The sequence below is a fragment of the Klebsiella sp. RHBSTW-00215 genome, assembly GCF_014103785.1.
Taxonomy (GTDB): Bacteria; Pseudomonadota; Gammaproteobacteria; order Enterobacterales; family Enterobacteriaceae; genus Klebsiella.
In genome coordinates, this window is record NZ_JABXQS010000001.1 from 4,305,820 (window position 1) to 4,421,162 (window position 115,343).

A 115,343-nucleotide genomic window follows, 5' to 3' on the forward strand; every position below is an offset into this window, starting at 1 on the left:
ACCCACGCGCCCGACGCAGCTCTTTATGGATTATTGTCGCAGCATTGAGTTAACGCCGCATCAGGACTGATTATTTTATTTGGCTAACAGGATGCATTATTTTTTATTGTTTATATAGCCTCGTAAATTTCTATTCAGAGGAACGTTTTATAATATTTTACCATTTCATCACACTTACTTAACCTGAGTTCTGTCAATTCCGGCAAATAGCCGGACAACCGTGCTTGAAGGACACAGAAATGACAGAGCAGATTACAGAAATCGATACCCTAGTGGTTGGCGCGGGACAGGCAGGCGTCGCGATGAGCGAGCATCTGACCCATCACGGCGTCCCCCATCTGGTACTGGAAAAAAAACGCATCGCTGAGGCCTGGCGCAGCGGCCGCTGGGATTCGCTGGTCGCCAACGGACCCGCCTGGCACGATCGGTTTCCCGGCATGACGTTTCCTGGCTGCGATGCCGACAGTTTTGTCGCCAAAGAGCAGATCGCCGACTACTTCGCCGCTTATGCTAAAACGTTTAATGCCCCGATACGCACCGGCGTTGAGGTGTTCAGCGCTGAACGTTTAGACGGGCGTCCGGGCTTTCGCGTCGAGACATCGCAGGGAATCATCGAGGCTCAGCGCATCGTCGCCGCCACCGGGCCATTCCAGCTCCCGACGATCCCGCCTATCGCGCCGCAGGATAGCGCAGTTCATCAAACTCATTCTGCACAATATTACAATCCGCAGCAGCTCCCGGAAGGCGGCGTACTGGTGGTTGGCGCAGGCTCTTCCGGCGTGCAAATCGCTGATGAGTTACGCCGGGCAGGGCGCGCGGTGTGGTTGTCCGTCGGCGCACACGATCGCCCGCCGCGCCGCTACCGTCAGCGTGATTTTTGCTGGTGGCTGGGAGTATTAGGGCTGTGGGATGCGCCAGCCAACCAGCCAGGAAAAGAGCACGTGACGATTGCCGTCAGCGGCGCGCGGGGCGGAAATACCGTCGATTTCCGCCAGCTAGCGCACCAGGGCATTACCCTGGTTGGCCAAACCCAATCCTTTACCGAGGGGAAAGCCTTCTTCCGCGACGATCTGGCGGACAATATTCGCCTTGGTGACGCCTCCTATCTGGCGCTGCTTGATGCCGCCGATGACTATATCGCCCGCAACGGATTGACGCTGCCAGAAGAGCCGGAGGCACGCTTCTTCCTACCCGACCCTGATTGCCTGACCCAACCGCTCGCTGAACTCGACCTGCAAAAAGCGGGCGTGTGCAGCATTATTTGGGCCACCGGATATACCACAGATTACCGTTGGCTGAAGGTGAGCGCCTTCAATGAACAGCAGCGCCCGCAGCATCATCGCGGTGTCTCCAGCGAACCGGGCGTCTATTTCCTTGGCTTACCCTGGCTTTCTCGTCGTGGCTCAACCTTTATCTGGGGCGTCTGGCACGATGCGAAATATATCGCCGATCAGATTGCCATTCAGCGCCAGTATCAACACTACCAACCCTCCTGCTAACGCCTGATTTGAGGACGCAAAATATGCCAACACATACCCGCATTCGGATGTTTAACACCAAAGAGACCTACCCGAATCAGACGCTCAACAACGATCTGTGCCAGGCGGTACGCGCAGGCAATACCGTTTACGTTCGCGGCCAGGTCGGAACCGATTTTGACGGCAACCTGATAGGTCTTGGCGACCCGCGCGCTCAGGCGGAGCAGGCGATGAAAAACGTTAAGCAACTGCTGGAAGAGGCCGGAAGCGATCTGACGCATATCGTCAAAACGACGACCTACCTTATTGACCCGCGCTATCGCGAGCCGGTGTATCAGGAAGTGGGTAAATGGCTGAAAGGCGTGTTTCCGATTTCGACCGGCGTGGTGGTGTCAGCTCTCGCGCAGCCGCAGTGGCTGATGGAAATTGATGTCACGGCGGTGATACCTGATGACTGGAATGAACAGGGGGCGTTATGACCATTTCTATTTCCGCCTTGTGCCCGGAGTCAGGTCAGCTAGGGATCGCGATTAGCTCGTCGAGCATTGCCGTCGGCGCTCGCTGCCCATGGCTGCTACCTGGCGTTGGCGCGGTATCCAGCCAGAATATTACGCTGCCCGCGCTTGGGCCGCAGATCCTTGCCGGACTGGAAGCGGGGCTCCCCCCGGAGCAGGCCCTGAAGCAGGCGCTGGGCGAAGACCGGTTTAGTGATTATCGCCAGGTGGTGGTGATCGACGCCAGCGGCGAAAGCGCCGTTTTCAGCGGCGAGCATACGCTGGGTATCTGGCAGGTGGCGCAGGGCGAGAACTGCGTAGCGGCGGGAAATATGCTCGCCAACCCGCAGGTCATTATCGCTATGACGGCGGCGTTCGAAGGTGCTACCGGTGAACTGGCCAGCCGTTTGATTACGGCTCTGCAGGCGGGAATTGATGCGGGCGGCGAAGCGGGGCCGGAGCACTCGGCGGCGCTGAAAGTGGTGGAAGATTACGCCTGGCCAGTCGTTGATTTACGCGTGGACTGGGCGGAAGAGAACCCGGTGGCGGCGCTGGAAGCTTTGTGGCTGGCCTATGAGCCGCAAATGGAAGCGTACATTACCCGCGCGCTGGACCCGCGTGAAGCGCCGACCTACGGGGTGCCGGGCGATGAGTAACCGCCTGCAGGAGATTCTCGGAGAGCTGCTGGCGTTTGATACCACCAGCCGCGAGTCGAATCTGGCACTGATTACCTGGGTCGCCGACTTTTTGCACGCGCGCGGCATAACATCACAGCTGTTTTATGATGACGAAGGACGCAAAGCGAACTTGTATGCCCGAATCGGCCCGTCGGGTCCCGGCGGCGTGATGCTCTCCGGCCATACCGACGTGGTGCCGGTGGATGGCCAGGCGTGGACGGTGCCGCCGTTTGCGCTGACCGAACGCGACGAGCGCTATTACGGTCGCGGCAGCGCGGATATGAAAGGGTTTATCGGCTGCGTTCTGGCATCGCTGGAGGCGTTTCTTGCCGCGCCGCTGCGAATGCCGCTGCATCTGGCGCTTTCTTATGATGAAGAGGTCGGCTGTCTGGGCGTGCGCAGCCTGGTAGATTTTCTCCGCGCGTCGGCTGAGAAACCGGCGCTGTGCATTATCGGCGAGCCGACAGAAATGCGTCCGGTCTATGGGCACAAAGGCAAACTCGCCATGCGCTGCTGCGTGGAGGGGCACGCCTGTCACTCAGCTTATGCTCCGCAAGGGGTTAATGCGATCAGCTATGCGGCGAAGCTGATTAACCGCCTGGATACGCTGGGTGAAAACTTCGCGCAGCAACAGGACAGCCGGTTTTCCCCGCCATCGGGCACGCTGCAGGTGGGAACCCTCCACGGCGGCGCGGCGCTGAATATCGTCCCGCAATCCTGTTGGTTCGATTTTGAAATCCGCTATTTGCCCGGCACCCGACCACAGTCGGTGACAGACGCTCTGGGCGATTATGCCTGCGAGCAGCTTCTCCCGACAATGAGCAAGGTGGCGCAGAGTTGCGATATCCGTTTCCAGCCGCTGAGCCACTATCCGGGACTGTTGAGCGACCCGCAGTCGGACTTTGCCCGCTGGCTGGCGCAGTGGTGCGGCAACGACAGTTTCACAACGGTTGCCTACGGTACCGAAGGCGGCCTGTTTGATGAGGCGGGCATTGCGACGCTCATTTGCGGGCCGGGCAGCATGGAGCAGGGCCATAAGGCGGACGAGTATATCAGCATCTCCCAGACGGAACGCTGTATGGCGATGTTGAAAAACCTTTGCGCGTGGATGCGCGCCGATACCCCCGATTCTCTCACCTGATCTATCAACACAGGATGGCGACTATGCAAAACCAGCACTCCCCGCGTATTGATCAACAGACCATCGACCGCTGGCAGGCGGATGGCGTGGTGCTACTCAAGGGCGTATTTACGCCGTGGATCGAGAGCTTGTCGGGCGGCGTCGCCGCGCTGATGGCAAATCCCAGCGAGTATGGTCATGCGCGAACGGTGATCCCAAAGGACGGTTCCGCGCCGTTTTTTCAGGACTACTGCAACTGGGCGCGGATCCCGGAATTTACGGATTTTGTGTTTCAGTCTCCGGCGGCGGAAATCGCCGCGGCGCTGATGGGCTCGCAGACGGCGAAGTTTTTCCACGAACACACGCTAGTGAAACAGCCTGGCGGCAGTACCGTTACGCCATGGCATCACGATCAGCCCTATTACTGCGTGGAAGGGCGGCAGAACGTGAGCTTATGGATCCCACTGGATCCGGTGGCGGAGGAGATTTCACTGCGCTGCATTCGTGGTTCACATCTGTGGGATGACGAATTCAGCCCAACGCGGTTTAACGGTTCAAAGCTCTACGCACACACGCGCTTTAAAGAGCTGCCGGATATTGATGCCCATGAGGAGGATTATGACATTGTGAGCTGGGCGCTGGAGCCGGGCGATGCGGTGGCGTTTCATTTTCGTACGCTGCATGGGGCAAAGGGGAATTCAACCGCGCGTTCGCGCCGGGTTTTTTCCGCTCGGTGGGTGGGGGACGATGCCACTTTCGCCGATCGTGGCGGGGTGACATCGCCGCCGTTTCCAGGCCTTAAGCTGCGCGACGGCGAGCCGCTGGTCGCCGATGAATTTCCGCAGGTATGGCCACGGTAACGATGATAAGGCCGGCTGGGCAATGGGCGAGAAGCGAACATTCCCCGCGCGGCTCTTGTGGCCAGGTTGATAGGTAAACCTGGCTGCAGTAAGGCAATTTATTACGTTTAAATCTGGCGTATTAAATAATCAATAATACAAATAGAAATATACGCCATTTTTAATAAATGCAAGTATTCAGAGGATGACTGCCACAAAAATAAGATAATTCCAGAGAGGTTAAGAGTGTTTGCCTATAATGGACATTATCGCGGAAAATTCACCTTCAAATATATTCTCATTATTTACAGTTAGTTACACTTGCAATGTGATATTTTGGGCGATAAAAAATGGTTAAAATAATATCTTCTACTAATATCAAATTGTTGATTAAATTCATGCATCGTTAATTCGTATTAATTTAGATGGTTGGCTTTATATCGATTCGCCCGCAATTCAAGCGGTAGTGATAGCTGCTTCGTTTATTACCCAATTCGATGTTGCCATAGATCTGGCAGGTAAACTTCTGCTGTGGACGTTTGTGCAATACGGCTTCGGGACTAAAGAGTTATTTTAAAGGACAACGTAAATGACGAATATCTACGAATCTACCCATTTAGGCAATCAGGAACCCGCCAGGCACTTGCCTGCCGCCGCTGTAAACAGCGCAAGCGCGGTATCATGGGGGGCAATATTTGCAGGCGCAGCTGCAGCGGCTTCGTTGGCGCTGATGTTGCTTATGCTTGGCGCTGGATTAGGCCTTACCTCCATTTCCCCTTGGGAAAATCACGGCCTTGCGGCGGGTACCGTAGGCATTGCCGCTATCGCATGGCTGACATTTACACAAATCGTGGCATCAGGAATGGGGGGATACCTGGCCGGACGCCTTCGTACGAAATGGGTTGATACTCATACCAATGAAGTTTATTTTCGCGATACTGCGCATGGTTTTTTGACGTGGGCCGTTGCATTGCTTGTATCCGCAGTCCTTTTGACCACAACCATCAGTTCCCTCATCGGCGGTAGCGCAAAAGTGGTGGGCTCCGTTGCTGGGGGCGCGACGGCAACCGCCATGAATAATGCGGGAGACGAATCCTCTGTGCTGTCGAAGTCATCGATGGAGTATTTTACCCGCTCACTTTTTAAGGCGACCGGTCCCACCCCGACAGAAAACAGCGGACTTCCTGCAAATTCATCAGGTAATGACGTCATGGCAATGAATCAGCCTGCGCCGCCAAGAGCCGAGTCACCAGCGCAATTAGCAGAGGTTACGGGTATTTTTGCTAACAGTATTTATTCTGGCGCGCTTCCCCCCGATGATCTGGCCTACGTTGCACAGCTAGTGTCCCAAAATACTGGCATCAGTCAGAAAGAGGCCGAGCAACGTGTTCAGTCTGTTTATGATAAAGCGCAGGCCAATTTGAAAGAGGCAAAAAATAAAGCGCAGCAGGCCGCAGATACTGCCAGAAAAACCACTAGCTATGTCACCCTGTGGTCATTTATTTCTCTGTTAATCGGTGCGTTTGTCGCCAGCCTCTGCGCAACCTATGGCGGCCGTCAGCGTGATTTATAGCTTTCAATATTCATTATGAAGGAGGAACCTATGCGTTCAATATTGCTTTTCTTTCTGGGTGTGCCTATTCCTATCATTATTTTGATCGCGTTATTTGTGCACTAAATATTTTCCAGCACGACAGGAATACCTGATCAGAAAATATTTGCATTCCGCACATTGCCGTAAAAGCATAAATGCTCCTAGAAGGCATTTATGCTTTTTAGATTGAGTGCGAGAGCAGGGGGTTAGCGTTCACGCCTTGCCATCATCAGCGCCAGGTCGACGAGGCGGTTTGAGAATCCCCATTCGTTGTCGTACCACGCCAGAATTTTGACCATATTGCCGCCAATCACCAGCGTTGACAGACCGTCGATAATGGAAGAGCGCGGGTCACCCTGGTAGTCGCTTGAGACGAGCGGTTCATCACTATAGCCGAGGATCCCTTTCAGTGGTCCCGCTGCGGCGGCTTCACGAAACGCATTATTGACCTCTTCTGTCGTTACATCCCGCTCAAGCGTCACGGTCAGGTCGACAATGGATACCACCGGAACCGGTACGCGCAGCGAATAACCGGTTAAGCGGCCATCCAGCTCAGGGATGACTTTACCCAGCGCCTTTGCGGCGCCGCTGGAATAAGGCACTATCGACAGTGCAGCGGCGCGGGCACCACGCAGGTCTTTTTCCGGCTGGTCGTGCAGCGCCTGGCTGTTGGTGTAGGCGTGGGTGGTGTTCATCAGACCATGCTTAATACCAAAATGCTGGTGCAGAACCTGTGCGGCAGGTGCCAGGCCGTTAGTCGTACAGCTCCCGTTGCTGACAACAAAGTGTTTATCCGGGGAGTAGAGCCCATCGTTAACGCCCATCACGATGGTTAAATCGTCGTTTTTACCGGGAGCGGAGATAATCACGCGCTTTGCGCCACCGCTGTGAATATGCACCGCCGCTTTGTCATGATCTGTGAAGAAGCCGGTAGCTTCAATGACGATATCGACTTCACGCTCATGCCACGGGATGTTGGCCGGATCGCGTTCGCTGAACACGGTAATGGGTTTACCGTCAACCACCAGTTGCCCCTCACCGGCGGTAACGTCGGCGTCGAGTTTTCCGAGCAGCGAGTCGTATTTCAGCAGATGCGCCAGCGTTTTACTGTCTGTCAGATCGTTGATGGCCACAATCTGAATATCCGGGTTACCCAGTGCAGCACGCAGTACGTTACGTCCGATACGGCCAAAACCGTTAATACCGACCTTTACCATGATCAACTCCTTATCTGTTGTCTCTGGAGCTAATGTAGGCCGGTCAGCGTTTGGCGTAAATGACAAAAAAGGATCACTTTACGCCATTTTACGACAGTGAAAGCGTTGGCGATATTCACCCGGTGTGAGGTGGAGCTGTTTTTCAAACAGCCGCCGCAGGTTAATGCTGCTGCCAAATCCCGTTTGTTCGGCGATACGCTCCAGCGTCTCGTTGGTTTGCTCCAGACGCTGCCGGGCAGCGGCGAGACGGGCTTCGGCGACGTAGCGCGCCGGAGATGCGCCGGTTTCACGGGTAAATACGCGGGTGAAATTTCGCGGACTCATGGCGACTTTTTCCGCCAGTTTGTCCACGCTAAGGTCGGCGGTGAGGTTCTCAAGCAACCAGGCCAGCAGATCGTTAATAGGGCCCAGAGTGCTGGTTTGTTGAAGGTTGTAGCGGCTAAATTGCAGCTGGCCGCCGGGACGGCGCAGATACATGACGAAGTCCTGAGCGATGTCGCGCGCCAGGCTGAAGCCGTAATCCTCTTCAACCAGCGCTAGCGTCAGGTCGAAGCCGGAGCTGACCCCGCCTGAGGTCCAGATGTGTTCGTCCTGAATGTAGAGCGGACCGCCTTCGACGCGCACCTGAGGATATTCTGCCTGCAGGGTTTCCAGTAGCTTCCAGTGGGTGGTGGCGCGCCTGCCATCCAGCAGCCCGGTTTGCGCCAGCAGCATCGCACCGCCGCAAATGGAGGCAATGCGGCGAGCATGGGGAGCGGCAAGACGCAGCCAGTCAACCACCGCAATCCCTTCCTGCGGGTTTTGACCTCTGCCGGTGATAATAATGGTATCGAGAGGCTCGCGCGGGTCTATCTCATGCAGACGATGATCGGCCAGTAGATTTAAACCGGACTGACCATGGATCACCTGATGCGGCTGGGTTGTCGCTAGCTGGACCTGATAACAGATGTCCGTAGCGCCTTCCGGATGCAGACGGTTGGCCTGCATCAGAATGTCGGCAATACCTGCGGATTCAAACAACATGCCGCCATCGGGGACAATGATGAGTATTTTTTTCATGTCCTGAAAAGTAATCTTTTTACAGAATAAGTCAACAGGGCATATGCAGAGGGCATCTTTCCTGCTGCGGTGAGGTGGCTTGTGCTGGTTGTTTGATATTGAGTGGACGGGGTCGTCGGCTGATGTGCGTTGCTGGCGCAAACTTGTCCGTGGTAACGGCTAAGGGCTGCTTTGAGCGAAGCGGACTTTGCATTGTATTTAACTCACATTAATGAGCTGTACTCATAATCGCTATAAATTTATGCGCATTATCGAATTAATGCTCCACTGCTAAGATTATCCCTGTTCAGGAACGTGTCACTGAAGTCTGAAGAATCTTAGTCTGATAGTGATGACAACAGCCTTTCCCCTATTCAGGAATAGTAAAAATGACAGATAACATCATAGGAAAAGTAATTGTAATCACTGGCGCATCAAGCGGTATGGGTGAGGCGGCTGCACGTCATCTTGCTGAAAAAGGAGCAAAGGTTGTGATGGCAGCGCGGAGAATAGACCGCATAGAGGCTATTGCGAGTGAGCTCCAAAAGCAGAATAAAGAAGCAATCGCCGTCGCAACCGATGTGACGAAACTTGATGACGTAAACAACCTTATTGAGACAACAGTCAACAAATTCGGTCGTGTTGATGTGCTTATCAATAATGCCGGCCTGATGCCACTTTCCCGCCTTGAACAGGGAAATGTTGATGAATGGAATCAGATGATTGATGTCAATCTGCGCGGGGTTCTACACGGGATTGCTGCGGTGCTGCCTTATATGAAATCACAAAAAACAGGTCATATCATTAACACCGCATCTGTTGCTGCACACCTTGTCTTCCAGAGCTCAGCTGTCTATTCAGCGACAAAATTTGCTGTCCGTGCTTTAACAGAGGGTTTGCGCCAGGAAATGGCGGCACATAATATCCGTGTCACGTTAGTCTCTCCCGGTGCAGTTAAAACAGAACTGCTGGAGCATATAACAGATGAAGACGTGAAGGCGGCAAATCAGGATTACGTTGAAAATGTCGGCGTGCCAGCAGAAACCTATGCACGCATGGTAGCCTTCGCTATTAATGAACCAGAAGATGTTGGTGTGAGTGAAATTATTTTCAGACCAACGGCTCAGGAATTGTAATTAGGTTTAGTGGCGGCGACTGGAGAAAAACAACCAGAGTTTAGGCTTTCAAGTTCGGCATACCCCGTATGCCTTTTCCGTAGCCTAAAAACATGATTTTTCTTGCTCCTGACTACGCGAAATGTCCGCTCCCAGCACGAAGCAGACCCTATGTGAGGGAGTTCATTTGCCGAGAGCAGAGCAGCTATTACTTTTCGGGAAAAGGTGAGTTGTGGTTCAGGAAATGCTCAATCGAGTCGATTAAACCGGGAGCTAAGGGGAGTGCGGGTTCAGCGTATGAGGCGATATTCGCCTTGCGATCGTCCGAAGCCACCTCTTTCATAACATGGTTCATATTGGGCAGTATAACCAGGGACACTTGAGGATTCGCGGCCTTAAGCAATCTTGCATCCGTTTCTTCCACCTGGAGATCACGTTGCCCTTGTAGCACTAACACGGGTTTGGAAATCCTCGAAATGAGATGACCCGGATTATATGAAAACGCATTGATCAAAAAACCCTGAACCGCAGGATTAAAGAGACTTTGTAGTGCTGGGTGCATATTCGTAATATCGACTCGCCGCCGATGCTCCAGAGCATCAATTATCGGCAGTGCCTGCTTTAATAGTATTTCGTTTTCCGGATTAGCGTTAAGTTGCCCCCTCAACACCTCGCCCATCCGCCTCCCGGGCGTTGCGATAAGAACCACGCCGCACACATCCTCTTCTTGAGCCGAGGCAAGTGCGACTACGCCCCCTTCGCTGTGTCCTAAAACCCAAATACAGGGAGTGTGCATGTGACGTTTAAGCACGTCTACCCAGGATCGAACGTCGTCAACATAGTCAGCAATCGTCACCGCATTGGCATCCTCTACGGCCATTGCGCTAGCGAACATTCCACGTTTGTCGATACGAAGCGTCGCAAAGCCTTTGGCAGCCAGGCCTTCAGCAAGAAGTCGGTAAGGCGATGCATTCACACCAAGCGGGTTGTTTCCATCCTGATCGGTCGGTCCGGAGCCAGGAACGATAAGAACAACGGCTGTTGGTTTTGAATTCGGGGTAAGTAACGTGCCTTTCAAAGGGCCTTTTGGTCCAGCGGCATCCAGGGAAGTTTCGGAGAAGGTCACCGGTACTGCTGCCAGACTCACAAATGGGCAAGCGCTCAAAATGGCAATGGAGGCGGCAATATTCATCGGAGAGGTTCCTGTAAAATTCAGCGTACCCGTCAATTTATATTATAAATATGGCCTACTCTCCATTGATTAATACATCAGCGGCATTAGAAAAGTCCGCTGCTGGCACGGAACGGAAAGAAGCAAGGTCGCAATGCCCGTGTTCGCAGTGAGTGCATGGTTGGCCTAACCTTTACGATGCTAGTGCCGCGGCTCTAGCACCCAATGATGCTCAAAGAGTTCGAAGACTGCAGGTTGGTGGCTGATGGCCAGTACTATCGTCTGTGGTAATGCCTCTTGCAACAGCCCGAGTAGGTCAATAGCAGCCGCGTCGTCCAGATGGCTGGTTGCCTCGTCCAGACACAACAACGCAGGCTGCAATAACAGGGCGCGGGCCAACGCCAGACGTTGTTGCTCGCCGCCCGACAATACGCGCCCCCAGTCACATACCTCATCCAACCGACTGCAGAGTGATGGCAGGCCAACTTGGGTTAACACATGTCGTAGTTGCGGCGTATCCGGTGTTTGCGTCAGCGGATAGCTCAACACGCGACGTAGCGTCTCCTGCGGCAGATAGGTTTTTTGCGGCAGGCACAGCATACCTCCTGCCGGAAGACTCCATTGTCCCGATGCGGCGGGGCATAGACCAGCCAACGCGCGCAGTAGCGTCGTCTTGCCGCTACCGCTGGGTGCTGAAAGTACGGCCCATTCACCCGGTAAGAGCGTAGCTGTAAAGGGGAAAAACAAAGCTGTACCGTCGGCGTGGCGCACGGTCAGCCCGAAGATGTTCAGGGCTGTGCCTGCGCAGGGTATTGCCGGCGATATCGGTAAATGCTGCAGGCTGCTCTGGAATTCCCACAGCCGCTCTACGGTGGCGGACCATCGCGCCAGCTGGCGATAGGAGTCGATAAACCAACCAAAGGCGTCCAGCACGTAGCCGAAGGCGGCTCGGGCCTGCATGATTGCTCCCAGCGAGACCAGACGCGTCAGGTATAGTGGCAACACGGCAAATACCGGGATCATTAGGCTAAAGCGGAAGTAGAGAGTGGTAAACGTCTCCAGCCTGAACTCCTGGCCCATCAGGTGGCGCCAGTTTTTTGTGATGGTCAGAAAACGTTGCTGCATTCGCACATGCTCAGCCTCTTCCCCGCGGTAAAACGCGATCTGCTCGCCATGTTCCCGTATGCGCAACAGAGTGGCTCGGTAGTCCGCTTCAGCGTGCTGTTGTGCCACGTTGAGTCCATGCAAATGACGGCCGAACAGATGAGCCAGTACGCTGCTCAACGCAGCATAGCCCAGAGCGGTCCACACCAGATATCCGTGGATGGTTATGGTGTAGCCATCGCTGAGGTGCAGTGTGTGTACGCCGGACAGCTGCCAGAGAATGGCGATGAATGAAAACAGACGGGCGATATTTTTTACCAGCGAAAGCAACATCTCCAGACTCTGTGTAATCAACAGGTTGATGTCTTCGGCAATTCGCTGGTCCGGATTGTCCGGCTCGCTGGTCATACTAAGCCGATAGTGGGCGCCGCCTGCCAACCACATCTGCTCGAAACGCTGCGTCATTTCACGGCGGCAACGTATGATCAGCAATTTTTTAAGCCAGTTACCGCAGACGATAGTCAACACAAACAGCATGGTATAACCCGTATAGCGCAGTGCTAAAGCCGCAATAGAGGCGTGCTGGAAATAATCGGCCAACGCATCATAAAAATCTTTGCTCCAGTTGTTATACAACACGCTGATGGCTACCACCGATAACGTCAGGCCGATGATTGTCAATAGTAAAAGCCAGTGCAGGGCTGCACTGCGGGCACACCAGAAAGGGGACATCAGGTGATAAAAGCGTTTAAGTGTTTGCATCGTGTCAAGCCAGCGACCTGCCAGTGGCAGGCCGCGTTCCATTGAGAGGGAGGTCCGGCAATCAAAACGTGTATTTTGCCGTCAGCATAAAGTTGCGTGGATCGCCGTAAAAGTTGTTGCCGCCAAGGTGGCGGTTGACCAGATTGCGGTAGTAGACCTTGTCAGTCAGGTTGTTGCCCACCAGGTTAAAGCTCAGGTTATCGCTGTAGCGGTAGCTCACGTTGGCGTTCAGCAGAGTGTAACCCCCCTGATACAGTCCGTAGGTCCGGTTAATGTAGGTTGCTGTGGCGGTCTGCGCCGTCAGGCCTGCGCCGATAGTCCACTGGTTTAACTCGCCAGGCAACGTGTAGCTGCTGTACAGCTTGAACATGTGCTTCGGCGTACGCGGGCTGAATCCAGCGGCCTTTTGACTCTCCGTGGCCTCGAGGTATTTGCTGTTGGTCAGCGTGTAGCCTGCCTGAATCTGCCAGCCTTCGGTGAGCTTACCGGCTATTTCCAGCTCGACGCCCTGACTGCGCACCTTTCCCTCAGCACTGTAGCAACCGCTGTCAGCATCGACACAGACAGAGCTGTCCGGCTCGGAAAGCGCACGGTTGGACTGGATGATGCGGAACAGCGCCAGCGAGGCGTTCAGATCGCCATTCAGGAATTCGCCTTTCACACCTGTTTCATAGTTGACGCCGGTGATGGCGGGCAGAATGTTATTGCTGCTGTCCCGCTCGCTTTGCGGCTTGTAGATGTCCGCGTAGCTGAGATACCAGGTATAGTGAGTGGCAAAATCCCACAGCAGGCCGCCGTAGGGGACGAATTTATCGCGCACGTGCAGGCTGCTATGCTCGTTGGAGGCGCTATTACGGTGGTTGTCATAGTAGTAGTCATAGCTGTAAGCACTGTATCGACCACCGAGGATCAACTTCCAGTCATCCGCCAGTTCCAGTCGTGTTGTGGCGAACAGTCCGCGCTGATAAACGTTGTAACGATCGTTGTAGCGGCTGTTGTAAAGATCGAGATTCGACCAGTCAGGTTCAGCCACGGATTCTGGCTGCCAGTTGTAGATATCGACCGTAGCGGTGTTGGCGATCCTGCCAAACTCGTTGTCGAAATTTTCTTTCTGGTAATCACCGCCGAACACCAGTTCGTGGCTGCGCCCCAGCCATTCAAACGGGCCGCTCATGCTCAGGTTGTAACCCCACTGTTCGCCTTTGTTGTCGTAGCGCAGATTGTTGTTGAGTCTGCCCGTGCCCACGGCTGGATCGACCCCTGTCGTACTGTTGCCCCATGCACTGATATACCTGCCGTCGGAGCGGGAGTGGGTGTAGTTGAGGGCACTTTTCAACATCCAGTCGTTGGCAAAAATATGTTCAAGCTCAACGAACGGATTGATTTTTTGAAAACTGACGCGGTTCCAGCTAGCGCCCAGATAGGTTGAACGAGGCAGATTCAGACTGCTTTTGTCGGTGGCGAACGGAACACCATAGATGTCAGGTACCGAGCGAGTCTTCTGCCAGTTGATGCCTGCCGTCACAATGGTATCGGGGGTAAGGTCGTAGGCCAGCACGCCGTACAGCACATTGCGTTCGCTATGAATATAATCCACAAAGCTTTGTTTGTTCTGATATACGCCTACCACGCGGCCGCGCAGAGTAGCATCATCATTTAACGGCCCTGAAATATCCATTTCGCCGCGGTAGTTGTCCCAACTGCCTGCACTGACACTGCTATATCCCTGGAATTGATAAGTGGGTTTTTTACGCACCAGATTCACCGTGCCGCCAGGTTCGCCGCTCCCTTGGGTCAGGCCAGAGGCACCTCGCAGGATCTCCACCCGATCATAAATTGCCATATCGGGCGATTCGCTTGATGCCTGAAAAGCGTTCATCACGCTGTTTTGGGTGGAGGCGTTGACGCCATCCTCCTTGATGTTGTCCATCACGAACCCACGTGATTCGTATTTCACCTGAAAGCCATTCTGATTAACGACGTTAACCCCGGTACTTTGTCCCATCGCTTCGTCCAGCGAGGTGATGCTCTGGTCGTTCATGCGCTGGCGCGTCATCACGCTTACCGACTGCGGCGTTTCGCGTGGCGACAGGTTCAGCGCCGTGGCGGTATTCATACTGCGCGTGGTGTAGGATCCTGATCCCTCCGTGACGCCATTCTGATTGACGCTTGCCAACACCAGCATCTCATCGTCCGAGGAGATTTTTTCTAACACATAGGATCCGTTGGACTGTCGTACCGCCTGCAGGCCGCTGCCGACAAGTAAAATGCCAAATCCCTCTTCTACGCCATAGTTCCCCGTCAACGCTGTACCGCTCCCGGTCGCCAGACTGGCGTCGCCTGCCAGATACACCCCTGACTGAGCGGCAAACTGGCTAAGCTGCTGGTTCAACTGCCCGGCAGGAATAGCGTAGACGCGCGATGGTTGAACTGTCGCCTGTGCAAAATCAGGCGCGATCAGCAGCGGGGTACCACAGAGTAATAACCGAATGACAACCGCTAGCGGGGTGGGGGTTCGGCTTTCGCCGGATGATGAGATCAATGATGTAAGCGACATACCGATTTACCTTCTACCCAGAGTGAAAAACAAGGAGGTTTTCTAGTGAATCGAAGGAGAACGGTAAAAAGGGAACCGGGAAGATCAAAAAATTGGGGGTCAACGCTTTTCCACCGTCACCCACCAGGAAAAACGTCGGTGGATGCGCACAGGGAAAATTTGTGCCAGCATCGCCAGCGACTTGTCCGTGTCTGCCAGCGGGAACGCGCCCATCACCCGCAGATCGGCAACATTCGGGTCGCAGGCCAGATAGCCGTGTCGGTAGCGAGCCAGCTGCTTAATAATTTCGCCAAGCGGGGTGTTATTCGCCTGCAATACGCCTTGCGACCAACCAGCGTCAACATGTGCATTAGGGGATAACGCCCCCTTGCCGTAGCGATCAAAATCCAGCTGCTGGCCCGCATTGACCCGGCGTACAACGTGTCCACGCTGCGCAGAAACTTCAACGGTACCGCTGTAAACTGCCAGGTGAGTAGAGCCATCATGTTGTTCCACGCTGAAACGGGTACCCAATGCCTGCATCTGGCCTTGTTCACTTGAGACAAAAAATGGCCGCGTATCGCGAGCGGTGTCGATTAACAGGTCGCCCGATATCAGGACAATTTGCCGGCGCTGCCTATCGTAGCGCACATCAACAGCGCTGGCGGTGTTCAGCCACAGGCGCGTGCCATCCTGCAGGGTCAGCTGTTTTATTTCGCCCGTGGCGCTGTGGTAGTCAGCGGTGACGGCAAGCAGCGATTCACGCAGCGGCGTGTGGCGGTAAGTTAGCCATGAGAGCAAGGTGCCGGAAGCGAACAGCACGCTCAGTTTTAGGGCCCGGCGGCGCCTCATGACCGTTGAAGGTAACAGCAGGGTATCTGCCGCGGCTGAAGCAAGCCCACCACTCAGCGGTTGGAAACGCTGGCTGACGGTTTGCACATAACGCCAGGCGTGGCGATTCTCTTCACACGCGTCAAGCCAGGCACGCCAGCGTTGATGGATTTCAGCCTGCGGTTCGGCCTCAAGCAGTTGTGCATACCACTCTGCGGCTTGCTGCAGCGCCAGATAATCAGGTTTGTGGGGGAGGGAGTCTGTCATCGCGGCGTTAACGAGAGCCCGCAGACGGGACATCCGCTGTGGCGTCTGACAGTTCCGCTTCCAGCAATATGCAGTGAAGCATTGCTTTTGCCATGTATTTTTTCACCATTCTTTCGGAAACCTGTAAGGCCAAAGCTATTTGCGCGTAAGTCATCCCCTGAATCTGCGACATAATGAACGCGGTGCGCACTTTTTCCGGCAGGCTGCGCAGCATGGTGTCAACCTCATACAATGTTTCCAGTATCAACACTTGATGTTCAGTGGAAATCACGATGGTGTTGGCGCGGAGTTGCATCGTGTTAAGCCATGCTTTTTCTAACTCTTTGCGTCGCCACAGATCGACGCACATACCATGCGCCATTACGCTCAAATAGGCCCTCGCACCTTCGTTGCTGTCAAAACATCGGGGCTTTAGCAATAGCTGGATAAAAACATCGTGGGCCAGGTCGGCGGCATCGCTGAGGTTACCTAATCGTTTACGCAGGATCCCTCGCAACCAGCTGTGATGATGCAGGTACAGTTGATGGATTTCTGATGGAGATGAGGCATCAATGGCGGACATATCAGGTTCTCAGGTTTTCAAATTGAGTGACTTCCATCACATTTTAATTGAGAACGATTTTCATTACAATTATGAGCAAGTAAAACCCACCTCATCAGGCGCTTTTAGTGAGCAGCGGCAGACTCGTGGCATGACTTCGGGTCTTTAGATAATTGGCGCCTTTTATGAAGCCACATGGGGTGATCTTATTAATCCACTCCGATGCATCCCCATTAATGGCAATGGCGTCTAAACATTGAATAGAGACAAATCGCGCGTTTTACGTTCCAGTTCAAGCCTGATTCGGATCTCCCAGATATGAGATATCTGAAGTGGTCATTTTGGCCAATAACACGATCTTTGTTCCACGGTGACATATTCATACTCAAACCTCCTGTGATGTGGGAGATTTGAGTATGATTGTCCCTCATGAGCGAGAAACTGCCTCCTGGAGACTTGCGTATGGGCAGCCTGGTGCGGCAGATATTGTCGCGCGGAGTAATTGTTGTAAATTCGTGTGTATGAAGCGTGATGGGCGTCAGAGTGCCTCGGGTAAAAGGACGTGAATACCGTTCAGATATGCTGAAAACATACCCCCCAGCCAACAGGCGGCTGGGGGGAATAATAATGCCGTTATTTTTGGGCGGTGATTTTCGTCACTGAGCCTGTCTGAACTTTATCCCCGGTCGTACCATACATAGATACCAGATAAACGGCGCCATCAGGCCCGGCGGTAAGGTTGTTTGGAGTATTATCCATCGGGATATTAGCGACCAGTTTACCATCCTTATTCAGCACAGCTACGCTGCCGCCTGCGCGTGTGGCCGCGAAAACTTGCGACGTCAGCGGATCCCAGACGACAGATACGCCCCCGGCACCAATATAGGTATCCGCAAGTACCTTACCGTCCGCGTCAAGAACCACGACATTGTTCGTCTCCTGGGACGCGACATAAAGACGGCCAGTCTGCGGATCGCGAGCGATGTCGGTTGCGCCCTGCGCCTGAGGTACTTTCACCGTTGTACTCTTACCGGTTTTGAGATCAATCCAGCCTACCCATGGCGTATCGCGGCTAACGCCGTAGAGTTTGCCGCCAGCGCTATCGAGGGTAAGATCGGTACTGTTAAACAGGTTTTTGCCACGCTCCACCACAAACTCCAACTGACCGATGTGCTCTAGCGTTTTGGTGTCATACACTTCGACAAAACCGGTCAGAGCCGCGCTGACATAGGCCCGATTGTTGGCTTCATCAATAACCACATCGCGTGGATGCGAGACCGATCCCTCCGGGAAAACCTTCACGACGGAAAGCGTTTTTGCGTCATAGACGGTCACCGTCTCGGCAAGAGTGTTCGTCGTCCAGACCTGATTATGAACGTTATCAACACCGACGCCGAAGACACCAATCTGCTCACCTTTTTTGTCTTTAGGTAGAGTTGCCTCTGCTTCGATAGCCAGGGTTCCGGCGTTCAGTCTCATTAGGCGGCTACCATCCTTCGGGCCGCGTGCAGAGGTCACGAACAGCTTCCCGTCAGCCGACACTGCCGACTGGTAAGCTCGCTCACCGACGGACGTTGTTTGTAGCTTGAAAGCCTCCGTGTTTTTTGGCGGGACAATCTGGGACAATTTCAACATGACCTGCGAAACGCTCGCGGGATTTTGCGTAATAACAGTGAGTGGATGAAGGCCTGTAGCGGCATCGGCCGGAACGGTCAGCGGAATATTGAGATTTCCTTTTTCATCGGCAGTCAGTGGTTTTGGTGTCAGCACTTCAGTGCCATTGAGCATGGTGACGGTCGTGCCCGCCTGCAGGTTCTTTATGGCTACAACCGTTTTATCTCCAGGCTTGACGGGAACTTCCCGTGACCCGGCACGGATATTACCAGGGAAGGTAGTGGTGGCGGCTGCCCATTGGCTATCGGCGTATGCCGTTGTGGCGGTTGACATCGCAATAGTGGAGGCCAACAGCACTGACCAGACTGAAATTCTTCTCATCTTATCTCCATAAATTGTATTGATGCTGCATCTCAACGCAGCCACAGTTTTTCCCCACGCGATGAGTCTTATCTTCCGCCATGAGAACCAAGTCTTGTTTTAAGCGTGTTTAACATAGCATATTGATGCAAATAGTTATCATTACTGTTTGAGTGGTATCATAAATGCGGGGCCTTGGCTGTATAGTGGGAAAACGGGTGGCGGTTTTTGGTTGGGGGCATGCTACTGGTGGACAATAGGAGAGTTCAGACATACCAACGAAATAATCTTTCCACTCGATTTGATCATCAACATACTTGAAAGCAAGTTAACCGTTAACGGTTCGAAATGACCTTAATTTCCGTATTTGGCAGGAAACGGACGAGCTGGTTGAGCTGAAGGCCTGCTATGAGCGAAAAGCGGACTATTGATTTATATTCCGAATCGTGCTTCGTACTTAACTTAGACAACCGAACTTGAGCGCAACAGTATGATAATAAATCACTCTGGTAACCCCCATTAGTAACGAATTTTTTCTGAATAATTGAGTAGCATATTACAGAAAATATCTGTAAAAAAGAGTGTAAGCAGGAACTAAACGAGCCTTATCAACTTGGACTATATCTTACCAAATGTTTTTCAAGTAATCGGCAGAAAAAAATAATAGAGGCAATGGATAATCATGGGGAAAATATACAAAACTGAATTAATTAGTCATAACACTGATACGAGCTATATTTTGAAAGAAGCTCAAGCGTTTGACATTATATTATTCAACAATAAGACATGGTCTTTAAAAACACTTTTTGTAAAAATTGGCAGCAATAGTGGTTGGAATCATGCAGCCTTAGTTATGGATGAGCCCCCCTTTGGATCTAACAATGAAAAATGTAAATACTTGTATGAATATGCTGCCAGCGGTCAGCCTATAACTTTTCAAAAATTAGACGTTAAATTAAATAGTGAGAGATTCAATCGTATCGCTCTGATAAGGTTTAAAAACAATCCTGCAAACTTTAGTTCAGCAGAAAGAACTGAAGCTAAAAAAATAGTAATTAATGATTTTTTTAATCGAGAAGGAAGAGATGCCAGTGACTTATCGCATGGATCTGACAGTATCTCTAAAAAATTTCAATACAATGCTACAAACATTATGCATAGAGGCGTACTATCGATTGCATTAACATTAGCCATTGCTATATATTTCCTTTCCATTCTTTCGTTTTTGAACAATTGGTTTCGCGACGCCCTTCTGATTTGTTTAATTGCAACACCTTTAATAATAATCATGAAGTATTTTTTCGAATGGTTATATAGAAAAACAAATAGTGAGACCATAAAAACCCAGGCCATATGTTCAAGCTACCCACCAATGATTTTGAAATCGATAATTTATAACTCGAACACTCAAAAGTGCGAAATTGAAAAATTTGAGGATAAGTGGATAAATGGAACTCCCCCATCGCCAAAGAATTTATACTTTCTTGCTAAATCAAGTGAAGAGTGCGTAATATACAATTACAAGAAGAATTAGTAGGCAGAGCAATCATTGAAATGGCTCGAATATGTTACTTTGGCTAAGCTAAAAAAATATAGCAAGGAAGTCATATGGTTAATCCTGGATTCGTTACCCGTAAAGCGCTTGCTGGCTGGTATGATGTTCCCGCTTTCTTGCCTCAGTTCCAGTTTTATGAGAAGCACAGTGCCATCATTGAGACGAACTCGCCTGAAAAAATTCTGCCGCTGGTTACAGAATTCGATATTCATCAAGATCCCGTCATCCGGTTATTAATGTTTATGCGACAGCTCCCACAGAAATTACGGCACAGTCAGCAAAATCAGGCGGTTAATAGCTTTGGCCTGCACAGCTTTACTCTTCTGGAAAAGTCATCGTCTGAACTTTGCTACGGCTTACGAGGAAAATTCTGGCGTGCAGATTTCGGTCTGGAAAACGTGCCAGATGCTAACGATTATCAGACATCTGCAATGGCGGGTAGCGCGAAACTTTTACTGCGCTATCGGGTAGCGGAACTGAAAAAAGGTCAGTATGAGCTATGTACTGAAACGTTCATCTACTGTTCGGATAGAGTCACTCAGCTAAAAATGGCCGCGTACTGGTTGGCGATACGTGCAGGAAGCGGCTGGATTCGAATACGGACGCTCAAGGCTGTTCAGTCGAATCTGTAAGAGCCAGTCAGCGCGCCATGTATTAACGCACCTGATAATTTGCAACGTCTCTCCCTGGCACTGAGCGGACTAACTGACTGATTTGAGGTTCCGCTGTGAGGAGTGGTCGATGCTATCTTTGTCTCTCTGAACATTCTACAAGGGCTCGATGGATATGAAATTGTCAGGTGGATGTTTATGTGGGGTCATCAGATTCACAGCGATAAATCCTTCTTCCCCTCATTCCTGTTCCTGCGATATGTGCCAGAAACATACTGGCTGTCAGACCGCAGTATGGATTGAATTTGACTCCGCAGATGTTGAATGGACTGCCGAAGGGGGAACCATCGCTGTTCCGCTCATCAGCAGCTTCATCCAGGGCATTTTGCGCCCGGTGTGGGACCTCGGTCGGTGCTATTGATGACTCTCAGGTAACTGCTTTGCTGAGCGGTATATTTGACCACAACCAACGCGACTTATTTTCGCCATCATCCCATTCATTTCAAGATATGAAACCTCATTGGTGGAGAATAATTATGCCTGATATTGCTGAATAAACACTGAAGCCCTTACATGTATAGCCGTCATGATGTCACTTAAATTTGAAGGCGAGTATTAATTATGGTCTTTAGCTGTTCGTAAGGAGCGAACTACGGATGTTTTTTTGCGACAGAAAATTTACAAATTATCAGGCATTGCGTTTCTTAAATGAAAATTGTACTAAACTCTGTTTGATTCATTTAAATTTTTAACCAGAGTATACATATGATAAATAGAGAAAAACGTACCGTTAGCAGAGGCATAAATCATGTGGGTCTAACGGTTCCAAACCTGCAGCAGGCAACTGAATTTTTGCAAAAGGCATTGGATGCCAGGTTTGTTTATGACGGCCTGACCGATAGCGATTCCCCAAGAGAAGGGGCTGATACCGAAAGGCAGTTGGGCCTGACAGAAGGCTCAATGATTATCAAACAGCGGTTGCTGAGAATTGGTAATGGTCCAAATCTGGAGCTTTTTGAGATAGTAAGCAGAGAACAGGCGCAGCCGGTAGGGCTACAGGACTTTGGCTGGAACCACATTTCACTTTATGTGGACGATATACAATACGCGTTGGAAAGAGTCAGGGCAGCGGGAGGCCAGTTCCTTTCGGAAATTCATGAAAATTCGCGTCATGAAGATACCGATGGTAATGCCAGCGTATACTTTAAGGCTCCATGGGGCAGCCTGATAGAACTACAATCAATACCTAATGGTTATTATTATCCTGAAGACAGCGAAGCAGACACATGGATACCTGAGCGATAAATGATATGTTGCTGTTTTAGGACGACGCCGCACTATGATGGAGTTCCCCACAGTTCAAATTTCAGTATCAGGATTGTCCGCTTTTGGCTCACAGCGGACAAGCTCTTGGATCTGAAGGTCTGTGGAGAGCGAATAGCGGTCTTTAGAATTTGTCATGATTACCCGGATGCAGGACTATCATTGGCGTCTGATAATCAATAGAGAGCTGGTCAGGATGACCAGTTCCCTTCTTATTCATATATTACGGGCAGGCGTGCATACGTATTTACTTAATGCTCGCTCACTTTAAGGCATTGTCTTTACCATGATACCAGGTTTCAAAAACATCGGGGGTCATTGGTTTGGCAAAAAAATAGCCCTGAACTTCATCGCAGCCCAGCTTTCTTAAAATATCAACAGTACTGGCTTCCTCGACTCCTTCGGCCAGAACGATATAGTCGAGTTGCTTGAGGAGGGTGATAACGTTGCGAACAACGATGCGGCTTGCCTTGTCGTGGGCAACCTTACTCACAATAGAGCGGTCAAGCTTGATGATGTCCATCGGGATTTGTCGCAGGTAATTAATGTTGCTGTATCCCGATCCAAAGTCATCCAGAGAAATTTTAAATCCGCGTTTTTTGAGCATGTCTAGTCCGTTTAGCGCGGTCGGACTTTCAAGCATCTTCTCTGTTTCCAGACACTCCAACCCCAGCAGCGCCGGGTCAAGAGACGCATTCCGCAGTTTCTGTTCAAGCTCCTCAGCGAAATCGGGCCGAGAAAAGTCACTGGCGGCCAGATTAATTGACACTGGCAGAGTAAGTCCCTGGTCCCGCCACTCGCTCAGCTGCGCGATAGTACGATCGATAACCCAGGCCGTGAGCTCACGCATCAGGCTGGTTTTTTCGACCAGCGGGATAAATTCGCCGGGCAGGACTTCGCCGTTGGTCGGATGCTTCCATCTGACCAGCGCTTCAGCACCCGTCACGCGCCCGGTCGCCAGTGAGATTTTCGGCTGATAGACCAGATATAAGCCCTGGTTTCCCTTCAGCGTTTGTCTGAGTTCGGTCAGCAGGCTGAAATCTCTCTTTTTGCGGGTATCCAGGGCGTCATTATAGGTGGTAAAACGGTGCCCCTGGCTTATCGCCTCATGCAATGCGCTCACCGCACGACGCAGAATTTCATTCGGCGTCAGGGTGCTGTCGCAAAGCCCGGAGTCACCCATGTGAATATCCAAATCCAGGGGAACTTCCGGGCCAATCCTGGCCTGGGTTCCCTGAAGGTTTTGTGCAATGTTTTTCAGTGACAGGGCCGTAGGTTCAGGCGTAAAAAAAGCAAATCGTCCGACCGCCACGGCGTAAAGCTGGCCCGCCATGGGAAGACGTGCCTGCAGTTCGACGGTCATGTCCCGAAGTAAGTTTTCTACGGCAATCATCCCCAATGAGCGGGCCATCTCGTAGGCAAAGGGCATATCAATGCAGTCAATGATGACCAGCCGGAAGGTGCTCGCCGCCGACACCTCAATGTCCTTCAGCAGGCGCTGACGATTGGGTAATAGTGTGACGACATCGGTATAGCCTACCGAGTGCCAGGAGGCCAGGAAATCTGATATAAGCCCTGCCATCTTTTCAAAAAGATCGAGCTGCTTGTCTGAAAGTTCCCTGGGTTGAGTATCGAAGATACACAAGGTTCCTATCGGTACTCCATCCTGAGTTTTAAGTGGACACCCTGCATAAAAGCGAATGAATGGATCTTCTTTTACCGCCTGATAGTCATGAAAGGTAGGGTGCTGATGAGTGTCATGACAAATGAATGTTTTACTCTGTTTCAGGGGCTGTACGCAAAATGCCTCGCTCAGGCGGGTTTCCGTGGTGGCGATATTTTGAGCGGATTTGATATATTGCTTTTCTTCATCGAGAATAGAAACAAAGCTCATCGGCATGTTCAGCAAGTGGCATATTAGATGAGTATATTTTTTTAACGCATCATCCCGACCTTTGTCAGGATTTTTCAACAAGTCGATAGCCGCAAGTCTTTTACTTTCATCTCTACTGAGATTAGTCAACATGGTAAGACATCCTCCGGTGCAGTAGGCTTTTGGTTGTTCCACACTCGCAGGTGGCATGGATCATTCTTCCAATGGCATGTGGTAATACATACTCAGTGACCCGCCTAAACTCTCACATTAAAATGTTTCCCATTGATTGTCTCCCGGAAATGTCTCCCCAGGGCTGTCCGGTAATTCTGCCCATCAGTCAGACACTGTCATCTCACATGCTTAATGCGAGATATTTGACTAGCAGCTATGAGCGAAAAGACGAAATGAACACTTCGTATCACCAGACTACGTCGTACTAGTCAGACTCACTTTAACAGTAATCGTATTCCCAAAAAGGCCATAAAGCCTCCGCTGAGTTTATCTATAAAATGACGATATTTAATGTAAGCCTTACGTGGCCCGTCAGTTGATAATAAGCATGCAACGACTGCATACCAGAGCACATCAATAACGAATGCCATTGCGGGCAGGATGATGTACATAACAGGCTGAATATTTTTGCTCAACGCTGCGGAAAAAATACTGGCAAATACCAGCGCAGTATGGGGATTGCTGATTTGCGTAAAAAAGCCAGTCATAAAAGCTTTCGAAACGCTTACTTCCTGTGTACCGGCAGAATTATTAAAATGATTTGAAGGACGACGAAACATTTTCAACGCCAGCCATAAAAGATAGCAACCGCCTGCAACCTTAAGTCCTGTGTAAAGTGATGGGATCAGAGTCAACAGGGTGTGGAGACCTGCTAGCGCTATTGCAGCAAAAACAGACGCACCAAAACCCATACCTGCAGCAACAGATAAAGCCGTCCGTCTCGAACTGGACATTGCCATTCGGGCAACGAGAAGAAAGCTAGCTCCCGGGCTTATTGCACCAAACAGGATAGCTACGCCAATAGCAGAAACCGCGATCAAATCACCTGTCATTCATGTTTCCATCTTTAATCAGTGCCAGACAGCCCCTCATTGCGCGAACCGCATACCTAATGAACTGCTACTGGGAACAATATAACACTGTGCAAACAAAGTCCGCTTCACGCCCTGAGACATTCGACAAGCTTTTTATGGCTTCAGTAAGGGCGACTTTCGCGCTTCCAGTGTCAGCAAATATTTAGCTTCGTCGTAGCGGGTTCTGGTCTTCCAGCAGCGGTAAATGATCCTTATCCATTTAAACGCCAGAGCCCGGATTGCTGATTGATGCGATTTCCCTTTTTCTCGCTGTCTCTGGTAATAAAGTTTGGCCCAGTATGATGAATTAACCGTCTTGGCAGCCCATTCAACAAAGGTCTGCCTGACGAACTTGGCACATTGCCATCGCCAGTGAACCCATGATTTCTGGCCACTTCGTTCGGTCACCGGTGCAATACCTGCATAGTTTTGAATTTCTTCAGCGCTGTTAAACCGATCACGGTTATCACCAAGTGCAGCAAGCATACGTGGGCCCATACACGGCCCCATGCCCGGAAGTGATTTGAACAGCCCAGCATCTGGCAATGTGTCAAACAGCGTTTCGATTCGTTCGTCATAGGTTTTGATGATTTCACTCACGACTTTAATTTGTGTCGCCAGTGCTGTTGCCATCAAAGCATTAGCCTCTATAACACTCAGGTCTGTCGTCAATGGGATCGCGTTATCAATATTCGCAACACGTTGCTCGGTAAGGGCCATTGCGCGGCCACCTTTGGCATTCAGAAAGTTGCGAATCGTGTCGCGCCTGGCTCGTTTCAGTTGTTGCAGACTGGGCCACCGGATAATCAGCTCACACAACAGTAAGCTACCCCGATGTGAGAACCACTCCAGGGGCTGAGGATAATACTGTTTTAGCGTATTGATGAGTCGATTCACAAAGCGGCGTTTGTCCTCAACCAGCAGTCGACGCTGCTCAACTAACTGTTGAAGTAATCGGATATTGCCATTGTCGGGTTCTATGGCTTTTATCTTTTGGGGATAGCGTAGCATTAGCTCTAATGCTAACTCAGCATCCTGTGGATCATCCTTAGCACCGCTTGGCCAGAAGGTCTGCCGATAGCGGGCCAGTGACAACGCGTGCACAGGAAAAACAGTGACAAATGGGTACTTCTGGAGAGCATACACCACCGGGCCTTTCTTCAGCTCAAGGGCGATAGCGATCCTGCCTTTCACCTTTTGGTGCAACTCGTTGAGCCAGATATCAAGTGCTTCCGGAGTGTGTTCAACCACCTGGAATATGCGCTTGCCGTTTTTAAACTGAACGCAGACATCGTGTTTTTTATCCGCCCAGTCCAGACCAACATGAGCAGCAAACTGATTAATCGCAGTCATCACCAGCTCCTTTAAATCGAGGATTGGTATGCATTCCACGCTCTTCGAAAGAAATATAGTCAGCAGTTTTTCTGCATGCCCTGAGTATTCGTTAGCGAACGTGGAGCACTTACTGGCTCGAAAGCAAAGCGGCAATCATCAAACCACATGATTCTGGCACAATATTCGTAACCAGTAAGCGCATACCCTGAATCACTTAAAAGTGTAACTCTCAGGGTGTGAATGACTATATCTGGCACAAACCCGCTCCTAAAACAAAAAAAACGGCGCTAAACCCGGGGGATTTATCGCCGTTTAGCCTCTAATCTACCTTACTTCTTCTTCTCACCCAGCGTCGGCGTCTCATCAAAGAAGTTCCACGGTTTCAACAACGCATGCGCCCATTCCGTCGGCATAATCGGCCACTCTTCGGCACGTGCCACGTGGGTGGTACCGGTAGTGATCCACACCACGTCATCGTTATTATCGAGCGACTCATCGTCCTTCGCATACTGCCCCAGACCGGTGTCGTGAATTGAACGGTTCGGGTATTTGCCTTCCGGGTAACGCTCATCCTGATGATAGCGGGTGACCCACAGCTGCTTATCCATAAAGCTCAGACGGTGGTAAATCCACTCGTCAGGGGCGAATTTTGCGCCGGTCGCCACCGGATGCGTGCCGCCTGCATAAGGGATAATCTGGTACGAAACCGGATTGCCCATGCGGTTTTCTTTGGTGGTATTGCTCAGCAGGCGGATGGTGCCCGGGTCAAACTTCTGCGCCGCTTTCTGCTCGCTGTCGATGCTGTACTGATTCACCTGCATGGTACTGGTGCGCGGGCCGCCGCTGGTGTTTGGCTTCACTTCCGGGTCCATCGCCACCAGGGTGTTATTTTCGCCGTCGACGTCGAGATCTAAGCGGAAGTTGTAAATATGCTGGTGGGTGGTGCCGACAATATTATGGTCGATCAGCGTCCCGTAGCGGGTATCGTCTTTGGCGCTCGGATCGTGCATGGTTTTCGCCAGCACGCCTTTCACCGCTTCAATGCCGGTGGCCCCGGCGTCGATGCCGATGGTGCCGTTTTCGTGGAACACCCAGTCAAAGATATAGTCGTAGTTGCCGACGGTACTTATCCAGCGCACCACCAGTTCGCGGCGCTCGGTGCTGACGTTCGGTTTGCCCATCTCCTGGTGTTTGTACTCCGGCCCGGCGTAGCGTTCGAAGATGGCGACGGCGCGCGGAATGGTCGACGGCGCGCCGGTGTAATCGGCGATGGTTTCATCCAGCAGCACGGCGTTAGACGGCGCATCTTTGCCGCGCACGATTGGCGAGGTCAGGGTGCCCATACCGTAATCGCCGGAATCCAGATACGCTTTGAAGTACCAGCCCACGTCCGGGTCGCCGTAAGGCACGATCATCCCGCCGAGCGATCCTTCGTACATCACCTGACGTTTTTTACCGTTGTCGTTATAGGTCACGGTCGAGAGAATCGGCCCGACGCGCGAGTTCAGGCGCAGGTGGAAGTCCCAGTTCTGCCAGTGCACCATATCGCCGGTGATGGTGTAGTTTTTGCCTTCCGGTTCGATGATTTCCAGCGGTTTCACCGATTTTGCCACGCGGTCGCGGCCATCATACGGGCGTGATTGCATCGGTACCGGGATCACCGGGCCTTCTTCAATCTTGATGATTTTTTTCTGCTCAAGGTCAACGACGGCGACCAGGTTTTCAATCGGGTGCGCCCAGTAGTTACCATCGCCGGTATCAAGATAGCTGACCACTTTCAGCAGGCGCGCGTCCTGCTTCAGGCCGTCTTTACCGTCGAAGTAACCGACGGTGAGCGGGGTGGTGACGACTTTGCTGGTGTCCTGGATGCCGTGTTTTTTCAGCACGTCAGCAAATTCGGTGCTGGCGTTAATGATGTTCTGTACGCTGGCGAAATCATCAAGCAGCACCATGCCGTGCGCGTCTTTAATCGGCGTCCAGGAGAGGATCTTTTTGTTTTGCAGATCGACCACGGCTTCAATCACATGTTTACCGTCGAGCATCACCACGTCGGCGGTGCGCGGAGCGTTAACCGGCGTGCCGTTGAGGGCAAAATCCCACACCGCTTTTTTGTCCGGCTCGTGCAGGGAGATTTCGGTAAAGCGCGTGTTGGCCTGGAACTCTGGCGCGGCTTTAACAATAGTGACCGCTTCGCCAATCTCTGCTGATGACAGCGAGTTCAGCGGGTGAGGGACTTTTTCGACCTGGAAGGTCTGATCGAGCCCGGACTGGAAAACGTCGTTGATAAAGGTTTCAGATATCCACGCTTTGCCGTTTTTCATCACCACCGGCACCTGTAAGTTCAGCGACTTGCCGTTGAGGATCGCGGTTTTCGCCCCCGGCTTCACCTTCACATAGGCACCGTCTTTAATCAGGGTAAACACCTGCGCGTAATCATCCCACTGAACATCAGCGCCAAAGTCTTGCAGCGTTTTGTCCATCGGGACCATATGCGCTTCACCACCGTGGGCGAACGCCGGGCCAGTCCCGACGCAACACAGGGCGATAGCCAGCGCCATTGCGGTTTTGCGTGTCTTTTGAATCAAAGCGTTAGACATTATGACCTCATCTTATCGTTATGTTGTGCCGTGCCGGGCTTTTCGGTTCCAGTCTCTTAACCTAACAGCCAAACGTCACGAGGCGTTTGCTCACGCTTGCCAGGTTATTGGTCAGTTATGCCAGTTACAAAAAATGCCTCCGCAGAGGCATTCAGGTGATTGTGTCGGTGTTTTGCCGGATGGCGGCTTGCGCCTTATCCGGCCTACAAACTCAAATGTAGGCCCGGTAAGGCGCTAGCCGCCACCGGGCAATCGCACGGAACTTACGCAGGGAAATCCCCGTTCTGACGCGCGACCAGCGTCAAAATGGAGTACAGCGCCACCGCCTGCTGATGCTGATTGAAAATCTCCACCGACCATTCCACCACGCCGGTGGCTTTCTCGTCGGCGCTGCGCTGGCGTTTCACCGTTTTGCGTTTGCAGGTCAGGCGTACCTGAATGGTGTCGCCCGGTTTTACCGGCTCGATAAAGCGCAGGTTTTCCATGCCGTAGTTGGCGATAACCGGGCCGACGCCCGCATCAACAAACAGCCCGGCGGCGGCAGAAATCAGGAAGTAGCCGTGCACCACGCGTTCGCCAAAAATCGACTCGGCGGCGGCAATTTTGTCCATATGGGCGTAGAAGTGATCGCCGCTCAGGCAGGCAAAGTTGACGATATCTGCTTCGGTCAGCGTGCGGCGTGGGGTGAGGAGGCTGTCGCCCGGCTGGATCTCTTCAAAGTATTTGCGGAACGGGTGAATGCGGTCTTCCGCCACCTGCGCGCCGCGCACCCACTGCTGGCCGATGGCGGCGAGCATGGTCGGGCTGCCCTGAATCGCGGTGCGCTGCATGTAGTGCTTCACCGCTCGTAGGCCGCCGAGTTCTTCGCCGCCGCCCGCGCGTCCCGGGCCGCCGTGTACCAACTGCGGCAGCGGGGAGCCGTGACCGGTGGATTCCACCGATGACTCTTCGTTCAGCACCTGAATACGCCCGTGCGCCCTTGCGGCACCGAGAATAAACTGACGCGCCAAATCACCATCTGCCGTCACTAAGGTTCCCGCCAGGCTACCTTCACCGGCACGTGCCAGCGCCATCGCGTGCTCGCTATTCTGATACGGCATCAGCGTCGCCACCGGGCCAAACGCTTCAATGGCGTGTACTGCCGCCACTTCATCCGGCTGCGGGCAGAACAACAGCGTCGGCGGGAAGAATGCGCCAGCAGCGTTAAGATCGGCTTTGCCGCCCAGTAGTACTTCACATCCGGCTTCCACCAGACGATTGACGTTATCCTGTACGTCCTGACGCTGTTCGCTATTGACCAGCGCGCCCATCTTCACGCCTTCCTGCGCCGGGTCGCCGACCACCACTTTTTGCAGGCGGGCAATCAGCGCCTCGCGCACCGCGTTGACCTGCGCCTGCGGCACGATAATGCGGCGAATGGCGGTACATTTTTGCCCGGCTTTGGTGGTCATCTCGCGCACCACTTCGCGGATAAACAGCGCGAATTCCGGCTGTTCCGGCGTGACATCTTCGCCCAGCACGCAGCAGTTCAGCGAGTCCGCTTCCATGGTGAAGGGGACAGATTTCGCCACCAGATTCGGGTGAACGCGCAGCTGCTGCCCGGTTTTTGCCGAGCCGGTAAAGGTCACCACGTCCTGATGATCAAGCTGGTCGAGCAGATCCCCCGCGCCGCCGCAAATCAGGCTAATCGCGCCGTCCGGCACCAGCCCGCTGTCGACAATCGCTTTGACCATCGCCTGAGTCAGCTGCGCGGTGGCGGTGGCCGGTTTGATGATCGCGGGCATCCCGGCAAGCCAGGTTGGGGCCAGCTTTTCTAACATTCCCCAGCACGGGAAGTTAAAGGCGTTGATATGCACCGCCACGCCGGATTTTGAGGTCAGCACGTGGCGCGCGGCAAAGCCGCCCTGTTTGGACAACGCGATCAGCTCATCTTCCGGCCACAGGGTATCGTCCGGCAGCTCGCGGCTGCCCAGCCCGGCGTAGGTGAAGAGGGTGCCGATACCGCCTTCAATATCCACCCAGCTATCCGCACGCGTCGCGCCGGTCTCGGCGGAGATAGCATAGAAATCGGCCTTCAGCTCCAGCAGATGTTTCGCCACCGCTTTTAACATCGCGCTGCGTTCAATAAAGGTCATCGCCTGTAACGCTTTGCCGCCGTGCTCGATGGCGAAGCGGCGCGCCTGCGCCATATCCAGCCCTTCGCTTGTCACTTCCCACAGCGCTTCGCCGCTGATGGCGTGATGAATGGTGCGGGTGCGGCCCCGGCCGGTCTGCCAGGCGCCGGATAAATAGCTGGCTAACTGCTGCATGGTTATTCTCCAGATATGTTACGTAATCTCGCTATAAATAGTTCTTTTCTGAATCATAAAATGCAAGCCTGATTTTAATAATTTGTTAACAATGCGATCGCGAACACCTTCTCCAATAGCGACATCATCCTGTTTATAAAGGAATTGTTAAAAGCCTTTGCGGTACTCATCACAAAATGCACAAACAAAATTTGTGGTTTTATTTAACTAAGATGTAACTTTTATAAAACAAAGTGATTCGCAAAAATTGATTTGTTGAATTTATCGGAATCATAAGGTGATGACGTGACAGAAGAAAAACGCTTTGACCAGCGCATCGCGCAGGATACAGCCATCGAACCGCAGGACTGGATGCCGGACGCCTATCGCAAAACGCTGATCCGCCAGATTGGTCAGCATGCGCATTCAGAAATCGTCGGCATGCTGCCGGAAGGTAACTGGATAACCCGCGCCCCAACGCTTCGCCGCAAAGCGATTCTGCTGGCGAAAGTGCAGGATGAAGCCGGGCACGGCCTGTACCTCTACAGCGCCGCCGAAACCCTCGGCTGCGCCCGTGAAGATCTGTATCAGAAGATGCTCGACGGGCAGATGAAGTACTCCTCCATTTTTAACTACCCGACGCTCACCTGGGCGGATATCGGCGTTATCGGCTGGCTGGTCGACGGTGCGGCGATTGTCAATCAGGTGGCGCTGTGCCGTACCTCCTACGGCCCGTATGCCCGGGCGATGGTCAAAATCTGCAAAGAAGAGAGCTTCCACCAGCGTCAGGGATTTGAAGCCTGCATGGCGCTGGCGGCAGGCAGCGAAGAACAGCGTCAGATGTTACAGGACGCCATCAACCGCTTCTGGTGGCCCGCGCTGATGATGTTCGGCCCGAGCGACGGCAACTCGCCGAACAGCGCCCGCAGCATGGCGTGGAAAATCAAACTGCATTCCAACGACGAACTGCGTCAGCGCTTTGTCGACAACACAGTCCCGCAGGTGGAAATCCTCGGCATGCAGGTGCCGGACGCCGATCTGACGCTTGACGAAGCCACCGGTCACTACCGCTACGGCGAGATTGACTGGCAGGAACTTAACGAAGTCATCAACGGGCGTGGGATTTGTAACCATGAGCGTCTGGGCGCAAAACGCAAGGCCTGGGAAGAGGGGGCATGGGTGCGCGAAGCCGCGCTGGCGCATGCCGAAAAACAGCAGGCCCGCGACGCCGCCTAAGGAGAATAAAGATGAGCAAAACATACTGGCCGTTATATGAAGTGTTTGTCCGCAGCAAACAAGGTTTATCTCACCGTCACGTCGGCAGCCTTCACGCCGCCGATGACCAGATGGCGCTGGAAAACGCGCGCGATGCCTACACCCGTCGCAGCGAAGGCTGTTCGATTTGGGTGGTGAAGGCGAGCGAAATCGTTGCCTCGCAGCCGGAAGAACGCGGCGCGTTTTTCGACCCGGCAGAGAGCAAAGTCTACCGCCATCCGACGTTCTACACCGTGCCGGACGGCATGGAACATATGTGAGGCAACGATGAATAACTCAAATCCCGTTGCAACCTATGCCCTGCGTCTGGGCGATAACGGCCTGGTGCTGGCCCAGCGTTTAGGCCAATGGTGCGGTCATGCGCCGGAGCTGGAGATTGATCTGGCGCTGACCAATATTGCCCTCGATCTGCTCGGTCAGGCGCGCAATTTTCTCAGCTATGCCGCCGAGCTTAACGGCAGCGGCGACGAAGACACGCTGGCCTTTGGTCGCGATGAACGCCAGTTCCGCAATCTGCTGCTGGTCGAACAGCCGAACGGCAACTTTGCCGACACCATCGCCCGACAGTTCTTTATCGACGTCTGGCACGTGGCGCTGTTCAGCCGCCTGGTGAACAGCCGTGACGCGCAGCTTGCCGCCATCGCCGCCAAAGGGCTGAAAGAAGTGCGCTATCACCAGCGCTTTAGCCGCGGCTGGCTGGAACGTCTGGGCAACGGCACCGAACACTCGGCAAACCTGATGCAGCAGGCGGTTGATAGCCTGTGGCGTTTCACCGGCGAGCTGTTCCTGGCCGATGAGCTGGAGATCGCCTTAGTTGAGCAGGGGATCGCCGTCGATCCGCGTGAACTACAGGCCCAATGGCAGGCGACGGTGCACACCGCGTTGCTCGATTCTGGTTTGCAGATCCCGCAAGAAACGGCGTTTCGCAGCGGCGGCAAACAGGGGCTGCACAGTGAACATCTGGGGCCGATGCTGGCAGAGATGCAGTACCTGCAGCGTGCCTACCCAGGTCAGCAGTGGTAAACGGAGGTCGCTATGCAACATATTGCCGCCATCGCACCCGCAGAGGTGCACACCGTTTGGGGATTGCTAAGCGCTATCCCCGACCCGGAAGTCCCGGTGCTGACCATTACCGACCTCGGCATGGTCCGCAGTGTAGATCGTCACGGCGACGTCTGGGTGATTGGCTTCACGCCAACCTATTCCGGCTGCCCGGCAACCGAACATCTGTTAGGTGAAATTCGCGCGATGATGACCGAGCACGGCTACACGCCGGTGCACATTGTGTTGCAGCTTGAGCCACCGTGGACCACCGACTGGATGAGCCCGGACGCCCGCGAACGCCTGCGCCAGTACGGCATCAGCCCGCCGCAGGCCCACGCCTGTCACGCCGACGAGATGCCGAAGGATGTGCTCTGTCCGCGCTGCGGCAGCACCCACACTTCGCTTATCAGTGAATTCGGTTCCACGGCCTGCAAAGCGCTGTATCGCTGCGAAAGCTGCCGTGAACCCTTTGATTACTTTAAATGCATTTGAGGTCGCGATGACAACATTTCATTCGCTTACCGTGGCAAACGTTGAGCCGGAAACCCGCGATGCGGTGACCATCACTTTTGCCATTCCCGACGCGCTGCGTAATCAATACGCGTTTCGGCCGGGCCAGCATCTGACGCTGAAAACTCGCCTTGGCGGCGAAGAACTACGCCGTTGCTACTCCATCTGCCGCAGCCGCTCGCCGTCTGAAATCAGCGTGGCGGTGAAAGCCATCGACGGCGGGCGTTTCTCGCGCTTTGCCCAGAGCGATATCCAGCAGGGCATGGCATTTGAGGTGATGGTGCCGCAGGGCCACTTCGGCTACCAGCCACAGGCTGAACGGCAGGCCGAATATCTGGCAATTGCTGCTGGTTCCGGCATCACGCCGATGATGGCGATAATCGAAGCCACGCTGACGATTGAACCCGACAGCCGCTTCACTCTGATTTACGGCAACCGTAGCAGCCACAGCATGATGTTCCGCCAGGCGCTGGCTGACCTGAAAGACCGCTATCCGCAGCGTTTACAGGTGATTCATCTGTTCAGCCAGGAGTCGATGGACAGCGACCTGTTACAAGGTCGCATTGACGGCGACAAACTGCGCGCGCTGTCTGAACATCTGCTCGATTTCAGCCGCTTTGACGACGCCTTTATCTGCGGTCCGTCGGCGATGATGGACGATGCTGAAACCACGCTGTGTGCGCTGGGGATGCCGGAAAAAGCCATTCACCTCGAGCGTTTCAATACGCCGGGAACCAGCGTCAAGCGCGCCACCGGCGTCCAGGCTGAAGGACGCACGGTCACGTTGCGTCAGGACGGTCGCGAACGTCTGATTTCCCTTTCAGCGGAAGACGACAGCATTCTCGACGCCGCGCTGCGCCAGGGTGCCGACCTGCCGTTTGCCTGCAAAGGCGGCGTCTGCGCTACCTGCAAATGCAAAGTGGTGCGCGGCGAAGTAGCGATGGCGGCGAACTACAGCCTCGAAGCCGATGAACTGGCGGCGGGTTATGTGCTGAGCTGTCAGGCGCTGCCGACCAGCGGCGATGTGATAGTCGACTTTGATGCGCGGGGGATGGCATGAGCGAACTGCTGATAACCCGTCACGACCGCGTTTTACAGCTAACTCTGAACCGTCCGCAGGCGCGTAATGCGCTGAATAACGCGTTGCTGACGCAGATTGCCGAGACGCTGGAAAGTGCTTCGGCAGACTCAAGCGTTAGCGTCTGCGTGATAAGTGGTAACCCGCGCTACTTCGCGGCGGGCGCGGATCTTAATGAAATGGCGGATAAAGACCTGCCCGCCACCTTTGACGATATTCGCCCGCGCTTATGGGCGCGTATCGATACCTTCAATAAGCCGCTGATTGCGGTGGTCAACGGCTATGCGCTGGGTGCGGGCTGCGAGCTGGCGCTGCTGTGTGACCTGGTGATTGCCGGAGATAACGCGCGCTTTGGTCTGCCGGAAATCACCCTCGGCACCATGCCGGGGGCGGGCGGCACCCAGCGCCTGATTCGTAGCGTCGGCAAAGGGCTGGCCAGCCGCATGGTGCTGAGCGGTGAAACCATTGGTGCCCTACGCGCGCAGCAGGCCGGGCTGGTCAGCGATATCCATCCGGCCAACCTTTCTGACGAATACGCGCTGAAACTGGCGGCGACGATTGCCCGCCACTCGCCGCTGGCGCTGCGTGCCGCCAAGCAGTCGCTGCGTCTGGCGCAGGAAGTGAGTTTGCAGGCTGGGCTAATGCAGGAGCGCCAGCTGTTTACGCTGCTCAGCGCCACCGAAGACCGTCGCGAAGGCATCGCTGCCTTTTTAGAAAAACGCACCCCAGCTTTCAAAGGACGTTAACCGTGGACGCATTCATTCTTAGCGATATCGACCAGGGCGTGATGACGATTACCCTGAACCGCCCGGACAGGCTCAACAGCTTTAACGACGCCATGCACCAGCAGCTCTCTGAATGTCTCAAGCAGGCCGAACGCGACGACACCATTCGCTGCCTGCTGATTACCGGTGCCGGACGCGGTTTTTGCGCCGGACAGGATCTGAACGACCGCAACGTCGACCCGAGCGGCCCCGCGCCGGATTTAGGTATGTCGGTGGAGCGTTTTTATAACCCGCTGGTGCGTCGCTTAGCCGCGCTGCCCAAGCCGGTGATTTGCGCGGTCAACGGCGTGGCGGCAGGCGCCGGTGCCACGCTGGCGCTGGGCTGCGATATCGTGCTGGCGGCGCGCTCCGCCAAATTTGTGATGGCGTTCAGCAAGCTCGGCCTGGTGCCGGACTGCGGCGGTAGCTGGGTGCTGCCGCGCGTCACCACCCGTGCCCGCGCCATGGGGCTGATGCTGCTGGGCGACAGCTTAAGCGCCGAACAGGCCGCGCAGTGGGGCATGATCTGGCAGCTGGTGGATGACGCGGAACTGAAAGACACCAGCCTGACGCTGGCGCGCCATCTGGCTTCCCAGCCCACCTACGGCTTAGGACTTATCAAAAAAGCGTTGCAGCTGGCAGAAACCAACTCCCTGGATGACCAGCTTGACGTCGAGCGCGATTTCCAGCGCCTCGCCGGGCGCAGCGACGACTACCGCGAGGGCGTCAGCGCCTTCCTAGGCAAACGTCCTCCACAGTTCAGCGGGAAATAAGCCATGACGCAAACACTTCACACGGTCGCCGTGATTGGCGGTGGCACCATGGGCGCGGGCATTATTGAGGTTGCCGCCAGCGCCGGGCATTCGGTGCTGCTGTATGACATTTCTGCTGAGGCGATTACCCGTGCTATCGACGGTATCGCTCAGCGTCTGGATTCCCGCGTCAGCCGCGGAAAAATCAGCGCTGAGCAGGCGCAGACGCTGCTGGCGCGTATCACGCCAGCAACTGAACTGAATCAACTTGCCGACGCACAGCTGGTGATTGAAGCGGCGTCCGAGCGCCTGGAGATCAAACAGGCACTGTTCAGCCAGCTGGCGGAGATTTGCTCCCCGTCGACGCTGTTGACCAGCAATACCTCGTCGATTTCCATCACCGCCATTGCCGCCGGAATCAAACACCCCGAGCGCGTGGCCGGGCTGCATTTCTTTAACCCTGCGCCGGTGATGAAGCTGGTCGAAGTGGTCAGCGGGCTGGCGACCTCAACGGAAGTGGTTGAGCAACTGTGCCAGTGCGTGAGCGCGTGGGGCAAACAGCCGGTGCGCTGCCGTTCAACGCCGGGCTTTATCGTCAACCGCGTGGCGCGTCCGTTTTATGCCGAAGCCTGGCGGGCACTGGAAGAGCAGGTGGCAGCACCTGAAGTGATTGACGCCGCATTGCGCGACGGCGGCGGGTTTCCGATGGGGCCGCTGGCTTTAACCGATCTTATCGGTCAGGACGTCAATTTTGCCGTGACCTGTTCAGTGTTTAACGCCTTTTGGCAGGACCGTCGTTTTCTGCCGTCGCTGCTGCAACAGGAGCTGGCCATCGCCGGACGTCTGGGGAAGAAAAGCGGTCACGGCGTCTATCGCTGGCCTGTGGAAGCACAACCGGAACTGGCGCTGGCTGCGCTATCAGCGCAATGTGCCGCAAAGAATATTGAGCGTGACGTTGTCACCGAATTAGACGAGGTGCTGCTGCTGGAAACCACTGGCGAAACCGCGCTGGCCTTAAGCGTCCAACACAATCGCCCGGTGGTGGTGTACGACTACGCGGCGGGCGACACGGTGGTGCTGGCAAGTGCCGCCACCAATCCGCAATCCGCTACCGACAAAGCGGTTTATTTCTTCCAGCAGCAGGGCAAAAAAGTGCTACGCATTGCCGACTACCCGGGCCTGCTGGTGTGGCGCACGGTGGCGATGCTGGCGAACGAAGCGCTGGACGCAGTGCAAAAAGGCGTCGCCAGCACCGAGGACATCGATACCGCCATGCGGTTGGGCGTCAACTACCCACAGGGCCCGATTGCCTGGGGCGAGTCGCTGGGCTGGGCGCGCGTGCTGCGCCTGCTGGAAAACTTACAACAACACTACGGCGAAGAACGCTATCGCCCGAGTGCGCTGCTGCGCGAAAAAGCGCTACTGGAGATGCGTCATGAGTAACAAAGCCTGGCGCAACGCTCGCGCCATGTACGAGAACGACACCTGTGCCAAAACGCTGGGTATCAAGATTATCGAAATGGACGAAGGTTTTGCGCAGATGACCATGGCGGTGTCACCGAACATGTTAAACGGCCATCAAACCTGCCACGGTGGACAATTATTTTCGCTCGCCGATACTGCATTCGCCTACGCCTGCAACAGCCAGGGGCTGGCGGCGGTGGCCTCTGCCGCCAGCATCGATTTTCTGCGTCCGGCCTTTGTTGGTGAGCTGCTGACCGCCACCGCGCGGGTCAAGCAGCAGGGCAAGCTGACCGGCGTCTATGACATTGAAATTATCAACCAGCAGCAAAAAATCGTGGCCCTGTTTCGCGGCAAATCGCACCGCATCGGCGGCACTATTACAGGAGAAGTCTAATGCGTGACGCGTTTATTTGTGACGGCATTCGTACCCCGATTGGTCGCTACGGCGGTGCGCTGGCCGGTGTGCGCGCCGACGATCTGGCGGCCATTCCGCTGCGGGAATTACTCAGCCGTAACCCCGCGCTTGACGCCAGCGCCATCGACGATGTGATTTTCGGCTGCGCCAACCAGGCCGGGGAAGATAACCGCAACGTGGCGCATATGGCGACGCTGCTGGCGGGCTATCCGCACTCTGTGCCGGGCACCACCATCAACCGCCTGTGCGGTTCCGGGCTGGACGCGATCGGCTTTGCCGCTCGGGCGATTAAAGCCGGTGATGCGGATCTGCTGATTGCCGGTGGCGTGGAATCCATGTCCCGTGCGCCGTTTGTGATGGGCAAAGCCACCACGCCATTCCAGCGTCAGGCGGAGATGTTCGATACCACCATCGGCTGGCGTTTTGTGAACCCGCTCATGCAGCAACAATTTGGAACTGACAGCATGCCGGAAACGGCGGAGAATGTAGCTGAATTGTTAAATATCAGCCGCGAAGACCAGGACGCCTTTGCTTACCGTAGCCAGCAGCGTACCGCCAAAGCGCAGCGCGACGGTATTCTGGCGCAGGAAATTGTGCCGGTGCAGATTATCGCCAAGAAGGGCGCGGTTAGCGCGGTGCGTGATGATGAACATCCGCGTGCGGAAACTACCCTCGAACAGCTTTCTCAACTGAAAACCCCGTTTCGCAAAGGCGGCGTGATCACCGCTGGCAACGCCTCCGGCGTGAACGATGGCGCGGCGGCGATGATCATTGCCAGCGCAGAACAGGCTAGTGCGCAGGGGCTGACGCCGCGAGCGCGCATCGTGGCGATGGCCACGGCGGGCGTGGAGCCGAAGTTTATGGGGCTGGGGCCGGTGCCCGCAGTGCGTAAAGTGCTGGAGCGCGCCGGGCTGAATATTAACGATATGGATGTGATTGAACTGAACGAAGCGTTTGCCGCTCAGGCGTTAGGCGTGATGCGCCAGCTCGGTCTGGCAGATGATGCTGAACACGTGAATCCCAACGGGGGCGCCATCGCCTTAGGCCACCCGTTGGGCATGAGCGGCGTGCGCTTAGTGCTGGCAGCAACGCTGGAACTGGAACGACGCAATGGACGCTATGCGCTGTGTACGATGTGTATTGGCGTGGGCCAGGGCATTGCCCTGATCCTCGAGCGAGTGTGAGCTAATTGACCTGCGGATACCCTACAAAATGACAACTACAACAACATTAGATCCGATTGAAACTGCATCGCGTGACGAATTAGAGGCTCTGCAAACCGAACGTCTGAAGTGGACGCTCAAACGTGCCTATGAAAATGTGCCGATGTATCGCCGTAAGTTTGACGCGGCGGGCGTTCACCCGGATGATTTTCGTGAGCTGAGCGATCTGAGCAAGTTTCCCTGCACCACTAAGCAGGACCTGCGTGATAACTATCCGTTCGACACCTTCGCGGTGCCGATGGAGCAGGTGGTGCGTATCCACGCGTCGTCCGGTACCACCGGTAAACCGACTGTCGTCGGCTATACGCAAAATGATATCGACACCTGGGCCAATATCGTGGCGCGCTCCCTGCGTGCGGCGGGCGGCACGGCGAAGGACAAAATCCACGTCGCCTACGGCTACGGCCTGTTTACCGGCGGCCTGGGCGCGCATTACGGCGCGGAACGTTTAGGGGCCACGGTGATCCCGATGTCCGGTGGACAAACCGAGAAACAGGCGCAGCTGATTCGTGATTTCAAGCCTGACATGATCATGGTGACGCCGTCTTACTGCCTGAATCTGATTGAAGAACTCGAACGCCAGATGGGCGGCGACGCGCGCGGCTGCTCGCTGCGTACCGGCGTCTTTGGCGCCGAGCCGTGGACGGCGGGAATGCGCGCCGAAATCGAGCGTCGTCTGGGGATTACCGCGCTGGATATTTACGGCCTGTCCGAAGTGATGGGGCCGGGCGTGGCGATGGAATGCATTGAAACCGGCGATGGCCCGACTATCTGGGAAGACCATTTCTTCCCTGAGGTGGTCAATCCGGACGATGGCACGCCGCTGTCCGACGGCGAGCATGGTGAATTATTGTTCACCACCCTGACTAAAGAAGCGCTGCCGGTGATCCGCTATCGCACTCGCGATCTGACGCGCCTGCTGCCGGGCACCGCCCGCACTATGCGCCGGATGGATCGCATCAGTGGGCGCAGCGATGACATGCTGATTATTCGCGGCGTCAACGTCTTCCCGTCGCAGCTGGAAGAAGAGATCCTCAAGATTGAACATCTGGCCCCGCATTACCAGCTGGAAGTGGATCGCCGTGGGCATCTTGATTCACTTTCCGTGCGCGTGGAGCTAAAAGAGAGCGGTCTGGCGCTGGACCATGAGCAGCGCTGTCAGATTTGCCACCATCTGCGCCATCGCATTAAGTCGATGGTCGGGATTTCCACCGACGTCAGCATCGTTAACTGTGGCAGCATTCCTCGCTCCGAAGGTAAGGCGTGCCGGGTGTTTGATTTGCGTAAAGCTGCCGCTAACGGTTAACACCTTTTCCCGGAGGCGGCGCGTTGCGCCTGTCCGGGCTACCCGATGTCTCAAGCTCGTAGCCCGGACAGGTGCGTAGCACCGCCTCCGGGATTTCCTGTGCTATGATTCAAAAAGGACAAAAATAACAACAGAATGAATCATATGGACAAACTCGATAGCTTTATTCAGCAGGCGGTGACTGCGATGCCGGTGAGCGGCACCTCGCTTATCGCCTCGTTATACGGCGACTGCTTATCCCAGCGCGGCGGGGAAGTGTGGCTCGGCAGCGTCGCGGCACTGCTTGAAGGACTCGGCTTTGGCGAACGCTTTGTGCGCACAGCGCTGTTTCGTCTCAATAAAGAGGAGTGGCTGGACGTGGTGCGTATTGGACGCCGCAGCTTTTACCGGCTGAGCGACAAAGGTCTGCGCTTAACCCGTCGCGCCGAGAACAAAATTTATCGCGCCAGCGCCCCGGAGTGGGACGGCACCTGGCTGCTGTTACTCTCGGAAGGGTTAGAAAGAAACACCCTCGCGGAAGTCAAAAAGCAGCTGATCTGGCAGGGGTTTGGCGCGCTGGCACCAAGCCTGCTGGCCTCGCCGTCGCAAAAGCTCGCCGACGTGCAGTCCTTGCTTCACGAAGCGGGAGTGGCGGAAAATGTTATCTGTTTTGAAGCCCATTCGCCGCTGGCGCTCTCCCGCGCTGCGCTGCGTGAACGGGTTGAAGAGTGCTGGCATCTGACCGAACAAAACGCCATGTATGAGGCGTTTATCACCCTGTTTCGTCCGTTGTTGCCGCTGCTGCGTGATGCCGAGGCGGACGAACTGACGCCGGAGCGTTGCTTCCAGATTCGTCTGCTGCTGATCCATTTTTACCGCCGCGTGGTGTTAAAAGATCCGCTGTTGCCAGAGGAGCTGCTGCCTGCTCACTGGCTGGGACAAACCGCGCGTCAGCTATGTATCAATATCTATCAACGTGTCGCACCCGGGGCACAGGCCTTTGTCAGTGAAAAAAGCGAAAGCTCGGTGGGCGAACTGCCTGCGCCGGGGCCGCTCTATTATCAACGCTTTGGTGGGTTAGCCTGAAAAAGAGCTAACTCTTTGCACTGCAGGGGAAAACATTGCCGCACTGTTCCCTCGCCCCTTTGGGGAGAGGGAGCAGACCGTGCTAATACGTAACAGGAGACGCCATGCCGATTTACCAGATGGACGGAATGATCCCCGTCGTACCTAACGAAAGCTACGTTCACCCAACTGCCGTGCTGATTGGCGATGTGATTCTCGGCAAAGGAGTTTACGTTGGCCCTAACGCCAGCCTGCGCGGCGACTTTGGTCGTATCGTGGTGAAAGATGGGGCGAACATTCAGGATAACTGCGTGATGCACGGTTTTCCGGGGCAGGATACGGTAGTGGAAGAGGACGGGCATATCGGCCACGGCGCGATCCTGCACGGTTGTGTGATTGGGCGTAATGCGCTGGTTGGCATGAGCGCGGTGATTATCGACGGCGCGACCATTGGTGAAAATAGCATTGTTGGCGCGTCGGCGTTTGTGAAGGCGCGGGCTGAGATGCCCGCTAACCATCTGATCGTCGGTAGCCCGGCGAAAGCGATTCGCAGCTTAACTGAGCAGGAGCTGACGTGGAAAAAGCAGGGCACCCGTGAGTATCAGGTGCTGGTAGAACGTTGCCAGAACACGCTTTTTGAGGTGCAACCGCTGAGCGAAGCAGAGCCCGACCGTAAGCGGCTGGAGTTTGATGAAAACCTGAAGCCGAAGTCGCAGCAGTAACATGAATCCGCGCCAGAGTCTGAATTAATTCTGAAACTGGCGTTGTTATAGTAAGCGCAGTGGCGGTCGGATAGCGCTCTGATGCAGTATGGTCCTTTGCCTTATCAAGGACTGATAATGACCCTCTACTGCGTGAAACCGACGTTTCAGGCGCTGTTGCGACCGCTAATGTTCTGCCTGGCGAAGAAACAGATCACCGCTAATCAGGTTACCCTGGCCGCGATGGCACTCTCATTTCTCACCGGCGGTCTGTTGCTGCTGTTCCCCAATCCCGAACTGTTCTGGCTCCTGCCGGTCGTGCTGTTTATCCGTATGGCGCTAAATGCGCTGGACGGCATGCTGGCCCGGGAATGTCATCAGAAGACCCGGCTCGGCGCGCTGTTGAATGAATTCGGCGATGTCTTATCCGATATCGCGCTCTATCTTCCCTTTATATTATTGCCTGGCAGCAGCCCGCTGCTGGTGCTGTCGATGTTATTTTTCACCGTTTTCAGCGAATTCGCCGGGGTTCTGGCGCAGGCGATTAACGGCGTGCGAAGCTATGCGGGCCCCATGGGTAAGAGCGATCGCGCGTTGGTGTTCGGCGCCTGGGGACTGGCGCTGAGCGGCTGGCCGGAGTTGATCGCGTGGTGCAATGTCGCGTGGGGGATTGTCACGCTGCTATTGATCTGGACCATCATCAACCGCTGTCGCAGCGTGCTTCCGGGGAATCACCCATGATGCTGCTGGAAAAATCGCTGGTCGCGGTCTTCGCCGTGCTGCTGCTGGCGACGCTGATTAATGGTCTGTTGGTCTGGTGCAAACCGAATAAAGACTGGCGCGAGCTGACCCTACGCATCCGCACCTGGTGGGTGATTGTCGTTCTCTTCTCTCTGGCGCTCATCAGTCCCCGCTGGCTGGCGTTAACCTTCTTTGCGCTGGTGAGCGTGCTGGCGTTAAAGGAGTTTCTGACGCTGGTGCCTGCGCGCGATGCCGACCGGATGCCCGTACTGTGGATGTTTATCGCTATCCCCATTAACTACGGGTTAATCGGCATCGACTGGTATGGGCTGTTCATTATTTTTATTCCGGTTAATGCCTTTCTCTTTTTGCCTGCCCGGATGGTGCTGGTGGGCGAGACTCAGGGCTTCTTACACAGTGCGGCTCAGTTGCACTGGGGATTGATGACCACCGTTTTTGCCGTGAGCCATGTTGCTTTTTTGCTAATACTTCCCGCCGACGGCCTGCAAACCGGCGCGCTGCTGGTGCTGTACCTTGTTGGGCTCACCGAATTTAACGATGTCGCGCAGTATCTGTGGGGCAAATCGTTGGGGCGCATCAAGGTGACGCCAAAAGTGAGCCCGAACAAGACGCTGGCCGGGCTGCTGGGCGGGATCGGCTCTACGACACTGGCCGCACTGCTGCTGGGACCGTTAATGACGCCGCTTGGCTGGGGGATGTCGCTGTTGGCGGGGGTAATCATCGGCGTCACCGGTTTTTGCGGTGATGTGGTGATGTCGGCCGTGAAGCGTGATATTGGCGTGAAAGATAGCGGCACGCTGCTGCCGGGCCACGGCGGCATTCTTGACCGACTTGATTCACTGATTTTTACCGCACCGGTGTTTTTCCACTTTATTCGCTATTTCTGCTACTAACGCTACGACGTACACAAGGATAAAAATCTCATGGTTGAGACTCGCATTGCGCAGGAACACCACTTTGCTACCAGCGACAACACGTCGCTGTTTTATCGCTACTGGCCGGCCCTTGCTGCGGGAGCACCGCGCAAAGTGATTGTGCTGTTCCATCGGGGGCACGAGCACTCCGGGCGTTTGCAGCATATCGTCGATGAGTTAGCCATGCCTGAGGCCGATTTTTATGCATGGGACGCACGCGGTCACGGGTGCTCCCCAGGAGCGCGCGGGTTCAGTCCCTCGCTGGCGCGCTCGGTGCGCGATGTCGATGAATTTGTTCGCTTTGCGGCGGCGAATTCTCAGGCGGACATGCTGGACGTTACGGTGATTGCACAAAGCGTTGGCGCGGTGCTGGCCGCCGCCTGGGCCCATGATTATGCGCCGAATATTCGCGGCCTGGTGCTGGCTTCGCCCGCGTTTAAGGTCAAGCTCTACGTCCCGTTCGCGCGCGCGGGTCTGGGATTGATGCACAAACTGCGCGGCCTGTTTTTTGTTAATTCCTATGTAAAAGGAAAATACCTGACGCACGACCCGCAGCGCGTGGCGAGTTTTAATCAGGACCCGCTGATTGCGCGGGCGATTGCGGTCAATATTTTGCTCGATCTCTACCGCACGGCGGAGCGGCTGGTGAGCGATGCGGCGGCAATCACCTTACCGACGCTGATGCTGGTTTCCGGTGCGGATTATGTGGTTCACCGTAAGCCGCAGCGTGATTTTTACCAGCGTTTGCGTCACCCGCTGAAAGAAATGCATGTGCTGCCCGGTTTTTATCACGATACCTTGGGTGAGCGCGACCGCGCGCTGGAGTCCGGGGGCGGATAGCTGGCGGCAATTGAACGGCGGCCCGGAGCCTTACTCTTTCGACGATTTTGCTTACCGTGGTCTGCGTTATGCGATGAGGATGCTGGGGACTCAATCCGCCGGTGTACGTCTGGGTTTTACAACCGGTTTTGACTCTGGCAGCACCCTCGATTACGTCTACCGTAACCAGCCGCAGGGCAGCAGCTGGCTGGGGCGACACATCGACAAGAATTACCTGAATAGCGTTGGCTGGCGCGGTATTCGTCAGCGTAAGGTCCATCTCCAGCAGTTGATTCAGCAAGCAGTGGCGCAACTCTCAGCACAAGGCATGCCGGTGCGGGTGGTGGATATCGCCGCCGGACATGGGCGCTACGTGCTCGATGCGCTGGAGGCAGAAACGACGGTAAGCGACATTTTGCTGCGTGATTACAGCGAGCTGAACGTTGAGAAAGGCCTGCAGATGATCGCGGAACGCGGTATGTCAGCCCGCGCGCGCTTTGAGCAGGGCGATGCCTTTAACCGCGCGGAGCTGGCGGCGCTGGAACCGAAACCGACGCTGGGCATTGTCTCCGGGCTGTACGAGCTGTTCCCGGAAAATGCGCCGGTGCGTGAGTCGCTAAAAGGCCTTGCGCAGGCTATCCCGCCTGGTGGGGTGCTGATTTATACCGGCCAGCCGTGGCACCCGCAGTTAAAAACCATCGCCTGGTCGCTGACCAGCCATAAAGATGGCAAAGCGTGGGTGATGCGGGTGCGTACCCAGGGCGAAATGGATGCTCTGGTGCACGAAGCGGGCTTTGAGAAATGTACGCAGCTGATTGACGAGTGGGGGATTTTCACCGTTTCCATGGCGGTGCGTCGTGATGACTGAACGTCGTAAGGTCATGCTGCAGGCGGTTGGCTGGTTACTCTTTTTGGCTCCGTTTTTCTTCTTCACCTACGGCAAGCTGAATCTGTTTACCGCCTTTCGCGATGCTCAGCACCATGACGTTGGTAGCATCGTGTTTGGTTGGGAGTCGGCGATCCCCTTTATTCCGTGGAGCATTATTCCTTACTGGAGTCTGGATCTGTTTTACGGGCTGTCGCTGTTTGTCTGTGCGACGCGTTTTGAGCAGCGGCGGCTGGTGCACCGCCTGGTGTTAGCTTCGGTTCTCGCCTGCGTCGGATTTGCACTTTTCCCCTTGCAGTTTAGCTTTACGCGCCCGCCGGTTTCCGGCGCGGCGGGCTGGTTGTTCAGCCAGCTTGAGCAGTTTGACTTACCGTATAATCAGTCGCCATCTCTGCATATTATTCTCTGCTGGCTGCTGTGGCGTCATTTCAGCCGCCACCTTTCCGGCGGCTGGTGCAGGCTATGCAGTGGTTGGTTTTTACTGATTGCGGTTTCGGTACTGACCACCTGGCAGCATCATTTCATTGATATTGTGACCGGGCTTGCGGTGGGGATGTTAATCGACTGGATGGTGCCTTATCAAAGCCGCTGGCGCTGGCAGCAGCCGGATATAGCCCACTTCAGGCTGGCGCGGTATTACTTGCTGGGTTTTGTCCTCTGCGTATTGATCGCAATGCTGTTAATACATTGGTCCGTTTGGCTGCCGATCGTGCTGCTTTGGCCGATGCTGGCGCTGCTGATTGCCGGACGCGGCTATGGTGGGTTTGGCGCGGCGACTATGGGCAAAGATGAGCAGGGGCGACTGCCGCCAGCTGTGTACTGGTTGACGCTCCCGTGGCGCGCTGGCATGTGGTTGTCGATGTGTTGGTTCACACGCCGTCTGCCGCCGGTAAGCGCCATCGCTGCGGGCGTTTACCTCGGCAGCTATCCGCGTCTCCCGCCTGAACAACATGTGGTGCTGGATCTGACCTGTGAATTTCCGCGCAGCCGCGCCACGTTATCACGCGCCTATTATTGCGTACCGATGCTGGATCTGGTGCCGCCGGAGGAAGCCGAGCTGCGGCTGGCGGTGGCGATGCTGGAAACACTGCGCGAGGAGCAGGGTTCGGTGCTGGTTCACTGCGCGTTGGGATTGTCGCGCAGCGCGATGGTGGTGGCAGCATGGCTCTTGTGCTACGGCCATGTGGCAACGGTAGAGCAGGCGGTTTCCTCTCTGCGCCGAAGTCGCCCGCAGGTGGTGCTGACGAATGAACATATGGAGAAGCTACGGCAATGGCAGCAGAAAGTGACAATGTAACAACTGAGGCGGATCTTCAGCATCGTTTACTTCAGCACACGCTGGCCAGCTGGCGTTATCTGCTGCTGTTTGCTACTCCGCCATTGCTATGGGCGATGTTTATCGCGCCACCGGGCGTGATGCGCGCCGTCATCGTGTTGCTATGCGGGATCGTTTTTTTTGGCTGCTGGCGAATCTGGCTGGATGCACGTTATTTCACGCTCATCACGCAGGAGAATAACGAGCATGTCGGAGAGGCGCTGGCTTTTATCTGGCGGCGCGCAAGGTTGCGTGAACTGACGTTTATCGAGCGCCAGCAGGGCGTACTCAAACAGCTTCGCCGAACGCTGATGGCTGTCGCCGCAACGTGGGTGATGTGGTTAGTGGCATTAGTGGTTTGATATAAAAATCTGGTTGGGAATGAATCCCGGAGGCGGCGCGATGCGCCTGTCCGGGCTACAGACGGGCGCTGGTTTTGTAGCCCGGACAGGTGCGCAGCACCGCCTCCGGGGAAACGGCAAACCGCAACGTAGATGATGTTGATACTGGCATTAATGGCGTGAATGGTTAAGTATGTTCGCAGGCTGTTCTTTACATTCACCCTAATACAGGCTGTACGACCAATGCCTGAAGAGAGAAGACGCTATGGCTGAAAAACTGTCCGCTCAGTGCCACTGCGGCGCGGTGGCATTTACCGTTGAACTCAGCGATGGATTCAATACCATTCGGCGCTGCAACTGTTCGTACTGTCGGATGCGGGGAGCGGTGGCGGTCTCTGCTCCGCTTGCAGGAATCGATATATTACGTGGACGAGATAAGCTCACGGAGTATCGCTTTAATACTGGCGAAGCCGTGCACTTTTTTTGCTCGGTGTGCGGGATCTACACTTTTCATCAGCGGCGTTCGAATCCGCAGCAGTATGGTGTGAATGTGGCGTGCATTGAAGGGGTATCGCCTTTCGATTTTCCTTGCGTTGAGGTGAGCAATGGGATCAATCATCCAAAGGATGGGGGCGGCGGCGTGGCGGGGTATTTGCGCTACGAGAAAAAGTAAAATATGCCTCCCGCAGTGAAGCGGGAGGCGTTCAGCCTTATGCAGCAACAACGCTGTCGATGGCGGCTTTTGCGTCAGACTGCGCTTTGGAAGCCACTTCCGGACCGTAAGCGATACCTTCAGCGAACACGAAGTTCACGTCGGTGATGCCGATAAAGCCCAGGAAGGTAGACAGGTACGGCGTCACCAGGTCCGTCGGGGTATCTTTATGGATGCCACCGCGGCTGGTCACAACAACGGCGCGTTTACCAGTGACCAGACCTTCCGGACCTTTCTCGGTGTAACGGAAGGTCACGCCAGCGCGCGCCACCAGGTCGAAGTAGTTCTTCAACTGGGTTGGGATGTTGAAGTTGTACATCGGCGCGGCGATAACAATCACATCGTTTGCCTGCAGTTCAGCGATCAGCTCATCAGAAAGCGCGAGGGCTTCCTGCTGACGCGGAGTCAGCGGCGCATCGCTCGGACGCAGAGCACCAACCAGTTCGCCATCCAGTACCGGAATCGGATTTGCTGCCAGGTCGCGCACGGTGATAACGTCTTCAGCGTGCTTTTCACGCCATTGTTCAACAAAATAGTCGGACAGCTGACCAGATTGCGAGTACCCTGCCAGAATACTGGATTTCAGAACTAATACCTTGCTCATGGGTGTTTCCTTTTAATGTGATTGACGGGCTGATGCCCTGGTGCTTGTTGACACTGTATTCACAATCATGCCACAGAGAAAGCGTAATAAATCGAACTCTGTGTTCAGTTTTTTTGAACAAGGCACAAAATGTGCGGATGTGGTACTCTAACGCGATACTTCAAAAGAGATTTTTCCCGGCAGTGCGCTGCCCGATAACGCTATGACAGAACAACAAAAAATCACCTTCTCACAGCTCCTGCAACGGCTTGATGGCCTGATGTTGCGCGATAAACCGCGCTTCGCCCGTCGCCTGCACGGCGTGAAGAAGGTTAAAAATCCTGAAGCTCAACAGGCCATTCTTCAGGAGATGGCGCAAGAAATTGAACAGGCGGCAGGGAGAGTCCTGCTGCGCGAAGCCGCCCGACCAGATATTACCTATCCGGAAAACCTGCCGGTCAGCCAGAAAAAACAAGAGATTCTCGAAGCCGTACGCGACCACCAGGTGGTGATCGTGGCGGGTGAGACCGGTTCCGGTAAAACCACTCAGTTGCCGAAAATCTGTATGGAGCTGGGGCGCGGCGTCAAAGGTTTAATTGGCCATACGCAGCCGCGTCGTCTGGCGGCGCGAACCGTCGCTAACCGTATTGCTGAAGAGCTGCAAACGGAACCGGGCGGCTGTATTGGCTATAAAGTCCGCTTCAGCGACCACGTTAGCGACAACACGATGGTCAAGCTGATGACCGACGGTATTCTGCTGGCAGAGATCCAGCAGGATCGACTGCTGATGCAGTACGACACCATCATCATCGATGAAGCGCATGAGCGCAGCCTGAATATCGACTTTCTGCTCGGCTACCTGCGTGAACTGCTGCCGCGTCGTCCTGATCTGAAAATCATCATCACTTCGGCGACCATCGACCCGGAACGCTTTTCGCGCCACTTTAATAACGCGCCGATTATCGAAGTATCCGGGCGAACTTATCCGGTGGAAGTGCGCTATCGGCCAATCGTTGAAGACGCCGACGACACCGAGCGCGATCAGCTACAGGCGATTTTCGACGCCGTTGATGAGCTGGGGCGTGAAAGTGCCGGCGATATCCTGATCTTTATGAGCGGCGAGCGTGAAATTCGCGATACCGCCGATGCGCTCAATAAGCTAAATCTGCGTCATACGGAAGTGCTACCGCTGTATGCGCGGCTTTCCAATAGCGAACAGAACCGCGTGTTCCAGGCTCATAGTGGGCGGCGGATCGTGCTGGCGACCAACGTCGCGGAAACCTCGCTGACCGTACCGGGTATCAAGTACGTTATCGACCCGGGTACCGCGCGTATCAGCCGCTACAGTTTCCGCACCAAAGTGCAGCGTTTGCCGATCGAGCCGGTTTCACAGGCCTCCGCTAACCAGCGAAAAGGCCGCTGTGGTCGCGTGTCGGAAGGAATCTGTATTCGTCTCTATTCGGAAGATGACTTCCTGTCGCGCCCGGAGTTTACCGACCCGGAAATTCTGCGTACCAACCTGGCGTCCGTTATCCTGCAAATGACCGCGCTGGGGCTGGGCGATATCGCCGCGTTTCCGTTTGTTGAAGCGCCGGATAAGCGCAATATTCAGGACGGCGTGCGCCTGCTGGAAGAGCTCGGGGCGATTACAACCGACGAGCAGCAGACTGCGTATAAGCTCACGCCAATGGGCCGCCAGCTCAGCCAGTTACCGGTCGATCCGCGTCTGGCGCGGATGGTGCTGGAAGCGCAAAAACACGGTTGCGTGCGCGAGGCGATGATTATCACCTCGGCACTCTCCATTCAGGACCCGCGCGAGCGGCCGATGGATAAACAGCAGGCATCCGATGAGAAACACCGCCGTTTCCACGACAAAGAGTCTGACTTTCTGGCGTTTGTAAACCTGTGGAACTACCTCGGCGAACAGCAGAAAGCGCTGTCATCGAATCAGTTCCGCCGACAGTGCCGGGTCGATTTCCTTAACTATCTGCGCGTGCGCGAGTGGCAGGATGTTTACACCCAACTGCGTCAGGTGGTCAAAGAGCTGGGTATTCCGGTTAACAGCGAACCCGCTGAATATCGGGAAATTCACGTTGCGCTGCTGACCGGTTTGCTGTCGCATATTGGCATGAAAGACGCCGATAAGCAGGAGTTTACTGGCGCGCGTAATGCGCGTTTCTCCATCTTCCCCGGTTCCGGACTGTTTAAGAAACCGCCGAAGTGGACGATGGTTGCTGAACTGGTGGAGACCAGCCGTCTGTGGGGGCGCATTGCCGCGCGTATTGACCCGGAATGGGTTGAACCGGTGGCGCAGCATCTGATTAAACGCTCGTACAGCGAACCGCACTGGGAGCGCGCGCAGGGCGCGGTGATGGCGACCGAAAAGGTCACCGTTTACGGCCTGCCGATTGTTGCCGCGCGTAAGGTGAATTACAGCCAGATTGACCCTGCTCTGTGCCGCGAGCTGTTTATCCGCCACGCGCTGGTGGAGGGCGACTGGCAGACGCGTCACGCCTTCTTCCGCGACAACCTGAAGCTGCGCAACGAAATCGAAGAGCTGGAGCATAAATCGCGCCGCCGCGACATTCTCGTCGATGACGAAACGATGTTTGAGTTCTACGACCAGCGAATCAGCCATGACGTTGTCTCCGCGCGCCACTTCGATAAGTGGTGGAAACTGGCGAGTCGCGAGACGCCGGATCTGCTCAACTTTGAGAAGAGCATGCTGATTAAAGAGGGGGCGGAGCAGGTCAGCAAGTTGGACTATCCGAACTTCTGGCATCAGGGCAACCTGAAGCTGCGTCTCACCTATCAGTTTGAACCGGGTGCCGACGCCGACGGCGTGACGGTGCATATTCCGCTGCCTTTATTAAATCAGGTCGAAGACGCCGGATTTGAATGGCAGATCCCCGGTTTACGTCGCGAGCTGATTATCGCGCTGATTAAATCGCTGCCGAAGCCGGTTCGCCGCAACTTCGTCCCCGCGCCCAACTATGCGGAAGCGTTTTTAGGCCGCGCGACGCCGCTGGAGTTGCCGCTGCTGGATTCTCTTGAGCGGGAACTGCGCCGGATGACCGGGGTGACTATCGACCGCGAGTCCTGGCAGTGGGATCAGGTGCCCGATCACCTGAAAATCACCTTCCGGGTAGTGGATGATAAGAACAAGAAGCTGCAGGAAGGGCGTTCGCTCCAGGAGCTGAAGGATGCTCTGAAGGGCAAAGTGCAGGAGACGTTGTCCGCAGTCGCTGATGACGGTATCGAGCAGAGCGGGCTGCATATCTGGAGTTTTGGCACCCTCGCGGAGAGCTATGAGCAGAAGCGCGGCAATTATAAAGTGAAAGCGTGGCCCGCGCTGGTGGACGAACGCGACAGCGTGGCGATCAAGCTGTTTGATAATCCGCTGGAGCAGCAGCAGGCAATGTGGCGCGGTCTGCGTCGTTTACTGCTGCTGAACATTCCGTCGCCAATTAAGTATCTGCACGAGAAGCTGCCGAACAAAGCCAAGCTGGGGCTCTATTTCAACCCGTACGGTAAGGTGCTGGATCTGATTGATGACTGTATTTCCTGCGGCGTCGATAAGCTGATCGATGAAGCGGGGGGGCCGGTGTGGACGGAAGAGGGCTTTGCCGTACTGCATGAAAAAGTGCGCGCCGAGCTGAACGAGACGGTGGTGGAAATCGCCAAACAGGTCGAGCAGATTCTGACCGCGGTATTTAACGTCAACAAGCGTCTGAAAGGCCGCGTGGATATGACCATGGCGCTGGGGCTGTCGGATATCAAATCGCAGATGAGCGGGCTGGTTTATCGCGGTTTCGTTACCGGCAACGGTTTCCGCCGTCTGGGCGACACGCTGCGCTATCTGCAGGCGATTGAAAAACGTCTGGAGAAAATGGCTATCGATCCACATCGCGACCGCGTGCAGATGTTGAAGGTAGAGAGCGTCCAGCAGGCGTGGCAGCAGTGGCTGAATAAGCTGCCGCCTAACCGTTGCCAGGATGACGACGTGCAGGAAGTTCGCTGGATGATCGAGGAACTGCGCGTCAGCCTGTTCGCCCAGCAGCTCGGCACGCCGTACCCGATATCTGACAAGCGAGTTCTGCAGGCGATGGACGCAATCGTGGCCTGATGTCGTGATAATGGCGTTTTCATTCTCTTTTCGGGGAGTGAAAACGCCATGCCGACCTGATATTATTTTTTATTGCATCCATTAATGTGACTGCAAGAAGCAAAACTACGATATTAGATTATTGATTTTATCTATAGGGAAATAGATTACATATGAATAATAAATTAATAGGGCTTATTACAAGTTTAGCCGCCGTATTCTGTGCACCAGCCTCAGCCGGGGCCGGTTGCCCGGCAGAACTGCTGGCTATTAATAATTCAAATTATATTATTCTGACAAAAATGCCGCCAATGATGCCAGACGAAGATTCTCTTACCGTGCAGTTTTCTGGCCGTGGAAAGCTTTATGATTATGAGTCATCCGGCTCCATGTCTCTCTCCCGCTGCGATCTCCTGGAGAAGCAAGTCGTGCCTGCTTCTCCAGATAGATGTATGCGGGTTTATTTTCTGGTAAAGTATTATATTATGCTGTATTTATAAGAGAGTATGAAATTTAGGTTCATATGCCTGTATTGAAATTGAGAGCATTCAGCCACCTAAAAATAATTTTCTAACATGGGAGCAAATGTCTGAATTGAATTTTTATAAGAAAAAATATGAATAATACATTAAATCAGGAGTGATGTATGCTTATGGCAAACATATTAGTGTTGGTGAACATGAAAATTTTTAAATTAAGGTAGGGTATGAATAAAAAAATTGTTTATTGGAAGGGGATATGTGTTGGTGAGATGCTGTGTTCTAAAGTAGATAATTTCTTTGAGTATGGTAAATGGAAGCCTTACGTAGATGTTCCTGAGTTGTCTTTATTTTTACAGGAAATTGAAGTATTTGATGAGGCTTATGTTTGTTGTGGTAATATAGAGTGTGGTTTTATTGCTACAGTACAAGAGGTACCTTCAGATTATATAGAGGTTGTGTGTAGGGGGGTGTATCGTGATTTAAAAACGGTCATTCATACATCTGAGTATTACGAAAGTTTATCGTTTAAGAATCTATCTACTATGGTCATCTAACACTACATCGTGAATTGAGTTTATTCGCAAATTTTTGCCTTAAGCCCTGGGAGTAAAAATATTCCGTCCTCCTACGACTCGAATTATTTGGGCATATTCCCTAATATGCACTTATGTTATAAATAATAGGTTCCCGGATCCGGAATTTATGCCGCGATCCAGGCAAGCTCTGATAATTTATGCGTTCACCCACGCCAGCGTAAAGCCATCCCAGCCTTTGCTGCCTACCGTTTGCAGCGCCGTAACCGTCAGGCGCGGATCGCTGCCCATCATCTCGATAAACGCTCTTACGCCCTGAACGCGATCGTCCGTGCTGTCCGGGTTAGTCACTTCACCGTCGCGCACGACGTTATCGCCAATAATCAACGTCCCCGGACGGGAATAATGCAGAGCCCAGCGCAGATAGTTTGGGTTATTCGGCTTATCCGCATCAATAAAAATCAGGTCAAACGGCGGGCAATCGCCCAGCTTTTCGAGGGTTTCCAGCGCCGGGCCTTCCAGTACCTTAACCTTGTCATCAACGCCCGCCAGTCGGAGGTTTTCCCGCGCTACGGCGGCATGATGGGCATCGGCCTCCAGAGTGAGTAATTCGCCATCAGTGGGTAATTCTCGGGCCATCCAGATGGTGCTGTAGCCGCCAAGCGTGCCGATTTCCAGCACGCGTTTTGCGCGGGTCATTCGTACCAGCAGGGCCAGAAACTGCCCCTGGTTGGCGGCGACATCGATAGCCGGAAGCCCGGCGCGCTGGTTGTTATCGAGAACCCGCTCCAGTATCGGATCGCTGGGGATTAATGCTTCAACGAGATAATTATCTACTGCCGTCCACTGTTGCTGCATGTCAGACTTCCCGTATTACTTCCCTGGTGAATCAGACCAGCCGCCTCCCAGCGACCGGTACAAATCAATTTGTGCCAGCAGCAGGTTGTTTTTCACCTGCACCACGCTGAGTTGGGTGGAGAACAGCGTGCGCTGAGCGTCCAGCACGTCTAAGTAAGATGAGTAACCGTTGCGATAGCGATTCTGGGCGATACGCAGCGTCTCCTGGGCGACGTTCTCCTGCTCTTGTAACTCCGCCAACTGCTCGCCGTAGCGGCCAATCGCATCGAGGCTATCGTTCACCTCCTTAAACGCACTGCGCACCGTTTTCTCATAGCCGTACAGCGCCTGATTGCGCTGGGCCATCGACACATCCACCTGAGCATTTAGCGCCTGACGGTTGAGGAGCGGTGCCAAAATACTGCCGCCAATGCTCCATAAGCGTAGCGGATTATCGAGCAGATCGGGCAGGGTACGGTCCTGCATGCTGCCGGTGGCGGTAAGGTTAATTGACGGCAGCAGCTGCGCCTGCGAGGACGCCAGCGTGGCGTCGGCGGCGAGCAGTTGACGTTGGGCCTGAACGATATCCGGGCGGCGGTTAAGCAGCGTTGACGGTAGCTGTGCCGGCAGCGTCAGCGGCGTCAACTGGGCGAATTCATTGCGCTTAATGGCTCCCGGGTTAGACCCGATCAGCAGGCTAAGCGCATTTTCCTGCTGGGCGATTTGGTGCTGCAAGGGTGGGATCTGCGCCCGCGTAGAGCGCAGTTCCGAATCCGCCTGCATTAGCTCCAGACGGGAGGTGTAGCCCGTCTCAAACTGGCGTTTCGCCAGATTAAACGCATCCTCTCGCGATTTTTGCGTTTGCTGCGTCACCCGCAGCTGTTCATCCAGCGAGAGCAGAGTAACGTAGCCAACCGCCACCGACGTCGCGACGGTCAGGTTCGCCGCCGCGGCAGCGGCCTTTTGCGCCTCAAGGCTAGCCTCAGCCGCGCTGGCGGCGCTACGGTTTGCACCCCAGATATCAACATCGTAACTGGCGGTTAGCGCGCCTTTATACACCGTACTATGGACAGGCAGGCCGTTCGCTGCCGACTGCGAACGCGCGCGGGTGCCGGTTAGTCCGGCGTCAAGAGAGGGAAACAAGCTGCTGTCGGCGGCATAAACCCGCGCCTGATACTCATTCACCCGCTCGCGGGCAATCAGCACGTCGCTGTTGTAACGCAGCGCCTGATCGACATACAGATTGAGCGTGCTGTCATGAAGGTTGCTCCACCACACGCCTTCCATCGGGCTGCCTGGACCAACATCCGCGCGCCAGGCGGCGGGGATTTGTAACGTGGGGGCGGCTTGCTGGATATCGGCAGACTGACAGCCAACCAATGCGAGAATGACGGTGAGGGTGAGCGGGCGGATCATTGTTTCTCCTCCCCGCGCGTATCAATGGTGAGCTGCACCGACATCCCCGGACGCAGCCGCTGGTGGTTTTTCTGTCCCTCATCCACGGCGATACGCACCGGAATACGCTGGGCGATTTTGACAAAGTTACCGGTGGCGTTATCCGGCGAAATGGCGCTGAATTCAACGCCGGTCGCCGGGGAAATACTTTGTACTGTACCGGTGAATTTTTCGCTGTTCAGCGCATCGACGGTGAAAGTCACCCGCTGTCCCACGCGCACCTGCGCCAGCTGGGTCTCTTTTAGATTGGCGATCAGCCAGTGCTGTGGCGGTACCAGCGAGGTCAAATGCGTCCCGGCGGTGACGTAAGCGCCCAGTCGGACGGAAATCTGTCCTAGCTGGCCGTCAGTCGGAGCGACTATTCGGGTGTTTTGCAGGTCGATCTGCGCCAGCTCCAGCGCCGCTTTGGCACTGGCGACGTCGGCCACCAGCGAGTCACGGTTAACGATGGTCGATTGCAGATCCTGACGTGACATCTCAAGCGTTGCCTTCGCTTGTTCAATATCCGCATTGCCCTGCGCCGCGCTGGCGCGGGCAGAATCGCGCTCGCGAATGGAAAGGGAACCGTCGGCGGTCAGCTCCTGAACGCGTTTCAGATCCGCCTGCGTTTTAAGATTCTGCGCGCGGGCGTTTTGCAGCGCCGCTTCGTTACGCGCGATCACCGCCTCGGCGCTTTTACGCTGTTGCTGATTATTCTTCAGCGCCGCCTCTTTCATCGCCACCTGAGCTTCCGCCTGGTGAACGCGCTGGTGATAAATGCGATCGTCAATCTGAAACAGCACGTCTCCGGCTTTTACCTGATTGAAATCCTGCACCTTCACCTGAGTGATATAGCCGTTAACCTGCGGGCTAATAAAGGTAGTCTGCCCGCGCACATAGGCGTTATCGGTAAACTGGCTTTGACGGGTAAATGGCGGTAGCTGCCAGGCGTAAAGAATAACCAGTACGCCGACGATACCAATGGCGGCGGCGGTAAAAATGGATACCACGCGAATATTATTACGGGTGTTGGCCTGTTGTTTGGCCGCATCCTGCTGACTCATAACGACTCCAGAGTGAAAATTTTATTTGCTGCCCGTGGCGCGTTTCAGCGCGATACGGGCGGTAATACGCAATCTTATTAAGCGCCAGAAAACCCATACCAGCGTGGCGGCGGAAATCGCCGCCGTCAGCAGATACGTGTCATTGTAGGCGAGAATATTGGCCTGTAGCGTGGCGGCGTTTTGCAGCAGCGTGGTAGCCTGAACGTTCAGTAGCGTGCTGTCGCCAATCTGGCTTTGGTACATCTGGCTGTATTGCTGTAACCGTTCGGTGATCAGCGGATTAAGCGTGGTGAGCTGGTCGGCAAGCTGGCTGGAGTGAAACTTCTCCCGCCAGGTCTGGAAGGTGCCAAGAATGGCGGAGCCCAGCAGGCCACCGATGTTTTGGCTCATACCAAACAGTACCGAAAAACTCACCAGGTTGCGCTGATCGGCGATCACGCCGCCAATGCCCGCCAGCATCGCCGGAGCGAGGAAGAAGGCGCTGCCGAAACCGAGCAGGAACTGGCTGAACATCAGCTGTTCTGGTCGCGTGAGGATCGTCGACTGGCTGTCGAGCAGTGAGGCAATCATTATCAACGCCAGCGCCGTGGCGGTGGGCCAGTAGAGGCGCTGCGGATTTAGCGTCAGGCAGCTGGCGACAATCCCGCAGGCGATCCCGGCAAAAATAGACCAGGCCAGATTGGTCATCTGCTCATTTTGCAGGCCGACGTACTGCAGCCAGCCGATCACCCCCGTGTTTTGCTCCGCCAGCACGATACGGATCAGCAGCATAATCAGCCCGAGGCGCAGAATACTGCCACTGGAGAGCCATTTAGTATTGAGCAGCGGGTTGCTGCGGTTATGTTCAAAGGCGATAGCGGAAACAATCAACACCACTGCGCCCGCCAGCGACCAGCCAATCCACGGCGCTTCAAACCACCAGTCCAGACGCCCCAGCGACAGCACTGCGCACACCAGCGCCATCCCCGGTGCCAGCAGGCAGAAGGTGATGAAATCCTTCTTCTCGAACACTTTTTTGCGATCGCTCGGCGGCAGCTTCAGCGCCATCACGCAGGCCAGCGACACCAGCGCCAGCCCCAGTTCGAAGAAGTACAGCCCGCGCCACTCATCAATTTGCAGCAGTTCGGTAGAGAAAAGGCGGGCAAGGGGGATCGCCAGCGAGGAGCCAGTGATGCCGATAGTCAGCGCCTTTAGCCGATGGCGGGCAGGCCAGGCCTGCACCTGATAATAAATCCCTAACGAGCTGAGTGCTGCCGCCACCATGCCATGCGCCGCGCGCACCATCAGGGCTGAACTGAGGTCGTTAACGAACAGGTGGAAGAAGGTCACCAGCACGTAGAGCACCAGAAAACCTTCGGTAAAGGCGCGCAGGCCAAACTGCTGGCGGAATTTCACCAGTAGCAGGTTGATGGAGACGTTAGTCATCACGTAGACCGCCGGTAGCCAGGCGATCTCTGTCGACCAGGCGGCAAAGGTCCCCTGCAATAGCTGCAGGTTGGCAGTGACCACCGCGTTGCCCAGCGCGCCGGTCAGGCACACCAGCAGCCCGACGATTCCGTAGGCAATACGTTTTGGCGTGCTGTGAATAGGCGTTGAAGGTGAGCCGAGAATGGCCGGTTTTTCATGCGGGGCCCAGTCGTGGGGAACGTAGGGGTTACTTTTACGGCGAGGCATTATTTTTTCTCCACCTCGCGCAGCAGTTTTTCCAGCACCCGCTGGGTCTGCTGCTGTTCTTCTGGGGTAATGGCAGTGAGGATCTCCTCACGCAAACCGTCGGCCACCGTTTTCACCTGTTGATAAATCTCAAGGCCTTTGGCGGTGGCGATCAGCAGCCGTTTACGCTTATCGCGTTCGGTTTTGACCCGCTCAACCAGGCCGAGATCGACCAGTCGGTTAAGCAGCGGCACGAGGGTGGCGCTTTCGACGCCCAGCTCCTGGGCCAGCTCGCTTTGTGATAGCGGCTGTTCGTTGCGCGCAATGGCAGCAACGGCGACCCAACTGGCCTGGCTCATGCCAAGGTTTTTGAGGCGACGGTTGACCGCCAGCCGCCAGTGGTGGGCGGTCAGATATAAAAGATGGGAGAAGTTAAGCTGTCGGTTGTCCATAGGCCAGTCTGCAATATCGTTAGAGCTCTAATGATTTTAGGCCTGGCTAAAACGAGAATTCAAGCTGATTGATAAAAATCGGTTAACGGTATGTGCGCTTATTGTAGGGTGATAAGAAAACACAACCGGTTGGGCTAAGAAGGTGTTGCATTGCCTGGCGGCGCTACGCTTGCACGGGCCTACGGGAGGATGCATAACATGTTGGTACCGTGGGTTTTGTAGGCCGGATAAGGCGTTAGCCGCCATCCGGCGAAAATACGAGCAGCGAACCTAAGCCCGGCATAAACCGGGCTGAGAAGGTCAGATTATCCTGGATAAATACCGCGATCTTTACGCGCCATCAGGATACGTTCACAGGCTACGATATAGGCGGCAGTACGCAAAGAGCACTCTTTTTCAGCGGCTTTTTCGCAGACATGAACGATCGCATCGGTCATGATGCGGTCCATTTTGGCGTTGATCTCCTCTTCGCTCCAGAAGAAGCTGGCCATATCCTGCACCCATTCAAAGTAGCTCACGGTGACGCCGCCGGCGTTACAAATAACGTCCGGTACCACCACGATGCCGCGTTCGGCCAGCACATCATCGGCTTCCGGGTAGGTCGGGCCGTTAGCGCCTTCCAGTACCAGTTTGCAACTGATGGTTTCGGCGCGTTCACGCGTAATCTGGCCTTCCAGCGCCGCCGGGATCAGAATATCCATCTGCGTCGTCCAGAACTCCTCTTTGGCGATTTCGCGCGCGCCGGGGAAACCGGCAATCTGTTTGTTTTCGGCCTGCCATGCGGTCAGCGCGGCCATATCAATGCCGCCTTCATTAAACAGGGTGGCGGTGTGGTCCTGAATCACCACGATACGCGCGCCGACGCCCGCGAACAGGCGTGCCGCTTCGCTACCGACGTTGCCAAAACCTTGTAACGCGACTTTCGCGCCTTCAATTTCGATCCCGCTGCGGCGAGCCACTTCGCGTCCGGTCACAAATACGCCGCGTCCGGTGGCTTTTTCACGGCCCAGGGAGCCGCCGAGATGGATCGGCTTGCCGGTCACCACCCCGGTAATGGTGGTGCCGTGGTTCATGGAGTAGGTATCCATCATCCAGGCCATCACTTTACCGTTGGTGCCGACGTCTGGTGCCGGAATATCTTTTTGCGGCCCAATAATAATGCCGATTTCGCTGGTATAGCGGCGGGTCAGACGCTCCAGCTCACCTTCGGATAATGAGAACGGGTCGACGCGGATCCCGCCTTTAGCGCCGCCGTAAGGAATATTGACTGCAGCACACTTGATGGTCATCCAGGCAGAGAGCGCCATGACTTCATTCAGGTCTACATCCGGATGGTAGCGTACCCCGCCTTTACCTGGCCCGCGCGAGAGGTTGTGCTGGACGCGATAGCCTTCGAAATGGCGGATGGTACCGTCATCCATTTGTACCGGAATATCAACAATCAGCGCGCGTTTTGGGTGGCGCAGGGTTTCGATCCAGTAAGCGAGATCGCCCAGGTAGGGCGCGACGCGGTCGATTTGGCGCAGGTAGGTGGTCCATGGGGATGTACTACTTTCAGAAGCGTAAGATAACTTTTCCATAAGAGTCCTGTTTTGCAGTGATAATTATTTTGTTAACCGTGGAAAGAGACAGCGAGAAACTCTGTAACGAGAATGTTATCACCAATTTAATGGGACGGTATTTGGCAAAAATTCAGAATATGCTGTTGTTACGGGTGGGTTTGAGTTTTTTATGAATAAAAAAACGAGAAATAACGCCTGCTGCGGATGAATATGCATCTCTGTGCATTAAAGCCGTAGTTGTGGCTATTTATCCCTATTTATTAGAATCTTGACCCTCTTCAAAAAGTGAACAAAACGCTATGTAGATGTGTTGACTTTGTTGCATCTCAGTGGGCAGTTTTTCGGCTGCTGCCGACAACGGTGGTCCGCTGTCGGCAGCGCATTGGCTTATCGCGTCCCGGCCCGGGCGGCAATGGCGGCAGGCGCCTGCTTTATGCGGCTGGCGCAGAAAATAGCGATAAGTGAAATGACAACCGTTCCTGCCAGATACCACGCGACCGGCACCCAGTCGCCGTCATATTTTGCCAGCAGACCGGTGGCGATCAGCGGAGCGGTTCCTCCGGCAAGCGCTGCGCCCAGCTGGTAGCCGAGGGTGATACCGGTATAACGAACGTTAGCGCTGAAGATCTCTGAGCATAGTGTTCCCAGCACGGCGGTAACGGGCGCCCACAGAATGCCGAACGCAATCACCGTCGCCAGCGCAATACCCCACGTGGTGTGGGTATCCAGCAGCAGAAACCACGGCACAATAAACAGGCCAAGCAATATCACACTGAGCGTGTACATTTTTTGCCGCCCGACTTTATCTGACAAGAGTCCCATTAGTGGGATCATTACCGTGGCGACCAGCGCGCCGAGGGTGACGGCTTCCAATGCCTGGGATTTTTGATAGCTCAGCGTGGTGGTGGCATAGCTGACGACGAAGGTGGAGAAGATATAGAACGGTGCGGTTTCGACCACCTTCAGTCCGGCGGCAATCAGCACTTCACGCCAGTGAAATTTGAGCGTATCGCGCAGCGGCGCTTTCGCTACCTGGCCTGACTGTTTTACTTTCTTAAATTCCGGTGTTTCATCAATATCTTTGCGGATCCACAGACCGATAAGAACCAGCACCGAGCTCAGCAGGAAAGGGATGCGCCAGCCCCAGGAGAGAAACTGTTCTTCACTGAACAGCGTCATCAGCGAGACGATAAACGTGGCCATCAGCATACCGATGGTCACGCCAGCCTGCGGGATACTGCCGAAGAAGCCTTTGCGCTTTTCCGGTGCATATTCGTAAGCCAGCAATAGCGCGCCGCCCCATTCGCCGCCGATGCCCATCCCCTGAACGATACGTAAGGTAATCAGGAGCGCGGGTGCCCATAAACCGATCATGTCATAGGTGGGCAGCAGTCCAATGGCGACCGTTGCGCCGCCCATCAGGGAAAGCGTCAGGACCAGCGTTTTCTTGCGTCCGATCCGGTCACCGATGTGCGCGAAGACGACGCCGCCAATCGGACGGATGAAAAAGGTCAGTGAGAACGAGAGCCAGGAGAGGATTAAGCCAATCACCGGGTCGACCATCGGAAAGAAAATCTTGTTGAACACCAGCGCGGCCGCCGTGCCGTAAAGAAAATAGTCAAACCATTCAATGGCGCTGCCGGTGAGGCTGGCAATGAGCACCTTTTTGTTTTTCTTAAGGATTGATGCGGTGCTGCCGTCTTGTATTGTCATTATTCAATGTACTCCCGCCAGAATCATCACTATCAGGTGCTACCCAGCCTTTTACCGGTGCAACCTGGTGAGTGATGAGGTTATTTAATTGTTAAGAAAACTAGAGTTATGAGTTGCATTTAGCAAGTTTTGGGCGGCGAGGTGAGATGATCTTTGCGGTTTTTTATGGCAGATAGCGCGGATTTTTAGACCTGTTTTTAAACTAATACGCTAAAAAAATTGCATTTAGTGGTGAGTTATTCAGGTGCAACCACGCTGTTTTTGGACGTTTCTTGTTATTTCAATCTTGTTACAGATTCTCGTTTATTAACGATTAAAGGCCTGAGCGGTTTATGATGATGTTCAAGATGACATTGAGTGAAAAGGAGAGAGCATGTCAGAATATTTTCCATCGCTGCCGGAGGCGACATTAGACGCGGCAAACCGGTTGGGGGCCTGGCTGGCGCAAGATGATTTATCACAGGATCCGCAAATAGATGTGGTGGTACTGGCGGGCAATGCGGTGATCCCGACCATTGATTTCGCCTGCCAGCTAGCGGCACGTCATGCTGTGCCGTTACTGATCAGCGGCGGCATCGGCCATTCCACTTCATTTTTATACGACGCGGTATTGAGTGATTCTCGCTACCGGACGCTACCGGTATCGGGGCGCGCCGAGTCGCATATTCTTGCTGATATCGCTCATCAGTTCTGGCAGATTCCTCGTGAAAGGATTGTGGTGGAAGACCGCTCCACCAACTGCGGAGAGAACGCGCGCTTTACCCGACAAATGCTCGAAGAGAGAGGGATTGCACATTGCACGGGCGTGGTGATTCAAGACCCGACGATGCAGCGCAGAACGATGGCGACGTTTGCCCGCGTCTGGCAGGGGGAGGAGACCGCTGCGCCGCAATGGTACAGCACGCCGGGCTGCTCGCCTGTGCTGTGCAATAGTGATAACGGTTTAACCTTCAGTGGTGAGCAAGAGGGTCTGTGGCCGGTTGGGCGCTATCTGGCGTTAATCCTCGGCGAACTGCCGCGGCTGGCAGATAATCCGCAGGGATACGGCCCGCTGGGTAAGGGGTTTATCGCCCATGTGGATATTCCGCCGCATATTGTGCAGGCGTGGGAGACGCTGCGCGATGATCGTCTGCTGTCCGATGCGCTGAGCGCGCGAACGCTGGGTTAGATTTTTATTTCAGCAAAATGTCAGTGAAGGGGAATATTCCGTTCGCCCGCCCTCTGGCCGCCGTCCTGGCGGCCAGTCATGGATGCGCGCCTGCGTTCTCGCCAATTTTCTTGATGCGCTTAACCCCATCGCTGCCAGCCCGCATTAAAAACGTCTTATAACCAAGCGCAAATTTGCCCGTTTGCGTCAGGATTATCGCAAACGGGCATGATGTGTTATCGAATTGTGATTATCTCTGCGTCGAACTCCTCTATTTTTATGAAATAACTCACAAAAACACGCGTCCGGACTGTCGAATTGCCGTTCAGGAGATAGTTTTTAACATTAAATTCACTTGTTAAAAACAATAACTCCACAGGAGCAAACCATGACAGCACCCGTTCAACACCCTATGTACATTGACGGTCAGTTTGAATCTGGCCGCGGTGATGCTGGATTGATGTTATCAACCCGGCGACGGAAGCGCTGCTTTCGCGCATTCCTGACGGGAGCGCGGAGGATGCACAGCGGGCGATTCTGGCGGCTGAGCGGGCACAACCAGGCTGGGAAGCGCTGCCTGCTATTGAGCGGGCAGGGTGGTTGCGCAAAATTGCTGTCGGTATTCGCGAGCGGGCGGATGAAATCGCCGCGCTAATTGTCGCCGAAGGTGGGAAAATTCAGCAACTGGCGGCGGTCGAAGTCTCATTTACCGCTGATTACCTCGACTATATGGCCGAATGGGCACGCCGTTATGAAGGTGAAATTGTGCAGAGCGACCGTCCGGGCGAAAACATACTGGTCTTTAAACGCGCGCTGGGCGTAACGACCGGTATCCTGCCGTGGAACTTCCCGTTTTTCCTGATTGCCCGCAAGCTGGCTCCTGCGTTGATTACCGGCAATACCATCGTCATTAAACCGAGTGAATTTACGCCAAATAACGCCATCGCCTTTGCGCAAATCGTTCATGAGATCGGACTGCCGAAGGGAGTATTTAACCTGGTGCTGGGCCGTGGTGAAACCGTGGGCCAGGAGCTGGCGGGTAACCCGAAAGTGGCGATGGTCAGCATGACCGGCAGCGTGGTGGCGGGTGAGAAAATCATGGCCGCTGCGGCGAAAAATATCACCAAAGTTTGCCTTGAGCTGGGCGGAAAAGCGCCAGCCATCGTGATGGATGATGCGGATATCGAGCTGGCGGTCAAGGCAGTGGTGGATTCGCGTGTCATCAATACCGGGCAGGTGTGTAACTGCGTCGAGCGCGTGTATGTGCAAAAAGGGATTTACGACCGCTTCGTTAACCGACTTGGCGAAGCGATGAAAGCGGTGCAGTTTGGCGATCCGGCATCACGTGACGATATCGCCATGGGGCCGTTGATTAACGCCGCCGCGCTGGAGCGCGTTGAGCAGAAGGTGGCGAAGGCGGTCGCGCAGGGCGCCCGCGTTGCCCTTGGTGGTAAAGCGGTCGCAGGCAAGGGCTATTTTTATCCGCCGACGCTGCTGCTGGACGTGCGTCAGGAGATGGATATCGTTCATGAAGAGACGTTTGGCCCGGTACTGCCGGTGGTGGCGTTTGACACGCTCGAAGAGGCGCTGGCAATGGCCAACGACAGCGATTATGGCCTGACCTCATCTATCTATACTCGTGACCTGAATGTCGCTATGAAGGCAATAAAAGGGCTGAAGTTCGGCGAAACCTATATCAACCGCGAAAACTTTGAAGCGATGCAGGGCTTCCATGCCGGATGGCGTAAATCGGGAATTGGCGGTGCAGATGGGCGTCATGGCCTGAATGAGTATCTGCAAACTCAGGTGGTCTATTTGCAAGCCTAAGCCAGCGGGTAGCCACGCCTCCCGGAGGCGATGCTGCACATCTGTCCGGGCTACAAGTTTTGAGCCGTCTGCGGTCCCGTAGCCCGGGCAAGGCGCTTTGCGCCGCCCCCGGGAGGAAGACCGCAGGGTGTTGCAGTATCTTCCCGGAGGCGATGCTGCGCGTCTGTTCGGGCTACACGTTTTGAGTTGTCTGCGGTCCAGTAGCCCGGGCAAGGCGCTTTGCGCCGCCCCCGGGAGGAAGGCCGCAGGGTGTTGCAGCATCTTCCCGGAGGCGATGCTGCGCATCTGTCCGGGCTACAAGTTTTGAGTTGTCTGCGGTCCCGTATCCCGGGCAAGGCGCTTTGCGCCGCCCCCGGGAGGAAGGCCGCAGGGTGTTGCAGAATCTTCCCGGAGGCGATGGGGTTACGGGGAGTATGTGGTTTTTGCCGGCCATGCAAGGTACTGCTGCTCACTTGCTGTTTATTTTGCGAATTTATCCAGTACGCGAATCAGCTGGGTGACAAAGCCATATTCGTTATCGTACCAGGCCACCGTTTTAACCAACTGAACATCACCGGCTTCGGCTATCTCAAGCTGCGTGGCGTCGTAAATTGAACCGAAATGGCTACCTATCACATCTGACGAGACAATTTCCTCTTCGGTATAACCGAACGATTCATTGTTCGCCGCCGCGTTTTTCATCGCCTGATTGACCTCTTCGGCGGTGACTTTTTTCGCTAGCACGGAGACCAGTTCCGTTACCGATCCTGTTTTGGTCGGTACGCGCTGGGCATGGCCTTTTAATTTCCCGCTGAGTTCCGGGATAACCAGACCGATCGCCTTCGCAGCCCCAGTGGTATGCGGAATGATGTTTTCCGCCGCCGCGCGCGAAGCTCGCAGATCTTTACCGCGTGGGCCATCAACCAACGACTGGGTGCCGGTATAGGCGTGGATGGTGGTCATGGTGCCTAGCTTAATACCGAACGCATCGTTAAGGACTTTTGCCATCGGCGCCAGACAGTTGGTGGTGCAGGAGGCGACGGAAATAATGGTATCGTCTGCGGCCAGAGTGTCATCGTTAACGTTGTAAACGATGGTTTTCATATCGCCTGCCGGTGCGGAAATCAGCACCTTTTTCGCCCCTGCGCTCAGGTGGGCCTGCGCTTTCTCAGTGGAGGTATAAAAACCGGTACACTCGACGATCAGCTCGGCACCCACCGCTTTCCACGGAATATGTTGAGCCTCTTTTTCAGCGTACACAGTGATTTTTTTTCCATCGACGATAAGCGCATCTTCAGTAAAATCAACGCTCCATGGGAAAGGGCCGTAGTTAGAGTCATGCTTTAACAGGTAGGCCAGCACTTTTGGCGAGGTGAGGTCGTTAATGGCCACCACTTCTAAAGAACTTTCCACTTCCAACAACCGGCGTAGCACCAAACGTCCAATACGGCCAAATCCATTAATCCCAAGTTTGCTCATGGAAATCTCCTGGTAAGTTGAATTGATACGTTAAAACTTCTCCAGGCTTAGTCCAGCCATCGGGATTGGGCAACCGGACATTTGTGCAAAATGGCCAGTTGTTCGAAAAAACCATATGAAAAATTTTATGAATTCTGGAGGTTGGCGCTAACATGCTGACGGTTAATAATTTTTTGTTTCAGTTTTATTCGTTAAGGGCATATTAGCTGGGGTAGGCAGATTGTGAACAGGATTGGTCTGGCGCCAAATCAGCGACAGAAGATCATGAAGATAGCTCATGTTGTAATGAAATTAACTCGCTTTCACTCATCCAGTGGCTCTGGCATAAAATACACCATATTAACTTATTGGCAACATGAAGACCGCTGACTGAGCCAACGCCCATGCAACTTGAAGTATGACGGGTATAAATTCAGTTTTCATGTCAGGACTCAGGATGCAAAATTGCGATGAATAAAAATTTTACTTTTACGATTAAGAGCAGTATTTTCGATGAAAATTATAACCCTTCTGAAAATACGCGTATTACAACTAACTTTGCTAATTTAGCCAGAGGGCAAAATCGCCAGCAGAATTTGCGTAACACTTTATTGATGATTGACAATCGTTTCAACACGCTGGCGCACTGGGATAATCCGAAAGGCGAGCGTTATTCGCTCGAGCTTGAAATCATTTCTGTCGAGATGAGTATCGAAGCTAATGGCGACACTTTTCCGGTAATAGAAATATTAAAAACGAATATTATTGATAAAAAAACCAACGAACGTATTGAAGGCATTGTAGGGAATAATTTCTCTTCTTATGTCAGAGATTATGATTTTAGCGTGTTGCTGTTAGAACACAATAAACAGCAATCAGCATTTAGTCTTCCCGATGATTTTGGTGATTTACACGGCAATATCTTTAAATATTTTGTAAACTCAAGTGAGTACAAACATAATTTTAGCAAACCGCCGGTGATATGCCTCAGCGTATCCAATAAAAACACCTACCATCGAACAGGTAATGAGCATCCTGTGCTGGGCATTGAATACCAACAGAATGGAACGTCATTGACTGAGGGCTACTTCAAAAAAATGGGCTTGCAGGTTCGTTATTTTATGCCTGCAAATAGTGTCGCACCTTTGGCTTTTTATTTCTCAGGTGATTTACTGAGCGATTACACTAATCTTGAGCTGATTAGTACCATCAGCACGATGGAAACTTTCCAGAAAATTTATCGGCCTGAGATTTACAACGCCAACTCTGCGGCAGGGCAGTGCTATCAACCTGACCTGAATCACCAGGATCACTCACTGACAAAAATTGTTTATGACCGGGAAGAGCGTAGCCAGTTGGCTATTGAGCAGGGGAAATTTACTGAAGAGAACTTCATTAAACCGTACAAGAACATTCTCGATCAGTGGTCTGCTCAGTACGCTATTTAATTAACGATATAAGGCCAACTATTATGAAAAGATTATTACCCACTTCGACTGCGGGCAGTTTACCCAAACCTTCATGGCTCGCCGAGCCTGAGAAATTATGGTCCCCCTGGAAACTACAAAATGAAGAGTTAATTGAAGGGAAAAAGGACGCGCTGAGTTTGGCTCTGTACGATCAATTACGTGCAGGTATCGATATTGTCAGCGATGGCGAGCAAACGCGTCAGCACTTTGTGACAACGTTTATTGAGCACCTCAGCGGTGTTGATTTTGCAAAACGTGAAGTGGTGAAAATTCGCAATCGCTATGAAGCAAGCGTCCCAACCGTCACGGGTGCTGTTGAACGCCAAAAACCTGTTTTTGTTGAGGACGCGCGGTTTTTACGCCAGCTCACCAAACAACCTATTAAATGGGCGTTACCTGGGCCTATGACCATGATTGATACACTTTATGACGACCACTATAAAAGCCGCGAAAAACTGGCCTGGGAATTTGCGAAAATATTGAATCAGGAAGCCAAAGAGCTAGAGGCTGCTGGCGTCGATATTATTCAGTTTGATGAGCCGGCTTTTAATGTATTTTTTGATGAAGTGAATGACTGGGGGATCGCGGCTTTAGAAAGAGCAGTGGAAGGGCTGAAATGCGAAACGGCAGTACATATCTGCTATGGATATGGCATCAAAGCGAACACCGACTGGAAAAAGACGCTGGGCACAGAGTGGCGTCAATATGAAGAAGCATTTCCTAAGCTGCAAACATCCAGTATCGATATCATCTCACTGGAATGTCATAACTCGCGTGTTCCGATGGACCTGCTTGAGCTGATTCGCGGTAAAAAAGTGATGGTCGGGGCCATCGACGTGGCAACGAATTCTATTGAGACGCCGGAGGAGGTTGCCGACACATTACGCAAAGCCCTTCAGTTTGTCGACGCTGACAAGCTTTACCCTTCGACTAACTGCGGCATGACGCCTTTATCTCGTCAGGTAGCCGCAGGCAAACTAAATGCGTTAAGTGCAGGGGCAGAAATTATCCGCAAGGAACTCTCGGTTAAATAAATTCGCCAAATATCCTGACGACTAAACGATGCCGAAATCCTGCTTATGCAAGCAAGATTTCGGCACAGGATCATTTCAGACCTTGAGCATTTTTACCGTGGCATCCACGTCTATTTCATCTTCAGAAAAGATTAACGTCGTTCCCTGAAAAGTAGTCACCGCCAGCTTTTTCAGCGAGCGCATTTCACCCGGTTTAGCGGCTGATTTTGGCCTGATACTTCCCATCAGCGCACCTACAGACAGTACAGCGTTTTCTTTATCAATGCGGGTGTCGGCTGGCACTTCTTCGCTGTAAACCAGATAGGACTTGATCGACGTGAGCTTAATACGCTCACCCGCGATATAGATGTATTTGCTTTCCGGTATCACTTTTACCGCATAAGCGGATAAGCCCTTGTTATTGGTAGTGGGTTCGAAAGTGACGGCTGCATCTTTCTTAATCAGATCGGGATTGGCGACCTTAATCACATGAAAATAACGGTTCTCACCGTTTTCATCTTTGATAAATCCAAAGCCTTTATCTTTAAACCACGTTGTGATCGTTCCGTTCATCGCCTTACCGCCTGGTTAATCGTTTATCTACTCAGTTTTTGCAGCGCGCAGTGTAAAGCACAATGCCGATGCAGACCACGTCTTTGCTTTAAGTCTGGACGATAAATTTCGGTCAGGCCAGAAGAGGGGCTGGTGAACCCGGACGACGTCACCCCCAAATAAAACGGCGCTAACTGTTTGCTTTTAATCTGATTACATCATGTTCAGCAATAGTTTGTTAATGCTTCGTAAAAGTTAATGAATTTTTAAGGAAAGGTAGTTATGTTGACGGCATCACTGTTTCCTTAAGGGTTTTCCATGCGCGATAAATACTCCGGCCTGCAGATAGGCATCCACTGGCTGGTCTTTTTGTTAGTGATTGGCGCTTATGCGGCAATGGAGCTACGAGGCTTTTTCCCTCGGAGCGCGCGGCCGGTCATTAATATGATTCATGTCTCTTGCGGGATCTCGATCTTTGTACTGATGGTGGCGCGTCTGCTCGTACGCCTGAAATCTCCCGCACCGCCAATTGTGCCCAAACCGTCGCCGATGATGACGGGCTTTGCGCACCTCGGGCATTTGGTTATCTATCTGCTGTTTATCGCGCTGCCGGTGATTGGCATGGTGATGATGTATTATCGTGGCAATCCGTGGTTTGCTTTTGGTTTGACCATGCCCCATGCGGCAGAAAGCAACTTTGAGCTGGTGGATACGCTGAAGGGTTGGCACGAGCTGCTGGCAAACACTGGCTACTTTATTGTCGGCCTGCACGCGCTGGCGGCGCTGATGCACCATTATTTCTGGAAAGACAACACACTGCTGCGGATGATGCCGCGCAAACGCTAAACATCTTCAGACCCGCTTCGGCGGGTTTCTTGTTTCTCATGGCCCTCAAGCTCGATTAAGCGCAAATTTTCGCCGCTATGCTACGGTTAAAGCGGCGAGTTGATTTGCCTCTTTAAGTGAAAAAATATAGTATACCCCCCTATATGATTTTGAGGGCGTAACCATGCCACACTCACCTGAAGATAAAAAACGTGCCCTCAGCCGGGTACGACGCATTCGCGGCCAGGTTGAAGCGCTCGAACGGGCGCTGGAATCCGGCGAACCCTGCATGACTATCCTGCAACAGATCGCCTCTATTCGCGGTGCCGCTAACGGCCTGATGGGCGAAATGGTTGAAATTCACCTGCAAGATGAACTAGTGAGCGGCGAAACGACGCCAGACCAACGCGCCGCCAGAATGGCGGAAGTCGGCCATCTGCTACGATCCTACTTAAAATAAAATCACGACGAGGAAGAGAGAATATGAAATCACGTGCAGCAGTCGCGTTTGGCCCAGGCCAGCCGCTAAAAATCGTTGAGATTGACGTCGCACCGCCGAAAAAAGGCGAAGTGCTGGTCAAAATTACCCATACCGGCGTATGTCATACCGATGCTTTTACTCTTTCTGGCGACGATCCGGAAGGCGTTTTCCCGTCAGTACTGGGCCATGAAGGCGGCGGTATTGTGGTCGAAGTGGGTGAAGGCGTGACCAGTCTGCAACCAGGCGATCACGTGATCCCTCTGTACACCGCCGAGTGTCGCGAGTGTAAGTTCTGTAAATCGGGCAAAACCAACCTCTGTCAGGCGGTACGCGCCACTCAGGGTAAGGGGCTGATGCCAGATGGCACCACCCGTTTCTCTTATAACGGCGAGCCTATTTATCACTATATGGGCACCAGCACCTTCAGTGAATACACCGTGGTGGCCGAAATTTCTCTGGCGAAAGTTAACCCGCAGGCGCCTCTGGACAAAGTTTGTCTACTGGGCTGCGGTGTGACCACCGGTATCGGTGCGGTTCACAATACGGCGAAAGTGAAAGAGGGCGATACCGTGGCGGTCTTCGGTCTCGGTGGCATTGGCCTGGCGGTCATTCAGGGCGCGGTACAGGCGAAGGCCGGACGCATTCTGGCGGTTGACACTAACCCGGAAAAATTCACCCTCGCTAAAGAGATGGGCGCAACCGACTTTATCAACCCGAACGACTACGACAAACCGGTTCAGGATGTGATTGTTGAACTGACCGACGGCGGCGTGGACTTCAGCTTTGAGTGCATCGGTAACGTCAACGTGATGCGCGCGGCGCTGGAGTGCTGCCATAAAGGCTGGGGTGAGAGCGTGATTATTGGCGTTGCTGGCGCAGGCCAGGAGATCAAAACCCGTCCGTTCCAGTTGGTGACCGGTCGCGTCTGGCGCGGCTCGGCGTTTGGCGGCGTGAAAGGGCGCACTCAGCTGCCGGGAATGGTGGAAGAGGCGATGGCGGGCAAAATTCGCCTCGACCCGTTTATCACCCACCGTATGCCGCTGGATCAGATCAATGAAGCTTTTGACCTGATGCATGAAGGTAAATCCATTCGCACCGTCATTCATTTCGGCGAGAATTGATCTTTCGGTAAAAATAATAACCCGGGCATGCCCGGGTTATCGCTAAAGCAGAATTACTCCCGCCGCAGGTTTTCATAACCGTTTTGCCACCGCCGCTGTTCTCGTCGCTCCCGTTCACGTTGGATATCCGATTTTTCATCTTCCCACACCGAACAGTTTGGCCCGCTGAACACTTCGCAGGGCTGTTGTTTATCGGCGAGCGGATTCACGGTTTTTTCTTCCCATATCGTCGGATTGTGCAGGTCCACCTCTGGAGCCTTCAACGCCTGAGCCGATGCAGCCATTATCGACATAATGGTGCCCGCAAGCAGGCGGCAGGTTGAACGTTTCATCCATTATCCTTGTTCAGTTGTTATCATTGATAACCATTCGCAATAATAACATAGCTGAATAAAGAAAGGGCCCCGTAAGAGGCCCGTAGGATGGCGAGAAAACAGTTTTGCTATTTTGCTGACTGTTTACCGGGTGGCGGCTGGCGCCTTACCCGACCTACGAAAACCGTGGTTTCCTGTAGGCCCGTGCAAGCGTAGCGCCGCCGGGCAATTCCAGAAGAACGCAGTTTGCCAGCAATAAGGCCCCAATCGGGGCCCTTGAACTTACTTCTGCTCCGGGAGCGCGTAGGCGATGATGTAATCGCCGCGGTCCGGCGACTGGCGAGCGCCGCCAGCGTTGATGATGATGTACTGCTTGCCGGTTTTCGGCGAAACGTAGGTCATCGGGCCGGACTGACTGCCCACCGGCAGACGGGATTTCCAGATCTCTTTACCGTTGGCGGTATCAAACGCGCGCAGGTAGAAATCCTGAGTACCGGCGAAGAACAGCAGGCCGGACTGGGTAGACAGCGAAGCGCCCAGCGTCGGCATACCGATAGGGATGGGCATATGCATGCGGATCCCCAGCGGGCCGGTATCTTCAACGGTGCCGACCGGAACCTGCCACACCAGCTTGCCGGTTTTCAGATCCACAGCCGACATGGTACCGAACGGCGGTTTCTGGCACGGAATACCCAGCGGTGACAGGAAACGCTCGCGCATTGCACCAAACGGGGTACCTTCCATCGGCACGATACCCATTTCGATACCGCTGGCGTTTTTCGCCACTTTCTCGCGCGGCACCATATAGTTAGCGAGGCCAAGGCGCATATCGTTGACGAACATCAGGCTGTTATTCGGATCAACCGACACGCTGCCCCAGTTCATCCCGCCAAGCGAGCCTGGGTATTGCAGAGAACGGTCTTCGCCCGGCGGCGTAAAGATGCCCTGGTGACGCATCTCTTTAAACTGGATGCGGCACAGCAGCAGGTCGACAGGGGTTGCGCCCCACATATCGGACTCTTTTAGCGTCTCGTTGCCGATCATCGGCATACCAACGGAGTAAGGCTGAGTAGCGGAATAGCGCTCGCCTTTGATATCGCCTACCGGAACCGGACGCTCTTCCACTTTGGCCACCGGCTCACCGGTTTCGCGATTGAGCATAAAGATCATGCCCTGCTTACTGGTTTGCACCAGCACCGGGGTGGTGTCGCCTTTGCCGTCAGGTAGGTCGTACAGCAGCGGCTGAGAAGGCAGGTCAAAGTCCCACAGGTCGTGGTGAGTCGTCTGGTAGTGCCAGCGCACCTGACCGGTCGTTGCGTCAACGGCCACGATAGAAGAGCTGTATTTATCGTCAAGTGCAGTGCGCTCGCCGCCGAAGAAATCTGGCGTAGCGTTACCGGTTGGCAGATAGATCAGATTCAGCTTCGCATCATAAGACATGGCCGACCAGACGTTCGGCGTACCGCGGGTGTAGGTTTGGCCTTCCGGCGGCTCGCCGGTCAGATTCGGGTTACCCGGATCCCATGCCCACGCCAGCTTACCGGTGTGAACATCGTAAGCGCGCACAACGCCCGGAGGCTCGCCGGTGGAGAAGTTATCCGCCACGCGACCGCCAACCACGACCACATTGCCAGCGACAAGCGGCGTGGAGGTTTGTTGGTAGTAACCCGCTTTGATTTCGCCCATGCCAACGCTGAGGTCAACAATACCGTGGTCGCCGAAGGTCTCGCACAGTTTGCCGTTATCGGCATCAATGGCGATCAGGCGTGCATCGGTGGTCGGCAGAAACAGGCGACGAGAGCAGGCAGCCGGCTGTGTATCCGCAGTGGCTGTTACCTGAGCCTGGCTATCTTCGTAATAGCCTAAGCCACGGCAGCGCTGCCAGTTCGGCGCGGTGGCCTTTGAATCGTAGCGCCATTTCTCTTTGCCGCTATCAACATCCAGTGCCAGTACTTTGCTGTAAGGCGTACAAACGTAAAGTGTGTCGCCAATCTGTAGCGGGGTGTTCTGGTCTTCCGCACCGGAGCCGTTACTCTGCGGAATATCGCCAGTATGGGCGATCCAGGCGACCTGCAACTGGTCGACGTTCTGTTTGTTAATCTGGTCGAGCGCAGCGAAACGGTCGCCGTGGGTGGTGTTACCCCAGTGTTCCCAGTTTTTCTGTTGTTCGCCAGCGGCGACCGGTTTGACCGGCACCTCTTCACTGGCGCTGACCAGCGGCTGGGATTTGAACATCCAGCCGAAACTGACCAGCAGCACCACGGCGAAGATCGCCGCAAGGCTAAACGCCGGGCCTTTTTTCGCTGGTTGGCGGGAAAGGAACGGCCAGACCAGCGCAGAAAGAAAGGCCAGCACGCCGAGGGCGAACAGGCGCGAGAACAGCGGCCAGTACGTCCAGCCAGCATCGCTAATTGCCCAGATGATAGAGGCGATAAAAGCAATTGCGTACAGCACGATGCCGCCGCGACGGTTACGGAAGATGAGCAGTGAGGCGATAATCATCACCAGGCCCATAATTGCGAAATAGAAGGTGCCGCCGACGGAGGCCAGTTTTGCGCCGAGAATACCGATAGCCAGACCGATGATCAGCATCAGTCCGGCGAGAAGCCACTGCAGGATCCGGGGGAACCCTCGTGGCACGTTGCCAGTTGCCATTTTTTCTCCTTAACCACCCCTGTACAGGCGTGAACCAGATGAATCAATTTTTCAAGTGAAGTCTTTTGAATGAAGTGATTGTGGCCTTCATAAAAGCCTGTTTTTTGCTGTTATTGATTTCAAGTGAACCATTTGGTGAAATCATGGATATGATAGATCTGTTAAATAAATCTACGCAATTGTTAATGAATGATTTCGCACTAATTGATTATTTTGGTGAATGGAGTTGCGCATTCGCGTAGGGAAAGAAGTCATTATTCCCCCGGTTAACAGGACCGTCACCGGGGAAATGATTAAAGCACCAGTCAGACCGGCATGGATTTGCGAATCGCACTGAGCAAGATCTGCGTGCCTGCGGTAAGGGTGGCATCCACGCGAGTCAGAATGCCGATGGGTTCACCTGCGCCCTGGGTCGGGATGGGGAGCGCCGTCAGCAGTCCGCGGCGAAGGTCGTCTTTTACTGCGCCAGAGGGGACAAACCAGACGTAGTCGTAATCGACAGTGAGCTGGCGCGATAACGAGGCCGACAGCGTTTCAATGCAGCCTGAAGGAATTTTGCAGCCCTGACTTTGCAGCAGGGTTTCAGCGTTCTGACGCGGCAGGGTTCCTTTTGGTGACACCACCACCGGCCACTCCATCACCCGGCTCAGCGTGACCGTCTCCTGAAGCAGCGGATGCCCAGGGCGAACCACCAGCTTCAGGGATTCGAGAAACAGCAGTTCGTAGTTCAAACCACTCATTAACTCCGGGTCGGACATTCTCCCGATACCGATATCGATTTCACCCGATTTCAGCCCCGCCAGCAGCATGGTGTTGTTCATGGTCGCCACTTGCAACGTGATATCTTTTTGTTGTTGGTGATACTGACCAATTACCGAGGGTAAAACGCCCAGAGCGGCAGTAGGAAGGGCCCCAATACGCACGATGTCGCTGTTAAGACCTTCTTTGCGATTCAGCGACTGGCCCGCGGTATTGAGCGCATCAAGCACCTTAACGGCATGAGTCAGAAACTGTTCACCGACCAGCGTGAGCTGTGCACCCAGTCGCCCACGCTCAAACAGCCGCGTGCCGGTTAGCTGTTCAAGCTCATTAAGCGTCTTTGATAAAGCCGGTTGACTAAGATTTAAGGTTTCAGCCGCACGCCCAAGAGTTCCTTGTTGAGCGACGGCCACGAAGGTATGTAGATGGCGCAAGCGAATGCGCTGACTGAAAAGACCATTTTTTTGCATAATCAATGTTAAAAACAGAGGTGCGCCAGTGACAAGTAATGTTGATTAAATTTGTTAACTTCATAGCAAAATATTATTAACATTTTATCTTATTATTTTACAAGTTGATTTTGTTGAGATTGTTAAAAAGAGAGGCCCCCGGTGAGCGGGGGCATGAAAAGAAGAGAGATGCTAGATATCGAAGAAGACGGTTTCGTTCTCGCCCTGCAAATGAATATCGAAGCGGTACACGATTTCATTGCCGCGAACTTCGCGTTGCGCGATAAGAGTCTGGCGGCGCACTTCCCACTCAATCAGATTCAGTACCGGGTCGGCCTGGTTCGCATCCTGTTCATCACAGAAGTACATCCGCGTGTTGAGGCCAATGTTAATCCCCCGTGCCACTATCCATAAATTCACATGCGGTGCCATTACGCGGCCATCGCGACCGATAACGGAGCCGGGTTTAATCGTTTCAAAGCGCCAGATACCGCTGGTAAAGTCCGAGCAGCTACGCCCCCAGCCGCGAAATTCCGCATCCTGCTTTTTGTTCTGCTGCCTGTCGTCAGGGTGGTTATAACGCCCGGCGGCATTGGCCTGCCAGATCTCCAGCAGCACATCGCGTACCGGCGTCCCGGAGCCGTCAATCACCCGGCCTTCAATCGTAATGCGTTCGCCTTCGGTGGCGGGCGTGGTCAACGTCGGACCAAAGTTCTTTTCAAAGATATGAAAACCGGCGGCGTCCGGCGCAAGGCCGATGTGTACGTAAGGACCAGCGGTCTGCGAAGCGGTTTCAGGTAAAAAATCTTTCATCGGGCGGCCCCCTGAGTGCGGTTTTCGAACAACGTCGCGCGATGACCGCGCAGCACAAGGTCAAAACGGTAGGCCAGAGAGTCCAGCGGCACGGCGGCGTGGGTATCCAGCTCGGCGATTAACGTCCGAATAGCGTCATCATTATTGATGGTTTTGACGATAGGGCACTGTTTAATCAGCGGATCGCCTTCGAAATACATTTGAGTGATTAAGCGCTGCGCCCAGGCTTCGCCGGAAAGAGAGAAGTGGATATGCGCCGGTCGCCAGTCGCTCGCCTGGTTGCGCCACGGATAGGGGCCTGGCTTAATGGTGCGGAAACAGTAATAGCCGTTTTCGTCGGTCAGTACCCGGCCACAGCCGCCAAAGTTAGGGTCGATGGGAGCAAGATATTGATCTTTCTTATGCCGATAGCGACCGCCTGCGTTAGCTTGCCAGACTTCAACCAGCGTGTTTTTCATCGGACGGCCAAACCCATCGCGAACGTAGCCGTGCACAATGATGCGCTCGCCGATGGGCAAACCCTCTTTGGCATAATTAAGGATAAGATCATTATCCAGTGCGCCCAGATCATCACTGCTGAACACCGGTCCGGTAATTTCTGATAGTGAGTTTTGAAGGGAGATCAGCGCATTGCGCGGTGAACGCAGAACGCTGGTTTTATAACCCGGCGCGTAAGCGGGAGGATGGCTGTTGTAGTCGCGATGAAGAACCTCGCGCGGTGACCATTTATCGTTCATAGGGTACTCCGTTTTATCGGTAGAGGGGCATGTTGTTGTAATATCGCCATAAGCAGTGTGTGTAAATGTTTTGTTAATTTAAAGTGAAATTAAAGGGTGTTTTTCATAACCAGCGGTTATGAAGTGGTGAGCTAAAAGAAGTCGCTCAGCTATCCGCATCACAGTTTGTAAATTCTTCCCGCCGCCTGCGAGCAGCTTTCCTACACTCCAGGGAGTATTCACTGGAGGTAAGACATCATGGCGAACACCATCACGGCTGATGAGATTCGGGAACGCTTTTCACAGGCGATGTCGGCGATGTACCAGCAGGAAGTTCCCCAGTACGGGACGTTACTGGAGCTGGTGGCCGACGTTAATCTGGCAGTACTGGAAAATAACCCGAAGCTGCATGAACAACTGGCCAATGCCGATGAGCTGGCGCGGCTGAACGTTGAACGCCACGGCGCGATCCGCGTCGGAACGGCGGAGGAACTGGCGACCTTACGTCGCATGTTTGCCATCATGGGAATGTATCCCGTTAGCTATTACGATCTGTCGCAGGCCGGGGTCCCGGTTCACTCGACCGCGTTTCGGCCCATTGACGACGCGGCGCTGGCGCGCAATCCGTTTCGGGTTTTTACTTCGCTGCTACGCCTGGAGCTAATTGCTAACGTTGAGCTGCGCAATCGGGCGGCGAAAATTCTCGCCCGCCGCGATATTTTCACTCCTCGCTGTCGTGAACTGATGGCGCTTTATGAAGATAAGGGTGAATTTACCTCTGCTGAAGCACGCGAGTTTGTCAACCAGGCGCTGGAAACCTTTCGCTGGCATCGCCATGCCACCGTTGATGATAAAACCTATCACGCGCTGCATGAAGAGCACCGGCTGATTGCCGATGTGGTCTGTTTCCCCGGCTGTCATATCAATCATCTGACCCCACGCACGCTGGATATCGACCGGGTACAGGCGCTAATGCCGGAGTGCGGTATCACGCCGAAAGCGCTGATTGAAGGGCCGCCGAGGCGTGAAGTCCCGATTTTACTGCGTCAGACCAGTTTTAAGGCTCTTGAGGAGCCGGTGATGTTTGCCGGGGAGCATAAAGGCACGCACACCGCCCGCTTTGGCGAAATTGAGCAGCGCGGCATTGCGCTGACGCCGAAGGGCCGCGCCCTCTATGACCGGCTGCTCAGCGAGGCAGGGGTGGGCAAAGATAATCTTAATCACCAGCGCCATTTGCAGGAAGTCTTTAGCGCGTTCCCGGACAGCGAATTTCTGCTGCGCCAGCAGGGGCTGGCCTGGTTCCGCTACCGTCTGACCCCTTCAGGGGAAGCGCATCGCCAGGCGTTTCGACCGGGCGATGATCCGCAGCCATTAATCGAACGTGGCTGGGTGATTGCCCAGCCGATCATTTATGAAGACTTCTTACCGGTGAGCGCCGCGGGGATTTTTCAGTCGAACCTGGGCAATGAGATTCAGTCCCATAGCCACGGCAATGCCAGCCGCGAGGCCTTTGAAACGGCGCTGGGCGGCTCGGTCTATGATGAGTTTGAACTGTATCGACAGGCGGAAGAGCGCAGCAAACGACGTTGCGGTCTGCTGTGAAATCAGTACTCTGCTGGCATGAGTCGTTAAAGGAAGCAGGTCATGCAGAATCCGTCTACCCCGCTGGTGAAAACCCGGCTGGGCACCTTATCGGGCACCTCCGAAGAAGGAATACACATCTGGCGCGGCATTCCCTATGCCGCACCGCCCGTCGGCAACCTTCGCTGGCGCGCGCCGCATCCTGCCGCCCGTTGGCAGGGCGTGCGTCAGGCTGATATTTTCTCCGCTTCCAGCTGGCAGGATATTGAGTATTGCCGTGAACTTGGCGGCGGCGATCCCGGCAGCTTCTCAGAGGATTGTCTCTACCTTAACGTCTGGTCACCCGCCGCTCGGGCGCGCGCTTTACCGGTGATGGTCTGGCTGCATGGTGGAGGTTACACCATCGGCGCCGGCAGCTTGCCACCCTACGACGGTAAAGCGTTGGCTTCCCGCGAGGTGGTGGTGGTGACGGTCAACTACCGCTTGGGACATCTGGGCTTTTTTGCTCATCCAGCGCTGGAAGGCGAAGATGGCGAAAGAATCTATAATTTTGCTCTGCTCGACCAGATTGCCGCGCTGCAATGGGTTCAGGAAAACATCCATGCCTTCGGCGGCGATGCTGCCAACGTTACGCTGTTCGGCGAATCCGCCGGGGCGCGCAGCGTGCTGTCGTTGCTGACCTCGCCGAAAGCCAAAGGGTTGTTTCATAAAGCGATCGTTCAAAGCGGCTATACCTTGCCGGATCTGCCGCGCGAGAAGGCGCTGGCGAAGGGGCAGTTGATCGCTGAACATTTCGCTTTGCCGCAGGCTAGCGCCGAACAGCTTCGGGCGATCCCGGCTGAGGCGTTCTGGTCGCTGACCGCGCCGTTAACTATCGGTCCGGCACCTATCGTTGGCGATGCTGTCCTGCCGCAGCCGATGCTGGAAACGTTCTTTAGCGGACGTCAGCATCCGCTACCGGTGATGATTGGTTCAAACAGCGACGAAGCCAGCGTCATGGCGGTGTTTGGCGTCGACATCGCCGGGCAAATCCAGAAACTGCGTCGCGAACGCCGCTTTGGTCTCGGGTTAATTAAACTACTCTATCCTGGCGTCAAGGGGGATGAAGCGCTGGGACGCGAAGTGTGTCGCGACATGGCGTTTACCACGCTGGGCTACGTGGTCATGCAGGCGCAGCAGCGGGTAGGGCAGCCGTGCTGGCGCTACTGGTTTGATTATGTTGCCGAGGCCGAGCATGAAACCTATCCGCACGGCGCGTGGCACGGCAACGAAGTGGCATACGTTTTTGATAATCTCGAACTGGCTGAGCCGGTGCGTAATTATGCAAATGAACGCGATCGGGATTTTGCGGCGCAGGTTGCGGATTACTGGGTTGAATTCGCCCGGCGAGCGGGCGGCGGCTGCCAGGAGCTTTCAGGGACGGTTCGCTGGCCAGCCAGCCTGCGTGGGCGCGATCGGTTGTTGCGAATCGGGTTGCACAAGCAGGCGGGTTTTAAAGTAGAAAACCGCTTTATGCGCGCTCGATTGGCGCTGTTCCGCCGGGTCATGAAACATCATGTGACCCTGGATTAATCAGCTCTTCACGAAAGCGCGCCAGTCCGTCGGCTTTGCTTTGCGAGGATCGCACCACCAGCCGATAGCTGGCACCGGTTTTCACGCTAAGGGCAAAAGGGCGCGTCAGGCGACCGGCGCGTAAATCCTCCGCCACCAGCGTTTCGTCGGCGATAGCTATCCCCAGCCCCTGCATGGCGGCGGTTATCGCCAGATCCATTGTATCGAAATGTTGGTTTTTACTCATCGGCAGCGGTTTCTCGGGGGAGAACTGCGCCAGCCACAGCGACCAGTCGGTTTTGTCCCGCGTCGGATGTAAAAAGGTCATCCCACTCAGCGGGTTATCGCCTGCCGCCGTGCGGTTCATCACCGGCGTTAGCGCCTCTTCAAACAACAGTTCGCCCGCACTGTGGTGGCTGCCGAAGATGATCGCTGCGTCATAAGGCTCGGTTTTGAAATTAACGCTATGTTCGGTGGTAGTGGTCAGGGCGACCTGCAGTTCCGGATGGCGTTGCTCAATGGCGACCAGACGCGGTACCAGCCAGCGAATGGCGCAGGTAGGTGCTTTCAGGCGCACCACGGTTTGCTGCTGACGGGCCTGCTCTGCGACCGTCACCAGGCGGGCGAAAGCGGATTGTAGCTCCGGGTAGAGCGCGCTGCCTTGCGGGGAAAGCCGCAGCCCGCGAGCGTGGCGAACAAACAGCGGGAAACCAAACCAGCTTTCCAGTGCCGCAATCTGTCGGCTAACTGCACCCTGCGTCAGGCACAGCTCGCGGGCGGCGTGGGTTAAGTTGAGATGCCTGGCGGTGACCAGAAAGGTTTCCACGGTATTAAATGGCAGGGCGCTTCGCGACATGTCGCCTCCAGCTATGCGTTTTGATCATAACCAGTATGTCATGGCTATACCGCGCAAGTCACCCTGTCAGCGGGCGGTTCAGAGGGGGGCCAGCGGTTCACTACCCGCCACGCCAACCCACTCGTAGCGCTGAGGGAGATTAACGGGCCGATAGTCGCTTGCTGCCATGCGCCGCTTAACGGATTGGTGAATCAGCGCGCCCTCAGGAATCAACCTTGGTTCCCCTCGCGGAAGATACCAACCCAGCCAGTCCCGACGCTCACGCCACTCCCTGGCTTTCACCTTTTTTGGCAACCATTCGAGAGGGATCCAGGACAGCGTCAATGAACGATGAATTTCAGCCATTTCATCCGGCGCGGCGTAGCGATATTTACTGCCCTGGCGCGGCTTGCCGAAAACCATTTGATTAATATTGGCCTGATTCACCAGCAGGCCGTACGACCGGGCTTCTTCTATCATCCAGGCCAGCGGAAATTTTGACAGGCCGCTCTCCGTTTCCGGATATCCGCCGCCGATATCCGCATGAACGCCCGCAAACCAGACCTGTTTAACGTCCTGCGTAATATCGCTTTCAGGCTTAAAAGGTTTGACTCTAAAAGATTGGGGTTCGAGCCAGTGATGCAGTCGAAACATCCGACGCCGTTCATCGATGGCGATGGCCTGGCGAAAGCACTTCACAATGGGGTTTTTCTGGGTATAGAGCAGCTTTTCCACATCCAGCAGCAGGCCGAATTTTTTTGGGATCAGTATTGAGGAGACGGTATCCCACACGCCGATAAACTCAATCTGAATCATCCGCGTTCCGGCGACCCGTGAGAAGTGCCATGCATCGGCCAGCGCTGAAGAGGGCTGCTTGTTCTGATGAGGTGGTTCATTGCTTAAACTTGCGCGCTTGTAGGCGGCGAGGGCGTATTCGGCGAGATTCAATTGGTCTTTATTGAGAAGGCCAATCATGTTCACCATGGCCGCCAGTACGCGAACGGTGTACGCCCCACGGCTAAAGCCGAAAAGCCACACTTTATCTCCCTGAGCATAATTTTCACAAAGAAAGCGGTAGGCGCAAAGGATGTCTTTATCCAGGCCGAAACCGGTGGCGAGTTCAAACCATCCACGGACTTTTTGTCGCAACTGTTGCCAGGCGTTGTGCTGACCAATAGTGCCAATTCCAGGTTGATAATAGACGCATTGCGCTGCGTTTTTGCTCATCACCCGGTAAAGCTTTAGCACATTTGACAGCTCCGCCTTCACTTCATTACCGGTTCCATCACAACAGATAACGACATTTTTGCTCATTATTTTCTTCCTGAAATCAAAGACAAAAAAGTGCCAGGAGTATCCCTGCGGTTGGTGTTGCTTTTTAGCAGTATGCCACGGCTTGTTCCACAAATGGGACAATGCGTCTCACATTCAGCGGCTAATCCTCAGCGAGTTATTACACTATTATCAGTCCTGTTAACCATACCCGTCATACTTCAAGTTGCAGGTGTGTTGGCCGCGCTCGTTCACCCCAGTCACTTACCAGAGTAAGCTCCCGGGGATTCGCTCACTTGCCGCCTTCCTGCAACTCGAATTATTTAGGGTATAAATACCCGCCGAAGCTGCGATCTGGCGGAAAATCTGATATCGAAATGAGGAAGAGACCATGGCCAAACCGTATGTTCGTCTGGATAAAAATGATGCCGCTGTGCTGCTGGTGGATCACCAAACGGGACTGTTATCACTTGTGCGTGATATTGATCCTGATAAGTTCAAGAACAACGTCCTTGCCCTTGGCGACCTGGCGAAGTACTTCGGTCTGCCGACCATCTTAACCACCAGCTTCGAAAATGGTCCTAACGGCCCGTTGGTGCCGGAGCTGAAAGAGCAGTTCCCGGACGCGCCCTACATTGCCCGTCCTGGCAACATTAATGCCTGGGATAACGAAGATTTTGTTAAGGCCGTCAAAGCCACGGGTAAGAAGCAGCTGATTATCGCCGGCGTCGTGACCGAGGTTTGCTTGGCATTTCCGGCACTGTCGGCGATTGAAGAGGGCTTTGATGTCTTTGTGATAACCGACGCGTCCGGCACGTTTAATCCGATCACCCGCGATGCCGCATGGGATCGCATGTCGCAGGCGGGTGTGCAGTTGATGTCGTGGTTTGGCGCAGCCTGTGAGCTACATCGCGATTGGCGCAATGATGTTGAAGGTCTGGGGACCTTGTTCTCCAACCATATCCCGGACTATCGCAATCTGATGACCAGCTTTAACCTCTTAAATCAGAAATAATTTCTCTCACGGTCGGCAGCTCTGCTGGCCGTTTTCACCTTAAGCCATGATCGCTGTGCATAGCTACTATGACAACAATTCGATTGTCGCATCCCGAACCTTTGGATTGAATGCTTATGCAAATAAAGTGAAAAAGGATTAACCATGGCCCTCAGTTCTTCGGTGAGCACCCGCTCTAAACTGCCGGATGTCGGCACCACTATTTTTACCGTGATTGGTCAGCTATCCGCGCAGCATAATGCCGTAAACCTCTCTCAGGGCGCACCGAATTTCTCCTGCGACAAACACCTTGTCGAAGGCGTGACCCGGGCAATGGCGCAGGGGCATAACCAGTACGCGCCGATGACCGGTTTGCGCGTGCTGAAAGAGCGCATCGCCGAAAAAATCGCCGCGCTGTACGGCACGCATTACGATGTGGACGACGAGGTGTTGATTACCGCCAGCGCCAGTCAGGGGATCTACTCCGCCATTAGCGGGCTGGTGCATCCTGGCGATGAGGTCATCTATTTCGAGCCCTCTTTTGATAGCTATGCGCCAATCGTGCGCCTGCAAGGGGCGACGCCGGTGGCGATTAAGCTGACGGTACCGGATTTTGCCGTTAACTGGGATGAGGTTCGCGCGGCGATTACCCCACGTACGCGGATGATCATTATTAATACTCCGCACAACCCAAGCGGGCAGGTGTTTTCAGCGGATGATTTAGCCCAGCTAGCGGCGCTAACTCGCCATACCGACATTGTGATCCTGTCAGATGAAGTTTATGAACACGTGGTTTTTGATGGCGCACAGCATCACGGAATGGCGACTCACCCGGATCTGGCGGAGCGCAGCGTGATTATCTCCTCATTTGGCAAAACCTATCATGTCACCGGCTGGCGGGTGGGTTACTGTGTCGCCCCGGCTGCGCTGATGGACGAAATTTGCAAGGTGCATCAGTTTCTGATGTTTTCCGCCGATACCCCGATGCAGTATGCCTTCGCTGACCATATGCGCGACCCGCAATCCTGGCTCTCGCTGGCCTCGTTTTATCAGCAAAAGCGCGATCTGCTCGTGCAGTTGTTGGCGGACTCGTCGTTTCGGCTGCTGCCGAGTGCGGGCTCTTTCTTCCTGCTGGCGGACTACGGTCATTTCAGCGAGGAAAGCGACAGCGAGATGGTCAAACGGCTGATCACCGATTATGGCGTTGCCACGATCCCGCTGTCGGCGTTTTATACCGATGGCACTGATAACAAATTGATTCGCCTCTCTTTTGCCAAAGATGAAGCGACACTGCGGGCCGGTGCTCGGGCACTGTGTCACGTTAAGCCACGCTAAGGAGCCACCTGATGAAGATAAAAGCCTTTACCCTCGCGCTGGGGATGATTTGCACTTTTTCCTCGTTGGCGGCCAGCGAGCTGCGCTACGGCGTCGAAGCAGAATATCCACCGTTCGAAAGCCGCAACGCGGCCGGGGAACTGGTGGGATTTGATATCGAACTGGGTAATGCAATTTGCCAGGCGGCGCAGCTGAAATGCAGTTGGGTTGAAACGTCGTTTGATGCCCTGATCCCGGGGCTGGTGGCGAAGAAGTTCGATGCGATTAACTCGGCAATGAACATCACCGAGCAGCGGCGCAAGAGTATTGATTTTACGCAGCCTATTTACCGTATCCCTTCACAGCTGGTAGGCAAGGCGGATAGCGGGATGCAGGCGACGCCGGAAGGGCTGAAGGGGAAAACCATTGGCGTCCTGCAGGGATCGATTCAGGAAACCTTCGCCAAAGAGCACTGGGAAAAGCACGGCGTTACCGTCGTCGCTTATAAAGACCAGAATATGGCGTGGGCCGATCTGCTTAACGGGCGCATTGATGCCTCGCTGGTGATGTCCGCTGCCGGGCAGGCAGGGTTCCTCAGCAAACCGCAGGGCAAAGGATTTGGTTTTATCGGCAAACCGGTGTCTGACGACACTATTCTTGGCAGCGGGATTGGCTACGGCCTGCGTAAAGGGGATGAGGCGATGCAAAAACAGCTGAACGCGGCTATCGATAAAGTTCGCGCTGACGGCACCATCACGCGTCTGGCGGTCAAATACTTCCCCGGTATTGACGTCAGCGTCAAATAATCGCCATTCCCCCGAGGTCTGACCTGCGGGGGAATTCGGTCTGGTCCGGTGGACATATTTTTTTCACGCTTTTTCTGCCGCCAACAATTGGATTATCAATCGTTTTTGTCTAGAGTGAGCGACATTCACGACGCATGAGTTTGTTACGTCGCGTCTCAATTCACATATGAATAAGGATGCTTTCTCAGGCATGAACCGCAGACGTTTTCTCAAATCTTCCATGGCTGTTGCCGCCGTATGCGGAACGTCAGGAGTCGCCTCTCTGTTCAGTAAAGCCGCGTTCGCCGAGGATTCGGGAATTGCCGATGGGCTGACGCGCCGTTTTGACTACACCGTGCTGCAATCGATGGCGCATGACCTTGCCCGTCAGCCATGGGGCGGAGCGCCTCGCGATCTGCCGCCGACGCTGGCGAACCTGACCCCGCAGGCCTACAACAGCATTCAGTATGATGCGGCACACTCCCTGTGGAGCAATATCGAAGAGCGCAAGCTGGATATTCAGTTCTTCCACGTCGGCATGGGGTTCCGCCGCCGCGTGCGCATGTTCTCGCTGGATTCGCAAAGCCAGCAGGCGCGGGAAATTCACTTCCGCCCGGAGCTGTTTAAATACAATGATGCCGGCGTCGACACCAAACAGCTGGAAGGCCAGAGCGATCTCGGTTTTGCCGGGTTCCGCGTCTTTAAAGCCCCGGAGCTGGCGCGTCGTGATATCGTCGCTTTCCTCGGTGCAAGCTACTTCCGCGCGGTGGACAGTACCTACCAGTATGGTCTTTCTGCTCGTGGACTGGCTATCGACACCTTTACCGATACGCCGGAAGAGTTCCCGGATTTCACCTCTTTCTGGTTTGAAACCGCCAAACCGGGAGCGACGGTATTTACCGTATACGCACTGCTCGACAGCCCGAGCGTCACCGGGGCCTATAAGTTTGTCGTCAACTGCCAGGAAACGCAGGTGATTATGGATGTGGAAAACCACATCTATGCGCGTAAGGACATCAAACAGCTGGGCATTGCGCCGATGACCAGTATGTTCAGCTGCGGCAACAACGAACGCCGGATGTGTGACACCATCCACCCGCAAATCCACGACTCCGATCGCCTGTCTATGTGGCTGGGCAACGGCGAGTGGATTTGTCGTCCGCTGAACAACCCGCAAAAGCTGCAATTTAATGCCTACCAGGATAAGAACCCGCGCGGTTTTGGCCTGCTACAGCTGGATCGCGATTTCTCCCACTATCAGGACATTATGGGCTGGTATAACAAGCGCCCAAGCCTGTGGGTTGAACCACGTAACCAATGGGGCAAAGGGGCCGTCAGCCTGATGGAGATCCCAACCACCGGCGAAACGTTGGATAATATCGTCTGCTTCTGGCAACCGGCGAAACCGGTGAAAGCCGGGGATGAGCTGGACTTCCGCTATCGTCTCTACTGGAGCGCGCAGCCGCCGGTACGTTCCCCGCTGGCGCGGGTGATGGCGACGCGCACCGGGATGGGCGGCTTCCCGGAAGGTTGGGCGCCGGGCGAGCACTACCCGGACAAATGGACCCGTCGCTTTGCCATCGATTTTGTCGGTGGCGATCTGAAAGCTGCTGCGCCGAAGGGCATTGAGCCGGTGATTACCCTGTCGAGCGGCGAGGCGAAGCAGATAGAGATCCTCTACGTCGAACCGTTTGATGGCTATCGCATCCAGTTTGACTGGTATCCGACTTCGGATTCTACCGACCCGGTCGAGATGCGTATGTTCCTGCGCTGCCAGGGGGAGGCGATCAGCGAAACCTGGCTGTATCAGTATTTCCCGCCAGCGCCGGATAAGCGCAACTACGTTGATGATAGGGTGATGAAGTAATCGCTCCTTGTCCCGCCCGCAGAGGAGATTCTGCGGGCGTTTGCCTTTCTGTAAGAGTGCGCTATGTCTGCTGAAAACACCCCCATGCCAGAACAAATCCCCGTGACCGACGCGCTTTCCCTGCGTGCTGTTGATGAACGTCACGTCACTGAGTTGCACCAACTGGTGATTAAAAGCCAGCACTGGCTTCAGCAATCGCTGAGCTGGCCCGCTGAGGTCAGCCACGAAGATGAAACCCGTCGCCACGTGCAGGGCAACGTAATGCTGCATCAGCGCGGCTACGCCAAAATGTTTTTGCTCTTTTTGCATGAAGAGATTATCGGCGTGCTGTCGTTTAACCAGATTGAACCGATTAACAAGACCGCGTATATCGGCTACTGGATTGACGAAAGTCATAATGGACAGGGGCTGCTTTCTCAGGCGCTACAGGCTTTTATGGATTATTACGCTCGCAGCGGTACGGTTCGCCGGTTTGTGATCAAATGTCGGGTGGCGAACCATAAGAGCAACCAGGTAGCGTTACGCAATGGTTTTACGCTTGAAGGGTGTCTGAAGCAGGCCGAGTTCCTCAACGGTTCGTATGATGACCAGAATATCTACGGGCGAATTATTGATTGTGATGGGCAATAAACCCGAAGTTCTTCCCGGAGGCGATGCTGCGCATCTGTCCGGGCTACCGGCCCGCAGACGACTGTGAACCCGGGCAAGGCTTACAGAAAACCGACGATTGGCGTACGGGTAATATGCTCGTCGCCGCTAATAACCTTTGCGCCTCGAATGTGAATGGCATCGCCAGCGCTTGCCTCAACTCGTGCGCCGTCGCGAATTGCCACCTGATGTTCGATTATCACATCACCACAGATAGCCGCGTTTCCCTCTATTAACACCTCATCATCAAGCAGGATTGGCCCACCGCGCAGGTGCGCATGGCCGCCGACCATCACCCGGTGCTTAAGCAGACAGTTTCCCTCTACGATTGCATTTTCCGCGACCTGTGAGCTGTAACGCAGGGTTGGAATGGCGTCCTCTTCGCGCCCGGCGATAATCCGCGCGTTGCCATAGACTCTGGCGTTATCACAAACCCAAACATCGTTCTCGTCGTTGCCTTCCAGTCGGGCATTGTCAAAAATTTCCGCTCGATGTTCGACGAACGCGTGTTCGACAAAGGCATCACCGTAAATTTGCGCCTGATGGACAATCCGCGATGTGCTGACCGTCGCCCGCTGATAAATACGCAGGATCTTATCATTGTCGGCGGTGAGCCCCTGAGCGGCGATAATCAGGCAGTGGGGGAGGATCCGCGCGTCGTCCGCCAGATGGCAACACCCCCGAATCCGGGATGATTCTATCGTGACGTTGTCACTTATTCGCGCGTGATGGCTGATGTGTACGCTATCCAGACGGGCATTATCGCTAATGATGACGCCATGACCGATCACGCACTCGCCGGTCAACCGCGCGTTGCCCTCAATCCTCGAACCATCAAAAACGGCGCTATTGGCATCATAAATCCAGCACTCGCCGCTGTGGCTCAGCGCCTCTTCATCGTCCAGCCAGCCGCCTTCGTCCCCGACTTTCACGTCAGCGAAATCACGCAAGGCGACAATTTGCCGCAGATTTGCGCTATGTTTGTTCCCGTCCTCTTCATAGTGAAACTGGCGAACCTTCTCACTGAGGCAATATTTGCGCATCGGACTTTCTCATTACGTATGGTTAACATAAAGATAGCAAAAAACTCCGTAGCGCGTTTTTGAAGGTTCTTTTAAAATGCAACTTAAGATAAATTGAAATATTAAACAAAATGAATAAAAACCAGAATAAGAGTCAGGTATTGAGTTTACCGGCGGGTTACTTTGGCATGGTGCTAGGCATTATCGGTATGGGCTTCGCCTGGCGCTATGCCAGTACCATCTGGCCGGTGAGCCGGGCTATTGGCGACGGGCTGGTGATTCTGGCGATGGTCATTTGGGCGCTGCTGGCGGTCGCGTTTATTTCGCGGGCGCTACGTTTTCCGCATAGCGTACTGCAAGAGATGCGTCACCCGGTCGCCAGCAGCTTTGTCAGCCTTTTTCCGGCGACCACCATGCTGGTCTCTATCGGTTTTGTGCCATGGCTGCGCTCGCTATCGCTGGTCCTGTTTAGCCTTGGCGTGGTGCTACAGCTCTCCTATTCTGCCTGGCAAAGCGGCGGGTTATGGCGGGGACAACACCCCGGAGAGGCGACGACGCCGGGTCTCTACTTGCCGACAGTGGCGAACAACTTTATTAGCGCCATGGCCTGCGGCGCGCTGGGTTTTAACGACGCCGGGCTGGTATTTCTTGGCGCGGGGATCTTCTCGTGGCTCAGCCTGGAGCCGGTGATTTTGCAGCGCCTGCGCAGCGACGGCGAACTACCAACCGCCATGCGAACCTCGCTGGGCATTCAGCTGGCCCCGGCGCTGGTGGCGTGCAGCGCCTGGCTGAGCGTCAACGGTGGGGAAGCGGATACCTTTGCTAAGCTGCTATTTGGCTACGGCCTGCTCCAGTTGCTGTTTATGTTGCGCCTGATGCCGTGGTATTTGCGCCAGCCGTTTAACGCGTCGTTCTGGAGCTTCTCGTTCGGTATCTCCGCGTTGGCGACCACCGGGCTGCATCTCGGTCATACCCATCCCAACGGATTTTTTCATGCCCTGGCGATGCCGCTGTTTATCTTTACCAACGTCATTATCGGGCTGCTGCTGATTCGTACCTTCCTGCTGCTGATGCGCGGCAAACTGCTGATTCGCGTCGATCGCGACACGTTATTAAAAAATAAGGATTAACCATGACTCTTCGTGATGAAAACTACTTTACCGATAAATACGGCATGACCCGCACCCACTCGGAAGTGGTGCATGCCGCGACGCTCATCGCGCCGGGCAAGACGCTGGATCTGGGCTGCGGTAACGGGCGCAATAGCCTTTATCTGGCGGCTAATGGCTTTGACGTTACCGCATGGGATAAAAACCCGGCCAGCATCAACAATCTTGAAAGTATTCGTCAGGCGGAAGGGCTGGAGAACCTGCAGGCGGCGATTAAGGACCTTAACTCGCTGAGCTTTGACGGCGAGTATGATTTTATTCTCTCCACCGTGGTGATGATGTTCCTTGAGGCAAAGACGATCCCGGGGCTTATTGATAACATGCAGCGTTGCACTAAAGCGGGTGGATACAACCTGATCGTCGCGGCAATGGATACTGAGGACTATCCGTGCACCGTTGGCTTCCCGTTTGCCTTTAAACCGCAAGAACTGCGTAATTATTACGCGGGTTGGGAGTTCCTCAAGTACAACGAAGACGTCGGTGAACTGCATCGCACCGACGCCAACGGTAATCGCATTAAGCTGCGTTTCGCCACTATGCTGGCGCGCAAACCGATTTAACGCGCGGCCAGCAGACAGAGCTGTAACGCGGTCTGATAAGAGGCCTCAAAGGCGCGTAGCGGCAGAAACTCAAACTTCGAGTGGAAGTTGTGCGCGCCGGTAAAGAAGTTTGGTGTTAATACTCCCTTTGCCGATAGCGCCGCGCCGTCGGTGCCTCCGCGCATCGGCGTCGGTTTCGGCGTGATCCCTAAGCTTTCCATCGCCTCAAACATCAGATCGATGGCCCGGCGATCTTCGCCAATCGCATTGCTGATGTTGCTATAGGTATCGCTGACGTGGAATTCGACGCTGCCGGTTGGATACTGCGCGGCGATTTTCTGCGCCACTTCGCCAATCTGCTGCTTGCGACGGTTAAAACTTTCAAGGTCAAAATCGCGAATGCTGGCCTGTAGCAATGTGCTGTTTTGATCGCCCTGGATACCGTTAAACCAGACGTAGCCTTCGCGTCCGGCGGTATGCTCCGGGGTTTGCTGGCGGTCAAAATGGCTCATGTAATCGGTTGCCATTAGCAAGGGATTGACCAGCACACCCTTTGACGACATCGGGTGGGCGGTGACGCCGGTAAAGCGGATTTCCGCCGCTGCGGCGTTAAAGTTCTCATAGACGATTTCGCCCAGCTCGCAGCAGTCGATAGTCCAGGCGAAGTCGACGACAAAGCGGGAAAGATCCAGCGCTTTGGCCCCGCGCAGGCCAACTTCTTCATCCGGGACAAACGCGACAACGATATCGCCGTGGCGATGCTCCGCCGTCAGGTTTTCCAGCACCGTCATCACCACCGTCACGGCGGATTTATTATCGGCTCCGAGTACGCTGGTGCCGTCGCTGAAAATGATCTCTTCACCCGGATAAGCGGAGATTTCCGGATGTTCCGCCACTCGTAGCCAGATATCTTTATCAGTATTTAAACAGAGATCTTCACCCGTAAAGCGCAGAATTTGTGGATGAATATCCGGCGACAGGCCGACGTCGACGGTATCGATATGGGTAATAAAGCCAATCCGCGGCGCGCCGGGAACATTGCCTTTTTTAACCGCCGTGACGGTAGCGTGTTCGTCAATCACGATTTCATCCAGGCCCAGCTGTCGTAACTCATCGGCAAGCGCCTGCGCCATCGCGTGTTGTCCCGGCGTGGTGGGCAGGGTGGTCGCGCGCGGGTCGCTCTGGCTGGTTATCGCCAGATAGCGGAAGAAGCGCTGGGTTAATTGACTGGCTAGCGGAGATGACATAGTGATTCCTTCTTTATTTGTTTTTTCAGGTGTTTGCAATGAGGCTTTAGTGTTATGTATGAACGGTAAAACAACAAGCTATTCATTAGCTGACAAATTAAAAAGGAAAGCATATGCAACGCAGATTCACGACGCTTGCTCTGGCATTAGCCGCGCTGACGGCCAGCTCGGCTATTAGCGCAAAAACGCTGGTCTACTGTTCCGAAGGATCGCCGGAAAACTTCAACCCTCAGCTCTACACCTCTGGTACCAGCGTGGATGCCAGCGCGGTGCCTGTCTACAACCGGTTGGTCGATTTTAAGGCCGGGACCACCGAACTGCTGCCGAGCCTGGCAGAAAGTTGGGAGGTCAGCGAAGATGGCAAAGTTTATACTTTCCATTTACGTAAAGGCGTTAAGTTTCAGAGTAATAAATATTTTAAACCGACCCGTGATTTTAATGCCGACGATGTGATTTTCTCTTTTATGCGGCAAAAAGATCCTAACCATCCTTACCACAATGTCTCCAGCGGTAATTATTCCAATTTTGAAAGTCTCGAGTTTGGTCAATTAATTACCAATATCGATAAGCCGGATGAATATACGGTTCGTTTTACGCTCGCCCACGCGGAAGCGCCGTTTGTTGCCGATCTTGCCTGGTATTTCGCCTCTATTTTATCGGCGGAATATGGCGATGCGATGTTAAAAGCCGGGACGCCGGAGCGGGTGGATATGGACCCGATTGGTACCGGTCCGTTTAAACTCGCCCAGTATCAAAAAGATTCGCGCATTCTTTTTACTGCTTTCCCGGAATACTGGCAGGGGAAGGCCAATATCGACAGGCTGATCTTCAGCATTACTCCGGATGCCTCAGTACGCTATGCCAAGCTTGAGAAGAATGAGTGTCAGGTGATGCCGTTCCCCAACCCGGCTGATTTGCCGAGGATGAAAGAGAACAAAGATATCAATCTGATGAGTAAAGCGGGTCTCAATACCGGCTTCCTGGCATTTAATACCCAGAAAGCGCCCCTTGATAACGTCAAAGTTCGTCAGGCCTTAGCCATGGCGATCAATAAACCGGCGATTATTGAAGCGGTATTCCACGGTACCGGCACGGCGGCAAAAAACCTGCTGCCGCCCGGCGTGTGGAGTGCGGATAGCAATCTGAAGGATTATGAATACGATCCACAGAAGGCTAAAGCTCTGCTGGATGAATCGGGAGTTGCAGGTCCGATCACTATCGACCTGTGGGCGATGCCGGTTCAGCGTCCCTATAACCCGAACGCCAAACGTATGGCCGAGATGATTCAGGCCGACTGGGCGAAAATCGGCGTGCAGACCAAAATCACCACCTATGAGTGGGGTGAATATTTAAAGCGCGTGAAGGATGGTGAGCATCAGGCGGCGCTGATGGGCTGGACGACGGCTACCGGCGATCCGGATAACTTCTTCGGCCCGTTATTTACCTGCCAGTCGGCAAACGGCGGTTCTAACTCAGCGAAATGGTGCTATCAACCATTTGACAAGCTGATTACTGAAGCTAAATCGATAACCGATCGCCAAAAACGCGAAGCACTCTATCTCCAGGCGCAGCAAATGATGCACGACCAGATGCCAGCGGTGATGATTGCTCATTCGACTATTTTTGAACCGGTGCGTAAAAACGTTTCCGGCTATGAAATAGATCCTTTTGGCAAGCATATTTTTTATCAGGTGGATATAAAATAAATACAATGAGAACCCGCTGGCAACAGCGGGTTTATTTTATCCAGGTACTTGACGTACCACCTTTTTTGCCACAAAACTTACCCCTGTATTTTGCTATAACACGTGCCGATAGATTACATTTACAGGGATTAACCTATGCGTACTCAGTTATTTTTTAAGGTCGCCGCGCTTGCTGGCCTGTTAGCGTTGGCCGGCTGCTCATCAAAACTCGCTAAACCCGAACAATATTCCGGTTTTTTAAAAGATTACTCAAACTTAAAAGAAACCACCTCCGCTTCCGGTAAACCGGAGCTGCGCTGGATTTCTCCGGATTATAATCCGAGCAATTACGACAACGTTGTTTATAACCCGATCACTTATTATCCGGTACCAAAACCGACGACGCAGGTTGGCGAAAAGGCATTGGCCGATATCTTAAATTACACCAACAAAGAGATGAAACAGGCTATTTCCGAGCGTAAGCCGCTGGCAACCACCGCAGGTAAACGCAGCCTGATCTTCCGTGGTGCCATCACCGGCGTGGATTCCAGCAAAGAAGGCTTGCAGTTCTATGAAGTCATCCCGGTGGCAATGATTATCGCCGGTACTCAGGCGGCAACAGGCCACCGTACCATGGATACCAACCTGTACTTTGAAGGTGAGCTGATCGATGCGGCGACTAAAAAGCCGGTCATCAAAGTTGTGCGCAAAGGCGAGGGTAAAGATCTCTCCAATGAAAATACGCCGTTAACCGTCGATACCCTGAAGCAGGTTATTGATGATATGGCGATTGACGCGGTTAAATTCGACCCGAACAACCGCTAAGTCAGTTTTATCAATTAAGAAAGGCGCTATGAGTTGATAGCGCCTTTTTAATTACTGGTAGTCAGTCATCGACTGGCGGCTGAACTCGGTTTTTGTAGGTCAGGTAAGGCGCCAGCCGCCACCTGACAAGAATGCAGCACGGTCGTCCCAATTTACCTATGCCAGCCTGCGGCGCTGGAACCACTGCTCAGGACGAGCAAACATCACCAGATTCCCGACCAGAATCAGCGCCAGTCCAGCCACGGCATTGCTATGCCAGACATATCCCTCATAAAACGTCGAGATTGTCAGCGCGACCAGCGGAAACAGCAAAGTACTGTAAGCGGCTTTGCTCGCGCCAATTCGGCCCACCAGAGTGAAATAGGCGCCGAAAGCGATAACGGAACCAAATAGCGACAGATACAGCAGCGCGCCCATATAGCTGAACGTCCACTGCGGCGTAAAATTATCACCGCGTACCAGAGCAATGGCACCCATCACCAGCGTGCCGTAAAGCATGGCCCAGCTGTTGGTCGTTAACGTCTCCAGACCGCGGCGCTGGTGGCGAATGCTGAGCATATTCCCCAGCGAAAAGCCGTAGGTTCCTAGCGCGCTAAGCGCGATGCCGAATAGGAGCGACGCATTCAGGCCGTTGGCCCATAAATCATCCCAGAACAGCGTAACGATACCCGCCAGGCCCAGCGCGGCGGCCAGCCAGAAGCGACCCGGCGGCTGCTGGCGGAAAAAGAGAAAGCTGTTAATGGCGTTAAACAGCACCGCCATGGAGAATATCACCGACTCAAGGCCGGTATTGATATACGCGGCGGCGGTATAGAAACACCAGAAGTTAAAGCAGAATACGCAGCAGCCCTGTAGCAGGCAGAAGAGATGGTCGCGTGCGGCCAGCGGGCGCAGACGGCGGGTGACCAGAAGAACGGTCAGCATCGTGACGCTGGCCAATGCAAAGCGCCAGAAAATGGACACCGGCGCGGCGACCGGTCCTTGCTGCAAAAAGATAGCAATCCACGTCGTGCCCCAGATAACGACGACTAATCCGTAGAGTAATGCGTTCAAAATGTCTCTCCCGTGAGTGTTGTATCCGTCATTCTGACGCCTTAGGCTACGCCGTGCTGTCATCAGCCTGTTGCTGACTTGCAAATTCTTGCGCTTATTTTTGGTTATCGGCGGGTGAAGGCTGGTATCTGCCTGTGACTCTTCATAGACTGGATGCCTGCAGAATCTGAAATGTGAAGGCTATGGCTTACGGGACTTTCGAAACATTGCGTCAAAAAAATGCCGTGCTGCGGGAGACGGTGAAGCTTAACTCCGGTATTCAACTGGCGGCCTGGTATAACAATCTCGATACTATAACGGTACAAAGCGATCACCATACCCTGAGCTTGTATGTTGCCGATGGTTATGAAAGCTACCAGAAAACCGCTCATGGCTGGAAAAACGGCGGCGGGCCGGACCGTTTCTGTCTGATGCCGAAAGGTGATGAGAGCACCTGGGATATTCGCGGCGACCTTTCGTTTGTTCATATGTACTGCACGGACGAGCATTTGCGCCGGGTTGGTGAGCAGATTTGGGACCGCAGCCCAGCCTCATTCACCTTGCAGGAAAAAACCTTCTCCAGTGATGACAAAATTACCGCCGTCTATCGCCAGTTTCTGCTGGATAACGACTGGCAGCAACAGGCGAACCAACTCACGCTAAGCTCCGCCAGCACGTTGCTACTGACGCATCTTATCCAGAATTACTCCAACGTTCAGTGGCGTTTGCCTATCGTGACCGGCGGGCTGGCACCGCATATCTTACGCAATACTGTGGCGTGGGTTGAGGAAAATCTGGATCAGCCGCTGACGCTGGCGGATCTGGCCCGGGAAGCGGCGCTGAGCGAGTACCATTTTGCGCGGATGTTCCGCCAGTCGATGAAAATGGCACCACATCAGTACGTCATGCAGCGCCGTATGATCAAAGCGCAGGAACTCATCTGCCGAAGCGTTCTGCCATTAACTGATATTGCGATGGCCTGCGGTTTCAGCTCCGCCAGTCATTTTAGCAACCGGGTTAAAAGCGCCACCGGCCTGACGCCATCACAGCTACGGGCGGCGCAGCGTTGATAGCAGAACATAGCTGACGCCGCCGAGCATCAGTCCCCAAAAAGCAGATCCAATGCCCGCCAGCGTCACGCCGCTGGCGGTTATCAGGAAAGTCACCACCGCCGCATCGCGTTCATTTTCATGGTTTAGTGCCTGAAACAGACTGCCACCAATGGTACCGAGCAGTGCCAGCCCGGCAAGCATCTGGATCCACGCCATCGGCAGCGCTGCCATCAGCGACGTAATCGAGCCACCAAATATCCCCGCCAGCAGATAAAAAATGCCTGCCGCCGCAGCTGCAAGCCAGCGTTTTTGCGGTTCCGGATGGGCTTCCGGGCTCTGGCAAATGGCGGCGGTAATCGCCGCGATGCAGATGGAATACACGCCAAACGGTGACAGCAGCAGCGCCAGGCCGCCGGTTGCCACGATCAACGGTGAAGCGGGGACCCGATAACCCGAAGCCTGAAGCGTGGCGAAACCGGGGGCGTTTTGCGAAGCCATGGTGACGAGGAAAAAAGGCAAACCGACGCTAAGCAGCAGCGCAGGAGTAAACACCGGAGCAATATAAGAAGGGGCAACAAAACTCAAATTTATCTGTGACGTTGTCACATCTCCGTTTAGCCCGGCTACCGCACCTCCCACTAACAGTGCGGCTACCACGGCAAAGCGGGGAAACCAGACTTTGCACAATAGCCAGGCGGCCAGCATACCGCCGCATAACAGTAGATTGTCTTGCAAACTAGCGAAAGCCTGCATGCCAAAGCGCAGCAAAATCCCGGCCAGCATCGCCGCCGCCAGCGAATGGGGAATGATCTTCATCAACCGGGCAAAGAGGCCAGTGACGCCGCAAAGTACGATTAAGGCGTTGGCAAAAATAAAGACGCCAACCGCCTGCGCCAGCGTGACGCCTTGCAGGCCGCTGACCAGTAGCGCTGCACCGGGAGTTGACCAGGCCGTAAGAACAGGAACCTTTTGCCACAAGGTTAACGCCAGGGTACTGACGCCCATTCCCAGGCCTAATGCGGTCATCCAGCCCGCGATTTGCGTGGCATCGGCTCCCGCGGCGGCAGCGGCCTGCCAGATGATGGCGGCGGAGCTGGCGTAGCCGACTAATACGGCGACAAATCCGGCAAGCAGCGTCGGAAAGGGTATGGTAAATGTGCGCATGAGTATCTCTTGTGCGTTATAGCGGTCGATGTAACTTAACACTGTGCGCTATAACGTACAACTGGCTTTCTATTGGCACGGATCTGGGAAGGTAAACCGGTACTTGTAACAGCTGAATGACTATACGCCCTGTAGAATGAGGTGAATATGCGTATAATTCCCTCAGATATTATTGGGAGGTGGAATGAATATTGCGCAACATCTGTCTGCGACCCTAAAAGCGTTGCGCCAACAGCGCGGTTGGAGTCTGTCGCGACTAGCGGAAGAAACCGGCGTATCCAAAGCGATGCTGGGCCAGATTGAACGTAACGAGTCCAGCCCGACGGTCGCCACGTTGTGGAAGATTGCCACCGGCCTGAACGTGCCGTTCTCCGCGTTTATCGTGGCCGATGATACCGCCGCACCGGCCGCATTTGACCCGCAGCAGCAGGCGATGGTGGTGACGCCAATATTTCCCTGGGACCCGGTGCTACGATTTGACCATTTCTCCATTACCCTGGCCCCCGGCGCGCTGAGTGAGTCTACGCCCCATGAGCAAGGGGTTATCGAGCATGTGGTGGTGATTAGCGGCGTGCTGGATCTCTGTTTGCAAGGCGAGTGGTTGTCGTTGCAGCCCGGCGAGGGGCGGCGTTTCGCCGGTGACTTAGCCCATGCTTATCGCAATAGTAGCGTGCAGACTGCCCATTTCCATTCGCTGATCCACTACCCGAAAGAAAAATAAAAAAGCCGCGAGCGAACTCGCAGACAGGCAAATGACTGAGACAACAAATCACAACGTGACGAGGAAAATCCGGAATACGTGATAACTGTATCCTCCGGCGCTTTTTCTGGGAAATACCTTTTCCTTCAATGCTTTGCTGAAAACCGAAAATTCCCCCTGCGGCGGCGTCGGAAAATGTTTTAGTCTGCGCGTAGTTCTGACTACAATAGCCGCCATTTCGACCCCCTATAATGGATAACGACGAGCGTATGCGCCTGCAAAACCATCATCTTGAACTTCTCAGTCCTGCCCGCGATACCGCGATCGCTCGTGAAGCGATTTTACACGGTGCCGACGCGGTCTATATCGGCGGACCGGGCTTTGGCGCGCGCCACAACGCAAGCAATAGCCTGAGCGATATCGCCAGCCTGGTGCCTTTCGCCCATCGCTACGGCGCGAAAATATTCGTGACGTTGAACACCATTCTTCATGATGATGAGCTGGAACCGGCGCAGCGCCTGATTACCGACCTGTATGAAACCGGCGTGGACGCGCTGATAGTCCAGGACATGGGGGTGATGGAGCTGGATATCCCGCCGATCGAGCTGCACGCCAGTACCCAGTGCGACATTCGCAGCGTCGAGAAAGCAAAGTTTCTCTCCGACGTCGGTTTTAGCCAGATTGTTCTCGCTCGCGAGCTGAATCTTCAGCAGATCAAGACCATTTACGATAACACTGACGCGACCATTGAATTCTTTATTCACGGCGCGCTGTGCGTGGCTTATTCCGGCCAGTGCAATATTTCCCATGCGCAAACAGGGCGCAGCGCCAACCGCGGCGACTGCTCGCAGGCTTGTCGCTTACCGTATACCCTGAAAGACGATCAGGGCCGCGTCGTGGCCTATGAAAAGCATCTGCTGTCGATGAAAGATAACGACCAGACCGCCAACCTGGCGGCGCTGATCGATGCGGGCGTGCGCTCCTTCAAGATTGAAGGTCGCTACAAAGATATGAGCTACGTGAAGAACATCACCGCGCATTATCGCCAGATGCTGGATGCGATTATTGAAGATCGCGGCGATCTGGCGCGCGCTTCCGCCGGTCGCACCGAACACTTCTTTGTTCCTTCAACCGATAAAACCTTCCATCGCGGCAGTACCGACTATTTTGTTAACGCGCGTAAAGACGATATCGGCGCGTTTGACTCCCCGAAGTTTATCGGCCTGCCGGTGGGCGAAGTGCTGAAAGTGGGGAAAGATTTTCTCGACGTCGACGTGACCGAGGCGCTGACTAACGGCGATGGTCTGAACGTGATGATCAAACGTGAAATCGTCGGTTTTCGCGCCAATACGGTAGAAAAAACCGGCGAAAACCGCTATCGCGTATGGCCGAATGAAATGCCCGCCGACATGTACAAAGTGCGCCCGCACCAGCCGTTGAACCGCAACCTCGATCATAACTGGCAGCAGGCGTTGCTGAAAACCTCCAGCGAACGTCGAATCGCGGTGGATATCGAACTGAGCGGCTGGCAGGAACAGCTGGTCTTAACCATGACCAGCGAAGAGGGCGTGAGCGTTACCCACACTCTTGACGGCGAGTTTTCTGAAGCAACTCAGGCCGAGAAAGCGCTGGCGAACCTGCGCGACGGCGTGGCAAAGCTAGGCCAGACGATTTACTACTCGCGCGCTGTGCAGGTTAATTTGCCGGGGGCGCTGTTTGTGCCGAACAGTCTGCTTAATCAACTGCGTCGTGAAACGGTAGAAATGCTGGATGATGCACGACTGAAGGCCGTGGTGCGAGGAAGCCGTAAGCCGGTTTGCGTGCCGCCGCCGGCCTATCCGGAAACGCATCTGTCGTTTCTGGCGAACGTCTACAACCATAAGGCCCGCGAGTTTTATCAGCGCTATGGCGTACAGCTGATTGATGCCGCCTATGAAGCGCATGAAGAGAAGGGCGACGTGCCGGTGATGATCACCAAGCACTGTCTGCGCTTTGCCTTCAACCTGTGCCCGAAACAGGCCAAAGGTTCGATTAAGAGCTGGAAAGCGACGCCAATGCAGCTGATTCATGGCGATGAAGTGCTGACGCTGAAGTTCGATTGCCGCCCGTGTGAAATGCACGTCATTGGCAAGATGAAAAACCATATCCTGAAAATGCCGCTGCCGGGCAGTATTGTCGCTTCCGTCAGCCCGGACGATTTGCTAAAAACTCTGCCCAAGCGCAAGGGTGCCTGATAGCGGGCTCAGATTGCAGACAAAGTGCACCTCTCTGGAATTGCCCGGTGTCGGCTAACGCCTTACCGGGCCTACGGGGAATTCGTAACATGATGATATTGTAGGTTTTGTAGGCCGCGCAAGGCGCTAGCCGCCGCCCGGCAGACTTGCTGTCGGGCGGCGGAATCAAACCCTTAATCCCGCCGCCGTCATCAGCAATCGAAATCCCATGCTAACCGCCGCCAGCGCCAGTACGCTGCCGCCCCACAGGGCAATCATCCACAATGTTCTTTTAAGCCATAATCGTTGCATCAGTGGTACCCCTCGCCATGTTGAACTTTGCCGCGAAAAACGTAGTAACTCCAGAAGGTATAGCCAAGGATCACCGGCAGAATCAGCAGCGCCCCGACCAGCATAAAGCCCTGGCTCTGCGGCGGCGCGGCGGCCTGCCAGAGGGTGATGCCCGGCGGAATAATATACGGCCAGATGCTAATTCCCAGACCGCTAAAGCCGAGGAAAATCAGTCCTAGCGTCAGGACAAAAGGCAGCAGATGGCTGGCGCTATTACGCAGTGTTCGCCATAGCCAGGCGCTTATCGCGGCGACCAGCAGCGGTACCGGCAGCAGGAAGAAAAGGTTAGGCAAGCTGAACCAGCGTTGGGCTATAGACGGTTGCGCCAGCGGAGTCCAGATGCTGATTGCCGCAATAATGACCAACAGCGCCAGTAGTAGGCCGCGTGCGGCAACGCGCATTTTTCGTTGCAGCGAATTCTCGCTTTTCATCACCAGCCAGCTGGCACCCAGCAGCGCATAGGCGATGCACAGACCCAAACCGCAGAACAGAGTAAACGGTGTGAACCAGTCAAACATCCCGCCGCTGAAGCTGCGGCCGCTGACCGCGAAGCCGTTGATCACCGCGCCAACCACCATGCCCTGGGTGAAAGTCGCCAGAATCGAACCGCCCATAAAGGCTCTGTCCCAGAACGGACGGTGTGATGGCGTCGCGTTAAAACGGAATTCAAAGGCGACGCCGCGAAAAATAAGGCCAATCAGCATCAGGGTGAGCGGGATTGCCAGTGCGTCAATAATTACCGCGTAAGCCAGTGGGAAAGCGCCAAACAGCCCCGCGCCGCCGAGCACCAGCCAGGTTTCATTGCCATCCCATACCGGCGCGACGCTATTTACCATCACGTCGCGGTCTGCAGCATCCCGTGTGGTGCTGAATAAAATGCCAATCCCCAGGTCGAAGCCATCCATCACGATGTACATCAGGGTGGCAAAGACGATAATGACAAACCAGATAACCGATAAATCGATACCCATTAGTGGGACTCCTTCTGCTGTACACCGTCCGTCGCGGCGGAAAGCGGGCGTGCTGGCGTTCCTGAGGTGGCCGGTTGCGCTTCCTGCGGGCCTTTACGAATCAGGCGCAGCATATAGCTATAGCCGACGCCAAATACCGAGCTGTAAACCACGATAAAGGTCAGCAAGCTGATGGACATATGCAGATCGCCGTGAGCGGAAACGGCATCGGCGGTGCGCTGTACGCCGTAAACTACCCACGGCTGACGGCCCACCTCGGTGGTGACCCAACCCGCCAGAATGGCGATGAGCCCCGACGGTCCCATCCACAACGCAAAGCGCAGAAAGGGTTTTGAGTGATACAGACGACCACGATAGCGCAGCCACAGGGCCAGCGCGCCGAGCAGAATCATCAGCATGCCAAGCCCGGCCATCAGGCGGAATGACCAGAAAACAATGGTGGAGTTAGGTCTGTCTTCCGCGGCGAACTCCTTCAGCGCGGGGACCTGTTTATCCAGACTGTGGGTGAGGATCAGGCTACCGAGAGCCGGAATTTCCAGACCGTAGCGAGTGCGTTCCTGCTGCATATCCGGCCAGCCGAACAGCAGTAGCGGGGTCGGCTCTCCGGGAATATTCTCCCAGTGGCCCTCAATCGCGGCAATTTTGGCGGGTTGATGTTTGAGCGTGTTCAGCCCGTGCATATCGCCGATCATCGCCTGAATGGGGGCGACAATCAGCGTCATCCACAGCGCCATAGAGAACATGGCGCGCACGGCGGGCGTGTTATTGCCGCGTAGCAGATGCCACGCTGCCGACGCGCCGACGAACAGCGCGCTGCTGAGAAAAGCCGCCACCGACATATGTAGCAGGCGGTAAGGGAACGACGGATTAAAGATAACCGCGAACCAGTCCACCGGCACAACCTGGCCATTGACGATTTCAAACCCCTGCGGCGTTTGCATCCAGCTATTGGAGGCGAGGATCCAGAAGGTGGAGATAATCGTCCCCAGCGCCACCATACAGGTGGCGAAGAAGTGCAGACCAGGGCCGACACGGTTCCAGCCGAACAGCATCACGCCGAGGAACCCTGCTTCAAGAAAGAAGGCGGTCAGCACTTCGTAAGTCAGTAGCGGGCCGGTTATGCTCCCGGCGAACTCTGAAAATCCGCTCCAGTTGGTGCCGAACTGGTAGGCCATCACCAGCCCGGAAACCACGCCCATCCCGAAGTTAACGGCGAAGATTTTCGACCAGAAATGGTACAGCGAGCGCCAGGTTGGATTTTTGGTTTTTAACCATAACCCCTCCAGCACCGCCAGGTAGCTGGCCAGGCCGATGGTGATGGCGGGAAAGATAATATGAAATGACACGGTGAAGGCAAACTGGATCCGCGCCAGGTGGAATGCATCAAGACCGAACATGCAGAACTCCGCAACAAAATTGATTCAGCGCAATTCTAGGCTTCGCCCAGGCCAGGTTGCAGGAACAGAAACGCTGTTTTTCCCTATAACAGTTAGGTTCTGTTATGAAATTTTGGCAAAACGCAGGATGGATATCTCCCGGTTCGTCGGGCTACAGATTTACCGCCATCTGCGGATTGGTAGCCCGGGCAAGGCGCGTCAAGCGCCGCCCCCGGGAAAAACGCGCGGAGAATTGGTGAATTTCCCGGAGGCGATGCTGCGCATCTGTCTGGGCTACGGATTTACAGCCGCCCCCGGGAATGTGTTGTTTCACTACACACCATAACAGTTTTTATAAACTGCCATTATTTATCATCTGATATATCATTGGTTACAAGAATGATAAACCGGACCCGATGATGAAAAAGTACCAGCAGCTGGCGCAGCAGCTTACCGAACAGATTGCGCTTGGCGTATGGCTACCTGGCGACAGGCTGCCGTCGCTGCGCGAACAGGTGGTGAGCAGCGGGATGAGCTTTATGACCGTCAGCCATGCCTATCAACTGCTGGAAAGTCAGGGACGGATTATCGCCCGCCCGCAGTCCGGCTATTATGTTGCGCCGCAGCCGATCAAGCAGCGTCAGCCGGAGCCGCCCGCACAGGTAACGCGCGATGAAGCGGTGGATATCAACACCTATATTTTTGATGTGCTACAGGCCAGCAGACGAGCCTCGATGCTGCCTTTTGCCTCGGCCTTTCCCGACCCGCGGCTGTTCCCCTTGCCGCAGCTTAACCGCTCGCTGGCGCAGGTGAGCAAAACCGCCACCGCCATGAGCGTGATTGAAAACCTGCCTCCGGGTAACGATGAACTGCGTCACGCCATTGCTCGCCGCTATGCGCTGCAGGGAATGAATATCTCTCCGGACGAAATCGTGATTACCGCCGGGGCGCTGGAGGCGTTGAATCTCAGCCTGCAGGCGGTGACGGAACCGGGTGATTGGGTGGTGGTGGAAAACCCCTGTTTCTACGGCGCGCTTCAGGCACTGGAGCGGCTGCGCCTGAAGGCGCTGTCGGTGGCGACCGATGTGAAAGAGGGGATTGATCTTGCCGCGCTGGAGCAGGCGTTACAAAACTATCCGGTCAAGGCCTGTTGGCTGATGACCAACGGTCAGAACCCGCTTGGCTTCACGCTCAGCGCGGAGAAAAAAGCGCAGTTGGTCGCTTTGTTGGCGCGCTATAACGTAGTGCTGATTGAAGATGATGTTTACAGTGAACTCTATTTTGGCCGCGAGAAGCCGCTGCCGGCGAAGTACTGGGATCGTGATGACATGACGCTGCATTGCAGCTCATTTTCTAAGTGTCTGGTACCCGGGTTTCGCATCGGCTGGGTGGCGGCGGGCAAACACGCCCGGCGTATTCAGCAATTGCAGCTCATGAGCACGCTCTCCACCAGTTCGCCGATGCAGCTGGCGCTGGTGGATTATCTCTCGACCAAGCGCTATGACGCGCATTTACGGCGGTTGCGCCGACAGCTTGCCGAGCGCAAACAGCTGGCCTGGCAGGCGCTGCTTCGCCATCTTCCCGCCGAAGTCAAAATCCACCACAGCGATAGCGGCTATTTTCTCTGGCTCGAACTGCCCGCCGGGGCAGATGCGGGAGAGTTGAGCGCCCGCGCGCTGGCGTATAACATCAGCATCGCCCCGGGGAAAATGTTTTCCACCACTGCCAGCTGGACCTCGTTTTTTCGTTTTAATACCGCATGGGGCTGGGGTGAAAGAGAGGAGCAGGGTGTGAAACGGCTGGGGGAGCTGATCCGCGAGATGCTGAAGTAGCTTGAGGCGGATAACAAACCTGTTTTAGCCATGGTTCTCGCATTTCTGCCGAGTGGCGGCTAGCGCCTTACACGGCCTACAAAACCCATATTTCGGTAGGCCCGTGCAAGCGAAGCGCCGCCGGGCAATTCCAGAGGTTCGCACTTGGTTAGTCGTCTGGAGCAACTGAAGTCACTTTTGTTTATTTCCAGTCGACTATCCCGGCCCGTAAAATAAGCCGGGCATTATGCTGGTTATTATTTTATCGCGACTAACCATAGGAAATTCGCATAATCGTATTACCCCGCTAACTCCTTGTCTATAATCCACAAAGTTATCTCATGTTAATTAATTGTTGCGTAATGCGCCCTTTGTCACAACCTGAATAAATTTCCCCGGGGGCCCTAAGCGCGCCGTCTACTGTTATTAAGGGAGATATTTTTACGGCACGGCTGCCGCTAATTTTCTTGTGACAGGAGTAAGACCCGATGAGCAAAAAAATTGCCCGTGGCAGCCTTTGTGTGCTGGGTATGGCCTTCCTGACGGCGCAGGCCGCCGAGCCGCCGACGTCTCTGGATAAAGGAGAAGGGCGTCTCGATATTATCGCCTGGCCGGGATATATCGAAAGCGGCCAGACGGATAAAAGCTACGACTGGGTAACCCAGTTTGAAAAAGAGTCCGGCTGCCAGGTGAATGTGAAAACCGCCGCCACCTCCGATGAAATGGTCAGCCTGATGGCCAAAGGCGGCTACGATCTGGTGACCGCTTCCGGCGATGCGTCCCTGCGCTTGATCATGGGCAAGCGCGTGCAACCGATTAACACCGCGCTGATTGCCAACTGGAAAACCCTCGATCCGCGCGTTGAAAAAGGCGCGTGGTTTAACGTCGGCGGGAAGGTATACGGTACCCCGTATCAGTGGGGGCCCAATCTGCTGATGTACAACAGCAAAACCTTCCCGACGCCGCCGGATAGCTGGGACGTGGTATTTGTGAAACAAAATCTGCCGGACGGCAAAACCAATCAGGGGCGCGTGCAGGCCTATGACGGGCCGATTTATATTGCCGACGCCGCGCTGTTCGTCAAAGCGACCCAGCCGCAATTAGGGATTGATGACCCCTATCAGCTTACCGAAGCTCAATATCAGGCGGTGCTGAAGGTCCTGCGCGATCAGCATGGGCTGATTCACCGTTACTGGCACGACACTACCGTGCAAATGAGCGATTTTAAAAACGAAGGCGTCGTCGCTTCCAGCGCCTGGCCCTATCAGGCCAACGGTCTGAAGGCGGAAGGCCAGCCGATCGCCACCGTCTTCCCGAAAGAGGGCGTCACCGGCTGGGCGGATACCACCATGCTGCATAGCGACGCCAAACATCCGGTTTGTGCCTATAAGTGGATGAACTGGTCACTGACGCCGAAAGTTCAGGGCGACGTCGCTGCGTGGTTTGGTTCGCTGCCGGTCGTCCCGCAGGGCTGTAAAGCCAGTCCGTTGCTCGGGGAAAAAGGCTGCGAGACCAATGGCTACAATGAGTTTGCCAAAATTGCGTTCTGGAAAACACCGGTCGCTGAAGGCGGAAAATTCGTTCCTTACAGCCGCTGGACCCAGGATTACATCGCGATTATGGGCGGTCGTTAAGTCGCCGGAGGCGAAGAACATGTACGCGGTTGAGTTTGATAATGTCTCGCGCCTGTATGGCGACGTGCGGGCGGTGGATGGCGTCAGTATCGCCATTCGCGACGGTGAGTTTTTCTCGATGCTGGGGCCGTCCGGCTCCGGCAAAACCACCTGCCTGCGGTTAATCGCCGGGTTTGAACAGCTTTCCGGCGGGGCGATCCGTATTTTTGGCAAACCGGCCAGCGAACTGCCGCCGTGGCAGCGCGATGTGAATACCGTTTTTCAGGATTATGCGCTGTTTCCCCATATGTCGGTGCTCGACAACGTTGCCTACGGGCTGATGGTCAAAGGGATCGGCAAAAAGGAGCGGCATGTTCGTGCACAGGAGTCGCTGGAAAAGGTTGCGCTCGGTTTTGTCCAGGCACGCAGGCCTTCTCAGCTTTCTGGCGGTCAGCGCCAGCGGGTGGCGATTGCCAGGGCGCTGGTCAATCAGCCGCGCGTCCTGCTGCTGGATGAACCGCTCGGCGCGCTGGATTTAAAACTGCGCGAACAGATGCAGGTTGAGCTGAAAAAACTGCAACAGGCGCTGGGCATCACCTTTATTTTTGTCACCCACGATCAGGGCGAGGCGTTGTCGATGTCCGATCGCGTTGCGGTGTTTAATAACGGGCGAATTGAACAGGTTGATGCGCCGCAGGACCTCTATTTGCGGCCCAAAACAGCGTTTGTTGCCGGGTTTGTCGGGACCGCCAACGTCTTTAGCAGCGAACGTGCGCAAAAACTGTGTGCGATGGCCGGGGCATGGTCGCTACGCCCGGAACACATTCGCCTGAACGCGGCGGGGGAAATTCAGACGCAGGGCGTGGTGCAGGCGGTGCAGTATCAGGGAGCGGCGACGCGCGTCGAACTGAAGCTGACCGATGGCGAAAAGCTGCTGGTGAGCCAGGCAAATATTGATGGTCACGCTGCGTTAAACGCGCCGCCGGTGGGGCAAACGGTAATGGCTTCGTGGTCGCGAGCAGCGATGGTGCCTCTGGAAAGCGGAGGCTGACATGACCATGGTGATTCCGCCTGCTTCAACCGGTCGCTTGTCGGCATTATTCTGGCGTAAACCCTCTTTGGGCCTGTTTCTTTTGCTACTTGGCCCGCTGATGTGGTTTGGCATTGTCTATTTGGGTTCGCTGCTGACGCTGTTATGGCAAAGCTTCTATACCTTTGATGACTTTACTATGTCGGTTACCAGCGACCTGACGCTGGCTAATCTGCGGGCGCTGTTTAACCCGGCGAATTACGACATCATCCTGCGCACGCTGGTGATGGCGCTGTCGGTGACGATTGCCAGCGCGATTCTGGCGCTGCCAATGGCGTGGTACATGGCGCGCTATACCCGCGGCAAAATGAAAGCCTTTTTTTACATCGCCGTGATGCTGCCGATGTGGGCGAGCTACATCGTCAAGGCTTATGCGTGGACGCTGCTGTTAGCGAAAGATGGCGTAGCGCAGTGGTTTTTGCGCCATCTCGGGCTGGAAAGCGTGCTGAGCTTGGTACTGACCATTCCGGCCGTGGGAGGCAATACGCTTTCAACCTCGGGGCTGGGCCGTTTTCTGGTGTTCGTCTATATCTGGCTGCCGTTTATGATCCTGCCGGTGCAGGCTGCGCTGGAGCGACTGCCGCCGTCGCTGCTTCAGGCTTCCGCCGATCTTGGCGCGCGTCCGCGTCAGACTTTCCGCTACGTGGTGCTGCCGCTGGCGATCCCCGGCATTGCGGCGGGGTCGATATTTACCTTCTCGCTGACGCTGGGCGATTTTATCGTGCCGCAGTTGGTGGGGCCGCCGGGGTTCTTTATCGGCAATATGGTCTATTCCCAGCAGGGGGCGATTGGCAATATGCCGATGGCGGCTGCCTTTACCCTGGTGCCTATCGTGTTGATTGCCCTTTATCTGGCGTTCGTGAAACGTCTGGGAGCGTTTGATGCACTCTGAACGCGCACCGCTGTTCCTGAAAGTGGCAACCTGGGGAGGGGTGATATTCCTGCATTTCCCGCTGCTGATTATCGCCCTCTATGCGTTTAATACTGAAGATGCCGCCTTTAGCTTTCCGCCGCAGAGCCTGACCCTGCGCTGGTTTAGCGAAGCGGCAGGGCGTGCCGATATTATTGAATCCGTGACGTTGTCACTAAAAATAGCTGCGCTGTCCACGGCTATCGCGTTGGTACTTGGCACGCTGGCTGCAGGAGCATTATGGCGCAGCACTTTCTTTGGCAAAAACGCGGTGTCGTTGCTGCTACTGTTGCCGATTGCGCTGCCCGGCATTATTACCGGGCTTGCGCTGCTCACCGCGTTTAAGGCGGTCAACCTTGAGCCGGGTTTGCTGACCATCGTCGTGGGTCATGCGACTTTCTGCGTGGTGGTGGTGTTTAACAACGTAATTGCCCGCTTTCGCCGGACCTCGTGGAGCCAGGTGGAAGCATCAATGGATTTAGGCGCGACGGGCTGGCAAACCTTTCGTTACGTAGTGTTGCCCAATCTGGGTTCGGCGCTACTGGCGGGCGGGATGCTGGCGTTCGCCCTGTCGTTTGATGAAATTATCGTCACCACCTTTACTGCGGGACATGAACGCACGTTGCCGCTCTGGCTACTCAACCAGCTTGGTCGCCCGCGCGATGTTCCGGTGACCAACGTGGTGGCGCTGTTGGTGATGCTGGTGACGACGATACCGATTTTGGGGGCCTGGTGGCTCACCCGTGACGGCGATATGAGTGCTGAAAACGGAAAATAAAACACCGATACAGGATACGACTATGCAACATAACCTTTTAATTAACGGTAAGTTAGTGGCTGGGGAAGGCGAAATGGTGCCGGTGTTTAATCCTGCCACCGGCGAAGAGATTTTGTCGATTGCCGAAGCCACGGCGGCGCAGGTGGATGCCGCGGTTGAAGCCGCCGATGAGGCGTTTGTCAACTGGAGCCAGACCACACCGAAAACCCGTGCTGAGTATCTGCTCAAGCTGGCAGATACCATCACGGAACATGCGCAGGCGCTGGCTGAGCTGGAGTCGTTAAACTGCGGTAAGCCGTTACACTGCGTGGTGAACGATGAACTCCCGGCGGTCGCCGACGTGTTCCGCTTCTTTGCCGGGGCGGCCCGCTGCCTGCCGGGGATGGCGGCGGGTGAATACCTTGAAGGACATACCTCCATGATCCGCCGGGACCCGGTGGGCGTGGTTGCCTCTATTGCACCGTGGAACTACCCGTTGATGATGGCGGCATGGAAGCTGGCGCCCGCGCTGGCGGCAGGCAACTGCGTGGTGATCAAACCTTCAGAAATTACCCCGTTAACTGCGCTGAAGTTGGGCGAACTGGTAAAAGATATTTTTCCCGCCGGGGTACTTAACGTGCTTTTTGGTCGCGGGGCAACCGTCGGCGATCCGCTGACGGCCCACGCTAAGGTCCGAATGGTGTCATTAACCGGTTCAATTGCCACCGGGGCGCATATCATCGGCCATACTGCCTCGTCGATTAAACGTACCCATATGGAACTGGGCGGCAAAGCGCCGGTTATCGTGTTTGATGATGCGGATATTGATGCGGTGGTGGAGGGCGTGCGGACCTTTGGTTTCTACAACGCCGGGCAGGATTGTACCGCCGCCTGTCGTCTCTACGCGCAGGCAGGGATTTACGATCAACTGGTGGAAAGACTGGGCGCTGCGGTCGCCAGCCTGAAGATGGGGCCCCCGGATGATGAAACAACCGAACTGGGGCCGCTGAGCTCACAGGCGCATCTTGAAAGAGTAAGCGCCGCCGTCGATGCTGCTCGCGCGCTGCCGCATATTCAGGTGGTGACCGGCGGCAGCAAAGCACCGGGTCATGGCTACTACTATCAGCCCACGCTATTGGTGGGCGCTAAGCAAGAGGATGCGATCGTGCAGCGCGAGGTCTTTGGCCCGGTGGTGAGCGTCACGTCGTTTGAGGATGAAGAACAGGTGCTTAACTGGGCTAACGATTCGCAGTATGGCCTGGCGTCGTCGGTGTGGACTAAAGATGTTGGCAGGGCGCATCGCCTCAGCGCGCGTTTACAGTATGGCTGCACCTGGGTTAATACCCATTTTATGCTGGTCAGCGAGATGCCGCACGGCGGACAGAAACTCTCCGGCTATGGCAAGGATATGTCGATGTATGGCCTGGAAGATTACACCGTAGTCAGACACGTGATGATTAAACACGGATAGAACGAGCATGCGATATAGTTACGCGCCCTCTAAATTAGCTTGCTAATAGTTTCGATAGCAGTAAATGTTAAAACAGAGGGATTTTTTTATGAGAGTATTCTTAAACCCCTTCAAGAGCTAAGCCATCATGAGTGCCGGAGATAAGCGCCGGATGGGGTCTGTTAACCACCCTGGGTGCAGGATGTACCCCGGGCGGGTAGAGCGATATAACACCCGCCGGGAATGGCAACGACTATCAAGCCCCTGCATTGCTTGCAGGGGCTTTTTGTATGGGTTATTGCGAATGATTGAGAGCAGCGTGCAGGTGTGACTTTGGCAAATGTTGCTGCCAGGTTAAAGCGGCCTTACCCAGAAGAATAAATGACGGAGTATCGTCAATAATCAATAACACGAACGCATAATTTATTTTTATAAAATAATTATCATGCTAACGTTTTGTTTTTTTGCTCGGTAAACTCGACTGCCTACGATCGCGAAAGTAAGACACGAGATTATAAATCGCAGCGATCAGTAAAATTAACGCCACAATAAGAACGGCGATTCCCGACATGTACCACCTCAAAGAATTGAATGAGTGAAAAACAAGCATTGCATAACTTGCGTTTATGAATGTATGGTTTTATGCCAGATAACGCAAATGATATTTCCTATCATTTAAATGAAAAAATCATGCAAAACACTCACATGGATGATGGTAATAGTATGTTTATTAATTGATTTTTTGCAATTTTCATCTTGGTTCAATTCGCCAACAATCAGGAGTAATCGCATTTCATGCTAATAGTGAGATTGTCTCATCAATGCTTTAATCTTGAATACTGATGGATGTGAAGCGCTCATCTGGCTGAGAGACATGATAACCGTATTGCGTTCTCAGGTAGCAATTTCAATGTTGTGTTTAATGTGCATTTATATTTATCGATAACGCTATAGATTAAACCACATTAATATTGGTGTTATTAATTATCGGGTGCGATCGTTGTGTTTGGGGGTTATAGAAATAACGTGAGCGGTGCTTGTTATTTATCTCTGGTATTTTGAATACGCATAAATGTAACTTGTTTGTTAATTTCATATGGAGCGGCGACTTCAGGAAGGCCAGGGGGCTGGGTTTGACTTTCCATAGCCGCTCATGCGAACATTCCGCGCAATTTGTTACTTCGAAGTTGATATTGTTTTGAAAAAAATAGCATGTTTTCTATTTGTGGTCTGCGCCACGGCAACTCTTTACGGCAATTTCCCGGCTAAACATATTATTGGATGTGAAAAGCAGGGGGTACCGGAAGCTATCTGCATCGCTGCCGAGTGGGATAGTGAAAAAGTCGATCTGTTACCGGCATACAATCCTGAAAGTCTGAAGGTGCTTGCCTTGCAAAAAAGCGGGTCTGCTGCTGATGCGGGCGCTTTCAAATCGTAAAAAAGCAGCCCTTGAAGGCTGCTTTTTTAGGTTTCATCGCTGAGTAAAATCAGTAAAACCAACCAAAACGAACGGACAACAGGCTGATGAGCGCAAGTGCTGCGCCGACATTAATCAGAATGACGGTTTTGCTGGAAACATCCATAACGCCACCTTTTTGAGTAAGCCTCTACAGGTATAGTACGAGGTCAAAGATTGCGCTATCGGACAAAGCCGAATCGATCGACTTTCTGAAAATTATGCTTGCCTTTGTTTTAAGATTTCATCATCTCTGATGCACGCTGGGGTGCGAAAGAGCATTGTCTTTAGTGAAAATGCTTATCAGGGAAGGAAGAAGAAAAAATGACCGTATACCAGAAAATGCTGGTTTTTTATGCCGTTATGGGATGTATCTGTGCCGTGATAAGCTGGTTCTTAACCAAAGAGAGCCGTTGGATACGTCTGCTTGCCGCGTTGTTGATCGGCGCGACCTGGCCGTTCAGCTTCCCGATGGCGCTGCTGGTCTCGTTGTTCTGATTTAAAAATCGATAACCCGCGTTATATGATGGCTGTTTAAAAAAACAGTGATAACTAACGGATGGTCATCGATGAACAGTTTCTTTTCCTCTCAGGCTGGCGCCACCGTGCGCTGGCTCGATCTGCCCGGTCGCGGCGAACCTATTGTTTTTATTCACGGCCTGGGCTGCGCCTCTACGTATGATTATCCTCGCGTTGCCGCCGATCCCGCGCTGGCAGGTCGGCGGATGCTCCTTGTTGATTTACCCGGTTATGGCTATAGCGATAAACCGGCCTCTTTTGGCTATCGCACCGGCGATCAGGCAAAGGTGGTGGTCGAACTACTGGAACACTTAGCGCTTACACGCTGCTATTTATATGGACACAGCATGGGGGGCAGCATTGCGATTGAAGCGGCAGAACTGCTTGCTGAGCGAGTAATGGCGCTGCTGGTGGCCGAGCCGAATCTCTATCCCGGCGGAGGGATGTACAGCAGACGCATTGCTGAACAACCTGAGGAGCGCTTTATTGCTCAGGGCTACGGCGACATGCTATCGGCTGAAACATCACCCTGGGCAGGTTGCCTGCAAAACAGCGCTCCCCGGGCCGTCTGGCGCGGGGCAAGCAGCCTGGTGAAAGGTGTTACGCCTTCCTGGTTTACCCGCTTTAGCGCTTTAGCCTGCCGTAAGGCCCTGGTCTACGGCGAACTTTCTCTCCCCGCGCAGGAAGCCATTGACGTTAAAGCCGTCGGAATCCCGCTGTTTATTGTGCCCCAGGCAGGGCACTCAATGGCATGGGAAAATCCATCAGCGCTGGCCCAAACGCTGGCCGATTTTT

General features: G+C 54.4%; 101 protein-coding genes and 5 pseudogenes (2 of these 106 only partly in view). 66 read left to right on the forward strand and 40 right to left on the reverse strand.

Translation table 11 applies throughout. The features are described 5' to 3' along the window. The 7 genes from HV127_RS20400 to HV127_RS20430 form a co-directional block, all read left to right on the forward strand. A protein-coding gene (locus HV127_RS20400; RefSeq protein ID WP_182238279.1) for a LysR substrate-binding domain-containing protein crosses the window boundary here: on the forward strand, positions 1-70 show its final stretch. Its footprint begins 845 nt before the window's first position; the window shows 70 of its 915 coding nt (coding positions 846-915); its start codon lies off the left edge, out of view; the stop codon is at positions 68-70. Between the two features lie 169 nt (positions 71-239). Beyond that, the gene (locus HV127_RS20405) at positions 240-1,499 is read left to right on the forward strand and encodes an NAD(P)/FAD-dependent oxidoreductase (RefSeq protein WP_182238282.1); all 1,260 of its coding nucleotides are present in this window, start codon (positions 240-242) and stop codon (positions 1,497-1,499) included. A 23-nt stretch (positions 1,500-1,522) separates the two neighbouring features. Beyond that, the gene (locus HV127_RS20410; protein WP_139538064.1) at positions 1,523-1,957 is read left to right on the forward strand and encodes a RidA family protein; all 435 of its coding nucleotides are present in this window, start codon (positions 1,523-1,525) and stop codon (positions 1,955-1,957) included. Further along, positions 1,954-2,628, forward strand: coding sequence for a DUF1028 domain-containing protein (locus HV127_RS20415; protein WP_182238284.1), 675 nt, complete (start codon positions 1,954-1,956; stop codon positions 2,626-2,628). The genes HV127_RS20410 and HV127_RS20415 overlap by 4 nt, the downstream gene beginning before the upstream one ends. Continuing rightward, on the forward strand, positions 2,621-3,790 hold the full coding sequence (gene argE, locus HV127_RS20420) for an acetylornithine deacetylase (RefSeq protein WP_182238286.1): 1,170 nt from the start codon (positions 2,621-2,623) through the stop codon (positions 3,788-3,790). The genes HV127_RS20415 and argE overlap by 8 nt, the downstream gene beginning before the upstream one ends. Before the next feature lie 23 nt (positions 3,791-3,813). Then, positions 3,814-4,629 (forward strand): phytanoyl-CoA dioxygenase family protein, encoded by an 816-nt coding sequence (locus HV127_RS20425; RefSeq protein WP_182238288.1) that lies wholly within the window; start codon positions 3,814-3,816, stop codon positions 4,627-4,629. Between the two features lie 568 nt (positions 4,630-5,197). Continuing rightward, positions 5,198-6,181 (forward strand): hypothetical protein, encoded by a 984-nt coding sequence (locus HV127_RS20430; protein WP_182238290.1) that lies wholly within the window; start codon positions 5,198-5,200, stop codon positions 6,179-6,181. A 227-nt stretch (positions 6,182-6,408) separates the two neighbouring features. Here the strand turns inward: HV127_RS20430 and gap (HV127_RS20435) are convergent, their stop codons facing one another. Together gap (HV127_RS20435) and HV127_RS20440 are read right to left on the reverse strand one after the other, a co-directional pair. Then, the gene (gene gap, locus HV127_RS20435) at positions 6,409-7,419 is read right to left on the reverse strand and encodes a type I glyceraldehyde-3-phosphate dehydrogenase (protein ID WP_182238292.1); all 1,011 of its coding nucleotides are present in this window, start codon (positions 7,417-7,419) and stop codon (positions 6,409-6,411) included. 78 nt (positions 7,420-7,497) lie between these two features. Next, positions 7,498-8,478: a helix-turn-helix domain-containing protein gene (locus tag HV127_RS20440; RefSeq protein WP_182238294.1), complete on the reverse strand. Its 981-nt coding sequence runs from the start codon at positions 8,476-8,478 to the stop codon at positions 7,498-7,500. A 368-nt stretch (positions 8,479-8,846) separates the two neighbouring features. Between HV127_RS20440 and HV127_RS20445 the strand changes: the two genes are divergently transcribed. Beyond that, positions 8,847-9,593 (forward strand): SDR family oxidoreductase, encoded by a 747-nt coding sequence (locus HV127_RS20445; RefSeq protein WP_182238296.1) that lies wholly within the window; start codon positions 8,847-8,849, stop codon positions 9,591-9,593. Positions 9,594-9,780: 187 nt separating this feature from the next. Here the strand turns inward: HV127_RS20445 and HV127_RS20450 are convergent, their stop codons facing one another. From HV127_RS20450 to HV127_RS20475, 7 genes and pseudogenes are all read right to left on the reverse strand, one after another. After that, a complete protein-coding gene (locus HV127_RS20450) occupies positions 9,781-10,764 on the reverse strand; it encodes an alpha/beta fold hydrolase (RefSeq protein WP_182238298.1) in 984 nt (327 codons plus the stop codon). 180 nt (positions 10,765-10,944) lie between these two features. Then, positions 10,945-12,609, reverse strand: coding sequence for an SbmA/BacA-like family transporter (locus tag HV127_RS20455; RefSeq protein ID WP_182238300.1), 1,665 nt, complete (start codon positions 12,607-12,609; stop codon positions 10,945-10,947). A gap of 61 nt (positions 12,610-12,670) precedes the next feature. Continuing rightward, a complete protein-coding gene (locus HV127_RS20460) occupies positions 12,671-15,166 on the reverse strand; it encodes a TonB-dependent receptor (protein ID WP_182238302.1) in 2,496 nt (831 codons plus the stop codon). Positions 15,167-15,265: 99 nt separating this feature from the next. Further along, positions 15,266-16,243: a FecR domain-containing protein gene (locus HV127_RS20465; RefSeq protein ID WP_182238304.1), complete on the reverse strand. Its 978-nt coding sequence runs from the start codon at positions 16,241-16,243 to the stop codon at positions 15,266-15,268. A 7-nt stretch (positions 16,244-16,250) separates the two neighbouring features. After that, positions 16,251-16,805: a sigma-70 family RNA polymerase sigma factor gene (locus HV127_RS20470; protein ID WP_182238306.1), complete on the reverse strand. Its 555-nt coding sequence runs from the start codon at positions 16,803-16,805 to the stop codon at positions 16,251-16,253. Positions 16,806-17,036: 231 nt separating this feature from the next. Further along, a pseudogene (locus tag HV127_RS31790) lies at positions 17,037-17,167 on the reverse strand (integrase); the annotation flags it as partial. A gap of 250 nt (positions 17,168-17,417) precedes the next feature. Continuing rightward, positions 17,418-18,779 (reverse strand): hypothetical protein, encoded by a 1,362-nt coding sequence (locus HV127_RS20475; RefSeq protein ID WP_182238308.1) that lies wholly within the window; start codon positions 18,777-18,779, stop codon positions 17,418-17,420. A gap of 223 nt (positions 18,780-19,002) precedes the next feature. Here HV127_RS20475 and HV127_RS31795 point away from each other — a divergent pair. The 5 genes and pseudogenes from HV127_RS31795 to HV127_RS20490 form a co-directional block, all read left to right on the forward strand. Further along, positions 19,003-19,110: pseudogene (locus tag HV127_RS31795) on the forward strand (DNA mismatch repair protein MutT); the annotation flags it as partial. Positions 19,111-19,440: 330 nt separating this feature from the next. Next, complete coding sequence (locus HV127_RS20480; protein WP_182238310.1) at positions 19,441-20,292, forward strand: hypothetical protein; 852 nt, start codon at positions 19,441-19,443, stop codon at positions 20,290-20,292. 74 nt (positions 20,293-20,366) lie between these two features. Beyond that, positions 20,367-20,945, forward strand: a complete 579-nt coding sequence (locus tag HV127_RS20485; protein WP_182238312.1) for a hypothetical protein — start codon at positions 20,367-20,369, stop codon at positions 20,943-20,945. Between the two features lie 148 nt (positions 20,946-21,093). Next, positions 21,094-21,481, forward strand: a pseudogene (locus tag HV127_RS31800) (GFA family protein). A 208-nt stretch (positions 21,482-21,689) separates the two neighbouring features. Then, the gene (locus tag HV127_RS20490) at positions 21,690-22,229 is read left to right on the forward strand and encodes a VOC family protein (protein WP_142982779.1); all 540 of its coding nucleotides are present in this window, start codon (positions 21,690-21,692) and stop codon (positions 22,227-22,229) included. Between the two features lie 280 nt (positions 22,230-22,509). Here the strand turns inward: HV127_RS20490 and HV127_RS20495 are convergent, their stop codons facing one another. The 5 genes from HV127_RS20495 to paaZ all read right to left on the reverse strand — a co-directional run bounded on the left by HV127_RS20495 (position 22,510) and on the right by paaZ (position 31,449). Continuing rightward, positions 22,510-24,273, reverse strand: coding sequence for a sensor domain-containing phosphodiesterase (locus tag HV127_RS20495; RefSeq protein ID WP_182238314.1), 1,764 nt, complete (start codon positions 24,271-24,273; stop codon positions 22,510-22,512). Positions 24,274-24,569: 296 nt separating this feature from the next. Beyond that, a complete protein-coding gene (locus HV127_RS20500; protein ID WP_182238316.1) occupies positions 24,570-25,187 on the reverse strand; it encodes a LysE family transporter in 618 nt (205 codons plus the stop codon). A gap of 135 nt (positions 25,188-25,322) precedes the next feature. Beyond that, positions 25,323-26,561, reverse strand: coding sequence for an IS110 family transposase (locus tag HV127_RS20505; protein ID WP_182234946.1), 1,239 nt, complete (start codon positions 26,559-26,561; stop codon positions 25,323-25,325). 311 nt (positions 26,562-26,872) lie between these two features. Then, the gene (tynA, locus tag HV127_RS20510; protein WP_182238318.1) at positions 26,873-29,140 is read right to left on the reverse strand and encodes a primary-amine oxidase; all 2,268 of its coding nucleotides are present in this window, start codon (positions 29,138-29,140) and stop codon (positions 26,873-26,875) included. A gap of 263 nt (positions 29,141-29,403) precedes the next feature. Next, positions 29,404-31,449, reverse strand: a complete 2,046-nt coding sequence (paaZ, locus tag HV127_RS20515) for a phenylacetic acid degradation bifunctional protein PaaZ (protein ID WP_182238320.1) — start codon at positions 31,447-31,449, stop codon at positions 29,404-29,406. Between the two features lie 285 nt (positions 31,450-31,734). On the opposite strand from paaZ, the gene paaA reads away from it, so the two are divergent. The 19 genes and pseudogenes from paaA to HV127_RS20610 all read left to right on the forward strand — a co-directional run bounded on the left by paaA (position 31,735) and on the right by HV127_RS20610 (position 48,714). After that, positions 31,735-32,664 (forward strand): 1,2-phenylacetyl-CoA epoxidase subunit PaaA, encoded by a 930-nt coding sequence (gene paaA, locus HV127_RS20520; protein ID WP_182238322.1) that lies wholly within the window; start codon positions 31,735-31,737, stop codon positions 32,662-32,664. An 11-nt stretch (positions 32,665-32,675) separates the two neighbouring features. Then, entirely contained in the window at positions 32,676-32,963 is a 288-nt protein-coding gene (gene paaB / locus HV127_RS20525) for a 1,2-phenylacetyl-CoA epoxidase subunit PaaB (protein WP_062773507.1), read from the forward strand. Between the two features lie 7 nt (positions 32,964-32,970). Beyond that, on the forward strand, positions 32,971-33,726 hold the full coding sequence (gene paaC / locus HV127_RS20530; protein ID WP_182238324.1) for a 1,2-phenylacetyl-CoA epoxidase subunit PaaC: 756 nt from the start codon (positions 32,971-32,973) through the stop codon (positions 33,724-33,726). A 12-nt stretch (positions 33,727-33,738) separates the two neighbouring features. Continuing rightward, positions 33,739-34,239 carry a 1,2-phenylacetyl-CoA epoxidase subunit PaaD gene (gene paaD / locus HV127_RS20535; protein ID WP_182238326.1) on the forward strand — a complete coding sequence of 167 codons (501 nt, stop codon included), beginning with the start codon at positions 33,739-33,741 and terminating at the stop codon, positions 34,237-34,239. Positions 34,240-34,246: 7 nt separating this feature from the next. Beyond that, entirely contained in the window at positions 34,247-35,317 is a 1,071-nt protein-coding gene (gene paaE / locus HV127_RS20540) for a 1,2-phenylacetyl-CoA epoxidase subunit PaaE (protein ID WP_182238328.1), read from the forward strand. Then, the gene (gene paaF / locus HV127_RS20545; protein ID WP_182238330.1) at positions 35,314-36,081 is read left to right on the forward strand and encodes a 2,3-dehydroadipyl-CoA hydratase PaaF; all 768 of its coding nucleotides are present in this window, start codon (positions 35,314-35,316) and stop codon (positions 36,079-36,081) included. Before paaE ends, paaF begins: the two co-directional genes overlap by 4 nt. A gap of 2 nt (positions 36,082-36,083) precedes the next feature. Further along, positions 36,084-36,872 carry a 2-(1,2-epoxy-1,2-dihydrophenyl)acetyl-CoA isomerase PaaG gene (gene paaG, locus HV127_RS20550; RefSeq protein ID WP_182238332.1) on the forward strand — a complete coding sequence of 263 codons (789 nt, stop codon included), beginning with the start codon at positions 36,084-36,086 and terminating at the stop codon, positions 36,870-36,872. 3 nt (positions 36,873-36,875) lie between these two features. After that, the gene (locus tag HV127_RS20555) at positions 36,876-38,294 is read left to right on the forward strand and encodes a 3-hydroxyacyl-CoA dehydrogenase (protein WP_182238334.1); all 1,419 of its coding nucleotides are present in this window, start codon (positions 36,876-36,878) and stop codon (positions 38,292-38,294) included. Beyond that, positions 38,287-38,709: a hydroxyphenylacetyl-CoA thioesterase PaaI gene (gene paaI, locus HV127_RS20560; protein ID WP_182238336.1), complete on the forward strand. Its 423-nt coding sequence runs from the start codon at positions 38,287-38,289 to the stop codon at positions 38,707-38,709. The genes HV127_RS20555 and paaI overlap by 8 nt, the downstream gene beginning before the upstream one ends. Then, a complete protein-coding gene (gene pcaF / locus HV127_RS20565; protein ID WP_182238338.1) occupies positions 38,709-39,914 on the forward strand; it encodes a 3-oxoadipyl-CoA thiolase in 1,206 nt (401 codons plus the stop codon). Before paaI ends, pcaF begins: the two co-directional genes overlap by 1 nt. Before the next feature lie 28 nt (positions 39,915-39,942). Further along, complete coding sequence (paaK, locus tag HV127_RS20570; RefSeq protein ID WP_182238340.1) at positions 39,943-41,259, forward strand: phenylacetate--CoA ligase PaaK; 1,317 nt, start codon at positions 39,943-39,945, stop codon at positions 41,257-41,259. Between the two features lie 144 nt (positions 41,260-41,403). Continuing rightward, a complete protein-coding gene (gene paaX, locus HV127_RS20575; RefSeq protein WP_182238342.1) occupies positions 41,404-42,324 on the forward strand; it encodes a phenylacetic acid degradation operon negative regulatory protein PaaX in 921 nt (306 codons plus the stop codon). 104 nt (positions 42,325-42,428) lie between these two features. Then, positions 42,429-43,025: a phenylacetic acid degradation protein PaaY gene (paaY, locus tag HV127_RS20580; protein ID WP_182238344.1), complete on the forward strand. Its 597-nt coding sequence runs from the start codon at positions 42,429-42,431 to the stop codon at positions 43,023-43,025. Positions 43,026-43,142: 117 nt separating this feature from the next. After that, complete coding sequence (locus HV127_RS20585; RefSeq protein WP_182238346.1) at positions 43,143-43,745, forward strand: CDP-alcohol phosphatidyltransferase family protein; 603 nt, start codon at positions 43,143-43,145, stop codon at positions 43,743-43,745. Continuing rightward, positions 43,742-44,659, forward strand: a complete 918-nt coding sequence (locus HV127_RS20590) for a phosphatidate cytidylyltransferase (RefSeq protein ID WP_182238348.1) — start codon at positions 43,742-43,744, stop codon at positions 44,657-44,659. The genes HV127_RS20585 and HV127_RS20590 overlap by 4 nt, the downstream gene beginning before the upstream one ends. A gap of 30 nt (positions 44,660-44,689) precedes the next feature. Then, a pseudogene (locus HV127_RS20595) lies at positions 44,690-46,367 on the forward strand (bifunctional alpha/beta hydrolase/class I SAM-dependent methyltransferase). Continuing rightward, on the forward strand, positions 46,357-47,682 hold the full coding sequence (locus HV127_RS20600; RefSeq protein WP_182238351.1) for a phosphatase PAP2/dual specificity phosphatase family protein: 1,326 nt from the start codon (positions 46,357-46,359) through the stop codon (positions 47,680-47,682). The pseudogene HV127_RS20595 and the gene HV127_RS20600 overlap by 11 nt, the downstream one beginning before the upstream one ends. Beyond that, complete coding sequence (locus HV127_RS20605) at positions 47,658-48,062, forward strand: hypothetical protein (RefSeq protein WP_182238353.1); 405 nt, start codon at positions 47,658-47,660, stop codon at positions 48,060-48,062. Before HV127_RS20600 ends, HV127_RS20605 begins: the two co-directional genes overlap by 25 nt. A 244-nt stretch (positions 48,063-48,306) precedes the next feature. Then, positions 48,307-48,714 (forward strand): GFA family protein, encoded by a 408-nt coding sequence (locus tag HV127_RS20610; protein WP_182238355.1) that lies wholly within the window; start codon positions 48,307-48,309, stop codon positions 48,712-48,714. A 37-nt stretch (positions 48,715-48,751) separates the two neighbouring features. On the opposite strand, the gene azoR is transcribed toward HV127_RS20610, so the two are convergent. Further along, entirely contained in the window at positions 48,752-49,357 is a 606-nt protein-coding gene (gene azoR, locus HV127_RS20615) for an FMN-dependent NADH-azoreductase (RefSeq protein ID WP_110274817.1), read from the reverse strand. Positions 49,358-49,559: 202 nt separating this feature from the next. Between azoR and hrpA the strand changes: the two genes are divergently transcribed. From hrpA to HV127_RS20630, 3 genes are all read left to right on the forward strand, one after another. Next, positions 49,560-53,462, forward strand: a complete 3,903-nt coding sequence (hrpA, locus tag HV127_RS20620) for an ATP-dependent RNA helicase HrpA (RefSeq protein WP_182238357.1) — start codon at positions 49,560-49,562, stop codon at positions 53,460-53,462. Positions 53,463-53,614: 152 nt separating this feature from the next. After that, positions 53,615-53,941, forward strand: coding sequence for a hypothetical protein (locus HV127_RS20625; protein WP_182238359.1), 327 nt, complete (start codon positions 53,615-53,617; stop codon positions 53,939-53,941). Between the two features lie 206 nt (positions 53,942-54,147). Continuing rightward, complete coding sequence (locus tag HV127_RS20630) at positions 54,148-54,477, forward strand: hypothetical protein (protein WP_182238361.1); 330 nt, start codon at positions 54,148-54,150, stop codon at positions 54,475-54,477. A 177-nt stretch (positions 54,478-54,654) separates the two neighbouring features. Here the strand turns inward: HV127_RS20630 and HV127_RS20635 are convergent, their stop codons facing one another. The 7 genes from HV127_RS20635 to HV127_RS20665 all read right to left on the reverse strand — a co-directional run bounded on the left by HV127_RS20635 (position 54,655) and on the right by HV127_RS20665 (position 63,171). Continuing rightward, complete coding sequence (locus HV127_RS20635; protein ID WP_182238363.1) at positions 54,655-55,314, reverse strand: O-methyltransferase; 660 nt, start codon at positions 55,312-55,314, stop codon at positions 54,655-54,657. 15 nt (positions 55,315-55,329) lie between these two features. Beyond that, positions 55,330-56,709 (reverse strand): efflux transporter outer membrane subunit, encoded by a 1,380-nt coding sequence (locus HV127_RS20640; protein ID WP_182238365.1) that lies wholly within the window; start codon positions 56,707-56,709, stop codon positions 55,330-55,332. Then, positions 56,706-57,791 carry an HlyD family secretion protein gene (locus HV127_RS20645; protein ID WP_182238367.1) on the reverse strand — a complete coding sequence of 362 codons (1,086 nt, stop codon included), beginning with the start codon at positions 57,789-57,791 and terminating at the stop codon, positions 56,706-56,708. Before HV127_RS20645 ends, HV127_RS20640 begins: the two co-directional genes overlap by 4 nt. A 21-nt stretch (positions 57,792-57,812) precedes the next feature. Continuing rightward, entirely contained in the window at positions 57,813-59,465 is a 1,653-nt protein-coding gene (locus HV127_RS20650; protein WP_181482393.1) for an MFS transporter, read from the reverse strand. Further along, on the reverse strand, positions 59,465-59,896 hold the full coding sequence (locus HV127_RS20655; protein ID WP_182238369.1) for a MarR family transcriptional regulator: 432 nt from the start codon (positions 59,894-59,896) through the stop codon (positions 59,465-59,467). Before HV127_RS20655 ends, HV127_RS20650 begins: the two co-directional genes overlap by 1 nt. A gap of 305 nt (positions 59,897-60,201) precedes the next feature. Next, positions 60,202-61,476: a Glu/Leu/Phe/Val dehydrogenase gene (locus HV127_RS20660; RefSeq protein WP_110274809.1), complete on the reverse strand. Its 1,275-nt coding sequence runs from the start codon at positions 61,474-61,476 to the stop codon at positions 60,202-60,204. Positions 61,477-61,845: 369 nt separating this feature from the next. Further along, the gene (locus HV127_RS20665; protein WP_182238371.1) at positions 61,846-63,171 is read right to left on the reverse strand and encodes an MFS transporter; all 1,326 of its coding nucleotides are present in this window, start codon (positions 63,169-63,171) and stop codon (positions 61,846-61,848) included. Between the two features lie 373 nt (positions 63,172-63,544). Here HV127_RS20665 and HV127_RS20670 point away from each other — a divergent pair, with 373 nt between their 5' ends. Beyond that, the gene (locus tag HV127_RS20670) at positions 63,545-64,339 is read left to right on the forward strand and encodes a YdcF family protein (protein ID WP_182238373.1); all 795 of its coding nucleotides are present in this window, start codon (positions 63,545-63,547) and stop codon (positions 64,337-64,339) included. Between the two features lie 367 nt (positions 64,340-64,706). Further along, positions 64,707-66,145: pseudogene (gene aldA / locus HV127_RS20675) on the forward strand (aldehyde dehydrogenase). Positions 66,146-66,604: 459 nt separating this feature from the next. Here aldA and gap (HV127_RS20680) read toward each other — a convergent pair. Continuing rightward, positions 66,605-67,603: a type I glyceraldehyde-3-phosphate dehydrogenase gene (gene gap / locus HV127_RS20680; RefSeq protein WP_182238375.1), complete on the reverse strand. Its 999-nt coding sequence runs from the start codon at positions 67,601-67,603 to the stop codon at positions 66,605-66,607. Positions 67,604-68,052: 449 nt separating this feature from the next. Between gap (HV127_RS20680) and HV127_RS20685 the strand changes: the two genes are divergently transcribed. Further along, positions 68,053-69,030 carry a DUF1852 domain-containing protein gene (locus HV127_RS20685; RefSeq protein ID WP_182238377.1) on the forward strand — a complete coding sequence of 326 codons (978 nt, stop codon included), beginning with the start codon at positions 68,053-68,055 and terminating at the stop codon, positions 69,028-69,030. Positions 69,031-69,053: 23 nt separating this feature from the next. Continuing rightward, positions 69,054-70,085, forward strand: a complete 1,032-nt coding sequence (locus HV127_RS20690; RefSeq protein ID WP_182238379.1) for a methionine synthase — start codon at positions 69,054-69,056, stop codon at positions 70,083-70,085. A 75-nt stretch (positions 70,086-70,160) separates the two neighbouring features. On the opposite strand, the gene HV127_RS20695 is transcribed toward HV127_RS20690, so the two are convergent. Further along, complete coding sequence (locus HV127_RS20695; RefSeq protein WP_181482384.1) at positions 70,161-70,637, reverse strand: cold shock domain-containing protein; 477 nt, start codon at positions 70,635-70,637, stop codon at positions 70,161-70,163. 297 nt (positions 70,638-70,934) lie between these two features. Between HV127_RS20695 and cybB the strand changes: the two genes are divergently transcribed. The 3 genes from cybB (at position 70,935) to HV127_RS20710 (ending at position 73,043) form a co-directional block, all read left to right on the forward strand. Continuing rightward, positions 70,935-71,462, forward strand: a complete 528-nt coding sequence (cybB, locus tag HV127_RS20700; protein ID WP_110274796.1) for a cytochrome b561 — start codon at positions 70,935-70,937, stop codon at positions 71,460-71,462. Positions 71,463-71,625: 163 nt separating this feature from the next. Continuing rightward, entirely contained in the window at positions 71,626-71,901 is a 276-nt protein-coding gene (locus HV127_RS20705) for a metal/formaldehyde-sensitive transcriptional repressor (RefSeq protein ID WP_004101746.1), read from the forward strand. 23 nt (positions 71,902-71,924) lie between these two features. Further along, the gene (locus HV127_RS20710; RefSeq protein ID WP_182238381.1) at positions 71,925-73,043 is read left to right on the forward strand and encodes an S-(hydroxymethyl)glutathione dehydrogenase/class III alcohol dehydrogenase; all 1,119 of its coding nucleotides are present in this window, start codon (positions 71,925-71,927) and stop codon (positions 73,041-73,043) included. 53 nt (positions 73,044-73,096) lie between these two features. Here the strand turns inward: HV127_RS20710 and HV127_RS20715 are convergent, their stop codons facing one another. From HV127_RS20715 to pcaH, 5 genes are all read right to left on the reverse strand, one after another. Continuing rightward, positions 73,097-73,375 (reverse strand): hypothetical protein, encoded by a 279-nt coding sequence (locus HV127_RS20715; protein ID WP_182238383.1) that lies wholly within the window; start codon positions 73,373-73,375, stop codon positions 73,097-73,099. Positions 73,376-73,639: 264 nt separating this feature from the next. Further along, on the reverse strand, positions 73,640-76,012 hold the full coding sequence (locus HV127_RS20720; protein ID WP_182238385.1) for a glucose/quinate/shikimate family membrane-bound PQQ-dependent dehydrogenase: 2,373 nt from the start codon (positions 76,010-76,012) through the stop codon (positions 73,640-73,642). Positions 76,013-76,317: 305 nt separating this feature from the next. After that, complete coding sequence (locus HV127_RS20725) at positions 76,318-77,241, reverse strand: LysR substrate-binding domain-containing protein (protein ID WP_181482380.1); 924 nt, start codon at positions 77,239-77,241, stop codon at positions 76,318-76,320. A 171-nt stretch (positions 77,242-77,412) separates the two neighbouring features. Further along, positions 77,413-78,033 carry a protocatechuate 3,4-dioxygenase subunit alpha gene (pcaG, locus tag HV127_RS20730; RefSeq protein WP_182238388.1) on the reverse strand — a complete coding sequence of 207 codons (621 nt, stop codon included), beginning with the start codon at positions 78,031-78,033 and terminating at the stop codon, positions 77,413-77,415. After that, positions 78,030-78,770: a protocatechuate 3,4-dioxygenase subunit beta gene (gene pcaH / locus HV127_RS20735; protein WP_112215764.1), complete on the reverse strand. Its 741-nt coding sequence runs from the start codon at positions 78,768-78,770 to the stop codon at positions 78,030-78,032. Before pcaH ends, pcaG begins: the two co-directional genes overlap by 4 nt. 237 nt (positions 78,771-79,007) lie before the next feature. Between pcaH and HV127_RS20740 the strand changes: the two genes are divergently transcribed. Both HV127_RS20740 and HV127_RS20745 read left to right on the forward strand, forming a co-directional pair. Continuing rightward, on the forward strand, positions 79,008-80,351 hold the full coding sequence (locus HV127_RS20740) for a VOC family protein (protein ID WP_182238390.1): 1,344 nt from the start codon (positions 79,008-79,010) through the stop codon (positions 80,349-80,351). Positions 80,352-80,393: 42 nt separating this feature from the next. Continuing rightward, the gene (locus HV127_RS20745; protein ID WP_182238392.1) at positions 80,394-81,902 is read left to right on the forward strand and encodes a carboxylesterase/lipase family protein; all 1,509 of its coding nucleotides are present in this window, start codon (positions 80,394-80,396) and stop codon (positions 81,900-81,902) included. Here the strand turns inward: HV127_RS20745 and HV127_RS20750 are convergent. Next, the gene (locus HV127_RS20750) at positions 81,874-82,737 is read right to left on the reverse strand and encodes a LysR substrate-binding domain-containing protein (protein ID WP_182238394.1); all 864 of its coding nucleotides are present in this window, start codon (positions 82,735-82,737) and stop codon (positions 81,874-81,876) included. The genes HV127_RS20745 and HV127_RS20750 overlap by 29 nt on opposite strands. A 78-nt stretch (positions 82,738-82,815) precedes the next feature. Beyond that, positions 82,816-84,030: a DUF2235 domain-containing protein gene (locus HV127_RS20755; RefSeq protein ID WP_182238397.1), complete on the reverse strand. Its 1,215-nt coding sequence runs from the start codon at positions 84,028-84,030 to the stop codon at positions 82,816-82,818. A gap of 349 nt (positions 84,031-84,379) precedes the next feature. Here HV127_RS20755 and ycaC point away from each other — a divergent pair, with 349 nt between their 5' ends. The 5 genes from ycaC to rimL all read left to right on the forward strand — a co-directional run bounded on the left by ycaC (position 84,380) and on the right by rimL (position 89,578). Continuing rightward, positions 84,380-85,003 (forward strand): isochorismate family cysteine hydrolase YcaC, encoded by a 624-nt coding sequence (ycaC, locus tag HV127_RS20760; RefSeq protein ID WP_182238399.1) that lies wholly within the window; start codon positions 84,380-84,382, stop codon positions 85,001-85,003. A 144-nt stretch (positions 85,004-85,147) separates the two neighbouring features. Beyond that, on the forward strand, positions 85,148-86,317 hold the full coding sequence (locus tag HV127_RS20765; RefSeq protein ID WP_182238401.1) for a pyridoxal phosphate-dependent aminotransferase: 1,170 nt from the start codon (positions 85,148-85,150) through the stop codon (positions 86,315-86,317). A gap of 11 nt (positions 86,318-86,328) precedes the next feature. Beyond that, positions 86,329-87,102, forward strand: a complete 774-nt coding sequence (locus HV127_RS20770; protein WP_182238403.1) for an ABC transporter substrate-binding protein — start codon at positions 86,329-86,331, stop codon at positions 87,100-87,102. Positions 87,103-87,292: 190 nt separating this feature from the next. Beyond that, positions 87,293-88,948: a glucan biosynthesis protein gene (locus HV127_RS20775; protein ID WP_181482374.1), complete on the forward strand. Its 1,656-nt coding sequence runs from the start codon at positions 87,293-87,295 to the stop codon at positions 88,946-88,948. A 63-nt stretch (positions 88,949-89,011) separates the two neighbouring features. After that, positions 89,012-89,578 carry a 50S ribosomal protein L7/L12-serine acetyltransferase gene (gene rimL, locus HV127_RS20780; RefSeq protein WP_182238406.1) on the forward strand — a complete coding sequence of 189 codons (567 nt, stop codon included), beginning with the start codon at positions 89,012-89,014 and terminating at the stop codon, positions 89,576-89,578. An 80-nt stretch (positions 89,579-89,658) separates the two neighbouring features. Here the strand turns inward: rimL and ydcK are convergent, their stop codons facing one another. Continuing rightward, on the reverse strand, positions 89,659-90,639 hold the full coding sequence (gene ydcK, locus HV127_RS20785) for a YdcK family protein (RefSeq protein ID WP_182238408.1): 981 nt from the start codon (positions 90,637-90,639) through the stop codon (positions 89,659-89,661). A 110-nt stretch (positions 90,640-90,749) separates the two neighbouring features. Here ydcK and tehA point away from each other — a divergent pair, with 110 nt between their 5' ends. Together tehA and tehB are read left to right on the forward strand one after the other, a co-directional pair. Continuing rightward, complete coding sequence (gene tehA, locus HV127_RS20790) at positions 90,750-91,748, forward strand: dicarboxylate transporter/tellurite-resistance protein TehA (protein WP_182238409.1); 999 nt, start codon at positions 90,750-90,752, stop codon at positions 91,746-91,748. A 2-nt stretch (positions 91,749-91,750) separates the two neighbouring features. Continuing rightward, a complete protein-coding gene (tehB, locus tag HV127_RS20795; protein WP_182238411.1) occupies positions 91,751-92,347 on the forward strand; it encodes a tellurite resistance methyltransferase TehB in 597 nt (198 codons plus the stop codon). Here tehB and pepT read toward each other — a convergent pair. Continuing rightward, a complete protein-coding gene (pepT, locus tag HV127_RS20800; RefSeq protein WP_182238413.1) occupies positions 92,344-93,573 on the reverse strand; it encodes a peptidase T in 1,230 nt (409 codons plus the stop codon). The genes tehB and pepT overlap by 4 nt on opposite strands. Positions 93,574-93,686: 113 nt before the next feature. Here pepT and HV127_RS20805 point away from each other — a divergent pair, with 113 nt between their 5' ends. Both HV127_RS20805 and HV127_RS20810 read left to right on the forward strand, forming a co-directional pair. Beyond that, positions 93,687-95,279 (forward strand): ABC transporter substrate-binding protein, encoded by a 1,593-nt coding sequence (locus HV127_RS20805; RefSeq protein ID WP_182238415.1) that lies wholly within the window; start codon positions 93,687-93,689, stop codon positions 95,277-95,279. A 135-nt stretch (positions 95,280-95,414) separates the two neighbouring features. Next, a complete protein-coding gene (locus HV127_RS20810; RefSeq protein ID WP_182238418.1) occupies positions 95,415-96,083 on the forward strand; it encodes a DUF3313 domain-containing protein in 669 nt (222 codons plus the stop codon). A gap of 156 nt (positions 96,084-96,239) precedes the next feature. Here the strand turns inward: HV127_RS20810 and HV127_RS20815 are convergent, their stop codons facing one another. Then, positions 96,240-97,136, reverse strand: a complete 897-nt coding sequence (locus tag HV127_RS20815; RefSeq protein WP_182238420.1) for an EamA family transporter — start codon at positions 97,134-97,136, stop codon at positions 96,240-96,242. Positions 97,137-97,318: 182 nt separating this feature from the next. On the opposite strand from HV127_RS20815, the gene HV127_RS20820 reads away from it, so the two are divergent. Next, positions 97,319-98,185, forward strand: coding sequence for a helix-turn-helix domain-containing protein (locus tag HV127_RS20820; protein ID WP_182238422.1), 867 nt, complete (start codon positions 97,319-97,321; stop codon positions 98,183-98,185). Here HV127_RS20820 and HV127_RS20825 read toward each other — a convergent pair. Continuing rightward, entirely contained in the window at positions 98,165-99,331 is a 1,167-nt protein-coding gene (locus HV127_RS20825; protein WP_182238424.1) for a benzoate/H(+) symporter BenE family transporter, read from the reverse strand. The genes HV127_RS20820 and HV127_RS20825 overlap by 21 nt on opposite strands. 184 nt (positions 99,332-99,515) lie before the next feature. Here HV127_RS20825 and HV127_RS20830 point away from each other — a divergent pair, with 184 nt between their 5' ends. Beyond that, positions 99,516-100,052 carry an XRE family transcriptional regulator gene (locus HV127_RS20830; RefSeq protein ID WP_181482361.1) on the forward strand — a complete coding sequence of 179 codons (537 nt, stop codon included), beginning with the start codon at positions 99,516-99,518 and terminating at the stop codon, positions 100,050-100,052. A 248-nt stretch (positions 100,053-100,300) separates the two neighbouring features. Beyond that, positions 100,301-102,265 (forward strand): U32 family peptidase, encoded by a 1,965-nt coding sequence (locus tag HV127_RS20835; RefSeq protein WP_182240744.1) that lies wholly within the window; start codon positions 100,301-100,303, stop codon positions 102,263-102,265. A gap of 165 nt (positions 102,266-102,430) precedes the next feature. On the opposite strand, the gene HV127_RS20840 is transcribed toward HV127_RS20835, so the two are convergent. Genes HV127_RS20840 through HV127_RS20850 form a run of 3 tightly spaced genes read right to left on the reverse strand, consistent with a single transcriptional unit; the run spans position 102,431 to position 104,963 of the window. Beyond that, positions 102,431-102,556: a DUF2474 domain-containing protein gene (locus HV127_RS20840; protein ID WP_182238427.1), complete on the reverse strand. Its 126-nt coding sequence runs from the start codon at positions 102,554-102,556 to the stop codon at positions 102,431-102,433. Beyond that, on the reverse strand, positions 102,556-103,566 hold the full coding sequence (gene cydB / locus HV127_RS20845; RefSeq protein ID WP_182238429.1) for a cytochrome d ubiquinol oxidase subunit II: 1,011 nt from the start codon (positions 103,564-103,566) through the stop codon (positions 102,556-102,558). Before cydB ends, HV127_RS20840 begins: the two co-directional genes overlap by 1 nt. Continuing rightward, positions 103,566-104,963 carry a cytochrome ubiquinol oxidase subunit I gene (locus tag HV127_RS20850; RefSeq protein WP_182238431.1) on the reverse strand — a complete coding sequence of 466 codons (1,398 nt, stop codon included), beginning with the start codon at positions 104,961-104,963 and terminating at the stop codon, positions 103,566-103,568. The genes cydB and HV127_RS20850 overlap by 1 nt, the downstream gene beginning before the upstream one ends. Here HV127_RS20850 and HV127_RS31805 point away from each other — a divergent pair. The 7 genes from HV127_RS31805 to patD all read left to right on the forward strand — a co-directional run bounded on the left by HV127_RS31805 (position 104,962) and on the right by patD (position 112,594). Continuing rightward, entirely contained in the window at positions 104,962-105,288 is a 327-nt protein-coding gene (locus tag HV127_RS31805) for a hypothetical protein (RefSeq protein WP_228727481.1), read from the forward strand. The two genes, HV127_RS20850 and HV127_RS31805, sit on opposite strands and share 2 nt — an antisense overlap. A gap of 73 nt (positions 105,289-105,361) precedes the next feature. Continuing rightward, positions 105,362-106,774, forward strand: coding sequence for a PLP-dependent aminotransferase family protein (locus tag HV127_RS20860; protein WP_182240748.1), 1,413 nt, complete (start codon positions 105,362-105,364; stop codon positions 106,772-106,774). A 467-nt stretch (positions 106,775-107,241) separates the two neighbouring features. Next, positions 107,242-108,387: a putative ABC transporter substrate-binding protein YdcS gene (gene ydcS / locus HV127_RS20865; protein WP_182238434.1), complete on the forward strand. Its 1,146-nt coding sequence runs from the start codon at positions 107,242-107,244 to the stop codon at positions 108,385-108,387. 19 nt (positions 108,388-108,406) lie between these two features. Continuing rightward, positions 108,407-109,417: an ABC transporter ATP-binding protein gene (locus HV127_RS20870; protein ID WP_182238436.1), complete on the forward strand. Its 1,011-nt coding sequence runs from the start codon at positions 108,407-108,409 to the stop codon at positions 109,415-109,417. 1 nt (position 109,418) lies between these two features. Next, positions 109,419-110,348: an ABC transporter permease gene (locus HV127_RS20875; RefSeq protein ID WP_181482354.1), complete on the forward strand. Its 930-nt coding sequence runs from the start codon at positions 109,419-109,421 to the stop codon at positions 110,346-110,348. After that, positions 110,338-111,144, forward strand: a complete 807-nt coding sequence (locus tag HV127_RS20880) for an ABC transporter permease (RefSeq protein ID WP_182238438.1) — start codon at positions 110,338-110,340, stop codon at positions 111,142-111,144. The genes HV127_RS20875 and HV127_RS20880 overlap by 11 nt, the downstream gene beginning before the upstream one ends. Positions 111,145-111,166: 22 nt before the next feature. Then, entirely contained in the window at positions 111,167-112,594 is a 1,428-nt protein-coding gene (gene patD, locus HV127_RS20885) for an aminobutyraldehyde dehydrogenase (RefSeq protein WP_182238440.1), read from the forward strand. 427 nt (positions 112,595-113,021) lie between these two features. On the opposite strand, the gene HV127_RS20890 is transcribed toward patD, so the two are convergent. Continuing rightward, positions 113,022-113,144, reverse strand: a complete 123-nt coding sequence (locus tag HV127_RS20890; RefSeq protein ID WP_182238442.1) for a small membrane protein — start codon at positions 113,142-113,144, stop codon at positions 113,022-113,024. A 582-nt stretch (positions 113,145-113,726) separates the two neighbouring features. Here HV127_RS20890 and HV127_RS20895 point away from each other — a divergent pair. After that, positions 113,727-114,011 carry a hypothetical protein gene (locus HV127_RS20895; RefSeq protein ID WP_181482350.1) on the forward strand — a complete coding sequence of 95 codons (285 nt, stop codon included), beginning with the start codon at positions 113,727-113,729 and terminating at the stop codon, positions 114,009-114,011. 49 nt (positions 114,012-114,060) lie between these two features. Here HV127_RS20895 and yncL read toward each other — a convergent pair whose 3' ends face one another. Continuing rightward, positions 114,061-114,156 carry a stress response membrane protein YncL gene (gene yncL, locus HV127_RS20900; RefSeq protein WP_110274760.1) on the reverse strand — a complete coding sequence of 32 codons (96 nt, stop codon included), beginning with the start codon at positions 114,154-114,156 and terminating at the stop codon, positions 114,061-114,063. Positions 114,157-114,353: 197 nt separating this feature from the next. On the opposite strand from yncL, the gene HV127_RS20905 reads away from it, so the two are divergent. Both HV127_RS20905 and HV127_RS20910 read left to right on the forward strand, forming a co-directional pair. After that, a complete protein-coding gene (locus HV127_RS20905; protein ID WP_110274759.1) occupies positions 114,354-114,527 on the forward strand; it encodes a GhoT/OrtT family toxin in 174 nt (57 codons plus the stop codon). Between the two features lie 71 nt (positions 114,528-114,598). Further along, positions 114,599-115,343, forward strand: partial view of an alpha/beta hydrolase gene (locus HV127_RS20910; RefSeq protein ID WP_182238444.1) — the 5' portion only. It continues 56 nt past the right edge of the window; the window shows 745 of its 801 coding nt (coding positions 1-745); it begins with the start codon at positions 114,599-114,601; the stop codon falls past the right edge of the window.

Coding starts and splice junctions, on each gene's coding strand:
- HV127_RS20670 (WP_182238373.1), top strand. CDS start 63,545: ATGTCAGAATATTTTCCATCGCTGCCGGAGGCGACATTAGACGCGGCA.
- ydcK (WP_182238408.1), bottom strand. CDS start 90,639: ATGCGCAAATATTGCCTCAGTGAGAAGGTTCGCCAGTTTCACTATGAA.
- HV127_RS20685 (WP_182238377.1), top strand. CDS start 68,053: ATGAATAAAAATTTTACTTTTACGATTAAGAGCAGTATTTTCGATGAA.
- HV127_RS20445 (WP_182238296.1), top strand. CDS start 8,847: ATGACAGATAACATCATAGGAAAAGTAATTGTAATCACTGGCGCATCA.
- pcaG (WP_182238388.1), bottom strand. CDS start 78,033: ATGAAAGATTTTTTACCTGAAACCGCTTCGCAGACCGCTGGTCCTTAC.
- HV127_RS20715 (WP_182238383.1), bottom strand. CDS start 73,375: ATGAAACGTTCAACCTGCCGCCTGCTTGCGGGCACCATTATGTCGATA.
- HV127_RS20555 (WP_182238334.1), top strand. CDS start 36,876: ATGACGCAAACACTTCACACGGTCGCCGTGATTGGCGGTGGCACCATG.
- HV127_RS20835 (WP_182240744.1), top strand. CDS start 100,301: ATGCGCCTGCAAAACCATCATCTTGAACTTCTCAGTCCTGCCCGCGAT.
- HV127_RS20405 (WP_182238282.1), top strand. CDS start 240: ATGACAGAGCAGATTACAGAAATCGATACCCTAGTGGTTGGCGCGGGA.
- pcaF (WP_182238338.1), top strand. CDS start 38,709: ATGCGTGACGCGTTTATTTGTGACGGCATTCGTACCCCGATTGGTCGC.
- HV127_RS20825 (WP_182238424.1), bottom strand. CDS start 99,331: ATGCGCACATTTACCATACCCTTTCCGACGCTGCTTGCCGGATTTGTC.
- pepT (WP_182238413.1), bottom strand. CDS start 93,573: ATGTCATCTCCGCTAGCCAGTCAATTAACCCAGCGCTTCTTCCGCTAT.
- HV127_RS20840 (WP_182238427.1), bottom strand. CDS start 102,556: ATGCAACGATTATGGCTTAAAAGAACATTGTGGATGATTGCCCTGTGG.
- HV127_RS20775 (WP_181482374.1), top strand. CDS start 87,293: ATGAACCGCAGACGTTTTCTCAAATCTTCCATGGCTGTTGCCGCCGTA.
- paaC (WP_182238324.1), top strand. CDS start 32,971: ATGAATAACTCAAATCCCGTTGCAACCTATGCCCTGCGTCTGGGCGAT.
- HV127_RS20450 (WP_182238298.1), bottom strand. CDS start 10,764: ATGAATATTGCCGCCTCCATTGCCATTTTGAGCGCTTGCCCATTTGTG.
- paaB (WP_062773507.1), top strand. CDS start 32,676: ATGAGCAAAACATACTGGCCGTTATATGAAGTGTTTGTCCGCAGCAAA.
- HV127_RS20415 (WP_182238284.1), top strand. CDS start 1,954: ATGACCATTTCTATTTCCGCCTTGTGCCCGGAGTCAGGTCAGCTAGGG.
- HV127_RS20590 (WP_182238348.1), top strand. CDS start 43,742: ATGATGCTGCTGGAAAAATCGCTGGTCGCGGTCTTCGCCGTGCTGCTG.
- HV127_RS20690 (WP_182238379.1), top strand. CDS start 69,054: ATGAAAAGATTATTACCCACTTCGACTGCGGGCAGTTTACCCAAACCT.
- argE (WP_182238286.1), top strand. CDS start 2,621: ATGAGTAACCGCCTGCAGGAGATTCTCGGAGAGCTGCTGGCGTTTGAT.
- HV127_RS20410 (WP_139538064.1), top strand. CDS start 1,523: ATGCCAACACATACCCGCATTCGGATGTTTAACACCAAAGAGACCTAC.
- gap (WP_182238375.1), bottom strand. CDS start 67,603: ATGAGCAAACTTGGGATTAATGGATTTGGCCGTATTGGACGTTTGGTG.
- HV127_RS20470 (WP_182238306.1), bottom strand. CDS start 16,805: ATGTCCGCCATTGATGCCTCATCTCCATCAGAAATCCATCAACTGTAC.
- HV127_RS20605 (WP_182238353.1), top strand. CDS start 47,658: ATGGCAGCAGAAAGTGACAATGTAACAACTGAGGCGGATCTTCAGCAT.
- HV127_RS31805 (WP_228727481.1), top strand. CDS start 104,962: ATGCAGAACTCCGCAACAAAATTGATTCAGCGCAATTCTAGGCTTCGC.
- HV127_RS20870 (WP_182238436.1), top strand. CDS start 108,407: ATGTACGCGGTTGAGTTTGATAATGTCTCGCGCCTGTATGGCGACGTG.
- HV127_RS20630 (WP_182238361.1), top strand. CDS start 54,148: ATGAATAAAAAAATTGTTTATTGGAAGGGGATATGTGTTGGTGAGATG.
- HV127_RS20505 (WP_182234946.1), bottom strand. CDS start 26,561: ATGACTGCGATTAATCAGTTTGCTGCTCATGTTGGTCTGGACTGGGCG.
- cybB (WP_110274796.1), top strand. CDS start 70,935: ATGCGCGATAAATACTCCGGCCTGCAGATAGGCATCCACTGGCTGGTC.
- HV127_RS20460 (WP_182238302.1), bottom strand. CDS start 15,166: ATGTCGCTTACATCATTGATCTCATCATCCGGCGAAAGCCGAACCCCC.
- yncL (WP_110274760.1), bottom strand. CDS start 114,156: ATGGATGTTTCCAGCAAAACCGTCATTCTGATTAATGTCGGCGCAGCA.
- HV127_RS20895 (WP_181482350.1), top strand. CDS start 113,727: ATGCGAACATTCCGCGCAATTTGTTACTTCGAAGTTGATATTGTTTTG.
- HV127_RS20750 (WP_182238394.1), bottom strand. CDS start 82,737: ATGTCGCGAAGCGCCCTGCCATTTAATACCGTGGAAACCTTTCTGGTC.
- HV127_RS20645 (WP_182238367.1), bottom strand. CDS start 57,791: ATGAGTCAGCAGGATGCGGCCAAACAACAGGCCAACACCCGTAATAAT.
- ycaC (WP_182238399.1), top strand. CDS start 84,380: ATGGCCAAACCGTATGTTCGTCTGGATAAAAATGATGCCGCTGTGCTG.
- azoR (WP_110274817.1), bottom strand. CDS start 49,357: ATGAGCAAGGTATTAGTTCTGAAATCCAGTATTCTGGCAGGGTACTCG.
- HV127_RS20820 (WP_182238422.1), top strand. CDS start 97,319: ATGGCTTACGGGACTTTCGAAACATTGCGTCAAAAAAATGCCGTGCTG.
- HV127_RS20725 (WP_181482380.1), bottom strand. CDS start 77,241: ATGCAAAAAAATGGTCTTTTCAGTCAGCGCATTCGCTTGCGCCATCTA.
- HV127_RS20770 (WP_182238403.1), top strand. CDS start 86,329: ATGAAGATAAAAGCCTTTACCCTCGCGCTGGGGATGATTTGCACTTTT.
- HV127_RS20810 (WP_182238418.1), top strand. CDS start 95,415: ATGCGTACTCAGTTATTTTTTAAGGTCGCCGCGCTTGCTGGCCTGTTA.
- HV127_RS20490 (WP_142982779.1), top strand. CDS start 21,690: ATGATAAATAGAGAAAAACGTACCGTTAGCAGAGGCATAAATCATGTG.
- rimL (WP_182238406.1), top strand. CDS start 89,012: ATGTCTGCTGAAAACACCCCCATGCCAGAACAAATCCCCGTGACCGAC.
- paaF (WP_182238330.1), top strand. CDS start 35,314: ATGAGCGAACTGCTGATAACCCGTCACGACCGCGTTTTACAGCTAACT.
- paaX (WP_182238342.1), top strand. CDS start 41,404: ATGGACAAACTCGATAGCTTTATTCAGCAGGCGGTGACTGCGATGCCG.
- HV127_RS20495 (WP_182238314.1), bottom strand. CDS start 24,273: ATGTTGACTAATCTCAGTAGAGATGAAAGTAAAAGACTTGCGGCTATC.
- pcaH (WP_112215764.1), bottom strand. CDS start 78,770: ATGAACGATAAATGGTCACCGCGCGAGGTTCTTCATCGCGACTACAAC.
- paaY (WP_182238344.1), top strand. CDS start 42,429: ATGCCGATTTACCAGATGGACGGAATGATCCCCGTCGTACCTAACGAA.
- HV127_RS20745 (WP_182238392.1), top strand. CDS start 80,394: ATGCAGAATCCGTCTACCCCGCTGGTGAAAACCCGGCTGGGCACCTTA.
- paaI (WP_182238336.1), top strand. CDS start 38,287: ATGAGTAACAAAGCCTGGCGCAACGCTCGCGCCATGTACGAGAACGAC.
- HV127_RS20485 (WP_182238312.1), top strand. CDS start 20,367: ATGGTTAATCCTGGATTCGTTACCCGTAAAGCGCTTGCTGGCTGGTAT.
- HV127_RS20585 (WP_182238346.1), top strand. CDS start 43,143: ATGACCCTCTACTGCGTGAAACCGACGTTTCAGGCGCTGTTGCGACCG.
- HV127_RS20765 (WP_182238401.1), top strand. CDS start 85,148: ATGGCCCTCAGTTCTTCGGTGAGCACCCGCTCTAAACTGCCGGATGTC.
- paaE (WP_182238328.1), top strand. CDS start 34,247: ATGACAACATTTCATTCGCTTACCGTGGCAAACGTTGAGCCGGAAACC.
- HV127_RS20500 (WP_182238316.1), bottom strand. CDS start 25,187: ATGACAGGTGATTTGATCGCGGTTTCTGCTATTGGCGTAGCTATCCTG.
- HV127_RS20640 (WP_182238365.1), bottom strand. CDS start 56,709: ATGATCCGCCCGCTCACCCTCACCGTCATTCTCGCATTGGTTGGCTGT.
- tynA (WP_182238318.1), bottom strand. CDS start 29,140: ATGTCTAACGCTTTGATTCAAAAGACACGCAAAACCGCAATGGCGCTG.
- paaK (WP_182238340.1), top strand. CDS start 39,943: ATGACAACTACAACAACATTAGATCCGATTGAAACTGCATCGCGTGAC.
- cydB (WP_182238429.1), bottom strand. CDS start 103,566: ATGGGTATCGATTTATCGGTTATCTGGTTTGTCATTATCGTCTTTGCC.
- HV127_RS20720 (WP_182238385.1), bottom strand. CDS start 76,012: ATGGCAACTGGCAACGTGCCACGAGGGTTCCCCCGGATCCTGCAGTGG.
- tehB (WP_182238411.1), top strand. CDS start 91,751: ATGACTCTTCGTGATGAAAACTACTTTACCGATAAATACGGCATGACC.
- hrpA (WP_182238357.1), top strand. CDS start 49,560: ATGACAGAACAACAAAAAATCACCTTCTCACAGCTCCTGCAACGGCTT.
- HV127_RS20740 (WP_182238390.1), top strand. CDS start 79,008: ATGGCGAACACCATCACGGCTGATGAGATTCGGGAACGCTTTTCACAG.
- paaD (WP_182238326.1), top strand. CDS start 33,739: ATGCAACATATTGCCGCCATCGCACCCGCAGAGGTGCACACCGTTTGG.
- patD (WP_182238440.1), top strand. CDS start 111,167: ATGCAACATAACCTTTTAATTAACGGTAAGTTAGTGGCTGGGGAAGGC.
- HV127_RS20905 (WP_110274759.1), top strand. CDS start 114,354: ATGACCGTATACCAGAAAATGCTGGTTTTTTATGCCGTTATGGGATGT.
- HV127_RS20660 (WP_110274809.1), bottom strand. CDS start 61,476: ATGGAAAAGTTATCTTACGCTTCTGAAAGTAGTACATCCCCATGGACC.
- HV127_RS20465 (WP_182238304.1), bottom strand. CDS start 16,243: ATGACAGACTCCCTCCCCCACAAACCTGATTATCTGGCGCTGCAGCAA.
- gap (WP_182238292.1), bottom strand. CDS start 7,419: ATGGTAAAGGTCGGTATTAACGGTTTTGGCCGTATCGGACGTAACGTA.
- HV127_RS20710 (WP_182238381.1), top strand. CDS start 71,925: ATGAAATCACGTGCAGCAGTCGCGTTTGGCCCAGGCCAGCCGCTAAAA.
- HV127_RS20830 (WP_181482361.1), top strand. CDS start 99,516: ATGAATATTGCGCAACATCTGTCTGCGACCCTAAAAGCGTTGCGCCAA.
- HV127_RS20650 (WP_181482393.1), bottom strand. CDS start 59,465: ATGCCTCGCCGTAAAAGTAACCCCTACGTTCCCCACGACTGGGCCCCG.
- HV127_RS20705 (WP_004101746.1), top strand. CDS start 71,626: ATGCCACACTCACCTGAAGATAAAAAACGTGCCCTCAGCCGGGTACGA.
- HV127_RS20860 (WP_182240748.1), top strand. CDS start 105,362: ATGAAAAAGTACCAGCAGCTGGCGCAGCAGCTTACCGAACAGATTGCG.
- HV127_RS20455 (WP_182238300.1), bottom strand. CDS start 12,609: ATGCAAACACTTAAACGCTTTTATCACCTGATGTCCCCTTTCTGGTGT.
- HV127_RS20610 (WP_182238355.1), top strand. CDS start 48,307: ATGGCTGAAAAACTGTCCGCTCAGTGCCACTGCGGCGCGGTGGCATTT.
- HV127_RS20635 (WP_182238363.1), bottom strand. CDS start 55,314: ATGCAGCAACAGTGGACGGCAGTAGATAATTATCTCGTTGAAGCATTA.
- ydcS (WP_182238434.1), top strand. CDS start 107,242: ATGAGCAAAAAAATTGCCCGTGGCAGCCTTTGTGTGCTGGGTATGGCC.
- HV127_RS20695 (WP_181482384.1), bottom strand. CDS start 70,637: ATGAACGGAACGATCACAACGTGGTTTAAAGATAAAGGCTTTGGATTT.
- HV127_RS20440 (WP_182238294.1), bottom strand. CDS start 8,478: ATGAAAAAAATACTCATCATTGTCCCCGATGGCGGCATGTTGTTTGAA.
- HV127_RS20430 (WP_182238290.1), top strand. CDS start 5,198: ATGACGAATATCTACGAATCTACCCATTTAGGCAATCAGGAACCCGCC.
- HV127_RS20425 (WP_182238288.1), top strand. CDS start 3,814: ATGCAAAACCAGCACTCCCCGCGTATTGATCAACAGACCATCGACCGC.
- HV127_RS20475 (WP_182238308.1), bottom strand. CDS start 18,779: ATGAGAAGAATTTCAGTCTGGTCAGTGCTGTTGGCCTCCACTATTGCG.
- HV127_RS20625 (WP_182238359.1), top strand. CDS start 53,615: ATGAATAATAAATTAATAGGGCTTATTACAAGTTTAGCCGCCGTATTC.
- HV127_RS20755 (WP_182238397.1), bottom strand. CDS start 84,030: ATGAGCAAAAATGTCGTTATCTGTTGTGATGGAACCGGTAATGAAGTG.
- HV127_RS20890 (WP_182238442.1), bottom strand. CDS start 113,144: ATGTCGGGAATCGCCGTTCTTATTGTGGCGTTAATTTTACTGATCGCT.
- HV127_RS20875 (WP_181482354.1), top strand. CDS start 109,419: ATGACCATGGTGATTCCGCCTGCTTCAACCGGTCGCTTGTCGGCATTA.
- HV127_RS20880 (WP_182238438.1), top strand. CDS start 110,338: ATGCACTCTGAACGCGCACCGCTGTTCCTGAAAGTGGCAACCTGGGGA.
- HV127_RS20480 (WP_182238310.1), top strand. CDS start 19,441: ATGGGGAAAATATACAAAACTGAATTAATTAGTCATAACACTGATACG.
- HV127_RS20665 (WP_182238371.1), bottom strand. CDS start 63,171: ATGACAATACAAGACGGCAGCACCGCATCAATCCTTAAGAAAAACAAA.
- HV127_RS20655 (WP_182238369.1), bottom strand. CDS start 59,896: ATGGACAACCGACAGCTTAACTTCTCCCATCTTTTATATCTGACCGCC.
- HV127_RS20805 (WP_182238415.1), top strand. CDS start 93,687: ATGCAACGCAGATTCACGACGCTTGCTCTGGCATTAGCCGCGCTGACG.
- HV127_RS20850 (WP_182238431.1), bottom strand. CDS start 104,963: ATGTTCGGTCTTGATGCATTCCACCTGGCGCGGATCCAGTTTGCCTTC.
- tehA (WP_182238409.1), top strand. CDS start 90,750: ATGAATAAAAACCAGAATAAGAGTCAGGTATTGAGTTTACCGGCGGGT.
- paaZ (WP_182238320.1), bottom strand. CDS start 31,449: ATGCAGCAGTTAGCCAGCTATTTATCCGGCGCCTGGCAGACCGGCCGG.